The 81,714-nt window shown below is 32.9% G+C and carries 67 protein-coding genes and 10 pseudogenes; 14 read left to right on the forward strand and 63 right to left on the reverse strand.

All coding sequences use genetic code 11. From position 1 onward, the window contains the following. Positions 1-160, reverse strand: a pseudogene (locus ACYVEC_RS11440) (hypothetical protein); the annotation flags it as partial. A 50-nt stretch (positions 161-210) separates the two neighbouring features. Next, positions 211-1,218 carry an asparaginase gene (gene ansA, locus ACYVEC_RS11445; protein ID WP_063225006.1) on the reverse strand — a complete coding sequence of 336 codons (1,008 nt, stop codon included), beginning with the start codon at positions 1,216-1,218 and terminating at the stop codon, positions 211-213. A 184-nt stretch (positions 1,219-1,402) separates the two neighbouring features. Between ansA and ansR the strand changes: the two genes are divergently transcribed. The 3 genes and pseudogenes from ansR to ACYVEC_RS11460 all read left to right on the forward strand — a co-directional run bounded on the left by ansR (position 1,403) and on the right by ACYVEC_RS11460 (position 2,625). Then, the gene (ansR, locus tag ACYVEC_RS11450) at positions 1,403-1,780 is read left to right on the forward strand and encodes an HTH-type transcriptional regulator AnsR (RefSeq protein ID WP_063225005.1); all 378 of its coding nucleotides are present in this window, start codon (positions 1,403-1,405) and stop codon (positions 1,778-1,780) included. Positions 1,781-1,976: 196 nt separating this feature from the next. Next, positions 1,977-2,214, forward strand: a pseudogene (locus tag ACYVEC_RS11455) (nitroreductase family protein); the annotation flags it as partial. Positions 2,215-2,253: 39 nt separating this feature from the next. Next, a complete protein-coding gene (locus tag ACYVEC_RS11460) occupies positions 2,254-2,625 on the forward strand; it encodes a DUF1304 domain-containing protein (protein WP_063225004.1) in 372 nt (123 codons plus the stop codon). Between the two features lie 173 nt (positions 2,626-2,798). Here ACYVEC_RS11460 and ACYVEC_RS11465 read toward each other — a convergent pair. From ACYVEC_RS11465 to ACYVEC_RS11515, 11 genes and pseudogenes are all read right to left on the reverse strand, one after another. Continuing rightward, positions 2,799-2,975: pseudogene (locus ACYVEC_RS11465) on the reverse strand (nucleotide excision repair endonuclease); the annotation flags it as partial. A gap of 208 nt (positions 2,976-3,183) precedes the next feature. Further along, positions 3,184-4,263 carry a Ger(x)C family spore germination protein gene (locus ACYVEC_RS11470; protein ID WP_460506489.1) on the reverse strand — a complete coding sequence of 360 codons (1,080 nt, stop codon included), beginning with the start codon at positions 4,261-4,263 and terminating at the stop codon, positions 3,184-3,186. 2 nt (positions 4,264-4,265) lie between these two features. Then, positions 4,266-5,348, reverse strand: a complete 1,083-nt coding sequence (locus ACYVEC_RS11475; protein ID WP_048563628.1) for a GerAB/ArcD/ProY family transporter — start codon at positions 5,346-5,348, stop codon at positions 4,266-4,268. A 20-nt stretch (positions 5,349-5,368) separates the two neighbouring features. Beyond that, the gene (locus ACYVEC_RS11480; RefSeq protein WP_460506564.1) at positions 5,369-5,497 is read right to left on the reverse strand and encodes a hypothetical protein; all 129 of its coding nucleotides are present in this window, start codon (positions 5,495-5,497) and stop codon (positions 5,369-5,371) included. After that, positions 5,442-6,869 carry a spore germination protein gene (locus ACYVEC_RS11485; protein ID WP_460506494.1) on the reverse strand — a complete coding sequence of 476 codons (1,428 nt, stop codon included), beginning with the start codon at positions 6,867-6,869 and terminating at the stop codon, positions 5,442-5,444. The genes ACYVEC_RS11480 and ACYVEC_RS11485 overlap by 56 nt, the downstream gene beginning before the upstream one ends. 510 nt (positions 6,870-7,379) lie before the next feature. Further along, complete coding sequence (locus tag ACYVEC_RS11490; protein WP_098555969.1) at positions 7,380-9,785, reverse strand: PAS domain S-box protein; 2,406 nt, start codon at positions 9,783-9,785, stop codon at positions 7,380-7,382. 633 nt (positions 9,786-10,418) lie between these two features. Beyond that, positions 10,419-11,819 carry a hemolysin BL regulatory component HblB gene (gene hblB, locus ACYVEC_RS11495; protein WP_098555968.1) on the reverse strand — a complete coding sequence of 467 codons (1,401 nt, stop codon included), beginning with the start codon at positions 11,817-11,819 and terminating at the stop codon, positions 10,419-10,421. Between the two features lie 373 nt (positions 11,820-12,192). Next, positions 12,193-13,320: a hemolysin BL binding component B gene (gene hblA / locus ACYVEC_RS11500; protein ID WP_001968418.1), complete on the reverse strand. Its 1,128-nt coding sequence runs from the start codon at positions 13,318-13,320 to the stop codon at positions 12,193-12,195. Positions 13,321-13,356: 36 nt separating this feature from the next. Then, positions 13,357-14,577 (reverse strand): hemolytic enterotoxin HBL lytic component L1, encoded by a 1,221-nt coding sequence (gene hblD, locus ACYVEC_RS11505; protein WP_063224998.1) that lies wholly within the window; start codon positions 14,575-14,577, stop codon positions 13,357-13,359. A 61-nt stretch (positions 14,578-14,638) separates the two neighbouring features. Continuing rightward, positions 14,639-15,958, reverse strand: coding sequence for a hemolytic enterotoxin HBL lytic component L2 (gene hblC, locus ACYVEC_RS11510; RefSeq protein ID WP_063224997.1), 1,320 nt, complete (start codon positions 15,956-15,958; stop codon positions 14,639-14,641). Between the two features lie 1,176 nt (positions 15,959-17,134). Then, the gene (locus ACYVEC_RS11515; RefSeq protein ID WP_063224996.1) at positions 17,135-18,364 is read right to left on the reverse strand and encodes a helix-turn-helix domain-containing protein; all 1,230 of its coding nucleotides are present in this window, start codon (positions 18,362-18,364) and stop codon (positions 17,135-17,137) included. Positions 18,365-18,794: 430 nt separating this feature from the next. On the opposite strand from ACYVEC_RS11515, the gene ACYVEC_RS11520 reads away from it, so the two are divergent. After that, positions 18,795-18,923, forward strand: coding sequence for a peptidase (locus ACYVEC_RS11520; protein ID WP_460506502.1), 129 nt, complete (start codon positions 18,795-18,797; stop codon positions 18,921-18,923). A gap of 623 nt (positions 18,924-19,546) precedes the next feature. Here the strand turns inward: ACYVEC_RS11520 and ACYVEC_RS11525 are convergent. The 15 genes from ACYVEC_RS11525 to ACYVEC_RS11595 form a co-directional block, all read right to left on the reverse strand. Beyond that, positions 19,547-19,765 carry an alpha/beta-type small acid-soluble spore protein gene (locus tag ACYVEC_RS11525; RefSeq protein WP_075306942.1) on the reverse strand — a complete coding sequence of 73 codons (219 nt, stop codon included), beginning with the start codon at positions 19,763-19,765 and terminating at the stop codon, positions 19,547-19,549. A 198-nt stretch (positions 19,766-19,963) separates the two neighbouring features. Continuing rightward, positions 19,964-20,605: a nucleotide excision repair endonuclease gene (locus ACYVEC_RS11530; protein WP_098555965.1), complete on the reverse strand. Its 642-nt coding sequence runs from the start codon at positions 20,603-20,605 to the stop codon at positions 19,964-19,966. 166 nt (positions 20,606-20,771) lie between these two features. Further along, a complete protein-coding gene (locus ACYVEC_RS11535; RefSeq protein WP_460506506.1) occupies positions 20,772-22,187 on the reverse strand; it encodes an amino acid permease in 1,416 nt (471 codons plus the stop codon). Positions 22,188-22,461: 274 nt separating this feature from the next. Next, complete coding sequence (gene brnQ5 / locus ACYVEC_RS11540; protein ID WP_460506509.1) at positions 22,462-23,814, reverse strand: branched-chain amino acid transport system II carrier protein BrnQ5; 1,353 nt, start codon at positions 23,812-23,814, stop codon at positions 22,462-22,464. 187 nt (positions 23,815-24,001) lie between these two features. Further along, entirely contained in the window at positions 24,002-24,820 is an 819-nt protein-coding gene (gene proC / locus ACYVEC_RS11545; protein WP_063224992.1) for a pyrroline-5-carboxylate reductase, read from the reverse strand. A gap of 315 nt (positions 24,821-25,135) precedes the next feature. Continuing rightward, positions 25,136-25,486, reverse strand: a complete 351-nt coding sequence (locus ACYVEC_RS11550) for a DoxX family protein (RefSeq protein WP_460506518.1) — start codon at positions 25,484-25,486, stop codon at positions 25,136-25,138. A gap of 513 nt (positions 25,487-25,999) precedes the next feature. After that, a complete protein-coding gene (locus ACYVEC_RS11555) occupies positions 26,000-27,244 on the reverse strand; it encodes an NAD(P)-dependent malic enzyme (protein WP_063224990.1) in 1,245 nt (414 codons plus the stop codon). A 107-nt stretch (positions 27,245-27,351) separates the two neighbouring features. Then, a complete protein-coding gene (locus ACYVEC_RS11560) occupies positions 27,352-28,344 on the reverse strand; it encodes a DUF4046 domain-containing protein (protein WP_063224989.1) in 993 nt (330 codons plus the stop codon). 256 nt (positions 28,345-28,600) lie between these two features. Further along, complete coding sequence (locus tag ACYVEC_RS11565; protein ID WP_063224988.1) at positions 28,601-29,794, reverse strand: Ger(x)C family spore germination protein; 1,194 nt, start codon at positions 29,792-29,794, stop codon at positions 28,601-28,603. Next, positions 29,791-30,882 (reverse strand): spore germination protein, encoded by a 1,092-nt coding sequence (locus ACYVEC_RS11570; RefSeq protein WP_063224987.1) that lies wholly within the window; start codon positions 30,880-30,882, stop codon positions 29,791-29,793. Before ACYVEC_RS11570 ends, ACYVEC_RS11565 begins: the two co-directional genes overlap by 4 nt. A 26-nt stretch (positions 30,883-30,908) precedes the next feature. Next, positions 30,909-32,483: a spore germination protein gene (locus tag ACYVEC_RS11575; protein WP_063224986.1), complete on the reverse strand. Its 1,575-nt coding sequence runs from the start codon at positions 32,481-32,483 to the stop codon at positions 30,909-30,911. A gap of 680 nt (positions 32,484-33,163) precedes the next feature. Continuing rightward, positions 33,164-34,108, reverse strand: a complete 945-nt coding sequence (locus ACYVEC_RS11580; RefSeq protein ID WP_063224985.1) for a response regulator — start codon at positions 34,106-34,108, stop codon at positions 33,164-33,166. A 4-nt stretch (positions 34,109-34,112) separates the two neighbouring features. Continuing rightward, the gene (locus ACYVEC_RS11585; protein ID WP_063224984.1) at positions 34,113-35,429 is read right to left on the reverse strand and encodes a sensor histidine kinase; all 1,317 of its coding nucleotides are present in this window, start codon (positions 35,427-35,429) and stop codon (positions 34,113-34,115) included. Positions 35,430-35,661: 232 nt separating this feature from the next. After that, the gene (gene glsA, locus ACYVEC_RS11590; protein ID WP_063224983.1) at positions 35,662-36,642 is read right to left on the reverse strand and encodes a glutaminase GlsA; all 981 of its coding nucleotides are present in this window, start codon (positions 36,640-36,642) and stop codon (positions 35,662-35,664) included. A 124-nt stretch (positions 36,643-36,766) separates the two neighbouring features. Continuing rightward, positions 36,767-38,191, reverse strand: a complete 1,425-nt coding sequence (locus tag ACYVEC_RS11595; protein ID WP_275719230.1) for an alanine/glycine:cation symporter family protein — start codon at positions 38,189-38,191, stop codon at positions 36,767-36,769. Between the two features lie 1,142 nt (positions 38,192-39,333). Here ACYVEC_RS11595 and ACYVEC_RS11600 point away from each other — a divergent pair. After that, entirely contained in the window at positions 39,334-40,485 is a 1,152-nt protein-coding gene (locus ACYVEC_RS11600; protein ID WP_063224982.1) for an anion transporter, read from the forward strand. Between the two features lie 261 nt (positions 40,486-40,746). Here the strand turns inward: ACYVEC_RS11600 and ACYVEC_RS11605 are convergent, their stop codons facing one another. Next, positions 40,747-41,520, reverse strand: coding sequence for a hypothetical protein (locus ACYVEC_RS11605; protein WP_063224981.1), 774 nt, complete (start codon positions 41,518-41,520; stop codon positions 40,747-40,749). Between the two features lie 127 nt (positions 41,521-41,647). Here ACYVEC_RS11605 and ACYVEC_RS11610 point away from each other — a divergent pair, with 127 nt between their 5' ends. Both ACYVEC_RS11610 and ACYVEC_RS11615 read left to right on the forward strand, forming a co-directional pair. Next, on the forward strand, positions 41,648-42,175 hold the full coding sequence (locus tag ACYVEC_RS11610; protein WP_063224980.1) for a matrixin family metalloprotease: 528 nt from the start codon (positions 41,648-41,650) through the stop codon (positions 42,173-42,175). A gap of 23 nt (positions 42,176-42,198) precedes the next feature. Continuing rightward, positions 42,199-42,972: a hypothetical protein gene (locus tag ACYVEC_RS11615; RefSeq protein ID WP_063224979.1), complete on the forward strand. Its 774-nt coding sequence runs from the start codon at positions 42,199-42,201 to the stop codon at positions 42,970-42,972. 255 nt (positions 42,973-43,227) lie between these two features. On the opposite strand, the pseudogene ACYVEC_RS11620 reads toward ACYVEC_RS11615, so the two are convergent. The 4 genes and pseudogenes from ACYVEC_RS11620 to ACYVEC_RS11635 form a co-directional block, all read right to left on the reverse strand. Next, positions 43,228-43,509, reverse strand: a pseudogene (locus ACYVEC_RS11620) (erythromycin esterase family protein); the annotation flags it as partial. A 101-nt stretch (positions 43,510-43,610) separates the two neighbouring features. Continuing rightward, positions 43,611-45,200, reverse strand: coding sequence for a bifunctional metallophosphatase/5'-nucleotidase (locus ACYVEC_RS11625; RefSeq protein ID WP_063224977.1), 1,590 nt, complete (start codon positions 45,198-45,200; stop codon positions 43,611-43,613). A 615-nt stretch (positions 45,201-45,815) separates the two neighbouring features. Next, positions 45,816-47,456, reverse strand: a complete 1,641-nt coding sequence (locus ACYVEC_RS11630; protein WP_063224976.1) for a catalase — start codon at positions 47,454-47,456, stop codon at positions 45,816-45,818. Between the two features lie 113 nt (positions 47,457-47,569). Then, complete coding sequence (locus tag ACYVEC_RS11635) at positions 47,570-48,406, reverse strand: alpha/beta fold hydrolase (protein ID WP_063224975.1); 837 nt, start codon at positions 48,404-48,406, stop codon at positions 47,570-47,572. A gap of 508 nt (positions 48,407-48,914) precedes the next feature. On the opposite strand from ACYVEC_RS11635, the gene ycaC reads away from it, so the two are divergent. The 4 genes from ycaC to ACYVEC_RS11655 all read left to right on the forward strand — a co-directional run bounded on the left by ycaC (position 48,915) and on the right by ACYVEC_RS11655 (position 52,840). Further along, positions 48,915-49,559 carry an isochorismate family cysteine hydrolase YcaC gene (ycaC, locus tag ACYVEC_RS11640; RefSeq protein WP_000131219.1) on the forward strand — a complete coding sequence of 215 codons (645 nt, stop codon included), beginning with the start codon at positions 48,915-48,917 and terminating at the stop codon, positions 49,557-49,559. A 197-nt stretch (positions 49,560-49,756) separates the two neighbouring features. Continuing rightward, positions 49,757-50,401, forward strand: a complete 645-nt coding sequence (locus tag ACYVEC_RS11645; RefSeq protein WP_000067164.1) for a hydrolase — start codon at positions 49,757-49,759, stop codon at positions 50,399-50,401. Then, positions 50,398-50,991: an antibiotic biosynthesis monooxygenase gene (locus ACYVEC_RS11650; protein ID WP_063224974.1), complete on the forward strand. Its 594-nt coding sequence runs from the start codon at positions 50,398-50,400 to the stop codon at positions 50,989-50,991. The genes ACYVEC_RS11645 and ACYVEC_RS11650 overlap by 4 nt, the downstream gene beginning before the upstream one ends. A gap of 13 nt (positions 50,992-51,004) precedes the next feature. Further along, complete coding sequence (locus ACYVEC_RS11655) at positions 51,005-52,840, forward strand: amidohydrolase (protein WP_063224973.1); 1,836 nt, start codon at positions 51,005-51,007, stop codon at positions 52,838-52,840. Positions 52,841-53,157: 317 nt separating this feature from the next. On the opposite strand, the gene ACYVEC_RS11660 is transcribed toward ACYVEC_RS11655, so the two are convergent. The 6 genes and pseudogenes from ACYVEC_RS11660 to ACYVEC_RS11685 form a co-directional block, all read right to left on the reverse strand. Continuing rightward, positions 53,158-54,036 carry a LysR family transcriptional regulator gene (locus ACYVEC_RS11660; RefSeq protein WP_063224972.1) on the reverse strand — a complete coding sequence of 293 codons (879 nt, stop codon included), beginning with the start codon at positions 54,034-54,036 and terminating at the stop codon, positions 53,158-53,160. 218 nt (positions 54,037-54,254) lie between these two features. Next, positions 54,255-54,687: pseudogene (locus tag ACYVEC_RS11665) on the reverse strand (MarR family winged helix-turn-helix transcriptional regulator). A gap of 470 nt (positions 54,688-55,157) precedes the next feature. Next, entirely contained in the window at positions 55,158-56,108 is a 951-nt protein-coding gene (locus ACYVEC_RS11670; RefSeq protein ID WP_098555780.1) for a magnesium transporter CorA family protein, read from the reverse strand. 305 nt (positions 56,109-56,413) lie between these two features. Beyond that, the gene (locus ACYVEC_RS11675) at positions 56,414-57,439 is read right to left on the reverse strand and encodes a ParM/StbA family protein (RefSeq protein WP_063224969.1); all 1,026 of its coding nucleotides are present in this window, start codon (positions 57,437-57,439) and stop codon (positions 56,414-56,416) included. 35 nt (positions 57,440-57,474) lie between these two features. Then, positions 57,475-57,876 carry a peptidase U61 gene (locus ACYVEC_RS11680; RefSeq protein ID WP_098555782.1) on the reverse strand — a complete coding sequence of 134 codons (402 nt, stop codon included), beginning with the start codon at positions 57,874-57,876 and terminating at the stop codon, positions 57,475-57,477. Between the two features lie 85 nt (positions 57,877-57,961). Beyond that, positions 57,962-58,348 carry a YflT domain-containing protein gene (locus tag ACYVEC_RS11685; RefSeq protein ID WP_098555789.1) on the reverse strand — a complete coding sequence of 129 codons (387 nt, stop codon included), beginning with the start codon at positions 58,346-58,348 and terminating at the stop codon, positions 57,962-57,964. A 177-nt stretch (positions 58,349-58,525) separates the two neighbouring features. On the opposite strand from ACYVEC_RS11685, the gene ACYVEC_RS11690 reads away from it, so the two are divergent. Then, the gene (locus tag ACYVEC_RS11690; RefSeq protein ID WP_080468749.1) at positions 58,526-58,615 is read left to right on the forward strand and encodes an acyl dehydratase; all 90 of its coding nucleotides are present in this window, start codon (positions 58,526-58,528) and stop codon (positions 58,613-58,615) included. Positions 58,616-58,734: 119 nt separating this feature from the next. Here the strand turns inward: ACYVEC_RS11690 and ACYVEC_RS11695 are convergent. Continuing rightward, a pseudogene (locus ACYVEC_RS11695) lies at positions 58,735-59,034 on the reverse strand (alpha/beta hydrolase); the annotation flags it as partial. Positions 59,035-59,149: 115 nt separating this feature from the next. Beyond that, positions 59,150-59,371, reverse strand: coding sequence for a hypothetical protein (locus ACYVEC_RS11700; RefSeq protein WP_460506537.1), 222 nt, complete (start codon positions 59,369-59,371; stop codon positions 59,150-59,152). Positions 59,372-59,674: 303 nt separating this feature from the next. Between ACYVEC_RS11700 and ACYVEC_RS11705 the strand changes: the two genes are divergently transcribed. Continuing rightward, a complete protein-coding gene (locus ACYVEC_RS11705) occupies positions 59,675-60,040 on the forward strand; it encodes a YxeA family protein (RefSeq protein WP_063223210.1) in 366 nt (121 codons plus the stop codon). Positions 60,041-60,143: 103 nt separating this feature from the next. Here the strand turns inward: ACYVEC_RS11705 and ACYVEC_RS11710 are convergent, their stop codons facing one another. From ACYVEC_RS11710 to ACYVEC_RS11745, 8 genes and pseudogenes are all read right to left on the reverse strand, one after another. Further along, complete coding sequence (locus ACYVEC_RS11710; RefSeq protein ID WP_063223211.1) at positions 60,144-60,854, reverse strand: alpha/beta hydrolase; 711 nt, start codon at positions 60,852-60,854, stop codon at positions 60,144-60,146. A gap of 103 nt (positions 60,855-60,957) precedes the next feature. Then, positions 60,958-61,413, reverse strand: a complete 456-nt coding sequence (locus ACYVEC_RS11715) for a TspO/MBR family protein (RefSeq protein ID WP_063223212.1) — start codon at positions 61,411-61,413, stop codon at positions 60,958-60,960. A gap of 111 nt (positions 61,414-61,524) precedes the next feature. Further along, the gene (locus ACYVEC_RS11720) at positions 61,525-62,955 is read right to left on the reverse strand and encodes a cryptochrome/photolyase family protein (protein WP_063223213.1); all 1,431 of its coding nucleotides are present in this window, start codon (positions 62,953-62,955) and stop codon (positions 61,525-61,527) included. An 85-nt stretch (positions 62,956-63,040) separates the two neighbouring features. Further along, on the reverse strand, positions 63,041-63,553 hold the full coding sequence (locus tag ACYVEC_RS11725) for a carbonic anhydrase (RefSeq protein ID WP_063223220.1): 513 nt from the start codon (positions 63,551-63,553) through the stop codon (positions 63,041-63,043). Positions 63,554-63,632: 79 nt separating this feature from the next. Beyond that, positions 63,633-66,257, reverse strand: coding sequence for a DUF2309 domain-containing protein (locus ACYVEC_RS11730; protein ID WP_199678091.1), 2,625 nt, complete (start codon positions 66,255-66,257; stop codon positions 63,633-63,635). Next, entirely contained in the window at positions 66,257-67,789 is a 1,533-nt protein-coding gene (locus ACYVEC_RS11735) for an NADH dehydrogenase subunit 5 (protein ID WP_275719227.1), read from the reverse strand. The genes ACYVEC_RS11730 and ACYVEC_RS11735 overlap by 1 nt, the downstream gene beginning before the upstream one ends. A gap of 643 nt (positions 67,790-68,432) precedes the next feature. Then, on the reverse strand, positions 68,433-68,795 hold the full coding sequence (locus ACYVEC_RS11740) for a Na-translocating system protein MpsC family protein (RefSeq protein WP_000798164.1): 363 nt from the start codon (positions 68,793-68,795) through the stop codon (positions 68,433-68,435). A 366-nt stretch (positions 68,796-69,161) separates the two neighbouring features. Then, positions 69,162-69,278 (reverse strand): annotated as a pseudogene (locus tag ACYVEC_RS11745) (polysaccharide deacetylase family protein); the annotation flags it as partial. Between the two features lie 97 nt (positions 69,279-69,375). Between ACYVEC_RS11745 and satA the strand changes: the two are divergent. Next, on the forward strand, positions 69,376-69,933 hold the full coding sequence (satA, locus tag ACYVEC_RS11750) for a streptothricin N-acetyltransferase SatA (protein ID WP_063223217.1): 558 nt from the start codon (positions 69,376-69,378) through the stop codon (positions 69,931-69,933). A 98-nt stretch (positions 69,934-70,031) separates the two neighbouring features. On the opposite strand, the gene menA is transcribed toward satA, so the two are convergent. The 14 genes and pseudogenes from menA to ACYVEC_RS11820 all read right to left on the reverse strand — a co-directional run bounded on the left by menA (position 70,032) and on the right by ACYVEC_RS11820 (position 81,473). Next, complete coding sequence (gene menA, locus ACYVEC_RS11755; RefSeq protein WP_063223218.1) at positions 70,032-70,943, reverse strand: 1,4-dihydroxy-2-naphthoate polyprenyltransferase; 912 nt, start codon at positions 70,941-70,943, stop codon at positions 70,032-70,034. Between the two features lie 84 nt (positions 70,944-71,027). Continuing rightward, positions 71,028-71,108, reverse strand: a pseudogene (locus tag ACYVEC_RS11760) (helix-turn-helix domain-containing protein); the annotation flags it as partial. An 854-nt stretch (positions 71,109-71,962) separates the two neighbouring features. Next, entirely contained in the window at positions 71,963-72,844 is an 882-nt protein-coding gene (locus tag ACYVEC_RS11765; RefSeq protein ID WP_460506547.1) for an alpha/beta fold hydrolase, read from the reverse strand. A 199-nt stretch (positions 72,845-73,043) separates the two neighbouring features. Beyond that, on the reverse strand, positions 73,044-74,039 hold the full coding sequence (locus ACYVEC_RS11770) for a CgeB family protein (RefSeq protein ID WP_460506551.1): 996 nt from the start codon (positions 74,037-74,039) through the stop codon (positions 73,044-73,046). A 531-nt stretch (positions 74,040-74,570) separates the two neighbouring features. Beyond that, complete coding sequence (locus ACYVEC_RS11775) at positions 74,571-75,419, reverse strand: P-loop NTPase family protein (RefSeq protein WP_063222232.1); 849 nt, start codon at positions 75,417-75,419, stop codon at positions 74,571-74,573. 227 nt (positions 75,420-75,646) lie between these two features. Further along, positions 75,647-75,964 (reverse strand): annotated as a pseudogene (locus ACYVEC_RS11780) (insertion element protein); the annotation flags it as partial. Then, positions 75,952-76,032, reverse strand: a pseudogene (locus ACYVEC_RS11785) (DJ-1/PfpI family protein); the annotation flags it as partial. The pseudogenes ACYVEC_RS11780 and ACYVEC_RS11785, both read right to left, overlap by 13 nt. A 54-nt stretch (positions 76,033-76,086) precedes the next feature. Continuing rightward, positions 76,087-77,070, reverse strand: coding sequence for a phosphotransferase enzyme family protein (locus ACYVEC_RS11790; protein ID WP_142332760.1), 984 nt, complete (start codon positions 77,068-77,070; stop codon positions 76,087-76,089). An 86-nt stretch (positions 77,071-77,156) separates the two neighbouring features. Beyond that, positions 77,157-77,987: a GNAT family N-acetyltransferase gene (locus tag ACYVEC_RS11795; RefSeq protein ID WP_063222229.1), complete on the reverse strand. Its 831-nt coding sequence runs from the start codon at positions 77,985-77,987 to the stop codon at positions 77,157-77,159. 152 nt (positions 77,988-78,139) lie between these two features. Continuing rightward, a complete protein-coding gene (gene arsC / locus ACYVEC_RS11800) occupies positions 78,140-78,544 on the reverse strand; it encodes an arsenate reductase (thioredoxin) (protein WP_460506557.1) in 405 nt (134 codons plus the stop codon). Between the two features lie 25 nt (positions 78,545-78,569). Beyond that, on the reverse strand, positions 78,570-79,610 hold the full coding sequence (gene arsB, locus ACYVEC_RS11805; protein WP_063222227.1) for an ACR3 family arsenite efflux transporter: 1,041 nt from the start codon (positions 79,608-79,610) through the stop codon (positions 78,570-78,572). Positions 79,611-79,628: 18 nt separating this feature from the next. Further along, a complete protein-coding gene (locus ACYVEC_RS11810) occupies positions 79,629-80,066 on the reverse strand; it encodes an ArsI/CadI family heavy metal resistance metalloenzyme (protein WP_063222226.1) in 438 nt (145 codons plus the stop codon). A gap of 60 nt (positions 80,067-80,126) precedes the next feature. Next, a complete protein-coding gene (arsR, locus tag ACYVEC_RS11815) occupies positions 80,127-80,432 on the reverse strand; it encodes an arsenical resistance operon transcriptional regulator ArsR (protein WP_000046016.1) in 306 nt (101 codons plus the stop codon). Positions 80,433-80,963: 531 nt separating this feature from the next. Next, complete coding sequence (locus tag ACYVEC_RS11820; protein ID WP_460506561.1) at positions 80,964-81,473, reverse strand: DinB family protein; 510 nt, start codon at positions 81,471-81,473, stop codon at positions 80,964-80,966. Positions 81,474-81,714: the final 241 nt, after the last annotated feature.

Consider the following 81,714-nt stretch of genomic DNA (forward strand, 5'->3'; position numbering starts at 1 on the left):
CTGCGAACGCTCTAATTAAACTTTCATGAATTTTGTACCCTGTAATCGGGAAATTTTCAACAGCTCGTAAAGTTTGAATTCCGTAATATGCCTCAATAGGTAATTCCTTTCCTCCCAAAAAATCCTTCTCCACTCGCACGTTCTTGTTTGTCATTGCCATTTTAATTTCTCCCCCATATTAAATGTAAAACCTAAATAAATCATATGAAGTCATTCCCAATCCTTATCAGATTTTATTGTTAAATCGTAGGCTAAAGGCTCTTCAATAATTTTTTTAATCTCTTCTAATTTATTAGTTTTCCCAAGCGTCCACATCAATTTTGCTATGATGGCTTCCGTATTCATATCTCCAGATAATATTACTTGATGTTGCGCCACTTTCCGTCCTACTTCATAGAGAAGTATGTCTTCTCCTTCTTCCAGGCATTGAGTAGTAATCACTACAGCAATCCCCATTTCAGTCAACTCTTGAATTTTCGAAAGCAAGTTCCTTCCTTCAAAAGGTAATCCACCGTTACCAAAACTTTCAATAATAACCCCTTTATACAAACCTTTTAAACAATCAAATATCTCTGGCTTTGTACCTGGATACAATTTCATAAGAAAAACATCCGTACATAAATTAGTACTTATTGAAAGTTCATTATGGGAGGACGTTGGCTTCCAATGATATTTCACTTCATCTTCATTTACCTCAGCAACATATGGATAATTCACACTTTCAAATGCATCATAACTTTTTGTTCGCATTTTAACTGCTCTCGTCCCAATAATCACCCTACCATCAAAAACAATAAACACACCGCCAACAACCTCACAGGCAAATCTAAGAGCATCAGCTACATTTTTCTTTGCGTCTGTCTTTTTAAAACTAATAGGTACTTGTGAGCCTGTTAAAACAACTGGTTTTCTTAAACCTTGAAGCATATAAGATAACGCAGAAGATGTATAAGCTAACGTATCCGTTCCATGTGTAATCACAAACCCGTCATAGTCATCATAGTGATTAAAAACAGCATTAGCTATTTCTTTCCAGTGCTCAGGTTGCATATTGGTACTATCAATATTCATTAAGATTTTACAATCTATTTCTAAGTTTCGAGATGACTTCGAAAAATAATTCAATAATTCCTCAGCAGATAATCCTGGAACAAGCCCTTCATTCCCCTCCACAGATGCAATTGTCCCACCAGTTGCCAGTAATAAAATTCTCTTCATACACAACCCCTCCATAAAATAAACAACGATATATCGTTCGCGAAATGCGTACTTATACTTATCATTATAGAACTTAATTTGAATTAATCAAGATTTTGTATTCAATACGCATACTTTTTTTCTGTTCTTGATTCTTTTTCTATGTTATAATTAATTTAATAAAATTAGATGGGATATGAGACGAATGTTGGAACGTTTATCTGAATTAAGAAAAAATCAAAGATGGTCCTTACAAGAGACAGCAGATCGACTTGGGATTGCGAAAAGCACCTATGCTGGTTATGAAAATGGTTATAGATTACCTTCATTACAATCTTTATCTAAAATAGCAGATTTATTTGATACGTCTGTAGATTATATATTAGGTCGAATTGAACATTCACACCAAAACAAAGATGTAATTGATATTACAAGACTCCTAAACGATCCAGATCCAACACTTTTAATAGATGGAGAAGTACTTTCAACAGAAGAGATAATTGATTTTATTGCTTTTGTGAGAAGTAAACGAGAACTAAGTTCCAAAAGAATAGAAAATATTGAACCAACATTTGAAAGTTGATTCAATAAAGAACGAAGACACTGCACTCTTTAAACTTAGAAATACTTAGACAATTAATTTGTAAACGGTTTATATAGGATTAACTTGGGGAATATTATTAATCCGAATTCATTTTATCAACTTTATATTTATAAATTACATTTTATTATTTTACATACAAAAAAATATCCTCCCTAAAAACTTCCATACCAAGAAAAATCGCGGAACTACACTGATTGATCTAGTACTTCTCTCCATGCAGTTCATGCTGGCAGCACGTGCACATGTATAATCCAAATCCACTCAGAGGGAATCACAAGGAAAATAGCAATGCATTCTTTGGTTTGGAAAAAGAGCGCTATGTGTCAGTTATACTTCTACCTATTGATATAGTAGCCGACGAAGGATATGCTTCATATCTTCTCCCTGTTGATAGAATTGCAAAATGGAAATAGTATAAAACTTATATTAAGGACTAAAGGAGGCAGAATAGTATGGAAATAATCGCAGCTATTTTAGTAGGAATCGTAGCATTAGAGCATTTATTTATCATGATTCTCGAAATGTTTTTTATTAATTCAAAAGTAGCACAACGCGCTTTCAAATTGCCGAAGCATTTAGAAGGAGATCGAAACGTAGCCATTATGTTTGCAAATCAAGGTTTATATAATGGATTCTTAGCAGCTGGCCTCATTTGGGGACTTATACTTGGAAACAATCCCATTGGTTATATGATTCAATTATTTTTCATCATTTGTGTGGTAGTAGCAGCTATTTTCGGAGGTTTCACGTCCAATAAATCAATTATCGTAAAACAAGGACTTCCTGCTATTTTAGCATTGCTTGCCCTTTTATCTGTCATATAGAACCAAAGCTTTTCAATAAAGGAACTCATTTTTGAAAAATACGCTATTCTTTCTGTAGATTTATAAGAAAGGATGGCGTTTTTGTATGTCTATTTCTGTATCGAAAGAATTTGAAAGTATAACAGATTTCAAACAAAAATTATGTCATAAAACATAGTTTTTTAGCCCACTCATTTTACTAATTTATTCTTTAACTCCTCCCTTTTTTCTTTAGCTTCATCAATTTCTAATAACATGGATTTTTTATTTGTCTGCTTAATGAATTGAGTATATAACTCTGGGAATTCTTTTTGAACTTCTTTATTTAATACTGTTTTATATTTAATCATATAAATAACTTGTAACAAGGTGTAAGTGTAACCTTTAGTATTGGTGTAGATTATGAAATTATGCTTCATGGAATGCTAATATGGTTACTGTAAGTGATAAAGCTACAGGTATAAAAACTATTAACAAAGCATCTTAATGTTTATGAGATGCTTTGTTAATAGTTTCTCTTCTCCCTAATCTCCTGCGAGATCATATTTATTTAAATTTTCTATATCTTATTTGATTTACTTATTCTGTAACACCAGATTGGGTAACCTTTACATCAGCTGTTACACGAAAACGTAAATGTTTATAGGATTCTTCCCATTCTTGACTGTTCCATTTTCTTACGTGAGTTCTACCAAGCTTTCTTAGTCCTATAGGATCTGTGCCTTGTTTAATAAATCTCTTTATCAATGTAGTTGCTTTTTTTTCTATTTCTTTTTCCATAATTTTTTCTAATTTTTTTATTTCTCTAGGACTATCTAATTTTTTTGTTTTTGTAAATTCTTGAATTTCAGCTTTAACTTGAATATGAGCATTTACGAATGGATGCTTGCTATTCCCCTCCATCTTATATTTTGTTCTAGCCTTTATATTCTCTATCGTGGCGTAAGTATTTGAAGAACCAGGTAGTTTGAATTGGTATGTGCCTTGTTTAAAAGTATCTGTCAACAATTTAAATACAAATAAATCTTTAGGTTTCACTTTATCAACCATTTTACATCTTTTAAAAAGTGCTATTCCATTTAACTCCAACACGTTATCTTTTTTAGATATCATCGGTAAATATGAATCTCTCGCATCATCATCAAGTTGGTTTAAAAACATAAAAAAATTTGTTTTTGGTTGCGTTCCATTGGCCATATTTTGCTCCAGTAAAGAGGATAGATAGGAAGCAATTTCTTTTTCTTTAGAATAGTTCCCCTTTAATAGTGATTCACCTTTTACATTTGTAATTGCTAAATAAATTGCATTTCCTACACTGGGATTTCGGTTCAAAGTCTCTAAAATTTCCTGCATTCCCTTTTCAATTATTTTTTCATTAAATATAATAACACGCAATTGACCTAACTCTAGAGGTCCAGAAGATTTTTCGGATGCTCTTGCAAGAACTTCTCTACCAGTCTGGCCTGATGCTGAATAGATTTTCGTTTCACCTTCCACGCCTCCTTTATAAGCTGCAATCGCAAAGGTTCCTTTTAGCTTACCTTCTGCTTCAGTATCATATGCCGCAACTTGAACTAAATCAATGTCATCCACAATTTTCGTTTTAGCACAACCTATTGAGAAGACACTTAATATAAGGAAAAGTATCCATCGCTTCATGTTTATCTCCTTAACTTTATTTTGGCGGTTTGAATTAGCCATAGTACAGGTAGGTATACATATATATATATAAAGCCAATTTGACCTGTCCAAGTATTTAATAAGTTAATTTTATTACGGTTATTCAAGAAAAATGATAAAACAAAGATGAATACGATGATAACTGGCAAAACATATTTTTGCTTTATTCCCAGTGCCTCTTTTATACCACGACTTACTCCCCATAATGTAAAGGAAACATTAGGTAATATAAAAAAAGCCCAAACAGAAACAATAATGTATTCAAACCGCTCTATAAAGGGAAATTGTATAATTTTAATCATGCTTAAATATGCCCATATCGCGCTCGCGAGTTGTTTTTCACTAAAAAACGCAAGAGTTAAAATCATAAGGTATGTGTAGACAATAGTCGTTACTAAATTTGCATAGTGCGCATATTTTTGAGACGTTTTTGCCTTTCTAATAAATGGGTAGTACAACAATAACATTTCAAATCCAAAAAAACTAAACATATTTCCTTTCATTCCTTTCATAATTTCTAGAAATGAATGCTGTGCAATTGGAAATAAATTTCGAAAATCTGCATACTGCAAAGGATAAAAAAATGTGAAGATTAGAATGCTTGGGATAACGATTCCAAAGAAGCCGATTCCAGCAACTACACGAAATCCTCCAGTCACAATGTAATAACATAAGCCTAAAAAAGCCCCAGCTATAACCCAAGATGAAATTGAAGGAAACATCCAAACATGTACTACTTCGATATAAGTATGGAGTGTTGTTGCACCTAACAATACAATATAGGATAAAAAAATGAAGTTGGACAATCCACCAATCCATTTTCCAAGTACGTTTTGATTGATTGCAATGATGTCTCCATTACCCTGATTTAAAATCTGATATATGATCCAAATCATAAGATTAACAGATATTCCAAAAAGTAGCGTACTAATCCATGCATCATTTCCAACTAATTTTGCACTAATCCTTTCAAAGCCAAGCATACCAACCCCCATCTGTATAGTAATAATTAAAAAAAACACCATATATGGAGAGACTTGATACTCAATTGGGATCTGTTTCATAATGCTCCTCCCTGTTAAATTCAATCATCAAAATCATTTCGTGATATGATTTTATTTTTCTCTACCTCTTCTGGATCAAAACGAAACCGCTGTTTAGATTTTGAAAAAATTGGACGTCGGAACATCGCTGAGATTGGCAGACGTATAATGCTGTCTTTCCAATCTGTAGGGCGTGTGGGATAAAAAGGGAACAAATAAGGACGTCTTAATGATTCTGTACGTAATAAGCGTGCTAAAAAGGAAAGAACTTGTTAAAACAATTCCTAATAAGCCCAGCAGGTGTGCAGCTATTATAAAAGGAAAACGAATTACTCGAATTGTATTACCAATTCGATATATTGGTGCTGTAAATGAACTAAGAGCTGAAAGTGCAACAATGATAATAAGTACGTTACTTGTAAGACTTGCCTCCACCGACGCTTGTCCAATTACAATACCCCCTACTATACCGACAGTTAAACCCACTTTAGTTGGTAAACGTGTCCCCGCTTCTCTCAGTAATTCAATCGTTATTTCTAAAAAAAGTGCTTCAATTAATGGAGGAAAAGGTACTTTACTTCTCGATATGATCAACGTTTCAAGAAGTTCTTTTGGAATAAGCTCATAATGATATGTTAAGATCGAAACATATAATGGAGTCGTTAAAACAGAAAAGATAAAAGCAAAAATCCTTAACAGTCGAAAAAATGAGGCAATAATCCAAGGCATGGTGTAATCTTCTGTCGTAGAAAAAAAGTCAATTAATGTTGTTGGAAGAGTGATAGCATAAGGTGAGCCATCTACAAAAAGTGCAATTTTCCCTTCTGCCAATACAGCTGCTACACGGTCTGGACGTTCTGTATTCAAAAATTGAGGAAATATAGTATTAGGATTGTCTGCAATTAACTCAATCAAATAAGTACTATCCAAAACATGGTCTGTTTTTATTTGACTCACCCGTTTTATAATTTCTTGTAGATTTTGATCATTTACAATTCCCTCAATAAATACAATTGCAACGGTTGTGTTAGAAAGGGAGCCTACTTTCAATTCCTTCATTTGTAAATAAGGTGTTGGAAGCTTTCTACGTACTAAATTTAAGTTTACATCTAAATCTTCAACAAACGCGATTTGTGGACCCACGATATTGTATTCAATTTCAGCTTTTGCAATATCTCTTTTTTCTTTCTTTGACACATTTATTAACAAGCCATTTAATTTATCTGTATCGAACTGAATAAGTATATGGCCGTTTAAAATACTATCCTGAATATCTTTCATTTGATTTGTTATTTTTGAATTTTCAAAGGGTAAGACAGACTGAATGTCTTGTAACGAATCGAAGCTCTTCTCTTTTATATAAGTCAAAACCTCTTCATGAAATATATTTACATCGATTAATGTTCTAAAATATGAAATGACTATAGAGGAATTATTAGAAGCAATTTCCAACGTTATAAAATCTTTAGATTTTTTTAGTAATTTCATTAAATCCTGCAAAGATTCTATAGAGTAAACAGATATTCTTTCATGTGGTTTCAATTGATAATACCCTTCCTTTCAGAAAGAAACTATATATAGTTTTCAGGAAATTGCTATTTTTAAAATTAGGGATGGTGATATGTAAATATACTTATTGAATTAATAATAACGCCTTTGAAAATAACTTAACCAAAATTAGTTAAAAAATGTATTAAAAGTAAAAATCAGAAATGTTTTCAAGCATAATTACGATATTAAAAACATCCTTTCTTTTGGTTCTAAAGAAAGGATGTTTTTATAACAGGCTTTTTCGAAGGTTTTAATTTAATCCTAATTATATTTTTTATAAATCCTAAAAGTACATTCCTTATTTTGGTATAATATATAGAAATTGTTTTTTAGAACGGTAGATACCTACATAAGCTAAGTTAAAGTGTCGATTAAGTCTCTCCATGCTTAATAAAATCCCTGTTATGATTTCTAACTGACTACACAGTTGAGTAAGAGCCGTAGTAGAGAATAGCATTACATTCTGTATGGTTTCTTAAAAAATTTCAGTAAAAGAATATATTAATTTTGAAGTGTACAAATAGGGAGAGTGACTTCAACTATAGTCCCCTTATTCACTTCACTCTCAATAAATACCTTTCCCTGATGTGTTTCAATGATTTTATAACAGATCATTAACCCTAAGCCAATCCCCTCTTCTTTAATACTATAAAAAGGTTCTCCGAGGTATGGTATACGTTCTTTTGGAATCCCACACCCTTGATCGATAAAACGAATGCTTAATTGATTATTATCAAGTATATTTAATTGAATCAGAATTTCCCCTCCCATCGGCATAGATTCAATTGCATTTTTTAATATATTAACAAATACTTGTTTTAATTGATTTCCTTCACATGAAATCAATGGAATACCAGGGTTAAGATCGATTCTAATTTTTATATTATTCATAATTGCTTGAGGTTGTAGTAGCATTAAAACTTGATCCATTAGCACACTAATATCATTAGGTTTTATTTTTAGCACCTGTGGTTTGGCTACCACCATAAATTCAGTTGTAATACTCTCTATACGCTCAATCTCTGATGATACTATATTAATATAACCCTGATTATTCTCATTTTCCGTTGATTTTAGTAATTGCATGAACCCTTTCATTGCAGTTAATGGATTATTAATCTCATGAGCCATTACAGTCGCTAATTGTCCTACAACAGCAAGTTTTTCAGATTTTCGTAATAATTCTTCTGTTTTTAGCCGTTCAGTAATATCACGAGAAATACTTAGGAAAACTTTTTTACCATTTAAGTTAAAAACACGAACACTAAACTCAGTTGTTATTACTTTTCCTGTTGGAAAAACATATTCATCTTGCAAAGTGAAGGAAGTTTGTCCCTTTTTAATTTTTTCTAATAACCTTACGATCATTTGAGAATCTTGTGGTACTATATTTGAAAATGATAATGAGAGCAACTCTTCTCTACTATATCCAAATCTTCTACACCCAACAGGATTTACCTCAATAAATCGACTTGGAGCATTATCTTCATTCAGCTCTACTACATATACCGCATCAGTCGCTTGTTCGATTAGTGCACGGTACTTCATTTCACTATCTCTTAATTGTTGGTGTAATCGATGCCGTTCTCTTTCTGCTTGTTTTCTTTCAGAGATGTCTCTACATATTGCTGATAAAGCTATCACATTTCCTCTTACATCTAGTATAGGAGAAACTGTCAGACTGACATCGAGAAGACTCCCATCGCTCCGTTGTCTAACAGTTTCTAATCTAGTAACCACAGATTCACCTGTTAGAATTTTCTGAATATTTTTAAGCGATTCATCCATTAAAAAATCTGGTACACAAGGTAATCTCTTACCTATGATTTCTTGTGATGACCACCCAAATATCTTTTCATAAGCTTTATTCGCTTGTAAAATATGCCCTTCTCGATCAGAAATGGTAATAGCATCTAGATTGTGCTTTATAAATGATTCTAATAATTCTTTGGTAGCGCTTAATTCTGATTCTACCTTTTTCCTTTCGGTTATATCAACTGTAGAACCAACAACTTCAATAACTTGTCCATTTCGTTTAATCGGCCTAAGCGCAATAAGAATAATAGTTTTATCATTTGGCCAAGGTAATTCAAATATAATTTCTTTTCCTTCCCATGCCTGAAGATAGTACTTCATCAATTGTGGAACTAAATGTGGAGGAATAATAGAAGCATCAATAGTACGTAAGCTTTTTCCTACCACCTGTTCAGAATAAAATCCGTTTTGATGATAAAACTGTCCATCACATAAAGTGTGTATAAAGTGCTTACCCACTTTTTTAAATTTAAAAATTCCTCCTTGAAGCTCATGTACGGTATCTGTAAGTTCTTGCTTCGATTTTTTTAATTCTCGATTCATTTTAGATAAGTCCTGTGTTAAATAATACAATCTCTGGTAGGCTTCCATAAGAAATAGCCCAATTAAAAGTCCTAACGCTATATATAATAAGCCTCCTGTGTAAAGTAATGTAGTATTAAATAATACGCCAACTAACCACTTTATTCCAATAAAAACAGAAAAATAGAAAGATGCACTTTTAAAAGGATGTAGTTTTTTAAAATAAGTTTTAAAAGTAGAAAATAGAATCCCCATACCTAAATAAGCAATCACAGGAGGTTCCCAATACCCTCCAATGTAAAAGACACGCATTAAAATTATGCTAATTAACGTAATCCAACCAGCAATACGACCAAAGTAAATAAAAGATAGAATAAGAGGAACAACTCGAAGATCGTAGGAAAATCCCATGTATGGAAAAGAAAAGAACATTAACGTAACTGCAATAATCCCTCCATAGAGCTTTTCGAAATATCGACTAGAATTAATTGTAAACACTTGAATAAATATTGCTGCGCTAACTAATAAAGAAAAAATAGAAAGATTGATGAAATAATCTTTAATAATCATGTAATGTCCCTCCTTGCATTAAGTGTATTCGACAAAAAAGCTAAAAATCCTACAAATAGTATAAACAGTTCAAATGCATAAAATTTAAACTAGGATAAAATCTAGAAAAGTAAATAAGGAGCACAGCAGATAAGATATTTTAGTGAAAAATAGTTTAAAAAAGATAATAGCAACCGTTAACTACTATTATCTTTTTTCTTTAAGTTATCGTAATATGTCTGAAACTCTATGGGACGTGGTATGTCATTTCATCGAACAATGATTATATACTGAGTCATGAATATAGAAATTTCAGCCATAATTTTTGAAGAATAACACAAAAAACAAAACTATCTTTGAAAATGGAAAAAACCTATATAAATGTCAACTAATCTATGTACAAAAACGTTCACTTAATTTTGTATAAAATTACTCCACTAGATGCTTCAGGATAACTACATAATTGTATAAGTGATGTACTTGAAACCTTTCGGTAAAACCATCCACATAATGCAACTAACTCCTTGGTTCAATATTTACTTTTTCTTGAGCTAAGTATTCTAGGACATAAGGAGAGATATGCCATTGCAATTTTTCAATTAACTTGGTGTCTAGTTTATTGTCCAGCTCCAATTACTTCGTTACTTTTCAGATTCAGTTCATTATATTTTGTACTTTGTCTTTATACACAACATATTCTTTACCATCCACTACTGCTACTACCGCAAATTCATCATTTGGATTGAATGAAAGCCAATCAGCCCACATGTTAGTATTAGCCCCTCCACTCCACATATTATGAACAGTGTTTTTAGTTAAATTCATAACTTTATAAGACGCATTTGGCGCATTTGTTCCAGTCTTTATTTCAAATGTGTAGGCATTATGAATTTTTTTATAAAAGTAGAAAACGTTTGCTGGACGAAGCTGATTCAAAAAATCCTGTTCTTTTTTCTCTGCAATTTTTATCCCTTCTTGCAAAGTGACAACATCTGTTTTTAATGTTTTCCAACTGTTTTTCGCTGCATTCAAGCTAGGGGTTAAGAATTTATATTTATTTTGATCAGCTTTTTGATCAGCTTTATCAATATGTCCCAGTACACCCGAATATTGAGAATCTAAATCCTCCCATTGCGTAGACATATAAGTAAGAGCAGTGATAGCATTATCAAGCATACTATGCATATCACTAATATTATGAAATGCAACTCCAACTACACGATTCAATGTTATTTTATAATCTACAGTCTGACGCAATTTTGCTAATTCAGGTTCTAGCCAACCTAACTTACCTCTTGCATCACCTATCATTATGCCACCAGCAATCAAGGTTGGAATAAAGGGGATTTTCACCATGTCTAATCCCTTAGATTCTATGTCTTTCTGATATTTTACTTGTCCTAAAAGGTCCTCTAGACGCTTTTGATCAGCCTCCACATCAGCACCTTGGTTTTTTAAAATTGATTGCAATGTCTCTTTATGACTTCCAAATGTTCTAACATCTTCTCCAATAGCATTTTTTAATTGAATTAATTCTTCTATTAATACTTTTGCAGACTTTTGATTTTGTTGAATTCCTCCTTGTAAATCTGTAATCCCTTTTTTTAAAGTATCTCCATTTCCAGTATTAATCGCCTCTACTAATGTTTCATAATGATTTTGAAATTTTGTATCGTATTCTATAATGCCTGTCAATGTATCTAAAAGATGTTTTTTTACTTGTGTATTCCATGTAACAGCATGTGCTCTTGCATTCTTTTGATCTTGTACAATTTGACTAGGTAAATCTGCATTTCCATTAATAGTTATTCCTTCAAAACTCACATCTGGATTATGAATTAGCAAATAAGAATATTCATTCATAGCTTTTGCAAATAAACCAGCATCTTGCAAAGCTTTTTTCATCTGTTCTTCATTTGCTGAAAGAGTCATATCTCCAGTGTTCGTTTGTTCAATTTCAATTGCAAAAGTTTCTATTGGTATGACTGCATAAGTAGTTGTTATAGTTAAAAATGCTGATACAGCGAATAGTTTATTAGGGATTTTTTTTATCATTTCGTATTCCTCCTCTATAGGGTATGGTTTCAAGTTCTAATCTTATTAAAAAGCGATGTCTTTCAAAATAAGTTCTACATCTTTTATCAGTATCGTTTGAACTTTCTTTAGCAGCCTTCAAATCATTAAGTATTAAAGAAAATTTATATAATCTGCTTCAAATTAACCGATTCTGTTGCAAATTAAAAAAACAAATAAACTACAAGGTTATTTTTTATTCGAATCATACTTATATATAATTGAAAGGCGAAGTCTTTAATGAGACTCCGCCTTTCTGTTATATAAGGATTTATTAATTATCACTTTTCTGTTTAACAGTTTAATCATAGACTTTCTATGTTTTAGTTTACTTTACAACAGAATTAATATTTCCCTATTTTTGTGGAGTAACAGTTTCCACTTTTAATTCCTTTATTCCTTCTTTTAATGTAACAGCATCTGTTCGTAATGTTTTCCAACTGTCTTTCGCTGCATTTAAATTAGGTTTTAAGAATTTAAATTTATTTTGATCGGCTTTTTGAGCTGCATTCTCAATATGCCCTAGAACACCCGAATATTGAGAATCTAAATCATGCCACTGCGTGGACATATAAGTAAGAGCATTAATAGCATCATCAAGCGCCTTGTGCATTTCATTAATATTACTGTAAGCAACTCCAACTACACGATTTAAGGTTACTTTATAATCCACGGTCTGACGTAATTCTGCTAATAAAGGCTCTAACTTACCTAAATTATCTCTTGCTACTCCCACTATGATACCGCCAATTATTGGTAGACCCAAAATAGCACCCTTCATTACATTAAACCCATCAGATTCTAATTGTTTATAATAGTTTACTGATCCTAATACTTCTTCTAGACGCTTTTGATCGGCATCAACATCTGCACCTTGATTTTTTAAAATTGACTGCAAGAGCTCTTTATTACTTCCGAATGCTCTAACATCGTGTCCAATAGAGTCTCTTAATTTAGTTAATTCTTCTATTAGTTGTTGTGCATACTTTTGATTTTGTTGAATTTCACCTCGCAAATCTGTAATCCCTTCTTTTAAAGTTTCTCCATCCCCTGTATTAATCGCCTCTACCATTGTTTCATAATAATTGTCAAATGTTGTATCGTATTCAACAATACCATTCAATGTATCTAAAAGCTGTTTTTTTACTTTCGTATCCCAAGTAACAGCATGTGCCCTTGCATTCTTTTGATCTTGTACGATTCTACCAGGTAAATCTACATATCCATTAATAGTAATTCCCTCAAAATTCACATCAGGATTCTTAATTAACATATAAGAATAGGCATTCATAGATTTTGCAAATAATCCAGCCTTTTGCAAGGTCTCTTTCATTCTCGCTTCATTTGCAGAAAGAGCTGTATCTTCATTGTTCGTTTGTTCAATTTCACTTGCAAAAGTTGTTACTGGTGAAACTACATTAGCAGTTGTAATAGTTAATAACGTCGATACAGCGAGTAATTTGTAAGGGATTTTTTTTATCATTTCATTTTCCTCCAATTTAGGTTTTAAATTTCAATTCTACTCCTGTTTAAAAGCAATATCTTTTGAAATGAATTCTGCATCTTTATGAATATCATTCCAACTTTCTTTAGCGGCTTTTAAATCATCTGGTATTAAAGAGAATTTGTGGTCTTGCATAGAATCGATATTATCCAGTAAATCTGTATAATTTGCGCCCATTGTATTCCATTGCTTTTGAATATTTGTTAGAGACAATATCGCTTGATCTACAGTCTGATATAAATATGCCAATGTTTCTTTCGCGTTAGTAAGCGAAAGAACTGCTTGATTAGCACGATCTGCTTTCATACTTAATTCTCCGATTTTGTTAGAAATTTCGTTATAGGAGTCCATATGCTTAGATGCTGTGACACCAGCCGCAGTTCCTAGACCGATACCAGCTGCTCCAAGAGCTGAAAGTCCACCAACAACAGCTGGTGTTGCTGTGCCGCCAGTTACAACAATAACTACCGCTCCTCCAATAGCTGCAATAACTAAAATAGCTGCTCCCAATCCACCACCAATTGACCATGCTAATACATCATCAAAATGTTTTTTCTGAGTAGAACGAAGTTGCTCAATTTCAGCTTGAAGTTGTGGAATCGTTGCCTGTTGACCTGCTAATATTGCAGTTAATCCACCTTTCCCATCTGGACCACCAACATTATTTTTAAACTCTGTAGAATTTTGATATAGTTTCCCTTTGAAGTCTTGTAGCATCTTAATCACATCTGTAACTTCTTTTGAATTTGTATTGATTGTAGTAATTAAATCATTTATACCCTCTTTTAGACCTGCCTTATCTTTCTTTTGTACCGTTTCTACTAATGTGTCGTAATAATTTTGAAATTGTTCATCGTAATTTACAATATTACGAGCAGTTTTTTGAATCTGTGGCTTCGCTGTATCTAACCAGTAATTCGCATTGATTCGTGACAGCTCTTGATTAAGGTGAATATTTTTGAGCAACTCTCCCCCCTCTGAGCCTAAATCGATATTAGATAAATTTACATTTGGTTGCTTAATCATTGTTTTTGCGTATAAATCCATTACTAGAATATGAGACCCTGTTTCAGCCAATGCTTTCTTCAGTCCTTCAGGGCCCAATGCATAATTGCCTACTTTTTGTTCTTGAGCGGTCGTTTCTTGTGCAAATGCATGAATAGTGTTACCAGTAGTAGCAGTTATAACAGTTGCTAATGTGGCTAAAGTTAGTACTTTGAATGGAAATTTTTTCATGACTATTCTCCTTCTTTCGCTAAATACCTATAATCTTTATAGATTTTCAAAAAACGTAATATCAAAATTTGTATACTTGTTCTTCAAGGTAACTTATTACATTTTTTAATTGTCTTAATGTATCTTTTTGAGACTGCTCGTTAGTTGTATCAACATTAGTAGATAATTTTGTAATGCTATTTTTTATTAGATTTAAATCTTCTTTATAGCGCTTTAGTAAATCAAGTTCTACATCTACTTGATTTGCAAACGTATGCAAATCATTTTGTGTAAGAAGAAGCATTGATTTTTGTAAATCAGCTATTGATAATTTCGTTGTTAAATCATATATTTTTTGATTTTGTTTCTCTAAATCATCTAAATATGCTCGCTGTTCTGCTGTTAATTTATTTACTTCAGCAAAAACGCCAAATGTTTTCTTAATCTTTTCAGTATCAATGACCTTCATCAGGTCATACTCTTGTGTTTTGGCTGCGGCTGCGGCTGCTATTTCACCTTGTTTGCTTTTCTCAATTGCTTCACGAGCTGCTTTTTTTGCTGATTCAATCTCTAGAGCAGTTTTACCTTGCTCTGTTGCTTCTTGCACTGCTTTTTTCTCTGCTTCTAGAATAGAGTTGTTAATTTCTTTTCCTTTGTTATACGCTGCCACCCCGACTTGAGCAGCTGGTTCAATAATTTCTTTTGAAAGACTATAAACTTCTTTGAATATAGCAAATCCCTGCTCATTTAAAGCCCCTGGTATTAATGCAATTTGCTGTAAATCATTTTGAATTGCTTTTTTGGTATTTAATATTTCATTTTTTAACTGGTCTATTTTTCCTGTTCCATCTGTACTTAGTATGCCTTGCGCAGTTGCCACATCAGTATCAAAATCTTTTAATTTTTTATCAAGCTGTAATTTAAGATCTGTTAATTCATTGATTTGCCGTTGCGTATTTTCTTGATTCGTCATAGCCATTTCTTGAAGTACTTCAAGTCTGTCCGAAAACCCTTCTCTATCTTCTTTATTGTCTACAAACGATTTTAATGTCGGGTAATAGCTATTAAATTTTGTTACAAATCCTTTACTTTTTGAATTTAATAGAATTAACTTTGGATAGAGTTCCGATGACCATTCCTTCATATCTTGTTTGATTAGGAATTGATTTGTATTTAAAGCTGTGACTTCCTCTAACTGTACATTAGGACTCATTAAAGATTGATCAATATACGTTTGGATTAATTTAGATTGCGCACCTAATTTTCGTAATGAAGAGGAAATATCCATGCCTTCCTGTTGAGTTTCTGCTTGAACGATTGGTGTTGCGAGAGTATTGATAGGAATATTTCCTCCAGTTACAATGGATGTGACTAATAATCCTGTAATTATTTTATTTTTCATTCCGTACACTCCTTTACCATTGTTTTTATAACTTAATTCATATAACTTGTACGACCTCTCTCTTTGTAAACTGGTTAGGAAGGAGAAATCTTCCAGATAGGGTAATATCGTTATTTTTTACTTCTAATAGGATGTAAGGATTTTACTTATCTCTCATTTCGATACTCTATTTTTTCAAATATAAATAGCAAAAATTTATTAACTATATTTGAATCAAGCACCCTATGAATAGTAAATTATAATTTTTCCCTAGAATTGCGGTTTAACTTACAGAACCGCGAGAATCAATAAACCAATGCTTATAGCTAATTTTGTCATAACATTTTTTAATTTAAATTTAGTAATATGTTTCTTAGTTTTGTCAGCAAACTCCTTACTAGACAACAAAAGGTGAAATTATACTGTACATCGCTTATACTTTTATTGCGGAATAACTTCACTTTTGTTATGCAGAAACTTAGAACACATTTATTACAAATTTGATTCTTGACCTCTCATAAATAAATTGACTATTTAGAAAATTATTTACGACATAATGTTACTTACAACTTCACTATAATTCCTATTAGCGTAACCTTCTCCTTTCTGTCTGGTCATACCAGTTATGTTGTTCATTAAAACATTAAATTTTTAATGCGTAAATAGAAAAATTTTGTCGATTAAGCTCGATAATTTACTGTTAAATAAAAATATGAACCGAAAAAAATTATATAAATATAGTTATTCGTAAATTTCATTTCTGTAATTGTAATGATTACAAATTAATGTGTATACGGTTAAAAATAACTATTTTAGCTCAACCAAGAAATTTTATTTTAGAAAAAATACTTATAGAATAATATAATAGGTCTTTTTATACTTTTTTACCTTTATTTAGTTATGTATAATTGCATAAAATGTAGATATATTTAGTAATATATGTTATATTGTTGATTTTTTCACAAAACATCCTAATATTATTAATAAATACCTAATATGAAGATATTAGTCTATAAACTTATCATCGTTATAAACATAGGTTTTAAATTACAAAAAAGCTGCAAAGCTTCCTTGAAACACTTTGCAGCCTTCTGTCTTTTTGTTTTCTTTAGCAAAATAATGGTTAGTGAATTTTCATTTTTTGGGATACTTACACCCATGTTTAAGTCTTTACATTGGAGACAGCAGATAACAAGCTTATATTATTGTATATTTTTCACGGTACTGCCTAGGAGTCATGCTAGTGATTTTTTTGAAAACTCTTATAAAATAACTTTGGTCATTAAAGTTAAGCCAAGCACAGATATCTGATAACGAATAAGTAGTGAGTGTTAATAATTTTTTTGCTTCTTCCACTCGTTCCCTTTGAATATATTCGCTTAAAGTGATTCCCATTTCTTTTTTAAATAGTTTAGACAGATAAGTAGGCGTAATTTCTAAATGATTAGCAAGTTCATTCAGAGATATTCCATCGTAAACATTTTTATTAATATGTTTTATACATGTAGTAACCGCGTAAGAATACTTTTTTGCATTGTATTCTTTCACACGATCTGCAAAGGTACGTAAAGCGTCCCCTGACAATCGCTTTACAGATTCTACACTATCTAATTGTTCCAGGGTTTGTATATATAAAATACTATGAGCAAAAGCAATATCTGGTGGCAGGTTTCCTTCTATTGCATATCGAGTGGCTAAGGTAATCGCAATAATTCCAAGGTTTTTTTGATTCCTGAGCGGATCCTCTATTAGCATAAGTTCAACATCTTCTTGCGAAACCGCATACATATACTGTATTAACTTTTTTTTATTTCCTTCTTTGATAGTCGAAAAGAAATCATTTACTAATGCCATATTATGCGTTTTAGGTTTGTTTTGTCGGCGTTTTAAAATATATAAATCAGGTTTCACAATTTTATTAGGAATTTCCTCTAGTACTTTATTTTTTTCCAAGACAATATCTACATCTAACTTTTCATTGAAAATCATGTAATGTAATAAAATTCCCATATCAATTAATGTAGTTTTTTTAATCTCAGATAAACACTGATAATAGGCAAGTCTTTCTTGAATGTTATCATTTGATTTAAATTCTTTCTGAAATTTTATGATCATATCATCTGAATCTTTTGGATGTATAGTAGGACCGATTATAATAGTCCCTTTAATATCATCATGATTTTCTATATGAATTAGAACAAAATTTTCAAGATAGTTGTTACTTCGGAAAAGTGGCAAGTTAAAGGGATCGCTTTCTTGATAAATATCACTAAGATGTTCTTCTTTTGAAGAATAAAAAGGACTACAAACATTATCAGATGTAGAATGATATAAAATTTTTCTGTCTGCAGATAAAATATGTACAGGGGCATTAAATGCTTTATGTGCAAGATCACACAAGTGTTGTATATCGATGGAAGTATTCATTACATTCTCCTTTATAGATCCATAAAATATATTCTGTTAGATATAATTCACGACAAATAATACTATAAAATATCAAATTAGTACAATTCACAACAAAATATTACTATATCTTTTTTATAAAAATCATATATTATTTAATTGTAGTTAGCATCTAAATATCAGAGTAGATAAGTAAATGAAATACGCTAAGTTCTTTTCTTAATTCTACAAGATATAATTATTGAACTTGAGAAAACAGTGAAGTACTACAAAATACAGTGGTAGTCAATGCGAGGACCAAGCTGGAAAAAGATTTAAAATGCAGCGAAAGTAACAGGAGATACTGTACCACCGCAAGAAACAACAGTCAAAGTTCCACTTCAATCATTTATACAAATGGAATTCAAAAAAAGAAATACTGCTAATTTAAATGTGAAGCTGAAAAACTATTTTGTTCCAAATTTTAGAAAAAGATAATAAAGAAGTCGTGAAATCGGAAACAGATGAAAGCGATAAGGCTATTCCTGAAACACTATGTTTTGAAAAGTACAAGGTGGAGGAAATTCAAGTACTCAATTAAACATTTAATTGAGAGAAAAGTCTTTTCATCAACAAAAAATAAGAACAAAAAAACGAATGGAATATTCGAAATGTTTTCGATATAATGCCAAATAGTTTTATCTAATTGGCACTATATTACTGGTCGCAATATTAGTTTTAATTTCCACAAAAGAGGAAAAAATATATATACTTTACAAATACTAAGAATATCAAACTAGATAGTTTTATTACCGCATCACATAAACTTATTATTAATTTCCAAATACAATAGTTTTTAATCAACAAAAAAACTTCAATAATTAAGGTGCACAGTAAATTGACCTCAAAACAGTAATTACTACAATATCAGTTTTTGCTTATTCTATAAAAAAAGAAATATCACTTAATAATTATGCCTTTATATCGATTTAGACATAAAACATTTTATTATATCGGCTTAAGTATTATGGAATTAAAATGGCAAATAACACCAAAAATCTTTTAAGGGATCATACATCGTTCTAATTGAATTAATTCTCTTTCGATACCTATGCCATTAACAAAACTACAAAAGGTTATTACAAAGAAATCTGAGAGGTTTTTTTAATTTATTTTTTTTGTAAATTAAAGGAAAAATAATCCGTATATATACGGATTATTTTCTTAATGTAATCTGTATTGACCTGTTAACTGTTTTTCAGCCATTCGAACTAAGCGTTTTGTAATCTCTCCACTGATCGAACCATTAGCAGATGATGATGTATCAGGTCCCAGTGTGACTCCTAGTTCAAGAGCAATTTCATACTTCATTTGCTCAATAATACTTGTAGTAGCAGAAATAAGAATTTCATTTGTATTACTTTCGTATCTTTGAATATTTATAATTGCACTTCCAATATATTTATAAATAACATGTGCCTACTCATGCTATTTATGCATGAGTAACCTAATTTCTTCTAGTATTTTTATGAGAATCCTTTCCCTCCCCATATTCCACCAATTAAATTTGAAACACAAATGTACATTGCATTTCAATATAACAATAAAAGTTACAAAAGCAACGAATTTACTACTTTAAAGTTAAGTGTTTAACCTTGAAGTACTTAAATTCTTTTTTCCAGATAAAGCATACATTATATCTTGATGCTTTATTGTCCTCTTATAATTATGTGGTATCGGGAATTTGTTTCGGTGTTCTTTCATTATAATTAAAGTTTGAAGTTCTATGCTCAATACTTTTGCAAGAACATGATAGTTATATCCATTGTTTAACAGAGAAATTATGTCATAAAACATAGTTTTTCCACCCACTAATTTTACTAATCTATTCTTTAACTCATCCCTTTTTTCTTTAGCTTCATCAATTTCTAACAACATGGATTTTTTATTTGTTTGCTTAATGTATTGATTATATAACTCTGGGAATTCTTTTTGAACTTCTTTGTTTAATACTGGTTTATATTTAATCATATAAGTAACTTGTAACAATGAGCGTTTTAATAAACTATCTTCAATGAGATACGCTACTTTATTAAATAAATGTACATATTCCTTAATATTGGAATAACTATTAAAATGAGCTAACACTCTACTTTTTATACTAAAAGCCTTGCCTACATAAATAATATTGTCATTATAATCTTTAATGAAATAAATACCACTGTCATCTTTTTCTAATTCATTATCCAGTTCTTCTAGACTCATAAAATGCAATTCACTCATACTTTCCTCTCCTTATTAGTTTTAAATCATGAAAAACAGGCAAGGTTTCTAAAAAAGGCACTCTGCTGTCCTAGAATTTTTCATTTTATTTCTTGCTAAATGTCAAAAAACTGTTTCTATGTTGCTCAACTATCACTATGATTATTAATAAAATTTTCTATCGTTATTATCTCGCAATTTTATCATGTAATTTCGATATCGTTTCCTCATTTAAATTACTGTGTTTTATCGAATAAAGGAAATATATTACTGCCCCAATAGTAATCCAAATACTAAAGTACACCCATGTCCTTAACGGTAAATTTAGCATTAAAAACACACAACATACAATTGAAACGCTTGGTAATATAGGTACAAAAGGTACCATAAATCCACGTTTTAAATTTGGGTGTGATTTACGGAGAATAATAACTGATAGACAAACTAACGCAAACGTCACCAAACTACCGATATTAACTAAATTAACCAATTCTTTTAAATCAATAAACCCAGCTATTATAGAGCTCCCTATTCCTGCCAATCCAGTTATAAAAGTGGGTGCTCCAGTTTTCTTATTAACTTTCGCAAATGATTTCGGTAACAATCCATCACGACTCATTGCAAAGAATACTCGTGTTGCCGCATACATATTTGAAAAAATAACAGCCATAAGGCCAATTACAGCACCTGCAGCAATTGCACCAGCGATTTTTCCTTGTCCTACCACTTCCATTACATAAGCCATTGCCTCAGGAACATTTAATTCTTTATAGGAAACCATTCCTGTCATAACAAGGCATACTATAACATAAATAATTGTACATATGATTAATGATGCAATAATACCGATGGGAAGATTACGTTTCGGATCTTTTACTTCTTCTGCTGAAGTTGCTAATATATCAAAACCCGTAAAAGCGAATAAAATAGCTGCTCCACCCGTAAAAACCCCACTTAAACCGTATGGTGCAATCGGTATCCAGTTCATTGGTTTTACATAGAATATACCAACTGTAATAAACAATAAAATCATACCAATTTTAATCAATACCATTATATTATTGATTCGTTTACTTTCCCTCGTACCACGGGATAACATCCATGCTAATATCAATGTAATGATTACTGCTGGTAGATTCACAATACCACCATGTAAAGGAATCGTTACTAGAGCTTTAGGTATCTCTAATCCAAATCCTTTTATTAAATTGTGGAAATAGCCTGTCCATCCAGCAGCGACAGCCGCTGTTGCCACAATATATATTAACAGTAAAGACCAACCTACTAGATGAGCAACAAACTCACCAATTGTTGCATATGAGTACGTATATACACTACCAGATGCCGGGAGTGTGGAAGCAATTTCTGCGTAACATAATGCTATAAATCCGCATATAATTGCTGCAAGTACAAATGAAAAAATAACTGCTGGACCAGCATCTCTTGCTGCTACTAATCCAGTTAACACAAGAACCCCCGTTCCAATTATCGAGCCTACCCCTAACATAATTAAATCAAATGCTCCTAATGTTTTCGTTAAGGTCTTGCTTTGATTATGCTCTAACAATTGTGTAACGGATTTCTTTTTTAATAACTTACTCATATTCTCTGTATCCCCTTTAAAATAAGGTTTGCTCTTCTCATTATTGTTGTATATAAATTTACTCAGTTATTAGATAGTCTTATAATATTTCTTTTACGTTAAATAAATTTAAAACATTCTATTTTTTCTCTTTCCTCCACTGTTCAACAAACATCAGCTATAATGTGTTATAGCTAATTCAATTTACCTCCAAAGATATAAATAAAAGATTTTTTCATTTCAAAGAGATAATTAGTTTTGTATGCCCGATAATGGTATGATAAACAAAAATAATTTATTTATTTAATTGAGTTTCACTAGAACTTAAGGTATTTTTCTTCCGTAATACACTAACAATATACCCACATACACCGCCTATAATAGCCGGAAATCCCCACCCTAAACCTACACTATATAAAGGAAGAAAGTGCTCAACAAAATTATGGATTATTTCGCTTTCTATTCCAGCAGCTTTTAATCCATCTAACGAACTAAAAATAAATGTCAATATCAAACTCCCTTGATATACTTCAAATCTACCATTGAATACAGAGTGTAAAAATGTTAGAAATATTAAGGTAATAGCAATTGGATACATAGTTATTAATACAGGGATTGAAATCTTAATTAATTGTGTTAACCCTATATTCGCAACTAGTGTACTGAAAACAGACAAAATAATAGCAAGTTTTTTGTAAGAAATCTTTGGAAATAATTTATGAAAAAAAGAAGAACAAGCAGTGATAAGTCCTACGCTTGTGATTAAACATGCTACTATAATCATTACACCTAAGAAAATTGCACCATACGAACCAAAGTAATAGTCCGAAACTTTTGCTAAAACTTCAGCCCCATTATTTAAACGACCTAGTTTTTCTACACTAGAAGCGCCCATATAGGAAAGGGCAGTATAAATAAGAGCTAAGAGTGTAGCAGCAATAGCCGTTGCTTTTACACAAACAATCATAAGCTGCTTTTTAGTAGTAGCCCCTTTTTCTCTAATTGCATTCACAATAATGATTCCGAAAACAAAAGCTCCAAGAGCATCTAATGTTAAATATCCTTCTTGAAAACCTTTAAAAAATGAATCTGATGCATACAATTCAATAGGCGCTTGAATTCTTCCAATTGGATGAATAAAAGTCACAACTACGAGGATCCCAATAACAGTCAATTTGATAGGAGTCAAAATTTTCCCAACTATATCAATAATCTTTGTAGGATTAAGGGATAACAAACATGTAACTGTAAAAAATAAGATTGTAAATACAGTTAATGCAACAGGATCTGCATCATTTGATAAAAAAGGTTTAATTCCAATTTCAAACGATACATTACCAGATCTAGGGATGGCGTAAAAGGGACCAATTGCTAGATAGAGAACGGTCGTAAATACAATACCAAACACCGGATGCACACGACTAGCTAAAGATTGCAAATCATTTTCACCTGAAAAAACAAATGCTGTTATTGCTAACAATGGTAAACCAACTCCAGTAACTAAAAAGCCTGCATTGGCTATCCATACATTATTTCCAGCCATTTGACCAAGCATAGGTGGAAAAATTAAATTTCCTGCTCCAAAAAACAATGCAAACAGCATCAATCCTATAATAATGATAAAGGAAGTAGGAACCTTATTTGACATAACAACTCCTCCGATTATAGATTTGTATACGCTCTTTATTTTTCCTATAATTTATATGTTAATATAGTTTATTCCAGCCTAGAGCACCGTTGCAGAAAGCCATTTTATGATCCCGAACAGCAACAAGCTTATAATTGAAATAACAACTTAAATTAATGGCTATGAATTTACGCCTAAACAAAGCTTCTCACCTATTAGTTAAACTAGACATTTCCATAGATTTTTGCGTACAACGTTTCATAGCTGAAATGATAGCTGTTCTTAAACCTTTTTCTTCTAATGTTGCTACAGCTTCTATCGTCGTTCCACCTGGAGAACAAACCATATCCTTCAATTCACCTGGATGTATTCCCGTTTCCAATACCATTTTTGCAGAACCTAATACAGCCTGAGCCGCAAATTTATAAGCTTGATTTCTCGGCATACCGTCAAGTACAGCAGCATCTGCCATGGCTTCTATAAACATATACACATATGCTGGAGAAGAACCACTAATAGATGTAACAACATCCATTAGTTTTTCATTTACGACCTCCGTCTGGCCGAAAATATTAAATATATTTAGTACCTCTTTTATATCTTTTTCTGTAACCATTTCATTAAAAGATAATGCAGACATTCCTTCCCCAACAAGTACCGGTGTATTAGGCATTACCCTAATAACCTTTAACTTTCTATCAAATTCATTCTCAGTGCTCTTAATACTTTTTCCTGCAGCAATAGTTACAACAATTACATCATTTTTTATATGGTCTTTTATTTGGTTAATTACCGATGTGTATAGGTCTGGTTTAATTGATAAAATTAAAATGTCAGCACTGTTAGCGACTTCATTGTTGTTAGTAGTTATAGTTATGCCATATTTATCACTAGCATTTTTTAAATTACTGACGTTTAAATCTGAACAAATTATTTGATTTGGAGACACTATATTTTTATTAATCATCCCACCTATCATAGCAATACCCATGTTGCCACATCCGATAAATCCTATTTGTTTATTCATAATAATTTGATCTTGCTCCTTCTATTCTAAACTTTATTGATTTTGAAATTATTATTCTAAATAAGGGCTATTACAATTACTGGGTTTATCAATAGAATTTAAAAATTCTCCTTCCTATAATGAGCTATGCTTTTGTATGTACTTTACAAGCATGCATTTAAAAAAATGAAGAGACTTTCTATTCATAGAACTATTAAAAACAAGAGTAAAATGGTGATAATTTTTCGGAATTAATATTCTTTAACTATTCACCATTTTAAATAGAGCTTACATATTCCTCTTATAATTACTTATTTTCAAAATTTATAGTTACGCTTAAGGAAATGTATTTAAATTCCAAATAATTATCGACGTAGATAGCATGAAACAAAGTAATGCAGGGATTATCATTAAAATAGATTGTTTTGCTCGAAAAATATGAGCATGAATGGCTCCGACCATGAGAATTGCTAATAATGTATTTGCTCCTAGCGCTAAGTATTGATTCCAAATACCACCGATTATACCTATTGCTCCAATAATTTCAACAAAACCAATTATAGACATAAACCATAATGAATATTGATATTGTTGCCAATGTTCTACCTGAAAAGATATACGGAAAATTTTTATGAATCCCCCTACTACAATAAAAATTGCTAAAACTACCTGAAGAACAATCATCATTTAAACTCGCTCCTTTTAAGACTTTGTTAATTTTCATACTTCACAAGGAATAAATATATGCGTTTTACAAATATCAGAAAGGGAGATATACATAATTTAACTTTTTATACGCTAAGAACTAAGTAGAGAACCTTTACTATTAATCTATTAAAAGAAGGGTTTAATGTTTTAAATCAAAGTTGTAAACAAATCCTTTACATGTTGCAACAAACCACTCTAATAATAATTAATAGTCATTAAGTGATTTTCTGTTAAATTTCTTAAGAGCATGGATTTATTCACTTTCTTACAACTAACTTATATGAATAGCCTGTCAGTAAAGGATTCAAACTACTTTCAAGCTGATTCTAATAGAAACGTATCTTTAATTTGATAACTAATACTACAAAATCCAATCAAAAACACATGAAACAATTAAAAAAACTTTAAGAATATAGTAAGCTACCTTAGGCGAGATAGCCTGATTCAATTTCATATAATCTTTACTACATAATATTTTCTTAAGAAAAATATTTATTTTAATATATTTACCTCTTTTGTTAACCTGAATAGATTGTTTTTAATTTCAGACATGCTGATATTTTTTCTTGAAACACCGGTTTCCACTGCAGCACGTGCAACAGCATATGCTACATGTGGCACCACCCTAGGATCAAATGGATTTGGAATGACATAGTTGACATGAAGCTCTTCTTCTGAAATTAACTCAGCTATTGCATAAACAGCTGCTAGCTTCATTTCTTCATTAATTTCTTTTGCTTGTACATCTAAGGCTCCACGAAAAACTCCGGGGAAAGCTAGTACATTATTTACTTGATTAGGAAAGTCAGAACGTCCTGTACCAACTACTAGTGCTCCTGCTATTTTTGCTTTATTAGGCATAATTTCAGGTGTAGGGTTAGCCAGGGCAAAAATAATAGGATTATGATTCATAGAACGAATCATATCCTCATCAACTACATCTGCAGCTGATACGCCAATAAATACATCAGCATCAATAAGGGCCTCTGCTAATGTTCCCCGCTTCTGTTCTATATTTGTAATACGGGCTATTTCTTCTTTAAGCGCATTCATTCCAATAGGTCGCTGTTCATATATTATCCCTTTTGTGTCACACAAAATAACATTTTTTACATGCATATGAAGTAACAGCTTAACAATGGCAATCCCAGCAGCACCAGCACCATTTACAACGATTTGTACATCTTCAATTTTTTTATTTGTTAACTTAAGTGCATTAATTAGGCCAGCAATCGTTACAATAGCTGTACCGTGTTGATCATCATGGAAAACAGGAATATCACAAGATTTTCTTAGACGCTCCTCAATTTCAAAGCATTGAGGTGCTGCAATATCTTCTAAGTTTATCCCACCAAAATTTGGTTCTAATAATTTAACAACCTCAACAATCTTATCCGGATTATTAGTGTTTAAACAAATAGGAAAAGCATCGATCTCAGCAAATGATTTGAAAAGTAAAGCTTTTCCCTCCATCACTGGCATAGCTGCTTTAGGTCCAATATTCCCAAGACCTAATACTGCAGTTCCATCAGATATTACCCCAACTAGATTCCCTTTCATTGTATAATCATATACTTTGCTTTCATCTTTATAAATCTCTAAGCATGGCTCAGCAACACCTGGTGAGTAAGCGAGACTTAAATCTGTTGAATTTTGTACTTTAATTTTAGAATAAACACCAATCTTCCCCTGTTTTTCTTTATGCATTTTTAATGCTTCATTCCGTAAAGGTGACATATAATTTCGCTCCTATAATTAAGTTAAGAATTAATTAAATCAATATTTTATTAACTCTATCTTAAACTTGATATTGTATGATATAAGTAAGACTTCTAATATAATCATTATTTATTTTTATAACCTTTTAACATATCTTTTGCATAACGATTGGGGTATAAAGTATTTAACATATTGTATGGACTTCCTTTCCAATATCTTCTTAATGGTGTCCATAACTTATGTTTAATTAACCACCTTTGTGTGTAAATAGATAGTAATTGCTCCTCTGTTAGTTTTTCCTTTTCTTCAATAGTCCACTTCAGCGCCTCTAATGCTTTTTTTTCAGTCCAAAATCCGGTAGGTGTGAATTTATATTCCCATTCTTTATTTTGACCAGGATATAACTCATTGATCATGGAGTACGGACTGTTATTCCAGAATATTTGACAAGGAGAAATTAATTTATGAATAGTAAGCCATTTTACACTGTAAACTTGTAATAATTGAAAAGAAGTTAATTTTTCTTTTTCTTCAATAGTCCACCTTAATGCTACCAATGCTTTTTCTTTAGTCCAAAACTTGTTAGGAGTCATACTAAATTCCCACTCTTTAAATTTATTAGGGTATAAAGAATTTATCATTGCATAAGGGCTACCATTCCAATACATAACTAATGGTGCACTGAGTTTATTTTTCTCTAACCATTTTTTACTATAGAATTTGAGTAGTTCTACTTTACTTAGCTTTTCTTTTTCTTCAACAGTCCATTTTAATACTTCAAGAGCTTTTTCTTTAGTCCAAAAATTTAATGGTGCCATACCAAACTCCCACTCTTTAAATCTATTAGGATATAAGTCTTCAATCATCTTATAGGGACTGTTATCATAACCATGTTTGAGCGCGCCGAGTAATCGATATTTTATAATTAAAGGCGTATTCCATTTTTGTTTAATATCCTCTTCATTCCATTTTAAAATTGTTTCAATTAAATATTTTGTGACCCTTTTAGATAGCTCTCTATTGCTATCTTCTTTCCATGTATTCGGTGGAAACCTACTTCTTTTACCGTCTAATATTTCTTGATAGATTTCTTCTATTTGCACTGCTTTCGCTTGCACTTCAAACTCCCTCCTACTCAAGACATATAGCGATTTCTCTTTCCTAACGTTAAATAACACGCCAATAGTAACTGTTGTTATCTTCTTTATAGCGCAAAAGAAATGCATAGGATAAAGAAATAATGAACTTTTAATAAAATCATTTCTTTAATTTATAATAAGAAGGACATAAAAAAACAAAAAGTTACAAAAATTTTTAAATTAAAATTTTTGTAACTTTTTGTTTTTGTGTAAATATAAGGTCAATTAAGACGTCTCATCGTTTTAAACTTGACGCTCCATAATCTTGTATAGTTACATTTATATGATATTTAATCGGTACCTTACTAAATGTTCGATCCCAATCTTTTTTGACTTTCTCCCATGTTCTCGGGTGTTTAATTCTTAATTGGTTGCCAAAACCCACAATATCGACTTGATATTCTTTTTGTATTTTTTTTGTAACATGATGTACTAAGTGCTTTACTTCTTTTTCAATAGCTTTTTCTTCTCTTTTTAAAAATTCACTTTCAAAATCTTTTCCTGATTGCATCCAATTTTCAGACAAACGTCCTTCTGATTCAATGTTTACATCAAAGGAAATATTATTTCCGTTAACATGTGGTATGATTTTGCTTTTTATTGACTTTACTTCGTATATAATAAGTTTCTTTGATTCTTTATCAAAAGTTTTTACCACACCACCATTCCTTTTTCCATTTATCCATACTACTCCTTCCAATTCCTGCTCATTTAAAAAGCCCATCAACTTTTTTGTCTTCCCTTTAATTACAGCAGCTCCTGCAAATTTTGTTTCTCCATTTATTGAGATTACATTTTGCAAAAGAAAACTGGATCCTGACCGCATCTTTCCTCCTAATTTAGCGAGCGATACAGGAGGTAAAATCCTTGTTGTTCTATTTCGATTATCTGCAATTCCAGACAAACGAAATGCTGGGATTTCTCCGTTTTTGTTTGATTCCAGTACCTCCTTCGCTAGACCCTTGCTAATTAAGATCATACAGCTAAGCCGAACCTCATTGTCACGGAGATACTGTTCAAGTAATTGTTCTAAACTGTATGTACGTAAAAGACTATCACTAATAACAATGTTTTTTAAATGTGGGCTGAACATTGTGCTCTCTCTTTTCAATGAAAACTCACGAATAATTTGATGAATGGAATCACCGGTCTCAGAAACATTTATATAACGTTTTTGTTGTCCATTCCCTTTACTTTGCGCTTGCGAACTAACAATTTGATAAGTAGCTGTTATGAGGTTTCTTTTTGGATACCTTCCTTCCTCATCCTCTTTCTCAATTATTGACTCCTTCCCTTTATCTAGTGCTATACCTGCAGTTAAACTCAACTCTTCTATTTCTTTACTGCTCCAACATCCTGTTAAAAATAGAAGCAAAAGCGTCCCTAACAAAGCCAAATAGAACCGCATATAATTAAATTTCTTTTTCACACTATTCCTCCTTTTAATCGCTTAATAATAAGAAGGAGCAGTGGCAGTAAACCAAATAAAAATAAAGCCGCATTACCGAGCATATCCCCCAATTTAAGCAAATGATTTATATTTTTCGAAGTCATAGCAATGATGTAAATGATTGGAATCAAAGCAAAAATAAACGGATGAATACTCTTTTTAAAGAGTTGCGCTAATCCTAATGCAGCTGCATAGTAACTAATTGTATATGTAGCAAATATTTGCATAATCCATATTACAAGCAGTAAAGACTCAAAACGTTCAAATATCAAACCAGAAATTTCAAAACTGCGCATAAGGTCAATTGTTGGCCATGTTCTTGTTACAACCCCATCAATTGATAATGCACCAATGACCATTACAACAGTTATTACATAAAAGATTAACGGAATAGAAATTCCAACTAAAATAGCTTTTACTGCTTTATTTCGTTGTTCCATAAACACCAAAAGAATTAACATGATTTCAGGTCCTGTAAATGCGAGAGACGTTGTTTTTATCCCATCTATCACTGGTTTAATTCCCAAACCTAATACGGGACGGAGATTATCTATCTCGAATATTCCGATACTCATAAAGGAAATGAGTAAAAAAATAAAAATAGTAATAGGAAATATTATTTCAAACATCCGTGCAATTGAATTAATACCACTCATAATCAAATAAAGACCTATCCACATAAAAGGCATAACAATAGCCCATGTGGGGGTTCCTTCCAGCAAAAAAAAGCTTATTACTTCTGCCATTGAACGAATTTGAAAGGCTGAAGTTGTAAGAAAATACCCTATAATAAGAAAACTAAGCAACCTGCCTATCCATTTCCCTACAATATCTTGACTGTATTGATAAAATGTTTTATTTGGAAACTGCTGACTTAATTTGACCATAATTACTCCTGAAACCATTGCGAGTATCCCACCTAATATCACACTTAGCCATACATCTGGTGTTTTCACTTTTTCTACAGATGCTCTGGGCAGAGTGAGGATTCCTGTTCCAAGTATGTAATTTACAATAATAACAACTGCTTGTGAAGTTGTTATTCGGTCTTTAGGTATAGTAATCACTGAAGGCCACTTCCTTTCGTCATCAGCTACCTTTTGCGGATAGTTTTTTTTGTATGCATTATTTTTGGCCGACGTCTCATTATTTTTAATGGCATGCGAACCATAAAATCTTTCCAGTCACTAAATCGATACGGAACAGCAGGGCTAGTATAAGGAACTCCAAAACTTTTCAGTTTCACTAAATGACTGCAAAGTAAAAGAAAGAAGAGAATAACTCCATACAAGCCAAATATCGCAGCACAAAACATAGCTACAAAACGAAGAATGCGTAACGTAATTCCCACACTATATTGCGGGATAGTAAAAGAAGAAATAGCTGTTACCGCAACAACGATAACCATTATTGGGCTAACAATTCCTGCTTCTACGGCAGCCTGACCAATTATTAACCCGCCCACAATTCCCATTGCAGGTCCAATAGGTTTAGGCAAACGTAAACCTGCTTCCCGTAAAACTTCAATAGCCACTTCCATAATCAATGCTTCTATTAGAGCGGGAAAAGGCACTCCTTCTCGCGATCCGATAATAGAAATAGCGAGCTTAGTGGGAATTAATCCTGGCTGAAATGAAATGAAAGAAATATACAGTGCTGGGGCAAATAATGAAACAAAAGCTGTCATGAAGCGTAATAAGCGGAGAAGCGTACCAGGAATCCACCTTTCATAATAATCTTCTGGTGATTGCAGCAGCATACTAAATGTAACTGGAGCAATTAAAACAAATGGTGTTCCATCTAACAAAATAGCTACTCGGCCTTCCATCAAAGCACTAATAACACGATCAGGTCGTTCTGTATTTTGAATCTGCGGGAAAGGACTGAGATAATTATCTTCAATGAGTTGCTCTATGTAACCAGATTCGAGTACACTATCTATGTCAATTTTCTGAATCCTGTTTTTTATTTCTTCCACCAATTCTGTACTAGCAAGATCTTTAATAAATGCGACAACTAGCTCTTTCTTTGCACGCTCTCCTACTGGTAGCTTTACTAATGATAAGTTCTCATCCGCACAATGCCGTCGCAAAAGTGAGGTATTGTCACTTAATACTTCAGTAAACCCCACCCGTGGACCTCTGACTAATGCCTCCGATACTGGTTCTTCCATGTTTCGTTTATTTGCTTTTGTTGTACCAAGAATAAACACATCTGCTAAACCATCAATTAAAAGAGCTGTTGAACCTATCAATACTTTGGATATCAAATCTTTTATGTAATGGACTTCTGCTACTTCACTAATTGTAAGAACTTTATTTTTAATATATTCTTTTGAAACAGTCCCCTCCACATAAGAAGATTCATTTTTATATTCGTCAGAAAAATCATCCATTAGTAATTTCATAATATGTTTGTCAATTATCTCTTTATCTGATAGACCATCAACAAAAATGATCCCAGCCTGAATATCTGTGCGTCCAATATTAAACTTCCGAAAGCGAACATCAGAATTATGTCCGATTTGTTGCTTTATAAGTTCTAAGTTAGAGGCAAAATCATTTGTGAAATGAACGGTTGCATTTTGAGAAGGTTTATACCCTTGTTTCGTTTTACTTTGAATATTATTTTTTTTCACTTGTTTGTCTCTTGACTTCCACCAGCTCATTCTTCCCACTCTTTCTCTGACATACGAACCCAATGAAAAAATCTTGAGATAGTATACGGAATTAAAAACAAAATAAAAGCTTGTACAAAGACTTTCCAATCTGGAAGATAAGAAGTAATTATGTTCCACATTTTTATCACCCAATTTATATACTCTGCTAGGATTGAGATTTCTAAAGAACGATATGTACTTAATAAAAAATAACTATAAGATTAAAGAGCAGAAAAGCAAGACATTATACTTATTTAGTACCAATAGCCTAGTTAGTATAAAAACATTTCTGACCTAAAATACCATTTCCAATTATAATTTGTTAAATATTATCTCCCTTTCCCTTATTTATATGCCCGCATTTGAATTTTAAATAATATAAGGATTAATGATATTTCCTCTTAAAGAAAAAAGATGCTAGAAGATAGCATCTTTTTTAAAATTCAACTTACTATGTATTTATATTTTATTTTGGAAATACTCATTTTTTTAAATGAATATTAATGTTTAAAAAATACATATTCTTTTGTTCTAAGTTAGTACATTTCTACCGAATCGATACGGAATTTTCTGATTTTAAAACCAATATGAAATAAAGGAAAATACGCTCTTAGAAAAACTATATAAAACAAATAACATTAAAACAACTATCAATTTATTAATTGAAAGTAATAATGAGCAAGAGTTTATCATCTTAATTCCAAGTGTATTCGTTTTGCTTCAAAATAAAGAACTTGAATAAATTTTTTCGTATCAATACGAGCAGGTAATGTTGGTTCATTATTCAATTCTGTCATCTTTCTCCTTACGGTAGTAAAATCAAAAAATCTAGAAGCATAATTTTCGAACTTCGGGTTTAAAAAATCAGTAAGTCCAAGGGATGCTAAATGGTTTAATGATTGATAAATTGCTCTCCGAATCCGTTGTTTGGAAGCTTCTATGAACCTTTTTAATTCGGTATCTTCAGCTGAATCCCCAAGTTTTTTTTGAGCTAAATTCATAAAAATCTCTTTTAGTGAGGGAAAACCTTGTTCCAACGTGTTATCTTGTTCATATTTATATAAATAATCTAGCATATCCATTAAATCTTTACTTCCACTTTCACTGGCTATTCCTAATTCAGACAAAAGAAAATGAATGGAATTTTGAAAATGATTAAAAGTATTTAAATGTTTTTCATTACGGTATTTTTCTTGCGCACTTGAATTACTATCCAATTTTAGTACCGTATTAAGCGATTCTTGAATGTTTTTTATCGATTTTTCCAAACGAATTCTTTCAATGACTTTCCGAACAACTGTTAATACTTCAATCCGGTTAATTGGCTTAATAATATAGTATTCAACGCCAAGTGAATAAGCTTCAGCAATTAATTCTTTTGATTCTACTTGAGAGACCATGATGATTTTCCCTTTAAACGAAGGCTTTATTTGACGAATTGTTTTTATTCCATCTTGAATCGGCATTAACAAATCGATAAATAAAATATCTATATTTTTAAGGATTGGCATGTATTGCTCTAAAGATAAACCATCCTCAGCTTCTCCTATAACCTCTCCAAGATCTTCATCCTCGATAATTTGAGCCAACATTGAGCGAACCGCTTTTTCATCATCTACTATATAAAAATACATAGAATCACCCTTTCGAAATTATATGATCAATCCCTAATCTAATTATAAAAATTGATCCTTTTCCTTCGGTTCTGTCCTCAAGCGTAACATCACCTTCAAGTTGTTCGACCATTTCTTTAACATACGATAGTCCGATGCCTGTCGATGGATTGCCTAAATCATCATATTTAGAAGTAAAACCAGGCTCAAAAATTGAATCTTTATATTTTGAAGAAATACCGGGACCATTATCGCCTATTTGAAATTCAACAAAATGGTGGTCTTTATTAATGTCAATTGTGATGGTTCCCATACCTTGGATAGCTTCTACAGCGTTTGTAACGATATTATTTATAATAGATAAGATTGTATAAATATGATAATGAGAATGTACACCATCAATTTTATACACAAATTGAATGTCTTTCTCTAGTAACTGTGCATATTTCGTATTCGCCCGTATAATGATATTTACCAGTTCATGTACAGACATATAATCTGTAAAACTTTCATCAGAAATTAGTTTTGAAAGCCCCGCAAAAATACGTTGATTATCCTTTTTAACATCATGGACCTCACCAGCAATTTGTAATGCCTGTTGCCTTAAATCCTGAAACTGAAAATCCATCTGTTTATGCTCAAAAGAATCTAAGGTTTTATATAAATCATAGGATTTTTTTGTTATATTCTCAGCATCTTGTAATGTTTTTTTTAAATGAACAGCATCTTCATATAAATTAGAGATGAGCATAAGCATATGTTCATTTTGTTTCTTTATGTGTCTCTCCCTTGATTGCGCTTCATACAATTTCATCATATTGAAAAAGCTTAGAACTATAAAACTATGGGAACATGCGATAACAATGATCTCATTTATTGCCTCGGATGTGATCGATGTTTTTAATACGAAATATTGAATCATTAATTCCACACAGTCTGACAATATTTCAATAATGCAACCAATCAAACCAATCATTAGTGGTTGATGATAAAAACGTTTGATTTTTGCTAAATGAAAGAGATACGAATACGTAAAATAAAAGAAAAAACTAGGATAGTGAGTATGAAAAGCGGCTAACCAATCCATATTTCCCTTTATAATGACATCCATTGAGATACGAAATACTACAACGACTATCGCTGTTAAAAAACCCGGTAAAAATGCTGGAACTCGTCGAAACAATAACAAAAAAAAGAAAAATGTTGGTGCACCAAAGCTCATTCTAAATGTTTCATTTAAGGGAAATGACTTTATTTCACCTACTAAGGGTACTGTAAGTATCATTAAAACGAGAATATAAATGTCTTTTTTTACTAAATTACTAAGATTCAAAATAATCACTTCTCACTTTCGCCTAACAGTCAGTATACAAACCTATTTGCATTAATACAACACTTACTCTATTTTTTTCAAAACTGATAAATAAGATATAAACGAAAGCATTACAGATTGTGAGTATTCATTACACTCTTCTACTTTAGAAAGATACTTTATAACTCAAAAATGTTCAGACACAATATAAGGTCTGAACACTTTTGGACTCGCTCTAACATCAAAATATCTGTGCTCCTTTTTAAAATATACTTAAATCCCATTCTTTTGCAATATGTTCTAACAACATAATTCCTGGTAAACTATTCCCATATTCATCAATGGCTGGTCCGTAAATACCAATACCACATCCATCTTGGAACGATAAATCCTTCCTAGACTTTGAGGGAACAAGTGTCATAATTCCGCCGGATACCCCACTCTTAGCTGGTAATCCAATGAAAGCAGCAAATTTTCCAGAAGCATTGTACATTCCACAAGTAAGCATTAAAGCTTTTGTTAACCTAGCTACTTCTTTAGGGAGCACTTGTTCTTTGCGAATAGGATGATATCCATCATGTGCTAGTATAAGCCCTATTAAGGCAATATCTTCTGTATTTATTTCAATCGAACATTGTTTTAGGTAAACCTCTAGTGTCTCCTCCACATCTGATTCTAGAAAACCATTCTCCTTTAAATAGTATGCTAAAGCTCTATTACGATGAGCCGTTTCCCATTCTGATTGAAATACTATTTCATTAATAGCAGGACGCTTCTCTATCATTTTTTCAATTAATACGTATAGAGATTCTAATTTTTCTTGCACCGATATCCCTGGCAAAAGTGAAGTTATCGTAATCGCTCCAGCATTAATCATAGGATTAAAAGGTTTTCCTGGTTTATGTATCTCTAAACGAATAATCGAATTGAAGGCATCTCCAGTTGGCTCTACGTCAACTCGTTCTAATACATAAGAAATACCGCGACTTAAACAAACGGCTATAAATCCGATTACTTTTGATATACTTTGTAATGTGAAAGGTACCTCCCAATCTCCTGACTTTATCATTGTTCCATCTGGCTTTACTATACAAATACCTAACTGCGATACATTTATTTCTCCCAGAGCGGGAATATAACTGGCGCTTCGTCCCTTAGCTGCATACGTTCGATAATGAGCTACCCATTGATCTAAGCAAACTTTTTCTTGACCCTCAATTTGAACGATAGAATCCTTTATCATTTAACAATATTCCCCCGTACTATTAACTTTATATAGAATAATTTTTTCTTTAATATCATCAATAATATTTGCACTAGAACCAAGAAAGATATTCAGACATATTGCAGTCTGAATATCTTTCTTATTACACACTTTTCTTTTTTGAAGTTTCCTCATAACTATCCCAACATTCAACATTTTCAAGCCCTTTAATGTTTTCTTTATAAAAAACAGGATCTTTACCAGCTTTTTTCTGGTTTATATAATCTAGTAACGCCGCAAATGCTACTTTTGAAAGTAAGGTAATAGCAATTAAATTAATAATAACCATAAAGCCCATAAATAAGTCCGCTAAATCCCATACAATTTGAATCTTTGCAACAGAACCAAATACAATCATAGCCAACACACTTATTCTGTATATCATTAACCACACTTTACTTGTATGTAAGAAGCGAATATTTGTTTCACCATAATAATAGTTGCCAATTAACGCACCAAATCCAAATAAAAAAACAAAGATAGCAAGACAACCCGATGCCCAAGAACCGATGTGTTCACTTAATGCTGCTTGTGTAAGTGCAATACCATTTAACCCCGGTTGTTTATATGCATCAGAAAGCAAAATAATAAAGGCAGTGCTAGTACAAATGATCAGTGTATCCGTTAATACACCAAATGCTTGAATCAGTCCTTGTTTCACCGGATGACTTGTTGTTGCTGTTGCAGCAACGTTTGGTGCACTTCCCATACCAGCTTCATTTGAAAATAAACCACGTTTAACTCCATTCATAAGTGCTGCACCAATTGAACCTCCTGCTATTTGTTTAAAACCAAATGCGTTTTGAACAATAAGAGAAAGAACTTCCGGCATTTTTGATATGTTGGTAACTACAACAAATAATGCAACTCCAATGTATAATACCGCTAAAAATACCACTTTGTATTCAGCCATTTTTGCAATACGTTGTACACCACCAAAGATAATCGCAGCGAAAGCAATGGCCATGATTATCCCGACTGTTAGACGATCTGTACCAAATGAGTTTTGAAAAGCAATTGTAACTGTATTTGATTGTACTGAATTGAATACAAGACCAAAAGTAATTGTGATTAAAATAGAGAATAATACTCCCATCCAACGTTTATTCAATCCTTTTTCCATATAATAGGATGGACCACCGCGGAAGCCAGTTTTATCTTTTACTTTATATATCTGTGCTAATGTACTTTCAACAAAACTGGATGCCGAGCTAATAATAGAAATAATCCACATCCAAAATACAGCTCCAGGACCTCCTAATGCAATCGCAATCGCAATTCCTGTAATATTCCCTGTTCCAACGCGAGCTGCCATACCAATACAAAACGCTTGAAAAGGAGAGATTTGATCTTTAGAACCACTTTTCCCCTCCATTAATACACGGACCATCTCTTTTAACATTCGAAACTGTACAAAATTCAATTTAAATGTAAAATAAATTCCGCAAATAACAAGCATAATAATTAACAATTTAGACCATAAAAAATCATTCGTTGATCCGACTAAATCTACAAAAAACCTTTCCATATTATCACTCCATACCCCAAATTTATCTATCATAATCTATATAAAATCACCTATATTCCCTGGCATAAATACCTCATTCATATTCAAATACAACAAGGATAAAAATTTTCTATATTAATAGGATTGGCCTGTTTAAGCAACCGTCACAACATGTAACTGTAAAACTGGAATTTTGAAAAACTTAACGTTTATACACACGGTGCTCTATCCCCTTCTGTAAAACTAATATTCTTATCCACTAATGTTGTTGTACTATTATGTTTGTTTCGTTTACCGGTGATTTACATTTAAATCATAATAATCAATAGTGATTAACTGGTTTTTTGTTAATTTTCTCAAGAACATGGAAATATCTCCTTTCTCACTACTAATCTCAAAAATAGGCTAGGTAAAAACTTCACGAAAAATCTATTAAGCGCTTTCAATCTTCAACTAAGAGAACCTTGTCTTTAATTTATAATTAAAAGTACAGAATGTTACGAAAAAGTACAGATTTTTATAAAAACAAAAAATATTTTAAGGTTTTTTCATCTAAAAAACACTGAGATTTTGTGAATTTTATACAGTATCCAAACGTCGCGGATTTCGTTCTACCTAACCTTTGACAAGCCTCTATTTTCTTCATAAAAACATGCATACTTTTTCTCTTTTAGAACTTCATATAAAGTATTTGAAATCAAGAATCGATAGGATATTATAAGAATATTTTAAAAATAAAACATTTAATTTATTTATGGTATCATACAAAAAACATTTGTTTTCTCAATTAATCCCCTAGTGGGATTCGTCTATATTGCACATATTTACAATATTAAAGACACTAAGCAAAAAAGGATTTTGTTGAAGGGAGGAAACATTACAAAACTCTTATTTAGGACCTTATGACATCCTCTTTTCTAGCAATATCGAGTTAACCAAAAATATGATTTTTGACAGCTCCACAAATAAAAAACTACTCATATTATTATTTTTTGAAAACGTTATTAATATTATTCCATTTAAGTTTCAAATGTTAGCACAACCAATTGATAAGAAAAGCTATTAATTTTATTGCAATATAAGAAGATTTGTTGAATATCTATTATTAAATGTATATTTCCCTTGCGTTTCATTCTACTAACATAGATTACAGGTGGTGTATTGTGAAAGAAATAGTATTCGTTCAAAATAAAAAAAGACTCCTTATGAAATTCGGATTTTTAAAAAAGGATATAGTACTTACCATTTCACTGATACTAGCAATTGTAAGCTGCTTCATATATTCGCCAAGGATCGAATATATTAACTTTGAAGTGTTAATTAGCTTATTTAATCTAATGGTGGCCATTAAGGCCTTTGAACAGCTAAAGATATTAGACAAACTTGCCGTTGCCATTTTAAATAAATGCAATAACAGCAGATCAATATCTATTATTCTAATTTTGTTATGCTTTATTTGCTCCATGTTTGTAACAAATGATGTCGCTCTCCTCACTTTTGTGCCAATAACACTTGTCATTAGTAAAAAAACACAAATGAACATGATGGATACAATCATCCTGCAAACAATTGCGGCAAACATCGGCAGTAGCTTGATGCCTATGGGAAACCCACAAAATTTATACTTATATTCTTACTATGGAATTAAGCTCATCCCATTTTTAGGTTCAATCCTGCTTTTAGCTGTACTTGGAATCAGTTTGTTATTTATATTTACTCAAAAACTTCAAAAAACAGATTTGAAAATAGAACTACCTGTTATTACCGTGAAGAATCGAAAAAAAGCTACCATCTGGATTTTGATACTTATCACTATCATTGCATCTATTTTTGGTGTCATTAATTATTACATTGCGCTAATAGTTACATTGATGGCAGCATTTACGTTAGATAGAAACTTACTATTTAAGATCGATTACTTTCTTCTAATAACCTTTGTCTGTTTTTTTATTTTTATCGGAAACATTTCCCATTCCGATGCGCTGGAGACATTTGCTCGCGCTAATTTAAGAGGAGATACTTCAGTCTTCTTTAGTTCCATATTCTTGAGTCAATTGATTAGCAATTTTCCTACTTCAATTCTTCTATCAAACTTTACTTCTGATTGGAAAGCTTTATTACTAGGAGTAAATATTGGAGGGCTTGGAACAATTATCGCATCTTTAGCCAGTGTAATTTCCTATAAACTATTCACTCAGGCCAATGGTAAAGAGAGTAAGGCATATTTAATTAAATTTAGTATTTACAACTTTTCATTTTTAATCATACTTACATGTATACAATACTTTATCTTTAAATTTCTAAAAATTTTTTAAAAAATTGATTACTTTAAAAAAACCCAAATATCTCAGCATTAAATTGAGAAATTTGGGTTTTAATATAGGTATGTTTAAAGAGATACAACAAAGTTACCATCAATTTAATATTTTGAGATGTTCTCAAAGCGAAAATTTTTTAGCTTTTACGTTATTTATTAGATTTCAGTTCATTTTTTATGTACTCAGTTATATAATAAATGACTGAATTTATAGGGTAATAACTTTCAATTAATAATAGAAATATAACTTATTACAATGTTATTTTATTTTTGAAGTCCTCTTCACAAAATCCTTAATGTCCCTCAATTTTTTTCCACTAATATTATCTTTGATGGTTGAATCTATTTCATTTTCAATATAAAAAGTTTTATCCTTAACCTTTGTTTCAAATTTATATTTATTTTTATCCCAATTTATTAGATTGCTCTTTAGGTGTGCAATATTTCTTAAATCAAATTCAATCATAAAAGGTTCTAAAGCTGGATAAAAATGTCCAAGTTTATTATTTTCTTTTAAAAAAACTATATATGTCTCCTCGGATTTTGGTTTTATATACAATGGATCTTTATTTTCTACTTTTTTAGTAAACACTTTCGTAGCACCTTTCAGAATGATTCCATTTTTATCAATGATTTCATTACTTTCCTCTAATACGAGATTTTCTGAATATCTATGATTTATTAAGATTTCATTCTTTACATAGTCCCCTTTTAAGATTTCTTTGACATGAAAACTAAACAAATGGCCTTCAACATCTTCACTTTGAATCTCATGTGATGAACTGTTTTCCATATTCCATTTAGAGTATAAGCCGTCATATTCACCTAGTACAATTACGTCTGCTTCTTCAACCATTTCGCTTAAATGATTTGTAGTTTTGAATGTCTTATTTAATACTATAGTTTCAGAATTCGATGACACGCTAGACACTCCTGCCACATCTATACTGGACCAAATTGTTTTACCAATAATAATTAAAAAAGTAAATATGAATAAACATAGACACCATTTCATTGCTTTATATTTATACATTATAATAAAGTCTCCCTGAATTATATTTTCTCAATACAAAATATTCTAAATGTTAATGAAATATTAATCCAAAAGAAGAGAATGGTGCTATAATTCTCTTGTTAAAAATAATCTTTGGAGGGATAATATGAATTTTAAAAAAGGGATTACTGCATTTTTATTAGGTACTGTGTTTGTTTTTTCAAGCGTTGGCGTTTCAGAAGCTTATGTAAAAGAAGGATGGAAGCTACCTTCAAAATCAGCTACATATAAATGGGGAGACAGATTAGACGATGGTTCAAGTATCATCAAATCTGGTTGGCAAGCTGCCGATTCAGCCTGGTACACTGCTTCTCGTATTAATTTTACAGTTTCTACTTCTTCTGTGAACACATTAAACTCTTGGTTTGAAAGTTCCTCTACTTATTATGGAAGAATGAAGACATCTTATAATACATCCACTAAAAAAGTAACGAAATTTGCTGGTGATATTAACGCAGGTAATACAAATATTACAAAATCAAATGTTGCTAAAAGTACAGGAGTCCATGAGTTTGGTCATGCAATAGGAATAGGTCACAACAGTGGTACTTCAATTATGAACAGCAATCGTAATCGTACTACTATGCATGTCCCTCAAACTGACGATAAAAATGGCGTAAATGCAATCTATTAACAGAAAAAGGAGATGATTTCTTAATGTTAAGTAAAAAAACAAAAACTATAATAATTGCAATACCTTTGGCTACAGTAATTGGTTTTGGAGGATATTCAGTTTTTAATAGTCACTTCTCCCCTGTTGCTGGTGAAGATAATAATACTGAAACTGTTATTCTCAGTAAGGATTTCCCTGCTACAAGTGACTTAAATCAAATGATTAATGAAGCAGATCTAGTTGTAATCGGTGAATATGAAGGTCTTGACTCTAAATGGAATATGGCACGTAATCCAAGTAATCCATTGGAAGAAGACAAAGAAAATTATGTTGAAGGACATCTATATAATTTCAACATTTCCGAAACAATTAAAGGTGTGACTGAAAATAAACAAATAAAAATCAATCATCGTTTCGCTGAAACTGTAAAACTTGAAGATTCTAATGCAGTTGTTGCACCAGATGGCACAGTTACAAAAAAAGCTACTAAAGTAACTACTAAAGAGGTGCAAAATAAGGATCCTTTATATATCGAACCTAAAGTTAATAAAAAATATATGATGTTTTTGAAGAAAGATCAATTATTTGGTAACTACTACGGAGCAATTGAACCATTCGCAATTACCTTTGATGAAAATAACAAAGCAGATCTTCAGACAAACATAGAAACTATTAATGAAAGTAAAATGTCTTCCAAAGCACAACTTGCAGGAAAGACAATTGTATTAAAAAATGAAATACATGAAACTATTACTGATAATATTAGCGGTAAGACCCTTGATGAATTAAAAGAACAAGTAAAGCAAAAAAACAAGTAATAATTATAACTTATAATGATTTTTCCTATTTCATAAGATAATTAAAATTAATTTATAACTGTTATTACAGATTAAAGAAAAATCAACTTAACCTAACCCACTATGTCTTTCGTATTATCTAAGACTATAGTTACAACTAGTTCAATTTCTAATTTTGCAAATGCTGCTCCTACATAGCGCATGTGCCAAGATTCATCTGCATAACTAGTTACATTCTCCTTTTTTCCATTGTTAATAGCTTCGTAATACAAACTGTTACACAGCAAAAAGTTGAGATGGACTCACTTTTTGAATTTGAACAAGTATATCAAATGATTTACCTAATGATATATCAACAGTTTTTGGTATATCAGGCCCTTCGGTAGTTATCCCAGCGAAAATTGGATGTTGTTCGCTTAACCAAGTTTTTGTCACTCCCTTTGCCTTACGTAAATCAATAAAAAATTGATCTTTTTTAACTTGTCCAAAGATGTAGTTTTAACAGTTTGGATCATCTGATTTTAATGTTCCATAGGGGCCAAATTCACCGCCACTATTAATTGGCCACAGTAATACTTTATTTCAAACCCACAAAAAATAGATTACCTGTACACTAAAAAGTATAGGTAATCTATTTTTTTTTTGAGATTAATAAAAAACTAATTTATTTTTTGAATTCTTCCATCAATAATAGACTGAATTGGTTCTTTTGATTTTTTTATATAATCTACTAATGCTTCAAAATCAGTTGGTCCTGTTTCAGCATCTTTACCGTTTTTAAAGGATACAAATCCATCTCCACCTGAAGCTAGAAATGCGTTCGCAACGACGCTGTAAGTTTTAGAAGGAATAATTTCTTCTCCATTTGTTAAGCGAATACTTGTTACTTTTTCTCCATTAGGTTTGTTTGCATCCCAAGTGTATTGGATTCCTGAAATTTGAAGCATTCTTGTTATGTCTTTTTGCCATTGTTGGTTTAAAATATCACGAATGTCTTGACCTGTTAAATTTACTTTTATTAATTGATTTCCGAATGGTTGAATACCATATATCTCTCCCCATGTAATATCACCAGCATCTAAGTCATTACGAATACCACCAGGATTCATAAGTGCAATTTGGGATTGCATTGTTGTACGCTGGGCATCAGTAACTAAATTTCCAAGAGTAGATTCACCAGCCATATTGAGTTTGCGATCTAGTGGCGCAATAGACTTACCTACAACTTCATTGACAAGAGGTGCGATTTTTGCTTGATATTTCTCCATCTTCTTCTTTATTTTTTTATCAGGCTCCATGCCTTCATGGTAAGTTGTAACAATTTCTGCTTTTTTCTCAACAATATCTTGTGTTTTACGATCAATCTTTACATCAACATCAGCAAAAGCCATACCATAAGAATTTGCTTGTACGACAAGTTTATTATTGACAGTTCCATTTACATAGGTGTGGCTATGCCCACCAAAAATAACATCGACTTCTTGATCAGTCTGATTTGCTAATCGGACGATATCACCATTTGTTACGCCGTTCCCATCTGTTGTACCTCCGTTATGCGCAAGAACAACGATAGATTTAACGCCTAGTTTTTTTAATTGCTTTACGGATTTGTTAATAGCTTCAACTTCATCTGTAATTTCTACATTCTTTAGCATAGTAGGCATAACAAGGTTAGGAACATCCGTTGTTACGACTCCGATAAATCCAACAGGAACTCCTTGTACCTTTTTTATAGTGAATGGTGGTAAAAATAAACGACCCGTGGATTTATTATAGAAATTTGCGGCAACATATGGGAATTTTGCTCCTTTAAAATTCCCTGTTTTCTCATGGTATCCACCATAAATAAGGCGGTTCATTTCCGCAACACCTTCATCAAATTCATGATTTCCTATAGTTCCAACATCGAATTTCAAATCATTTAGAAATTCAATCGTAGGTTCGTCTTGTAATAATGCTGAAACAGGAGTACTTGCTCCAACAACATCGCCAGCATGTACCTTTAATGTATTCGGATTTTGTTTTTCACGATCACGTAAATAAGCCCCTAAGTACTCAATTCCCCCTGCATCTTTATTGTTAATTTTTTTTACAGTGTCTAGTTGCCCATGAAAATCGTTAATACCGAGCATTTGTACATCTATGTAGCGGTTTTGTTCTGTACTTGCTTGGGCTGAAGGCACAGCGAATACACTAGTAAAAGTAACTGTACTTAATGCTAAAGCAACTGGAATGATTTTTTTCAACATAAAATTTCTCTCCCCTAATTAAAATCTGACATAATACAATGTTATTTTAATATATTAAGAGAATTATTTCTATAAAAATTCTAACAATTATAAAAATCAATAAGATTTTATTGTTTTCTGACAAGACATTTCTTCCTCAAAAATGTGAAGGTGTAAAACGACAATTTTAAGTGGGAGATGAATATTTGTAGGCCGTAGCCTACACTTTTTACTTAGGATATAAAGGCCCCAAATCAACTTAAGAAACTTCACTACCCAAAATAAGAAAATGTGCATTTCTTTGTTTTGAGGATTATTCAAAATATTATCTTGATAGTAATATAGTAATCCACCTAAGAGACCTAAAAAAACTCTAATCCATACATTTTAGCTGTTAAGAAGATTTCGATTCTTTAAATTGATTACAGTGGTGCACTATGCCGCATTTAAAAAGATGCTCCTGGATTTATCCAAGAGCATCTTTTATAAAGCTTTATTTTTTACTTGTTTATCAACTATCTTATGATATTTAGTACCTCTCATATTTTTAAACAAAACTACTTTACTAATCGTATGAAAGGCTACCTAACCATTTTTACGGCACCCCTAAGTATCTTCTATTGTGCTTACGTCTAATTAATAAGGATCTGATTCATTGCTTTTCTTTACTGCATCTTTTGTTGCTTCGTTTGCAGCTAATGAACCTTGGCCATATTTTGATTTACTTACTTCGCGGCCTGGAAGTTTGGCTTCCGTTTTAGCTTCTTTCATTTTCTTTTCAATACCTTCTTTGACACGACGGCCATAATCCTCATCAGCTTGCGTGAAGTGTTCAATCATCGCATTCTGAATTCTTTTGTCACATACTGCAAGTGCTTCAGATAGATTTTTAACCAATTCATTTCGTTCCCACTCCTCAAAACTACGATATGTGTGACCTGCTTGACCATAATTATTAGGACGATCGATTGGTGCACTCATAGCAGCCGCATTGTAAGTTGGTTGGTGTGGGTGATGCTTTTCTTGTTTTGCATCTTTATAACCACCCAGCATAGATGGCTCATAGTTAATATGCGGATTTTCTCCAGACTCTTTCGGATTACGCATATCCATTTGACCACGATGTTGATTTGTACGAACAGGTGCTTTAGGTGCATTTACAGGTAATTGCAGATAGTTTGCACCAACGCGATAACGTTGAGTATCTGAATAAGAGAAAGTACGACCTTGTAGCATTTTATCGTCTGAGAAGTCCATGCCATCAACAAGTACTCCTGTACCAAAAGCAGCTTGTTCAATCTCTGAATGGTAATCAACTGGATTACGATCAAGAACCATACGTCCTACTGGTAACCACGGGAACTGCTCCTCTGGCCAAAGCTTCGTATCATCAAGAGGATCAAAATCGAGTTCTGGATGATAACCATCCTCCATAATTTGTACAAATAGCTCCCACTCTGGATAATCTTTGCACTCAATTGCTTCATATAAATCTTGTGTTGCATGACTAACATTCATTGCTTGAATACTGTTTGCATCTTCTTGTGTTAAATTTCGAATTCCCTGCTTCGGCTCCCAGTGATATTTCACCAATACAGCTTCGCCTTTTTCATTTACCCATTTATAAGTGTTTACACCAGATCCCTGCATATGGCGATATGTTGCTGGAATACCCCATGGAGAAAATAAAAATGTAATCATATGCGTTGCCTCTGGGGTACGAGAAACAAAGTCAAACATCCGCTGAGGATTCGACACATTTGAAACTGGATCAACCTTAAATGCGTGAATCATATCTGGGAACTTCATCGCATCACGAATAAAGAAAATCTTCAAATTATTCCCTACTAAATCCCAGTTACCATCTTCCGTATACATTTTCACTGCAAAACCTCGTGGATCCCTTGCTGTTTCTGGTGAGTCCTTAGCTCCAGCTACTGTAGAAAAACGAACCATTAACGGTGTTTTTTTACCAGCCCCTGAAAATACTTTCGCACGAGTATATTTTTCCGCCGGCTCATCTCCAACTTTTCCATAGGTTTCAAAATACCCAAATGCTCCAGCTCCTCGCGCATGTACTACACGTTCCGGAACCTCTTCTCGATCAAAATGAGAAATTTTTTCGATGAAATGATAATTTTCAAGTGTTGCTGGACCACGATTCCCAATTGTTCTGATGTTTTGATTATCCTTCACAGGGTGCCCCTGTCGTGTTGTCAATGTCTCACGTTTCACGTCTTGTTCCTCTAGAGAATTCTTGTCCTGGTTTTCTGCCATAATTGAAAACCTCCTCAAAATTATTCACCTTTAGGTATTTCCATTTATTAGAAAAAATATGATAGAATTGCAACTTATTTATAATGTATCAATTAACAATTATATAGTTGTAATCAGTCCTTTAAAAATAATAGGAGTGCTTCATTAAATTCTTTGGCATGCGTTGCATTTAGCCCATGTGGACCACCCTTTATTAACGCTACTTTAGAATTAGGAATTGCTTCATGTGTTAATTTCCCACTATATTCAAATGGTACAGTTGCATCTGAATCACCATGAATAACAAGGGTAGGTATATTAATCTTGGCTAAATCGCCTCTGAAGTCTGTTTTGCTGAAAGCAGCGATACAATCTAGTGTTCCTTTAGGTGATGCACCCGCAGCGATATCCCTATTGTAAAGTCGAAATGGTTCACTAACTAAGTCAGTTCGATCTCCAGCAGCAAAAAATCCTTTCGTAAACTCATCAAGGAATGCTAGGCGATCACTTTTTACTCCATTTTCAAATCCTTGAATTGCTACATCATCTAATACACCCTCAGGATGATCTGCTGACTTGTAAAGGTATGGTGGTACAGCTCCTGCAAATACAGCCTTCTCTACTCTATTGGTTCCATATTTTCCAATATATCGGGCTACCTCGCCTCCACCCATAGAAAAACCAACAAGTGTGACATTTTGAAGCTCTAACTGTTCTAATAGTTGATGTAAATCAGAAGTAAAGGTATCATATTCATACCCTTCCCACGGCTGAGATGATTTTCCAAAGCCTCGACGATCATATGTTATAACTCTGTATCCAGCCTCAACAAGAGCGGGAACTTGGTATTCCCAAGATCGACCACTTAACGGCCAACCATGAATTAGTACAACTGGTTTTCCTATACCATAATCCTCATAATATATCTCAATTGGCGCTTGATTTTCGGTTCCTACAGTAATTTTTGCCATTGTCCTACCTCCTTTAATATGTATCCTTTTCTTCAATAATTCGGATGAATCTCATAACCTATTTATACACATTTATATTGTGAACACTAAGCTTGAAACTCTATTGTTCTGATGAATTCATTTTCTGGTTATGGAACAATTCCCCATCTTATACCTTTTCCATCACGAAGTATTTGCTAAACATTCCTCATATTCAATTCTAATAACAAAAATAGGTGACTATCAATATCGTTCTATCTATAGAATGTATAGGTAAAATCAATCTATTTTATAGTGAAAAACAACTATAGTTACGACCTATACAAATTATAGATAATTTAGAATTGATTAACCAATTCGTTTTCAAATACTATAAATTTGTATAGCACTTCATGTTCCGTGAATGCTGCTATCACTCATATTAACGGTCAGTTTATTTAAAAACTAATCGTAACAAACGAAGAAATTTAGGATAATATTCTACTGTTTAAACTTTCTTCGATTACTTAATTTTTAGGAGGAATACATAATGACTGATCTCTATTCTCGTATTAACAAAGATGATGCTGTCGTGCTTTTAGTAGATCATCAAACTGGTCTTATGTCCGGACTAGTACGTGACTATGGTGTTGATGAATTTAAGAACAATGTTTTAGCTCTTGCTCACACTGCTAAGTTTTTTGATTTACCAGTTATTTTAACAACTAGCTTTGAAAACGGACCTAACGGACCTTTAATGCAAGAATTGGTTGATCTCTTTCCTCACGCACAAAAAATAGCTCGACCTGGACAAATTAACGCATGGGATAATGATGATTTTGTAAAAGCAATCGAAGAAACTGGAAAAAAACAACTTATCATCGCGGGCGTAGTTACGGACGTTTGTGTTGCTTTCCCGGCACTTTCCGCTATAAAAGCTGGATATGAAGTATTTGCTGTTACTGATGCTTCAGGAACTTTCAGCAAACAAGTTGCAGATGCTGCCAATACGCGTATGGCACATAATGGCGTACAACTTATGAACTGGTTTAGCGTAGCTTGCGAATTACAACGCGATTGGCGAAACGATGTTGAAGGTTTTGGCAATTTACTTGCTAGTAATCTTCCAGGTTATCAAAATATAATTGGAAGCTATTTAGGAGCTCAACGAGATCTCAGTAAACAAAATGTATAAATGTATTCCAAAGAAATAGCTTTAAATCACTTTTTTTAAAGTAGATAGTATAAATGTAGTGCTGATTAAATCAGCACTACATTTATAATTAAAAAGTATAGCAGAGCTTTTATTTTTATGATTACAACTTCAATTAACAAAAAACAAATTACTTTCAAAAAAACAATTTTAAACAATTAAAAAAGGAGCGTTTTATTATGAGTAATTTAGAATTGTTAAATCCGGAGAACAGTGCCTTAATTTTGATTGATTTTCAACCTCAAATGACTTTTGGAGTTGCAAGTATTGATAGACAAACATTGATTAATAACGTTATGCTGCTTGCTAAATCAGCAAAAACTTTTAACGTACCTACTATTCTTACTACAGTTGAGACACGCAGCTTTTCTGGTTATTTTTGGCCACAAATTCTTGACATATTCCCAAACCATGAAATTATAGAACGCAGTTCAATGAACTCTTGGGAAGATCAAAAATTTGTTGAAGCGGTTAAAGCAACCGGTAGAAAGAAATTAATATTTGCAGCACTTTGGACTGAAGTTTGCCTTGCATTCCCTGTGCTTGAAGCAATTAAAGCTGGCTATGAGGTGTATGCAGTTGATGATGCTTCAGGTGGTACTAGTTTGACAGCACATAACGCTGCTATGCGTCGTGTAGAACAAGCTGGTGCAATTCCAGTAACAGCAATTCAAGTTTTACTTGAATACCAACGTGACTGGGCACACAAAGACACTTATGATGCTGTAATGGAGATTGTAAAGGAACACACTGGCGCTTATGGTCAAGGTGTAGAATACGCATATACCATGGTGCATGGCGCGCTTCCAAGCAGGAAAATATGAAACAAGAAGGAGTAGCTGTCGAAGAGACTTATACAGGGAACACGATGGATACTGCTGATCCAGTAACAACGATTGTTACATGGGAAATTCAACAAGGTAAAGAAAAGCAGTTTGAAACATGGAGACATGAAATCGAAGCTGCCGCTACTAAATTCCCAGGGCATTTAGGCGTAAACCTAATAGTCCCAAATAACGAATTCAGAGAGTATACTGTTATTTTTCGTTTTGATACGTATGAGCATCTACGTGCTTGGCAAGAATCAGATGTTCGCCGAGATTTGTTAAAAACGGCAGAGCAATTTCAAGCTACTAATCCAAATTACAAAACTGAAAGCAGTTTGGCTTATTGGTTTGTTACTCCGAAAACGCCAGTTCCACCGCCAAAATGGAAAATGTCTATTGTTACCCTTCTGGGTGTATGGCCTCTTAGCATGTTAGTTCCTAAATTGATAGGACCTATTATAAAACATATGAATCCTATTATGTCCGCTTTTTTTGTTTCTGTATGTATAGTGTCCTTGCTATCATGGGTAGTTATGCCGATTTTCGGTAAATTATTTCATCCATGGTTACAAAAAAATAGGAAGTAGACGAGGTGTAAATATGAATTTACCGGATATGATCTTATATAACGGAAAAATTACTACCCTTGATCCCTCTCAACCTGAGGTATCTGCTATCGCCATAACTGATGGTTTAATAACTGCAGTAGGTGGAGATGAGCTTCTTGATAGTGCCACAGAAAAAACAAAAAAAATAGACCTTAAAAGAAAGAGAGCTATTCCAGGCCTGAATGACTCTCATATACACGTTATTCGTGGCGGTCTTCATTATAATATGGAATTACGATGGGAAGGTGTGCCTTCAATTACCATTGCTCTCGAAATGCTCAAAGAACAGGCAAGGCGTACACCTGCTCCTCAGTGGGTAAGAGTAGTTGGAGGTTGGTCTGAATTTCAATTTAAAGAGAGACGGATGCCAACTTTGGAAGAGATTAATGCTGTTTCTGAAGACACACCTGTCTTTGTGCTACATCTTTACGATAGAGCACTTGTAAATCGTGCAGGGCTACGTGCACTGGGATACACAAAAGATACCCCAGACCCTCCAGGTTGTTTAATTGAGCGGGATAAACGAGGTAATCCAACGGGCCTTTTAATTGCCAATCCTAACGCTTCTATTCTTTATTCAAGTTTGGGTAAAGCTCCAATACTTAATTTTGACGACCAGATTAACTCAACTCGCCATTTTATGCGCGAATTAAATAGATTAGGTATTACAAGTGCCATTGACGCAGGTGGTGGTTTCCAAAATTATCCTGATGACTACAAAGTTGTTGAACATTTAGCTGAGAAGGAACAATTAACTTTGCGTATTGCTTATAATCTATTTACACAAAATCCAAATCATGAATATGAAGACTTTGCTTCATGGGCAAAAATTGTTTCTCCAGGTCAAGGAAATGATAAGTATAAAATGAATGGTGCCGGAGAAATGTTAGTATTCTCGGCAGCAGATTTTGAAAAATTTCAAATGCCACAGCCCGAACTAGCTACGATGATGGAAGCTGACTTAAAGAAAGTAATTTCTCTATTGGTAGAAAACCGTTGGCCATTCCGTTTACATGCAACTTATGACGAGTCAATCACACGATTCTTAAATGTATTTGAGGAAGTCAACAAAGAAATTCCTTTTAATGGTCTACGATGGTGGTTTGACCATGCAGAAACAATCTCAGATCGTAGTATGGAACGTGTTAAGGCTTTAAATGGTGGTATTGCCATCCAAGACCGCATGGCTTTTCAAGGTGAATACTTTGTTGATTTATACGGAAAGGAAGCTGCAAAGCGTACTCCCCCGATTTACCGTATGTTAGACCTAGGTATACCTATTGGCGCTGGTAGTGATGCAACCAGGGTTTCCAGCTATAACCCTTGGGTCGCTCTTTACTGGATGGTTGCCGGAAAAACCATTGGTGGTCTTTCGATATACGATGAAAAAAATAAACTTGATAGAAAAGTAGCCCTGGAATTATATTCAAAAGGAAGTGCTTGGTTCTCTGGTGATGAAGGTAAAAAGGGAACCCTTGCAGTAGGTCAGTTTGCTGATATTGCTGTATTGTCTGCTGACTACTTTACTGTGCCAGAAGAAGAAATCAAGAACCTTGAATCATTACTCACCATTATGGGTGGGCAGGTTGTTTATGGAAATGATGAATTTAAAAGTTTATCACCTGAATTGCCGCCAGCATCACCTGATTGGTCACCGACGGGAGTTTATGGTTATGGTGGTGCTAACCTAGCCCACACTATACTTTCGCACGATGCCCATGATCACAAGTTACATAGTTGCAGTAACCCTCTCCATCAACACACTCATACCGTAATAGGAAAAGATGGAACTAAATGGGGTATTGGTTGTACTTGCTTTGCTTTCTAAGTCAAAACCACCGGTATAATGCCGGTGGTTTTCTTTATGCAATAAGGATATGTAAAAAGAAATAGCAATATATCCCTAATGGAATCTATTACTATGCGATAAGACCGAAGAGTTAATTGATTAACTTGACTTGTTTTTAACAGCCTTCTCTCCTTGCAAAGTCTGCCCTTTTCCCTTAAATAAAAGTCCATGGTATTCCCTTTTGAAGTGACTACACAACACATATAAATCTACTTGCCCTTTGACTGTAATTTAGGTCTTCTCCCAAGAATTATGTATCATGTTTAATTCTCACACTATAATCATTATTATTTTTATTATACTAATACTTTTTCAGGATTATTTAACTTCTGCATAAAGATACGTGCTGCAAAACTTAAAAATTTATCATCAAAGTGAATAAGATTAATATCTTGACTTGGTGTTGGGTCAATAATACGAACTATGCTCAAAGTATCATTATTAACAAAGTTAACCAGTGAAAGAGGTATTATGGCAACCCCATGTCCATTGTATACAAGGCTCAATAGAGAAATAGAAGATTTTGTTTCTATATTTGCTTCAGATAAAGATAACCCTAAACTCTCACAATATATTTTAATAGATTCACGACAACTACATGAAACCATTATTCTACTCAGTCCTACTAATTCTCGAAAAGAAACAAATGATGTTTCATTCAAAGGATGATTTTTTGGAATGACAAGGACAAGCTCTTCGCTATACAAAAGGGTGCTTGTTAATGTGTCTGGAATTTGAGCACTACGCGTGATGCCTATATCAATATTTTTATCAACGATTTGATTTACAGCAACTTCAGATTCTATAATTTTTACTACGATGTTAGGATAATGTTGTTGAAACTTCATAATATAAGGTGTTAAATAAGTGAGATCCTCTAATAAACCTCCTATAGTAATTACACCTCTTTTTACCCCCTTTAATTCAAAAATTTCATTATAAACGTCATCAAATTGTTGCATGATAAATTTTCCTTTATCAAATAGCAGCTTACCCGCTTCTGTCATTTTGATACCTCTTCCAACTCGATGAAACAAGGGTGTATCAAGTTCACCTTCTAACACACGGATTTGTTGGCTTAAAGTCGGCTGTGAAATACCTAGAACTTCCGCAGCTTTAGTAAAACTATTATTATTACAAACTTGAATAAAATACTCTAAATGACGTAATTCCATTCTTGATACCCACTCTCCGCTTTATGAAAGATTTATAATGAAAAGGACGATATGTATACGTTAACATAACAACTTTATTCCCTACTGTACTAATTGAAATTATATGATTTATTCATTTTGTATTATAATACATTTACTACCACTTATTAATTTTTCCTCCTATTTATTTAATTTATATTTAATTAGGATATTACTAATCAGAAATAGCCTCTACAAACTTACAATTTCTGTGCGTAATATCCTAACTTTTTCAACTGTTTCATTATCATTTTTTCTCAATATAGTCCAAACTACCAAATATTTGCCGAATCCCCTCTTTATGCTGAGGAAAAATAGTATCCACCAATTCAATACCTTCTGAAGTAATTGACGCATACGTGACACGGCGGTCTTTAGGACATGGTTTTCACCTCTTCTTTTCCAACCTATCCACTACATACGTGATACTACTACTTGCAAGTAATATTTTGTCCCAAATTTTTTTATAGGCTGATCGGCTTTACTGTATAGTAGCTCAAGCACTGCAAATTCAGTTGGATTAAGTCCATAAATTTTTATATCCTTTTCAATACGTTTAGTGATTGACTGTAATTCCTTTGATAATATAACAAATAACTTTAAAGATAGACTCTCATCGTTAATCACCCTCATAATTACCAATCCTTTACAAGTTATCTTGAATTCGAGATTCATTATATTATCGTCAAAATATTATGTCAATCATTCATTTTAGCTTTATCAAGCCACTTATAATTTATTTCTCAACATAAGACATATGGAATTAGAAGAAAACAATTGTTACTATATAAGTATCTCAATTACGTTATTTCTTTTAAAGAGAGCTTGTTTTCTAACACAAGTTCTCTTTTGTCGTATTCTAAATTGAATCCGGACAAATTTCAGATAATGAGTCTGCCCATGTATATGATATAGTTTTTAAACAAAGATTAGAGCTCTCCTACAAGAAGGAGAGCTCTAATCTTTCATATAAATATTCACCATTTTTATCATTGCGGGGACATCAAAACTTTAACTTGATGGGGATATGATACTACCTCAATTAATAAATATTACTAACCATATATCTAGATTAATATCTATCATATTTTTTATAAACAGGATTAATTGGATTTAAAAAAAGATTTCTTTTTCTTTACTCGTAATAAATCACCTGTCCATCCTTTGAATCGCATATACATATACATACCTCCTGTTGTGAAAATAATAAATAAGAGAGCAATTAAATAGCTATATTTCCATTCTAGTTCAGGCATATATTTAAAATTCATCCCCCACAATGCTCCTAAGGCCGTCAAAGGCGTACTTACAGCAGTTAATACAGTAAGAGCTTTCATAATTTCATTCCCACGATGAGAAGAAACAACTTCTTGTAAATGAATCATCGTGTCTAATTCTTCTTGGTACTCTTTAACAAGTTGTAATCCACGCTCTAATTTCAAGTATGTTTGTTTATAACAAAGAGTTTTTGTTATATTTTCTAACCACGCTTCCTCCAGGCCTTGTAACACTTCTTGTATTAAGCGAAACACATGTGTGTTCATAAATAATTCATGACGAATATGATAAATTTTTTCTAAAACTGCTATGTTATTATGATGATAAAAATCCCATAATACATTTCTGAAATTGTTTTCGAAATAGTCAACCTTTCGCAAATAGTGAGATATAAACATTGATAAGATAGCACATAATCCTTCAGCGGAACTATTACAATTTTTTGTACCCATAGGGAAAGTATGTATTAATTTTTGGAAATCCTCTTCCTCTTTTTCTTGGACCGTTATCAGTATTCCATGAGCTACGAAATAATGAAGAAATTTTTGAATTTTGGCGTCCTTTTTATCTTGATCATATAAAAACGAACCATATACACAAGTTTGACTTGGTGATAACGTATAAACATATAATCCATTTTCACAAGGAGAACTTATTTTCTTTACAAATTGAGAGAAATAAGATGTTACATCACGAGGGATTATAGAAGAAAGTTTTTCAAGCTCACTAGTTTTCACATGATACCAACTCCATTTTGGCATTTTTATGCATTCCATATTATTCTTCCTTTCTGAATAGTTTTATGTTTGATCGAATAATATTCTTAATATGAAATTTGTATGTAGGTATTCATGTCTTGGAGGAAAAGTTTTTAGATCAACTAAATTACAAAATAAATGGCATAGGAGGTCTTATTCTATTAAAAGGAAGACCCCCTATATATTAGCTATTTTTATTCTCAAATTTAAACATTTCCTCTATACAAGCACTTTTTATCTTTTCTTATAAAGAATTTATTATATATGGAAAAGAAGCTACATAATTTGGCACGTCTATTCAACGAACTCTATTTCGGTCGTTATTATAATTTAGATTCATATACAGATTGATTGGTGATATCGTCAAATACTTGACTTCCAATAATGTAGTATCCATGAAGTGCAGCCTCTTTCGAAGCGTCTACCATACGGAAAGAAGAAATTTCACCTTGCATTTTTTCAATTCGTTTTTTGTGGAGATCTACTATTCCTCCTGTCCAAATAATAGTATCATACTGCTCTAACTTAAATTGTTCTTGTAATACACGCATGACGTCTTGGAAGTGTGCATCCAACTCTTTTTGAATCAAAGTATCAACCTGACTTGTCTGAGGATTTTCTTCTCGACCTCCATATCCTTTTTCTAATATGTTTGGCATGTCGTTAATATGCAAGTGATTACTTTCACCCGCATGATTCTGCACGATATTCTTAATATTTTTCAAAGGCTTGCTACATCCTAGTTCTGTCTCATAATGATTTAAAATGACATTCTGTTTCATATCTGTCATTTCTAATGTACGAAATCCACCGTCAATAATTAAGATGCGATCTCGTTCCTGAATGATTCCCTCTTTTAAGAAATAGGCATGTAAAGCGACCGGTTGCTGAAGAATCAAAGCATTTTCCACTGTAATATTAATAAATTTCCCATCAATTTGCACGGAAGTTTCTTTTTTTAGTGCACGTTGTAATTGTTCATGCTGACTACCAAAACAAGTAACGGGAAGCCCGGTAACAACTAAAGGTAACACGACATTTTCTTTATAATCCTTTGCAATGCAACCAAATATCTGTTGTTTAAACCGTTCGCTTTCATAATAATTTTCTATTTCTTCGTCAAATGGAGGAAGAAATGAAGCGTCAGATTGATGTGCTTCATTTCCCATGTAGTATGCAAAGTCTAAGTCTATAAAACTTACCTTTGTTAAATCTTCACTTTCAGCATGATTAGGTACAGGGGCTAGTGTGGAAGCTTCACTCTTAATCGTCACCTCAGAATCTACATCCTGTCGATATGCCCGCTTAGTAAAACCAATTCCTACATCAATTGCATACAGAGATTTCATACTTTTTTCCTCACTTTCTCTTTTTAGAATTAAATCTAAGCACTCTGTTCTTTCCCTTCTTTCCTATATTTCTTTTCATTTTTCGTTTTTTCTCCGTCTATGTCCTTACTATTTTCATTTATTTCGTTATCCTTTTCATCTTTTTTCTTTTTGTTATTTTCGTTTTCTGTTAAATCTTTAATAGTAGAAATGACAACCGGTGTGGCTGTAAGCAGTTGTGGTAATGTTTGTTTTGCAACATTAGCTGCAGTTACAGAGAATTGTTTACTTGTCTCAGTTACCTTCTCTAATGTTTCCTTTATGTTTCCTTCTTGTAGTTTGTCTTTTATGCTTTTTCCTTTTGTTTGTATAGCATTTCGATTTTCTTTTTTTAATAGGGAGACCATGACTCCGGTTGTAATCCCAATCACAGCATATTTAAATATTGTATGTTTCATTTTTCTCACCCTTCTCTACTTTTAATTTCTTCAATGCTACAACCTAAAATAATTACCTTACCTATTTATCAGATGTTGCAATCTATTAGAGAGAATGATAGTTTTGCGACTGCCTATCACTCGCCGTTGGTGTTTCAGCTGTTACTAGGAGTAAAATTCTCCCTTGATCTAGTTTTTCTTCATATAAGTTAGCTTCCTCCTTCGACAACCCCATTTCCTCCATTTGATTTCGGAGTTCGTCCCCTTTTTTGGAGAAAAAGTTGATAATACTTGTGCCCAATCCTTGTTCTTTTACTCCAATCGTATTTGTGTTTGTATCATCCGCAATCTTTTTTGTTAGATGTTTTTCATGTGCTAAGACATAAATGTCATCTTGGCGAATCCCTTGCAATTCTAGTTCTTTTACTTTCATAACTACTTCCTGTTCATTTTGATATTCATGAACCACCGGTTTTCTTTCATTCTTATGCATGGTATTTTTCCTCCTTTAGATTTTTTATTTAGTTGTTATGTAATGTGTAATACACCTATTTTAAAGATGTTAAACCTAAATTTTCAAAAAACTTTACACAATAGGTTATTAATGTTTTTGAATATCAAAGAGATGTCATGAGAACTTTGCTTTGATAAAAGTGTTACAAATAACGATTTGTTTGGAAGGCAAGCCTCTTATTTTATAGAAAAATTCTATTTAGAAAAAGTTACAAAAGGAGTACAAGATACTTTTTTCGTTAATTAAATCAAAAGAAAAATAAAAAAACACTCCTTTTCAAAGAGTGCTTTTAAAAAACATATAACCTAATAACAATGTTTCTATTTTGATTACAGAAAGAAAGTCTTTATTAAAACATATGGTTGCTAATTTAATTGCAATCTTCCTTGCACCCAAGCAGCAATATCATTTATAACATACTCAGGGATATTAGCAGAATTATAATATTCATCCGGTTTACTTATTTCTCCATAACCTTCTGTAAATAAGGGATTTAACTTTGGATATAGTCGATAATCAATGTTATCTCGTTCTTTTAATTGTTCTTTCCAAAGAGGGATTTCGATTTTCGATTGAACTTGATAGTCTCTTTCTCCTTGAATAATAAAAAGCGGTGTCTTTTGTTCTTTTGACATTTCCCCTGCTTTAATTTTATGGATAGAATCCTTACTTCACAGGATTTTTTTGCTGTTTTCACTATATCCTTACTATACAAATGAAAATATACAACGATACTAAATATACAAACTTTGCATAAAAAAATGATTTTATAGTATCTTTTTAATATCCATGTCCACTTTGCCAACCACCGTGTCCACCGTGTCCACCATGTCCACCTTGCCAACCACCGTGTCCACCCGGCCAACCACCGTGTCCACCTTGCCAACCACCGTGTCCACCTTGCCAACCACCGTGTCCACCTTGCCAACCACCGTGTCCGCCTTGCCAACCACCGTGTCCGCCTTGCCACCAGCCTGCATAGCCTTGTCTCTGTGAGTTCATTCCTTCGCATCCCTTCTTATTAAAAATTCAAATACTGTAACTGGGTATTCTCTAAATATAATTATGTATCCCCAAAATAAATGTATCCGCAAACATCTCGATTATTGGTAAAGTAATTATCTAATGAAAAAACATTTATCATTGCAAATCTAAGCTCCTAACACGATTTGCACAAGAGAATAACCATACAATGTTATCCCTCCTTTAAAAACCTATTTAAGAAAAACTTAAGAAATTCCCTTCTAAATTCATAAGAAGTTTTTTCTATACTAAGAATGTAAATGAACAAAAGGAGAAACAATCATGAAGAAATTTATACTTTGCATAATAGGAATAGGCCTCCTTATATACTTACTACCTTTCATGTTACGCGGGGATTTGGATAGATTTAATCCACTTGCTGAAGAGAAAAATGTATATGCCGTTGCGGAAGGATATGGTGTTCCCGATTATCATACGAACGGTAGAGCTATGTACTCGTTAAAAGGCATTGATGAATCTGGAAATGAAGAAGAGTATACAGTAGGAACGAATACTCCTAATGATTTTATAAGAAAAACTTACTTGAGAATTCATGTGAAAGGTAGGTATGTTTACTCGTACGAGGCTATTTCTGAAAAGGATATTCCGGAGAAAATAAGGAAGCAATTAGAGGTAGAAATTAAATAAAAGAGCCTACTCTTATTGAGCTGGCTCTTGATTACCTCTCCAACCTACCATTAAGATATCTTGAGGAAGGAGAATTCTTTCGATCAATTTATTACATTCATTATCACTGTTTTAATAGCCATTCTTCCATTACTTTCACTGTTTCATCTCGTTGTGCTTTTGCCGTAATTAAACTCGCATTATCACCCTTTTGCTCACCGTACATGCCAAAATGAGCATGGTTTCCGCCTTTTATCATGTGCATAGTTGTATTCTTTGACATTAACTTTTTATTGTTCTCTATTTTTTCTACAGTTGCTAACGCATCTACTTCCCCATAAATTGATAACATCGGAATCGATTTCGTAGAGAAATCATCTGCAGGATAAGAACCTAAGAAAATAATCCCATCTACCTTATCTTCATGTTGAAAGGCATACTTAGAAATCATAGCTCCGCCCATTGAATGCCCTGCAACATACCATTTTTGAACTTCAGGATACTGTTCAATTACACTGTCTACTTCATTGATTCCAAGTATCGCTAGATTTAATGGTAACTTAGGCATTACTACAAAATGTCCATCTTTTGCAAGAGCTTCTCCTAAATAACTATAAGCCTCGGCTTCTACTTTAGCTCCTTGATAAAAAATAACCCCTATTTTTGCATCTTTCTCTCCAAAAACTATATGATCTTCATCTTTTTTATCATCCACTAACGACATAGCCTCTTTCGTTGGTTTGTATGTAAACTGAGACCAAGTTAAAAAAGTAATACTTCCTATAATTAAAATACCTAGTAAAGAGTACAGCGTAATTTTTATCCATTTCTTCACAAAGGTGACCTCCCTAAGATGTATATATTCTATATTTTAGATTATCATTAATACACATAAAAACTCGAGCATTTTTATTATGCTCAAGTTTTTATTTACGTCTTTAATTTATACTATAAATGGTCCAAGCTAAATATGTAGCAAATGTAGACCATACAAAATATGGAATTAGCAACCGTGTCGATACTTTAGATAAATTGGAAGAAAATAAAATGAGAAGGAGCGTAGTAATAGCGACTAGTAAACAATCTACGGTTGCTAAAAATAAATTTTTTTCACTGAATTGAAAGTAGCTGAATGCTTGATTACATATGTAATTTAAAAAGAATATAAACCAAAATGTTTTTGGCTTAAATCCATATTTGTTGTAAATAATTGCAACTGATAATGCAATGAGTCCATATAATACAGCCCAAATCATTCCGATTATCATGCCAGTAGGTGTCCAAGACGGCTTTTCTAGCGCATCGTACCACATACGATCAATAGGAAATAAAATACTAGAAACATAAAACAAACCATACGTTAGTAAGAACACTATAATACTAGATTTTTTCATAAACATTCTCCTTTTCAATAGAAGGTTTTAGAAACTTTATATGATTAGTATGTCCTTGTAATGGATAAATTTCTAATATTTATATTTTAAATACATATTGTTTAATCTATCTTATACGAACTCTTTCATACTTTTATATGCACAAAGCGCTCTCTCCCGTGCTGCCTTATGATCAACAACTGGCAAAGGATATGTATGACCAAGCTGTATATTGGCCTCTTTTAAAACATGCTCAGGTGCTTCCCAAGGTTTATGTATATATTTATTAGGCATATCTCTTAATTCTGGTACCCATTTTCTTATATACTCCCCATTTTTATCAAACTTTTCTCCTTGTGTGATCGGGTTAAAAATACGAAAGTACGGTGATGCATCTGCTCCACTTCCAGCAACCCATTGCCACCCCATTGTATTATTTGCAATATCAGCATCTAGTAGTGTATCCATAAACCATTTCGCCCCTTCTTGCCACGGAATTAACAAATGCTTTACAAGAAAAGAGGCTACAGCCATTCTTGCGCGATTATGCATAAAACCTGTTTGCCACAGTTCCCTCATTCCTGCATCAATAAACGGATAACCAGTTTCACCTTTCTGCCATACTCTTAATAATGTCTCTTCATTATCCCACGGAAAATGTTCAAAGTTCTTATTAAGAGGTTTATATACTGTAAATGGATAATGATATAGCAAATAATAAGAAAACTCCCGCCAAATTAATTGACGTATAAAACTATTCACTTGTTGTTCAAAAAGACTACATTGTTTTTCGGTACTTTTATTTATTAAGTAATGATATATTAGCTTTACTGATATTTGACCAAATGAAAGATACGGTGCCAACATCGAATGAGCATTTTGATTTGGAAAATCTCTTCCCTCACTATAAGAGTCTAATTTGCTAGAGCAAAATTTCTTAAATGTATTGTATGCCCCTTCTTCTGTAGGCTCCCATATTGATTCAATATGAGATGTCCACGGTATAGTCGGCAGCAAGTGTAATTCTGAAACAGATAAGCTTGCTGGTAGAGAGCTTCCCCCTTTTATACTCTGCACTTTACTAATAGGCTTAGATATTACCTGCTTTTGAAATGCATTGTAAAAAGGCGTAAACACCTTATATTCAGTATTATCTTTCTTTTTAATAATCCACGGTTCTAATAATAAATGTGAATTAAATTCCTTACAGATCATACCTTTATCTTCTAACATCATTTTCATTTTTTGATTAAATTGTAATCTGTCTGGATCATAACAAATATTCCAATATACAGCCGTTATATTTAATTGCTCTATGAGAGAAAGTATTTCTTCCTGCGTATTTCCTTTACGAATTATTAAAGTAGAGCCAAATGCCTCAAGTTGCTTCTTTACATCTATTATTGCATGGTGTAACCACCACTTTGATGCCTCCCCCATTGAAAAACCTTCATCTTGTACATATACTGGAAGGACCTCACCAGACTGAGCAGCCTCAAATAGAGCTGGGTTATCATATAAACGAAAATCTTTTTGAAACATAACGATAATTTTATTTTGCATGGCTACCCCTTCTGATTCTTAAAACATAATAAATTTTATTATACAACAGCAATTCATACATAAGAATTTATTTGTCCTTAATAAATTAGTTAACTTTTTCAACTATTTTATTAGTAGGAATTTTAATAACCGTTTCTTTTCCACCTGTTTTATCAATCTTGAAACCATAAACTTTAACATCCGACGGTACTAATGGATGATGACGAATCATGTCTATACTCTTCTCAATATTTTCACTAACATTTTCTTTTCCGCTTAGCCATTCATCAAGGCTACCACTTGAAAATTCAGGCATACAATTTTCAAAGAGATAGTCTAGTTCCCTGTTATTTTTTATGGAATCACGTTGAATTTGTAGATTAACTGCATCAGTTTCTTTATCCTCTATTCCGACAATAAAAATTTCTTCAACATTTTCTTGATAAATAGCAATAATAATAGACCTCATTATATCTCCAAAAGGATGTACAATTACAGAATCGCAGCTGTGTATAGTCAACATATTTTCTCGTTGAATGTTAGTTACTTGTTGTATGATAGGCTCTATTCCGTGTTCAATGTCTGTTAACAATAAAACATTTTTATTCTTTGAATTCATATATAGCACTCCTTCTTCATGATCGTATTTATGGAACTTTTAAACTAGTAACAATAGTTGAGTATTCATTACATAATTGTTACCAGTTTTTCCAACGTCCCTCTGGATCAACACTTGCAAGTCTAACCCACCCATTTTGAACTTTTTCTCGAAATGTGAAATTATTATTTAGCAAACGTTCTATAAATGTAATAGGCGCTTGAATTACAATTAGTAAACGAAGTGGTGAATGATACGTCTCACTATCTGACTGCATAACGGATTGCCAAGGTAAGCCTGGCAACAAATCACTTGCATTTCCTTGCATAACACCGAGACCTGCTGTTACGGTTTGGGTTGTTTTGTTTCCACTACCATAATAATGAGGAGCTACAGTTGAAGCGTAATATTGTAGATTTATCCATTGAGCTACTGTTCCTGGTCCTGCAATAATGTTAGCTAATATATCGCCACTTTCATCCTGTTTCCAATCATAATTATGAAGGAAAGCCCTACCTTCTAAGTCACAATCCTGAGTCAATTCACGCTGTCCGATAATAAAAGATGCATTACGGGCTAATCCCCATTCCGGACGTATTTCACTCCAATCTTCTGCAAACCGGTGTGCTTCTTTACTCGGATTTTTTATTTTCGTTTTAAAATTAGGTAATTGCATTAAACGCTCTCTATTTGCATGTTGGCTCACATTTGGCATAATCGACTCAATACAATCAAATGCTTCTTGCGCAATTTCCGAAAGTTCCGGGACATAAATCCATTCCAATTCATCCACTGTTGTTTTATGCTCAGCTGCTGCAAAAATGGTATCCTCAGGAATTTTAATACCTTCAGCAGACAACACCTCTCTTACTTCTGGAAGATTGCATAAAGTAGCAAAAACTCTTGCATTGAATCCACCTGCTGCTCCGCCACAAGCACCACACTCAAGCGCTGCAGCATAAGGATTGTTCGTACTTTGACTACTGTGGCCGCACATTACAACTAAAGGCGCGAACTTTTCTGTCAGTCCCACCATTTTTAAAGCTTGACGCACATAGTTCACTTTCTCTTCTTTCGTAAAACCGATCGGTATTTCACATTTCGTGTCATGAACATGATTAAGCGAGAAAGTTGTATTAGGCTTTTGCAACATATTTTTACGAAGGTTACGAATTAAGCCACCTACTCTTCTTGGCACAAAACTCCTTGTCAACATCTGTAAACCAAGTAAAGGACCACTTACCTCAGGTAGTAACATACTTGTCAGTACATTTTGTTTCATCATTTTAAACGTATAACTTAATGAGCTGTCTATCTTCTTGCGTTGTTGATAAGATTTAAATTCATTTTCATCCGTGAGCTCTTTGATTTGATGTTTCGGTTTTAATATAACTGGCAAAGAAGGATGACTGTCATTACTACCTAGTTCACTAGTCGCAATTGGTAACCCAAAGAAACCAGCTATTCCAAACGTTTCAAACGGACCTAATTTTTCAAGGTGGCGACGAAACGGTTCTGAACGTACATCAATACAAAATGCTAATTGAGCTACTACACGCTTTTTATCATTAGTTGCACGTTGTTTAGAAGTAATCTTCTCCTTTAATTGCTCTGCATGCGTCTGTTCCCAAGCTTCCAGCCAAAGTTTCTTGCGAGTATTTTCATCAAAGCGATAAGCAAATGCTAATAATTCACTTTGTTCAGCTGCAGACATTTGTAACCATTCCCGGGTTGAAATATTCCCCCAATAGATCCAAGAAGCCATAAGTGAGACAATCGAAACTTTTTTTTCAACCTTTTGATTTTTTAAAGGTAAATAAGGTTTTACAATGGCTAGCTCCATAGAAATTCGAACTGCTAAATATTCTATGAGAAGTTCCTGTTCCTGAATTGATTGTTGCGAGCGCCATAGTATCATTCCTGCCCATCCAGGCAAAGAAAGTAAGTGCCCTTCAAGGTAAGCTTGCATGTTAGATTCAGAAATTCCTAGTTCAGATAATGCTTTTGTTAAAGCTACATTGGCATCTTGTGGCCAATCTTTTAAAACTTTACGTTCATTTTTACTGAGTGCTGGATCAAATTTAATAAGGTGTTGCCATGCACGATAAAAACCTTTCTCACGATTTGGCATCGCCCAACTTGCCCCGGCGTCATCAAGATATAATTTACACCATTTAACAATATGATAATTAAGAATATCAGATAGGTTGTCACCATTTTGATTCTCTATAAGCGAGCTTATTGGTTGCATAGAAGAGTCTTTCATACTCCCTGTATTTACATAACTTATTTCTTCTGCCAATTTATTTAATTCTGGCGATGATAATAGACTAGAAGGTAATCTTTCTAACTTTAAAGCTTCTTGGCAAAAACGCTCCGCTGTCTCTCGCGGAATATGAAAAGATTGTGAATCAAGCCAACGAGACAAGCCAATTTGTAAAAATGATTCCTCAATCTCACCTTTCGCCTTTGCCGAATGAATCATGGTGGCACTAGGATAAATATCCACATTACGAGCTTCTTTTAACCAATTTGCAACTTGTTCAAATGATTGCTTTTCAAGTCCCATCCAAGGGTGATGAGCTGCAAATGTAGTGATAGGCCAAAGTGGTGCAATAACTCGGCTAGCAAATACAACTAAATCATTTATATTATTTTCTTGTAGATTAATGTTTGTATCTTTCTTTTTTAAAGTCTCTTTCCTTAATATTGACGGTATGCTCATCACGAATTACCTCCCTTTGATACATAATGTTTCAGATAGCTTGGGTGACTTTCTACTGACTTTCGTCTCGCCTCACCTACTCGAACTAACCAAAGATAAAGTACAGCGAATAAAGTAGAAGATTGATTACGAGTAACGAAAGTACTAATAACACTACTAAATAGTAAGATACATATAACAAAGATAACGGCTGGAGCTGAAGGTTGAACACTTTCATAAATGTCAGTATGCAACCATTTATAAAGAGAATTATGAACGGTAAAGTAAATGAGAGAAAATCCAATCAAAACAATTAAGCCAGCAATTCGTCCCATTCTTCCCTCTCCAAAAATAACAAGCTGTTTCCATGAAAAGTATAATGACCAGCCTAAGATTAACGCACTAACTAATTGATACCCCTCTCCAGAAGTTATAAACCAGAAAGCAATTGCTATAAATAATCCTAAAATACGCCCGACTATCATCCATAAATTGGACATCTTTTCATTAGATTGCTTCACTACCTCAACACGTTGTACTGAGGAACCAGCTTGTAAAAACAGTGTGGCTTTAAATAAACCATGTAAAATTAAATGAATAACAGCTGCTAAATAAGCGCCTAATGCACATTGAATAAGCATAAATCCCATTTGTGCAATAGTGGAGCCTACTAGCTGACGTTTATAATCAACTTGAACTAAACTAATTCCTGTTCCTATTAAGACCGAAATACTAGAGAAAATAAGTAAAATGATTTGTGCAATATCATCATGAAAAAGTGGTGAAAATCTAGTTAACATGATACCGCCAGCATTTACTAAACCCGCATGCATAATAGCAGAAACAGGAGTTGGAGCAACAGCTGATTCAATTAACCATCTTTGAAAAGGCCATTGTGCTGCTGGAATCATCACAGCCAATATAACTAATACATTGATTGCTGTTCTTTCCAATGTTCCATGTTGAGCTAAATTTTCATTCGTTAAAACTGATGTTAACTGCCACTGTCCAGTTATTTGAAATAGCCAGATGATAGCTGATAACAACGCAATCCAGCTTATTGTAAATAAATAACTAGAAATTTTTGTTGCTTCACTAACTACTTTCCACCCTTTATTTAGCCCTATGAGTAGAATCAATCCTATAAGAGTTGCTCCCCAACAAATAATCATGAAACGAAGGTCATCACTTAACCATGCAACCGAAGATACACCTGTAGTAAATGTAAAAAGCGCAAAGTATTTTCGATATGAGCGATCCCCCATTAAGTAACGTACAGAAAAACGCTGAATGATTAAACCAATTGTAAGAACAAAGAAAGCCATTAACCAAGCTAAAATATCTAGATGCCAAGGCCCCACAACTCTATCTCCATTGTTATTAACAAGTGCAAGTAAAGAAACCAATGAAGGCAAAGCAGCGATACCAATATGGATATGAACAAAACGTAAAGGCATCCTTTCATTTAAAAACAATAATCCACTTAGCCAAGAAGCACTAAGCGCCATAAAAAATAATGTTAACAGTGTTGATGAACTCAGCGAAATTAACATGTAAAATACTCCCTTCCAAACGAAAATAACCTATAAAAATTCCTTTTAATTACGATAGTTTTTTTAATTTCAATTTTCATTCACTCTTTTTAGTGCATCGTTTTTTTCCATAAAAAAAACCGACAACTTCCATAATTCAATGATTTTATATCATCATTGAATTATGGAGATTGTCGGTTTCACTTCAACTAACTTCGATAAAGTTTTTTGAAGAGCTCCCATTTTATAGAGGATAATAATATATGTATTACTCCTATTAAAAATAACAGTATATCTCTGATCTCCTAGATTATGCAATCAATATATCAATTTATGTTATGCGCTATCTTTCAATTAAGAAACTTTTTCATTTAGTCAATATTACATATTAAAAAAATGCTAAAGCCTTAATTATAGCAAACTGTTAAAATGAGTATCTATTAATTTTTAAAACAATTATAAGATAAACCATATTAAGCAGTTTGTCAATTTATTTATCCGTTTTTCCGAGCGTTATTTCAATCGAAATTCATTATACGTAAATAATTTCAAGTTTTCTCGTTTTCTAATTATCACCATACTAATAAGATCAACTTGTAGGTGTCTTAATTACCTCACTGCATTTTTAGTGTATCTTCCACTAACCCTACAGTGGTTTTAATTTTTAAAATTTTTCCTCAAGATTATTAAACAATTTAAAAATCATTACTCGTTCACCTGTACGGGAGCTTATATCCGTATGAAAGCTTTTCACTTTTTCTCCAGTTAATTCTAGTATAATCTCTTTCAGATCTTCAATTCCAGATTCAACTAACTCCGAACGATTTTTCTTTATCGTTAGCATACCGTCTTTTGTTTCGCAAACAGTATATTCAGCCGGCGTTAAAATACCTTGTAAATTTACGATAATCATATCCCGTAATATATCTGTCTTAACAGATATAGACCCGCGTCCTAAGTAGTCCTTTTCCCAGTGAGTAATTGCTTTGCTTATCTCTGATTCAATAGAGCCTTTTGAGTTTTTCATCTATGTATCCTCCTTCAATAAAATGTAATTACATTTATAATTACAATAACAATATAATAATCTGGATTGATTTTATTTTCAATTGTTGAGAAGAATTTATAGGAATTGTTGTAAGGTATCCTTTAGTATCATAGTGCAATTTTCATATTACAATATAGATTTTCTCAATTATTCCAAACAAGATACTCTTACTATAAAGACTCTGTTGCATACATTTCTAAAAAGGACATTCCGGAGAAAATAAGAAAGCTCTTGTAACGTAATACATAAACGAAAGAGCCGATTTCTTTATAAAATAGTAAATCGACTTTTGTCTTAGTTATTGATTTAGTAATAAAAACACTTTTTAAAAGAAATAAGCTTATACTATAGTCGTTGATCTTTCTGGAAGTTTAAACGAAAATGACTCTCATCACTGTATATCCCAAATTCATACCCTTGCTCTTTATAAAATTTAATGCTTTCAGAAAGAGCTTGTAATGATAGCCTTACTATTGAAATTCTATTATAATTTTGTAATTGGAATGAATTCGGATCAAATAAAGAACCAGAAGAAATAATATGATTTGGAGGTATCATAATGAGCCTTTTAATTAGAGAGTTAGAAACAAATGATTTAGATAATTTCCCGGAGATTGATGACAGCTTTATAGTGAATGCTCGGTTAATGCTTTCTCTTTCAAAAGTAAATAGACGCATAGAATATACAGTAGAAGACGTTCCGATTTATGAAAAAAGTTATTTACAAAATCAAAATGATAATGAAGAACTAGCGTACAATGAATATATTAATAACCCTAATCAAGTAATTTACATAGCACTGTTACATAACCAAATCATTGGATTCATAGTATTGAAAAAGAATTGGAATCACTATGCTTACATAGAAGATATAACAGTGGATAAAAAATATCGTACACTCGGAGTTGGTAAAAGATTAGTTGACCAAGCAAAGAAGTGGGCAAAAGAAGGCAATATGCCCGGTATCATGCTTGAAACGCAAAATAATAATGTCGCAGCATGTAAGTTCTATGAAAAATGCGGATTTGTAATTGGTGGATTTGATTTTCTTGTTTATAGAGGTTTGGATAAGACAAGTGATGAAGTTGCAATTTATTGGTATTTGCATTTCAAATGAAAATGTTCTTAACGTTAAACAAAAGCAAAATAAAAACCCCAATCTCTCTATATAAAAATTGAGAAATTGGGGTTAAGTCACTTAACAATATTTTTCATTTAAAACCAGTAACTAATTAATAATCCTGCTGATAATAAAAAGCCGAAAATCGTATTTGTCATCGCTGTTGATTTCATGGCGATGCGCATATACCCGGGATCCTTTGCTCCTTTTTGGAAACTTTGAATGGCAGAAATTGGCTTTCTCAAACCTAGGAACATCACTAATGCCCAAGGGCTTATATAACCCATCAATACAATTACAGCAATCCATAAATAAGCAACGAAAAAGGCTACAGCTAGTGTTACCACTGCTTTCTCTCTCCCAAGAAGGATTACTAATGTCTTTCTTCCACCTTTAATATCTTCTTCAATATCTCGGATGTTATTTGACATGTTGATTGCACCGACTAAAATTCCAATTGGAATGGAAATCAATACACTTTCAATCGTTATCGTATTCGTTTGAATAAAGAAAGCAATGAGTACAAAACATGTCCCCATTAACAATCCAGAAACTAATTCTCCAAACGGAGTGTACGCAATTGGTAATGGACCACCTGTATATAAATAGCCCACCGCCATTCCAATTAAACCGATGACGACTAACCACCAGCTACTATTCATACAAATATAAATTCCGATAAGTGCTGCTACTACGTACAATAAAAGCGCAACTGTTAAAACATTTTTTGGTTTCAATCCATGACGGACAATTCCACCACCAATTCCAACAGAATCAGCTGTATCTAATCCACGTTTGAAATCATAGTACTCATTAAATAAATTCGTTGCTATTTGCAATGCTAAACATGCAACCATCATCGCAATAAATAAAAGCCAATCAATTTTGGCAACATAAAGTGATGCCACTGTTCCTAAAATTACAGGAGAAAACGTCGCCGTTAACGTATGCGGGCGTGTCATCTTCCATATTAATTTAGCGGAACTAATTTCTTTTTCTGTCCCCATAACTCTGTTCAATCTCCGATACGATAAACTTAACTAAATCTATACAATTCAATCAAATTTATACAAGTTAGTGCTTCATCGTGTTCTCGCAGCACCAGCATGGTTTCTAAGCACTTTTTCTTGTTCAGGCGTTGGAATCAGTCTGACTTTCTTCGCCAATATCATCAGAATTTAACTCCTTTACTGTGCGATTATTCGGGCACTCATCTTTTAGATAATGAAAGATTGATTCTTCTGAATTGTAGCGTGTTCCATCAGCATTCTCCTAAGACTACTAGGATACAAACCTGTTAATTCCGATACTTGACTAACTCGTGAAAATTTCATTAATATTCTCACCCCATTGAATTTACCACAATGCATAGGTTCGGTAGCTTCAATGGGATTTGATAGATTTAATTAAATTTATCTCGTTCAACTAAGGGCGCAATTCCTTAGCCAGTTCTCTTATGAACTTCTCATATTTTCACATGAGCGCAGACTATATGTTTATCTCTTTAGAGATAGAGGATTTTTCCACCACCATAGGCTTGTGATGTACTCTCGTCAGTTATACGAGATAGTCGTTGAACGTTCATCTTATCCATTTTGACTTAGATGATTCGAGGCGGAAGACCCATTGTTCTAGTGTTTAGGATTTAACCTTACACCATCTGATTGATTTTTTCTGCTTTCGCAACATTCACGCTCGCTATTTCTAGCCACGTTGTAGTTCAATCAGCTTTAGGGATTGCCCGCAGTTAACCCTCACTACTAGCCAATCACTTGACTAGCAGGGCTTACTGATATATTTAATTAACTTTCGTTATAATTGGTTAAATAAATCGTAACAGTTAGTTACCCTACATTTAAGTATAAATTACTAGCAGTATCTTTCTATCTATTTCCTGCTTCATATCTATTATATCAAAAAATGAATTGGTAATAGAACTGTAATGCTCTTGCTTATCCCTCTATCACTCTTGAATTCAGTTTTTCAAAAGAAAGTCCGTTGCTCACATTCGAACAACGGACTTTCTTTATACGAACCATTTTAAAACATCTTCAGCAATCTCTTCTGGTCTATCCCAGTGCATTAAATGCCCTGTATCTGTATAAAGCTTAGTCGTAAGATCAATACGCTTCTTAAATTCCGCAATCTGCAATTCTCTTATTTTTAAATAATCATCTGGAAGATCGTAATACAATAATAAGATATCGCTTTTAATTTTATGAGATTTCAACGTTTTATACACCGTATATTGAAACTTAATTACACCTCGAGCGGTATCGCCAGTAGCATGCCATTTCACTTTACTATCTTCTTCTCGCATTAAGTCATAAACCGCACGTTCTATTAATGGTGACCACCTGCTATAAGCCTTTTTTTCTGATTGGATACATGCTCCTTTACTGTCAAAAATATATTCATCAAAATCTTTTTTGTAATGAGTGATTTCTTCTTCTAATGATCGTGGTGGACACTCTCCTTCTTTCGCATCTTTTAGCTGCGCAAAATAATCTGCATTCATTTTGCCATGATAATAACCACCATCTAATAAAACCATTTTATTCACTTTCTCTGGACATTCTGCTGCATAGTGAAGTGCAACGCTTGCTTCCCATGAATGTGCTACTATATGAAATGTTTCTTTTCCTATCTGCTCAAGTAATGCTACTACCCAATTTGTTAAATGGGATGCACCGTAATCTTCATCCTTCTCAAAATTTGGTGTTTTCCCATGTCCAGGTAGATCAAACGATACAATATGATATTTATCTTTTAAAAGTTCCGCTATTTCTATAAAACTTAATTTTGTACTTCCTAAACCATGAAAACAAATGATTTGAGGATTACTTTTATCCCCCCATTCACAAACACTTGCCTTATATTCACCAAATTCTACAAAAAAGTGATTCACTTTTAATCTCCTCTAATGATCAGATGTAAATTAGTTTGAATACGACATTGTTTTTTCAGAATAAACGAATTCAACAAAATTATCCAAATCCCTTTTTCGCAAATGATTTTTATAGAATACGAGCGTCAACTCTAGTTAAAAGCACCCAACGCTTAATTTCATGTATACCGATGATAATTCATTTAAGTTAATGGTTAAACTACATCTTCACGCCCCTCAAATTAATATAGTTTAATAATTGTATGATTCGTTTATCATATGTGTGATGTTTCAAAGTCCTATCCAGCCCTTTTTCAGCTATACGTTTTCTTTCTTGTACATGTTCCAAATAATAATCAGCTTTTTGTATAAACTCCGATGCACTATTAAAAGTTTCTATTTCAACACCTGGTATGTAATGCTTTGCTACATCTGGGCGTATATCAGTTAATTGAAAAGAACCTACGGCATTAATTTCAAACGTCCTATTATTTACTGAATATGCTTGGATATTTGCAGAATTACAATTCAATTCCTGATCAATTAGTGAACGATGCAAATTTATATTGATTTTAGTAGATACGTAAAATTGTAACGCATCTTCATACTTTGCAAGTGGCAAGAGTTGTATTTTATCCTTTAACCTTTCATAATTCTTTAACTTCTCCCAACCGAACCCTACAATTTTTGTGTTTTTTTCTGCTAAATACTCTGAAATAGAATCAACAAAGTTAATTCTATTTTCAAATGCTGTGCCTATAAAACTAAGATCATACTTATATGTCTCTTCTTTAAGAGAAGGTTTAAATACCTCTTGATTCGCTGCTAAAGGGAGATGAAACACATTATTACATCCTATCCCCCTATAAAACTTGATACAATTTAAATCTTGCGTAAATATGTAATCATAATACGGAACAAGATTTTGTGTTACATCCGTATAATAAGGATCATCTGTTAGCCAAAGCCCAGTAGTAAACCCTGCCTTTTTTAAGAATGGCATAATGTGATAAATTTCTTCACTTAAACCGCTTAGTACCAAAATAAAATCTGGTTTCACTTTTAACGCGGTTTTTATAGCTTTTTCTGGACTCACCATAATTGTATCGCTGTTTACCTTTTGTAGACTATTGAAAATTGCAGCTTCGATCATTGGATAATAAAAAGAAATTCCTGATTGAATAAATAAAATTTTCTTAGGAGTATTGCCTTTCATGTCATTTCCCCCTATTTCTACATAATCAAAGCGCACAAAAATTATCAGGCTTTATTCATTTTCATGACCTCTTACTTTACATGTATAAGCACCGTTTATGTCCATTATGTTGAACTTCCCTCATTTTATAGGCTGATGAGACTTTTGAAGGGGATGCTTCTTGTAACATTGTTTCCTCTTCTTTAGAAGCTGTCACAAAGGGAATAAAATCAGGGTATATTCAGCCAAATTATTAACCATAGAAAATGAATACATAAAAGAAAGAGCCTACTCGTATGAGTAACGGGTTCAGTTTAGGGAGAGAAAAATGCTAATAACCATTAGAAATAACACAATAATTTGTATGCATTTCGCACTCCGTTTCGCATTATAAATAGCAAACTAAAACGCTCAGAAAATATTCTGAGCGTTTTTATGTCCTTCTTCAACTAAAGTACCCGTTAGCGTAAGTACAATATTTCGCAATATGTTACTTTACGCATCAAAAACAGCGGTGCCTTTTTAAAGAATTGCACCAGTTAGTGTAAAAAGCTATTTCACCATTTGTATTGTTAACTTATCTTTTAACATTGACCTATATGAGTCAATTTCATATTTTGTATTATTGATTTTTTCTTTTTTCATTTTTAACATATCGAATATTTCTAACTCTAAATTCCTTCTAGCTTCAAGAACTTTTATCGCTCCTTCTACACCTGAATGGTTATGTTCTTTCCCATAGCCTTGGTTAGTGTAATAGTCGATAATTCCTGTGGACCATTCTGGAGTTCTTTCTTTTAATGCCTTCCTAAATGAAAATTCAAGATTATCTTGTTCTACATACAATAACATTGGATTTAAATTCTCTATGATTTTTGCAACTTTCATTACATAATTTATTATTTTTTCTTTTTGTTCACCATATTTAATCATCCCAATAGTTAATGGATTTTGTATGAAACAACATTCAAAGATATAAACCTTATTGTCTTCTAGAGCAATTTCAGCAAAGTCATTCCATTTGTCAGCAATTAATTCAACATTTTTATCGAATGGTAATTCATATATATCATTTTCAAAAATAGCGTTAAATAATTCGTCTGAAAACTGATCACCAAACTCATTTTTCATCTTACTGTATGGTAATAAATAATTGCTTCCTTTTTTTAGAACTCTTTTAAGAAGCACTTCTTTAAAATCTCCACTGTTAGATAATAATCTATTGAATTCAAATTTATTAAAACAAGATACACCATCATAGTCGGCTGGGTGGTTCAAATTTCCCTCTAAAAATAGTTCAACTTCAATTTTATTTTGGCTTAGAATTTCATTTATTAGCTTTGCAGTGGTTGATTTTCCAAATCCAGGTAAACCTTCTACTATTATTAGTTTTGTATTCATAGTTATAAATCCCTTCCTTCAAAGTATTTAACCAAGATTAAAAAAATCACTTACTTCACTGCAATCACCCCTTCAAAATATGATATCCACCATTTCCTTTGAAAAATTCTTCTTAAAGTAACCTGACCGTTAGTTTAAGAACATTTTTTCAAAATCTCTATCATTATTTTAACATAAATTTTCCATTTACCTTTTTAAAAAATATAGTCCACCATTATTTGAGTGAACTATGTAAAGTAAATTATATCTTTTAAGTCAAACACTTTGTCAGTAATCCCCAATCGTTGTGCTGGTGTTTTTACTGTTTTCTTTTTCCCTTCCTTTGTAGTAAATGGCATACAAAAGTTATAATGAGTTCGAAGTATCGTTAGAGCCATTTGTGCGTATTTTGGATTAAAATTAGAATAGATATAACTTTTACTATCTCCACAAGCTGTCATTAAAGGTCTTTCTGAAATAGACAATCTTCTGCGGATGTTTTGAATAAAAGCATTTACTGCATTGTCGTTTACTTCAAGTATTAAATTGGCAATATCGCTCTTTTGAGTACCCCAAACGGTGCAAAGGAGACGAGCTCTCCGAAGCCATCAAACAATACAATTTGTATTTTCATTTTTAGAACACCTCATATGGTTTCTTTTTAAATCCCAAATTAGGAGCATACATGTTATGTACAAATTAATAATGAAGATAGTCTTTCTCCCCTCACTCTATAAACTTCCAAATGTTCTTCCAATTCCCTCTCATCACTTATTACACTTAGCGTTTTCTTCACAAAATTCCAATTCAAACTACCGGATAACCATAATAATGATGGAAGTCTTTTATAATCATTTGATGTTACAATATTATGAGCCTTATACCCTTCTAATAATGCACTAGCAACACTTGGACTTACTTCATGTGATTGTATTCCTTCTGTGCGAGAATACCACTTTAGTAAAAAGGCTAGTCCTTCAATACGATCAACATATCCAATCGATTCAAAATCTACAATTCCTTTTACCTGTTCACTTGAGTCCCATAAAACATTCAACGGATTTAAATCTGTTTGTACGATAAATTCTAATTCACTCGTATATGCGCACTCTATATGATATTTAGCTAGATTTATATACTCTCGTAATTCTTTGCAGGCGCTTGCCTTACTTTCTAGCATATGAATAAACTGGACATACCCATCCAAATGAGATTTCTTTTGAAAAATCGAGCTTTGAAATGCATTAGAAATATCCTGAATCTTTCTTGCTTCCTTTCCGAAGGCTTTTGCGATAGCTTCTGTACAATATGTAATATGTTCTCCTTCAATCCAATTAGACAATACAAATCGGTATTGTTCATCATTCCAAGTGACAAATGTAAATGACTCTCCCGTCCTATTCTTGTTAATCTGCATAAATGGAATCCCATGCTCGCGTAAATAATACGTAAATCGTACTTGCTCTATCAGTTGTTCGTTTAATAACGCCCCAAAAGCCGGATTGATTGTTCGCTTGCTATTAATAAACCTTGCGGAATATCGCTTTCCATTCACCATAATTTTATAGTGTAAATCTGTATTCCAACTATTATTATGTAATTCCTCTTCTACTGCTAGTGAATGAATTTCTTTAAAATAATTCATTACTACATTTCTTATTATGTGTTTCATACGATTCTTCCTTTATGTAAAAAATTCGTTTTTGTACTTCCGAATAAAAACCTTTTAAAGTGAGGATTTTTTAAGATACACCTAATTTATTCAAATAAAAAACAATACCCTACATAATTAAAGACATTTGTAAATCCTACATTTTCCACAACAGTAACCGAAGGCTTGTTCAATTCCATACAGTCCCAATATGGAGTAATGTCATTCTCCAAACAATCTTTCACAAAACTATGAGCTATCGTTTGAGCTAATTTTCTCCCTCGGTGACCTTCTATCGTTTCAATATCTATACAGTGTATATTGTCAAAGACGAATCCTGAAAAACAAACACTTACAATCATGGTGTCTAAAACTATACAATAGCCTATTCCCTTGTTAAAAAATTTATCAGGTGAGGACCAAAACTCTAAAATTTTTGATTGTAAAAATTCAATATTCTTAAATACGTTCCCTTGATTTTCATAGAGAGCTTTACTCATTTTTAGCACTGTATACCCTTGTTCAATTTTAGGTTCACGATTACCCTCATAATCCTCTTCCTTTAGCGTATACACTCTTTGATTCCAACTCTTTAATTTACGGTGCTGAAATATTCTTTCAATTGTTTTGTTCCACTTTGAATGATTACCAATTGCTTCAAAACAATTTAGTCCAACCTTTCTCGTCTCAGGCTCTATCACATTATCAATAAAACTATTCATTTCATTATTAAACTTTTCATTTTCTGCACTTCCTATAAAAAAGAAGCCATCATTATTACCTAACCAAATAAGTCCTGAATTAGGAGAATAGATGTTATCTACAAATATACGACCAGGATTCAACCCTGCAATTACAGCCTTTACTTCTAATTGCCCTTTTTGATTTACTAAGCTGTTACATTTATAAAAATCAGTCTTGTTTAATTCAGAAATCATATGTTAAACCACCTTTCTGAAACCACTCTATTCTAACCTTATCATTTTATCGGAATATTCTCTATTCCTTTTAATAGTTGTTTTAAACCAATGAAATATATAATAAAAAAAGCCAATCCCCTATACGATAGAAGATTGACCCTTTCCTTTATTTACTCCCCTGTTTTAGAAAATCGTTTTATACGTTCTCCAATTTCATCACGAACCCGTTGAAATTCAGACCATTCTTTTCCTGCTGGATCATCAAATCCCCAGTGAACACGATTCACATGCGACGGAGTAGATGGACATACAGCATCTGCATGACTACAAAGCGTAACGACTAAATCAGCACTATTTAAAATGGTTGCATCAATTATATCTGATGTTTGATTCGTTATGTCGATATTTACTTCGTTCATTGCTTTAATTGCGTTTGGATTTACTCCATGTGCTTCGATTCCTGCAGAATAAACATTCCACTTATCCCCTAAATATTTCTTTCCCCATGCTTCTGCCATTTGGCTTCGGCATGAATTTCCTGTGCATAAAAAGTAAATTGTCTTTTTGTTTTCCATGTTGTTTTCCGCCTTTGTTTTTAAATTATACTGGTTGGTCATTAAAATATTTACGCTTAAACCAAAAAGCAACGTTTACAAGAGCAATCATTACAGGTACTTCAACTAAAGGACCGATAACAGCTGCGAATGCCGCACCGGAATGAATGCCAAATACCCCAACTGCTACAGCAATCGCTAACTCAAAGTTATTACTACCTGCTGTAAATGCTAACGTTGTCGTCACCGGATAGTTTGCACCAATTTTTCTTCCCATAAAGAAAGAAACAAAAAACATCACAATAAAATAAATGAATAACGGAATTGCTATTCTTACTACATCTAATGGCACACTAACAATCATTTCCCCTTTTAAAGAGAACATAACGATGATTGTAAATAGTAATGCAAGTAATGTAAGTGGACTAATCTTAGGTATAAATACCTTTTCATACCACTGTCTCCCTTTTAACTTAACTAGTACAAAGCGTGTCAACATACCTGCTATAAAAGGAATTCCCAAATAGATAAATACTGATTTCGCTACTTCTACCATTGTAATACTAACGATAGCTCCTTCAATTCCTAACCATTCTGGGATTACCGTTACAAACACGTATGCATAAACTGAGAAGAATAACATTTGAAATACCGAATTAAAAGCAACTAAACCAGCGGCATACTCTTTATCCCCATCAGCAAGGTCGTTCCAAACAATCACCATTGCAATACAACGTGCTAAACCAATCATAATGAGCCCGACCATGTATTCTGGCTTATCAGGAAGGAAAATAATTGCTAAAACAAACATAAGTACAGGTCCAATAATCCAGTTTTGTACTAAAGATAGAACTAACACTTTTACATCTTTAAATACCCGACCCATTTCCTCGTAGCGAACCTTCGCTAACGGCGGATACATCATTACAATTAAACCAACAGCAAGTGGAATAGACGTCGTTCCAACTTGTAATGTATTCAGTCCATCTACTACACTAGGAAATAAAAATCCTAAACCAATCCCAACAGCCATCGCTAGAAAAATCCATAGTGTTAAATATCGGTCTAAAAAAGATAAACGTTTCATTTTATTCTCCACCTCCTATTAACAACAAGAATTTTTATCTACTACTTTAGAAGTTGTGCAACAAGATGGATCTTCAATTTTATGAACATCACTATGTGCTTTTGTATAAAAGAACTCCCACTCATTCCCATCCGGATCCGTTACCCAAAACTTATCTTGAACCGCATAGCAACAAGTCGTATCCATCTCATCACGCGCAAAGAAACCTTCTTTTTCTAATCGTTCTTTATGTAATGTGATTTCTTCAGCTGTCTCTACTTGAAAACCAAAATGATTTACCTGATTTCCTTTCACTTCATCTCGTACGTTCAGCGTAAAATTAAGCCCTGGCGTCTCTAATAAAAATTTAGCATAATCCGTTTTCACTTTAACTGGAGACACACCAAATACCTTTTCGTAAAATTCAATAGACTTCTCTAAATTCGTAACATTTATACCAACGTGAACATATCTCATACCTTATTCCTCCTCTTTACATGTTATTAATCAAGTTTTTTTGATTAATAGTATAAAATTTTAACAACAGCTACCTTTGCCTGTTTTTCTAAAGATACAGCATAATTCTTCTGATAATAAATTATTTACTTCCGCATCATTTAAATCATAATAACTCCACGTACCCTTTGTTTCTTTTACAATTAAACCTGCTTCTAATAAAATCTTTAAATGATATGACAACTTAGATTGTGTCATTTCAAAAATCTCTGTTAAATCACATACACAAGTCTGGCCTCGCTGACAAAGTTCATACATAATCTCTAAACGTTTTTGATCAGCCAACGCTTTAAACTTTTTCTCATAGAGCTGAAAATCTTGTGCCATTGTAGTTCACTCTCCCTTCATCAACTTTTTTTGATGTTTATAGTATATACGCTGTTTAGTTCTTTATGCAACTGATTAATCAAGTTTTTTTGATTTATAAAACCTCCCTCGCATCATATCTTTGCTACAATTAAAAAGACCATAGCTTTTTCAAAAGTGAAAAACTACGGTTCTTTTTACAACTTAATAGTTACAATATTTCGGAGGAATGGAGTCTCTATAACTGTTTTAAATTTTAATTTGACCATTATAGAGTAGTGCCCATCACTATCAAGCTAAGAAAAACAAATACCCCCAAATGAAAAAAATCGATATAACTCTTCGGTAAATAAAGATAACTCTTGTTTTTGGTGCATATTCATAAAAAGCACTTCACACTTTCTCATTAACATAAGAGAATAGTAACGTGCTTTTAATTTCAAAAATAGTCTAAATCCTTAAGTTGATGGTTGTGGGGCGGGACCCCAATTAGAACGGTATCTAAGGTTGTATGAGAGGTGTTAGTTCCATTCCAAAGGCCTCAGCTGATGATTAACTCAAGTACCGATTTCGGATGACCCCCATATGATGAAGTTCGTGTCCTGCGATGCCGTACGCGAGAGCGCGCGCCGTAATGCTTAGGTTGTTGGCTGTGCCGTTGCGGGTCCACGCCTCCGCCGGTAGCCCGCGCAGCAATGTGATCGTTGATTGCCGTACGGCCCGGTAGTCTTCGGCCAATTGCTCGGTTGTCCAGCTTCCGAAAGGAGGCATGAACAATTCCTGATCAAAGCTGGTCAGAGGCGTCTGGTCCCCTCTTGCGAACCGGAGCAGGCGGTAGGTCATGACGCGTTCCGCGTCTGCAATGTGGCCCACGACTTCTTTCAGCGTCCATTTTCCTTCCGCATACCGATATGCGGCCTGGCTTTCGGTCAACGATGCCAGAAGCTCGTTCATTTGCTTTTCCTGGGCGAGCAGAATGTCGATGATGTTACCGTCCGGCACCAAACGGATATATTCGCCGGAACCCCCGGCGTATTCTTCTTCTGACGGTCTTTGATTCATGCGTAGTCACCTCTTTATGTAGATATAGAAAATTATAGCACTCGTCTATGTCTAATAAATTCGCGAAATGATAGAACTTCCCTTCTAATAATTGAGGATAAGCAACTATTTAGTTGGTCGGTTGCCACACTATCCTGATTCGTTAGCACAATAAGCAATGCTAATCAATAATGCATAAAAATTATTTGTTATACAATATTTCGAAGGTATTAATATATAATGGAGTGACCCCTGTCAAGTA

The organism is Bacillus sp. MN7755, assembly GCF_054771475.1.

Coding starts and splice junctions, on each gene's coding strand:
- ansA (WP_063225006.1), bottom strand. CDS start 1,218: ATGAAGAGAATTTTATTACTGGCAACTGGTGGGACAATTGCATCTGTG.
- ansR (WP_063225005.1), top strand. CDS start 1,403: ATGTTGGAACGTTTATCTGAATTAAGAAAAAATCAAAGATGGTCCTTA.
- ACYVEC_RS11460 (WP_063225004.1), top strand. CDS start 2,254: ATGGAAATAATCGCAGCTATTTTAGTAGGAATCGTAGCATTAGAGCAT.
- ACYVEC_RS11470 (WP_460506489.1), bottom strand. CDS start 4,263: ATGAAGCGATGGATACTTTTCCTTATATTAAGTGTCTTCTCAATAGGT.
- ACYVEC_RS11475 (WP_048563628.1), bottom strand. CDS start 5,348: ATGAAACAGATCCCAATTGAGTATCAAGTCTCTCCATATATGGTGTTT.
- ACYVEC_RS11490 (WP_098555969.1), bottom strand. CDS start 9,785: ATGATTATTAAAGATTATTTCATCAATCTTTCTATTTTTTCTTTATTA.
- hblB (WP_098555968.1), bottom strand. CDS start 11,819: ATGATAAAAAAAATCCCTAATAAACTATTCGCTGTATCAGCATTTTTA.
- hblA (WP_001968418.1), bottom strand. CDS start 13,320: ATGATAAAAAAAATCCCTTACAAATTACTCGCTGTATCGACGTTATTA.
- hblD (WP_063224998.1), bottom strand. CDS start 14,577: ATGAAAAAATTTCCATTCAAAGTACTAACTTTAGCCACATTAGCAACT.
- hblC (WP_063224997.1), bottom strand. CDS start 15,958: ATGAAAAATAAAATAATTACAGGATTATTAGTCACATCCATTGTAACT.
- ACYVEC_RS11515 (WP_063224996.1), bottom strand. CDS start 18,364: ATGAATACTTCCATCGATATACAACACTTGTGTGATCTTGCACATAAA.
- ACYVEC_RS11530 (WP_098555965.1), bottom strand. CDS start 20,605: ATGAGTGAATTGCATTTTATGAGTCTAGAAGAACTGGATAATGAATTA.
- ACYVEC_RS11535 (WP_460506506.1), bottom strand. CDS start 22,187: ATGAGTAAGTTATTAAAAAAGAAATCCGTTACACAATTGTTAGAGCAT.
- brnQ5 (WP_460506509.1), bottom strand. CDS start 23,814: ATGTCAAATAAGGTTCCTACTTCCTTTATCATTATTATAGGATTGATG.
- proC (WP_063224992.1), bottom strand. CDS start 24,820: ATGAATAAACAAATAGGATTTATCGGATGTGGCAACATGGGTATTGCT.
- ACYVEC_RS11550 (WP_460506518.1), bottom strand. CDS start 25,486: ATGATGATTGTTCTTCAGGTAGTTTTAGCAATTTTTATTGTAGTAGGG.
- ACYVEC_RS11555 (WP_063224990.1), bottom strand. CDS start 27,244: ATGTCACCTTTACGGAATGAAGCATTAAAAATGCATAAAGAAAAACAG.
- ACYVEC_RS11575 (WP_063224986.1), bottom strand. CDS start 32,483: ATGAGCTGGTGGAAGTCAAGAGACAAACAAGTGAAAAAAAATAATATT.
- ACYVEC_RS11580 (WP_063224985.1), bottom strand. CDS start 34,108: ATGTATTTTTATATAGTAGATGATGAAAAAGCGGTTCGCTCAATGTTG.
- glsA (WP_063224983.1), bottom strand. CDS start 36,642: ATGATAAAGGATTCTATCGTTCAAATTGAGGGTCAAGAAAAAGTTTGC.
- ACYVEC_RS11595 (WP_275719230.1), bottom strand. CDS start 38,191: ATGGAAAGGTTTTTTGTAGATTTAGTCGGATCAACGAATGATTTTTTA.
- ACYVEC_RS11605 (WP_063224981.1), bottom strand. CDS start 41,520: ATGTATAAATATAAAGCAATGAAATGGTGTCTATGTTTATTCATATTT.
- ACYVEC_RS11610 (WP_063224980.1), top strand. CDS start 41,648: ATGAATTTTAAAAAAGGGATTACTGCATTTTTATTAGGTACTGTGTTT.
- ACYVEC_RS11615 (WP_063224979.1), top strand. CDS start 42,199: ATGTTAAGTAAAAAAACAAAAACTATAATAATTGCAATACCTTTGGCT.
- ACYVEC_RS11625 (WP_063224977.1), bottom strand. CDS start 45,200: ATGTTGAAAAAAATCATTCCAGTTGCTTTAGCATTAAGTACAGTTACT.
- ACYVEC_RS11630 (WP_063224976.1), bottom strand. CDS start 47,456: ATGGCAGAAAACCAGGACAAGAATTCTCTAGAGGAACAAGACGTGAAA.
- ACYVEC_RS11635 (WP_063224975.1), bottom strand. CDS start 48,406: ATGGCAAAAATTACTGTAGGAACCGAAAATCAAGCGCCAATTGAGATA.
- ycaC (WP_000131219.1), top strand. CDS start 48,915: ATGACTGATCTCTATTCTCGTATTAACAAAGATGATGCTGTCGTGCTT.
- ACYVEC_RS11645 (WP_000067164.1), top strand. CDS start 49,757: ATGAGTAATTTAGAATTGTTAAATCCGGAGAACAGTGCCTTAATTTTG.
- ACYVEC_RS11650 (WP_063224974.1), top strand. CDS start 50,398: ATGAAACAAGAAGGAGTAGCTGTCGAAGAGACTTATACAGGGAACACG.
- ACYVEC_RS11655 (WP_063224973.1), top strand. CDS start 51,005: ATGAATTTACCGGATATGATCTTATATAACGGAAAAATTACTACCCTT.
- ACYVEC_RS11660 (WP_063224972.1), bottom strand. CDS start 54,036: ATGGAATTACGTCATTTAGAGTATTTTATTCAAGTTTGTAATAATAAT.
- ACYVEC_RS11670 (WP_098555780.1), bottom strand. CDS start 56,108: ATGGAATGCATAAAAATGCCAAAATGGAGTTGGTATCATGTGAAAACT.
- ACYVEC_RS11675 (WP_063224969.1), bottom strand. CDS start 57,439: ATGAAATCTCTGTATGCAATTGATGTAGGAATTGGTTTTACTAAGCGG.
- ACYVEC_RS11680 (WP_098555782.1), bottom strand. CDS start 57,876: ATGAAACATACAATATTTAAATATGCTGTGATTGGGATTACAACCGGA.
- ACYVEC_RS11685 (WP_098555789.1), bottom strand. CDS start 58,348: ATGCATAAGAATGAAAGAAAACCGGTGGTTCATGAATATCAAAATGAA.
- ACYVEC_RS11700 (WP_460506537.1), bottom strand. CDS start 59,371: ATGAACTCACAGAGACAAGGCTATGCAGGCTGGTGGCAAGGCGGACAC.
- ACYVEC_RS11705 (WP_063223210.1), top strand. CDS start 59,675: ATGAAGAAATTTATACTTTGCATAATAGGAATAGGCCTCCTTATATAC.
- ACYVEC_RS11715 (WP_063223212.1), bottom strand. CDS start 61,413: ATGAAAAAATCTAGTATTATAGTGTTCTTACTAACGTATGGTTTGTTT.
- ACYVEC_RS11720 (WP_063223213.1), bottom strand. CDS start 62,955: ATGCAAAATAAAATTATCGTTATGTTTCAAAAAGATTTTCGTTTATAT.
- ACYVEC_RS11725 (WP_063223220.1), bottom strand. CDS start 63,553: ATGAATTCAAAGAATAAAAATGTTTTATTGTTAACAGACATTGAACAC.
- ACYVEC_RS11730 (WP_199678091.1), bottom strand. CDS start 66,257: ATGAGCATACCGTCAATATTAAGGAAAGAGACTTTAAAAAAGAAAGAT.
- ACYVEC_RS11735 (WP_275719227.1), bottom strand. CDS start 67,789: ATGTTAATTTCGCTGAGTTCATCAACACTGTTAACATTATTTTTTATG.
- ACYVEC_RS11740 (WP_000798164.1), bottom strand. CDS start 68,795: ATGAAAAACTCAAAAGGCTCTATTGAATCAGAGATAAGCAAAGCAATT.
- satA (WP_063223217.1), top strand. CDS start 69,376: ATGAGCCTTTTAATTAGAGAGTTAGAAACAAATGATTTAGATAATTTC.
- menA (WP_063223218.1), bottom strand. CDS start 70,943: ATGGGGACAGAAAAAGAAATTAGTTCCGCTAAATTAATATGGAAGATG.
- ACYVEC_RS11770 (WP_460506551.1), bottom strand. CDS start 74,039: ATGAAAGGCAATACTCCTAAGAAAATTTTATTTATTCAATCAGGAATT.
- ACYVEC_RS11775 (WP_063222232.1), bottom strand. CDS start 75,419: ATGAATACAAAACTAATAATAGTAGAAGGTTTACCTGGATTTGGAAAA.
- ACYVEC_RS11790 (WP_142332760.1), bottom strand. CDS start 77,070: ATGAAACACATAATAAGAAATGTAGTAATGAATTATTTTAAAGAAATT.
- ACYVEC_RS11795 (WP_063222229.1), bottom strand. CDS start 77,987: ATGATTTCTGAATTAAACAAGACTGATTTTTATAAATGTAACAGCTTA.
- arsC (WP_460506557.1), bottom strand. CDS start 78,544: ATGGAAAACAAAAAGACAATTTACTTTTTATGCACAGGAAATTCATGC.
- arsB (WP_063222227.1), bottom strand. CDS start 79,610: ATGAAACGTTTATCTTTTTTAGACCGATATTTAACACTATGGATTTTT.
- ACYVEC_RS11810 (WP_063222226.1), bottom strand. CDS start 80,066: ATGAGATATGTTCACGTTGGTATAAATGTTACGAATTTAGAGAAGTCT.
- arsR (WP_000046016.1), bottom strand. CDS start 80,432: ATGGCACAAGATTTTCAGCTCTATGAGAAAAAGTTTAAAGCGTTGGCT.
- ACYVEC_RS11820 (WP_460506561.1), bottom strand. CDS start 81,473: ATGAATCAAAGACCGTCAGAAGAAGAATACGCCGGGGGTTCCGGCGAA.